The 115,343-nt window shown below is 36.8% G+C and carries 112 protein-coding genes, 1 rRNA gene and 1 other RNA gene; 57 read left to right on the top strand and 57 right to left on the bottom strand.

The features are described from left to right. Positions 1-87: 87 nt before the first annotated feature. The 15 genes from J4051_RS10055 to J4051_RS09985 form a co-directional block, all read right to left on the bottom strand. The gene (locus J4051_RS10055) at positions 88-1,497 is read right to left on the bottom strand and encodes a flavin-containing monooxygenase (protein ID WP_208233735.1); all 1,410 of its coding nucleotides are present in this window, start codon (positions 1,495-1,497) and stop codon (positions 88-90) included. A gap of 298 nt (positions 1,498-1,795) precedes the next feature. Then, entirely contained in the window at positions 1,796-2,698 is a 903-nt protein-coding gene (locus J4051_RS10050) for a DMT family transporter (protein WP_208233734.1), read from the bottom strand. A gap of 237 nt (positions 2,699-2,935) precedes the next feature. Beyond that, positions 2,936-3,709 carry a glucose 1-dehydrogenase gene (locus tag J4051_RS10045; protein WP_208233733.1) on the bottom strand — a complete coding sequence of 258 codons (774 nt, stop codon included), beginning with the start codon at positions 3,707-3,709 and terminating at the stop codon, positions 2,936-2,938. Between the two features lie 176 nt (positions 3,710-3,885). Next, the gene (locus tag J4051_RS10040) at positions 3,886-5,631 is read right to left on the bottom strand and encodes an amidohydrolase (protein WP_208233732.1); all 1,746 of its coding nucleotides are present in this window, start codon (positions 5,629-5,631) and stop codon (positions 3,886-3,888) included. Positions 5,632-5,643: 12 nt separating this feature from the next. After that, positions 5,644-6,105, bottom strand: a complete 462-nt coding sequence (locus tag J4051_RS10035; protein WP_208233731.1) for a GNAT family N-acetyltransferase — start codon at positions 6,103-6,105, stop codon at positions 5,644-5,646. Between the two features lie 112 nt (positions 6,106-6,217). Next, positions 6,218-6,856 carry an HdeD family acid-resistance protein gene (locus tag J4051_RS10030; protein ID WP_208233730.1) on the bottom strand — a complete coding sequence of 213 codons (639 nt, stop codon included), beginning with the start codon at positions 6,854-6,856 and terminating at the stop codon, positions 6,218-6,220. A gap of 128 nt (positions 6,857-6,984) precedes the next feature. Further along, on the bottom strand, positions 6,985-7,401 hold the full coding sequence (locus tag J4051_RS10025; protein ID WP_208233729.1) for a DUF2141 domain-containing protein: 417 nt from the start codon (positions 7,399-7,401) through the stop codon (positions 6,985-6,987). Then, the gene (locus tag J4051_RS10020; RefSeq protein ID WP_208233728.1) at positions 7,398-8,420 is read right to left on the bottom strand and encodes an NAD-dependent epimerase/dehydratase family protein; all 1,023 of its coding nucleotides are present in this window, start codon (positions 8,418-8,420) and stop codon (positions 7,398-7,400) included. Before J4051_RS10020 ends, J4051_RS10025 begins: the two co-directional genes overlap by 4 nt. Before the next feature lie 26 nt (positions 8,421-8,446). Continuing rightward, positions 8,447-8,968 (bottom strand): DUF488 domain-containing protein, encoded by a 522-nt coding sequence (locus tag J4051_RS10015; protein WP_208233727.1) that lies wholly within the window; start codon positions 8,966-8,968, stop codon positions 8,447-8,449. A gap of 26 nt (positions 8,969-8,994) precedes the next feature. Further along, positions 8,995-9,807, bottom strand: coding sequence for an SDR family oxidoreductase (locus J4051_RS10010; RefSeq protein ID WP_208233726.1), 813 nt, complete (start codon positions 9,805-9,807; stop codon positions 8,995-8,997). Between the two features lie 349 nt (positions 9,808-10,156). After that, entirely contained in the window at positions 10,157-11,230 is a 1,074-nt protein-coding gene (locus J4051_RS10005; protein WP_236027337.1) for an AOC03_06830 family ribosome hibernation factor, read from the bottom strand. A 95-nt stretch (positions 11,231-11,325) separates the two neighbouring features. Continuing rightward, positions 11,326-12,177, bottom strand: a complete 852-nt coding sequence (locus J4051_RS10000) for an META domain-containing protein (protein WP_208233725.1) — start codon at positions 12,175-12,177, stop codon at positions 11,326-11,328. Between the two features lie 322 nt (positions 12,178-12,499). Continuing rightward, complete coding sequence (locus tag J4051_RS09995) at positions 12,500-12,985, bottom strand: GbsR/MarR family transcriptional regulator (protein WP_208233724.1); 486 nt, start codon at positions 12,983-12,985, stop codon at positions 12,500-12,502. Between the two features lie 100 nt (positions 12,986-13,085). Further along, a complete protein-coding gene (locus tag J4051_RS09990; protein ID WP_208233723.1) occupies positions 13,086-13,625 on the bottom strand; it encodes a DsrE family protein in 540 nt (179 codons plus the stop codon). Positions 13,626-13,631: 6 nt separating this feature from the next. Further along, the gene (locus J4051_RS09985; RefSeq protein WP_236027335.1) at positions 13,632-14,798 is read right to left on the bottom strand and encodes an MFS transporter; all 1,167 of its coding nucleotides are present in this window, start codon (positions 14,796-14,798) and stop codon (positions 13,632-13,634) included. A 521-nt stretch (positions 14,799-15,319) separates the two neighbouring features. Here J4051_RS09985 and J4051_RS09980 point away from each other — a divergent pair. Continuing rightward, positions 15,320-16,909: an FMN-binding glutamate synthase family protein gene (locus tag J4051_RS09980; protein WP_208233722.1), complete on the top strand. Its 1,590-nt coding sequence runs from the start codon at positions 15,320-15,322 to the stop codon at positions 16,907-16,909. A 340-nt stretch (positions 16,910-17,249) separates the two neighbouring features. Here J4051_RS09980 and J4051_RS09975 read toward each other — a convergent pair whose 3' ends face one another. From J4051_RS09975 to J4051_RS09960, 4 genes are all read right to left on the bottom strand, one after another. Next, on the bottom strand, positions 17,250-17,705 hold the full coding sequence (locus J4051_RS09975; RefSeq protein ID WP_208233721.1) for a pyridoxamine 5'-phosphate oxidase family protein: 456 nt from the start codon (positions 17,703-17,705) through the stop codon (positions 17,250-17,252). 98 nt (positions 17,706-17,803) lie between these two features. Continuing rightward, positions 17,804-18,100 carry a thioredoxin gene (gene trxA / locus J4051_RS09970; RefSeq protein ID WP_208233720.1) on the bottom strand — a complete coding sequence of 99 codons (297 nt, stop codon included), beginning with the start codon at positions 18,098-18,100 and terminating at the stop codon, positions 17,804-17,806. After that, positions 18,090-18,290 (bottom strand): hypothetical protein, encoded by a 201-nt coding sequence (locus J4051_RS09965; protein WP_208233719.1) that lies wholly within the window; start codon positions 18,288-18,290, stop codon positions 18,090-18,092. The genes trxA and J4051_RS09965 overlap by 11 nt, the downstream gene beginning before the upstream one ends. A gap of 245 nt (positions 18,291-18,535) precedes the next feature. Further along, positions 18,536-18,721 carry a CsbD family protein gene (locus J4051_RS09960; protein ID WP_208233718.1) on the bottom strand — a complete coding sequence of 62 codons (186 nt, stop codon included), beginning with the start codon at positions 18,719-18,721 and terminating at the stop codon, positions 18,536-18,538. 223 nt (positions 18,722-18,944) lie between these two features. Between J4051_RS09960 and J4051_RS09955 the strand changes: the two genes are divergently transcribed. The 5 genes from J4051_RS09955 (at position 18,945) to J4051_RS09935 (ending at position 23,977) form a co-directional block, all read left to right on the top strand. Beyond that, positions 18,945-19,727 carry a DUF3108 domain-containing protein gene (locus J4051_RS09955; protein WP_208233717.1) on the top strand — a complete coding sequence of 261 codons (783 nt, stop codon included), beginning with the start codon at positions 18,945-18,947 and terminating at the stop codon, positions 19,725-19,727. Between the two features lie 3 nt (positions 19,728-19,730). Then, complete coding sequence (locus J4051_RS09950) at positions 19,731-20,141, top strand: FUSC family protein (RefSeq protein ID WP_208233716.1); 411 nt, start codon at positions 19,731-19,733, stop codon at positions 20,139-20,141. Between the two features lie 101 nt (positions 20,142-20,242). Continuing rightward, positions 20,243-21,283, top strand: a complete 1,041-nt coding sequence (locus J4051_RS09945; protein ID WP_208233715.1) for a M28 family metallopeptidase — start codon at positions 20,243-20,245, stop codon at positions 21,281-21,283. A 311-nt stretch (positions 21,284-21,594) separates the two neighbouring features. After that, positions 21,595-23,163 carry a M28 family metallopeptidase gene (locus J4051_RS09940; RefSeq protein WP_208233714.1) on the top strand — a complete coding sequence of 523 codons (1,569 nt, stop codon included), beginning with the start codon at positions 21,595-21,597 and terminating at the stop codon, positions 23,161-23,163. Positions 23,164-23,380: 217 nt separating this feature from the next. After that, entirely contained in the window at positions 23,381-23,977 is a 597-nt protein-coding gene (locus tag J4051_RS09935) for a hypothetical protein (RefSeq protein WP_208233713.1), read from the top strand. A 54-nt stretch (positions 23,978-24,031) separates the two neighbouring features. On the opposite strand, the gene lpdA is transcribed toward J4051_RS09935, so the two are convergent. From lpdA to J4051_RS09920, 3 genes are all read right to left on the bottom strand, one after another. Beyond that, positions 24,032-25,432: a dihydrolipoyl dehydrogenase gene (lpdA, locus tag J4051_RS09930; RefSeq protein ID WP_208233712.1), complete on the bottom strand. Its 1,401-nt coding sequence runs from the start codon at positions 25,430-25,432 to the stop codon at positions 24,032-24,034. 118 nt (positions 25,433-25,550) lie between these two features. After that, the gene (locus tag J4051_RS09925) at positions 25,551-26,177 is read right to left on the bottom strand and encodes a CPBP family intramembrane glutamic endopeptidase (RefSeq protein WP_208233711.1); all 627 of its coding nucleotides are present in this window, start codon (positions 26,175-26,177) and stop codon (positions 25,551-25,553) included. A 5-nt stretch (positions 26,178-26,182) separates the two neighbouring features. Next, entirely contained in the window at positions 26,183-26,641 is a 459-nt protein-coding gene (locus J4051_RS09920) for an Lrp/AsnC family transcriptional regulator (RefSeq protein WP_208233710.1), read from the bottom strand. A 167-nt stretch (positions 26,642-26,808) separates the two neighbouring features. On the opposite strand from J4051_RS09920, the gene J4051_RS09915 reads away from it, so the two are divergent. The 5 genes from J4051_RS09915 (at position 26,809) to J4051_RS09895 (ending at position 31,237) form a co-directional block, all read left to right on the top strand. Beyond that, positions 26,809-28,011, top strand: a complete 1,203-nt coding sequence (locus tag J4051_RS09915; RefSeq protein ID WP_208233709.1) for an aminotransferase class I/II-fold pyridoxal phosphate-dependent enzyme — start codon at positions 26,809-26,811, stop codon at positions 28,009-28,011. 208 nt (positions 28,012-28,219) lie between these two features. Beyond that, positions 28,220-29,707: a Na+/H+ antiporter NhaC gene (gene nhaC / locus J4051_RS09910; protein ID WP_208233708.1), complete on the top strand. Its 1,488-nt coding sequence runs from the start codon at positions 28,220-28,222 to the stop codon at positions 29,705-29,707. Between the two features lie 229 nt (positions 29,708-29,936). Then, on the top strand, positions 29,937-30,581 hold the full coding sequence (locus J4051_RS09905; RefSeq protein WP_208233707.1) for a peroxiredoxin: 645 nt from the start codon (positions 29,937-29,939) through the stop codon (positions 30,579-30,581). A gap of 103 nt (positions 30,582-30,684) precedes the next feature. Then, positions 30,685-30,999 (top strand): thioredoxin family protein, encoded by a 315-nt coding sequence (locus J4051_RS09900; protein ID WP_208233706.1) that lies wholly within the window; start codon positions 30,685-30,687, stop codon positions 30,997-30,999. Further along, a complete protein-coding gene (locus J4051_RS09895; RefSeq protein WP_208233705.1) occupies positions 30,980-31,237 on the top strand; it encodes a DUF6952 family protein in 258 nt (85 codons plus the stop codon). Before J4051_RS09900 ends, J4051_RS09895 begins: the two co-directional genes overlap by 20 nt. An 86-nt stretch (positions 31,238-31,323) precedes the next feature. Here the strand turns inward: J4051_RS09895 and J4051_RS09890 are convergent, their stop codons facing one another. Next, positions 31,324-31,848 (bottom strand): fasciclin domain-containing protein, encoded by a 525-nt coding sequence (locus tag J4051_RS09890; protein ID WP_236027350.1) that lies wholly within the window; start codon positions 31,846-31,848, stop codon positions 31,324-31,326. A gap of 369 nt (positions 31,849-32,217) precedes the next feature. Between J4051_RS09890 and J4051_RS09885 the strand changes: the two genes are divergently transcribed. Continuing rightward, entirely contained in the window at positions 32,218-32,454 is a 237-nt protein-coding gene (locus J4051_RS09885; protein WP_208233703.1) for a DUF2007 domain-containing protein, read from the top strand. A gap of 43 nt (positions 32,455-32,497) precedes the next feature. Here the strand turns inward: J4051_RS09885 and J4051_RS09880 are convergent, their stop codons facing one another. Then, the gene (locus J4051_RS09880; RefSeq protein WP_208233702.1) at positions 32,498-34,123 is read right to left on the bottom strand and encodes an ABC-F family ATP-binding cassette domain-containing protein; all 1,626 of its coding nucleotides are present in this window, start codon (positions 34,121-34,123) and stop codon (positions 32,498-32,500) included. 240 nt (positions 34,124-34,363) lie between these two features. Between J4051_RS09880 and J4051_RS09875 the strand changes: the two genes are divergently transcribed. After that, positions 34,364-35,791 (top strand): redoxin domain-containing protein, encoded by a 1,428-nt coding sequence (locus J4051_RS09875; protein ID WP_208233701.1) that lies wholly within the window; start codon positions 34,364-34,366, stop codon positions 35,789-35,791. Positions 35,792-35,840: 49 nt separating this feature from the next. Here J4051_RS09875 and fsa read toward each other — a convergent pair whose 3' ends face one another. From fsa to ffs, 3 genes are all read right to left on the bottom strand, one after another. Then, complete coding sequence (gene fsa / locus J4051_RS09870) at positions 35,841-36,494, bottom strand: fructose-6-phosphate aldolase (protein WP_208233700.1); 654 nt, start codon at positions 36,492-36,494, stop codon at positions 35,841-35,843. A gap of 116 nt (positions 36,495-36,610) precedes the next feature. Next, entirely contained in the window at positions 36,611-37,414 is an 804-nt protein-coding gene (locus J4051_RS09865) for an SDR family oxidoreductase (protein WP_208233699.1), read from the bottom strand. 149 nt (positions 37,415-37,563) lie between these two features. Further along, positions 37,564-37,662: signal recognition particle sRNA small type (gene ffs / locus J4051_RS09860), an RNA gene on the bottom strand. Between the two features lie 88 nt (positions 37,663-37,750). Between ffs and J4051_RS09855 the strand changes: the two genes are divergently transcribed. The 4 genes from J4051_RS09855 (at position 37,751) to J4051_RS09840 (ending at position 41,862) form a co-directional block, all read left to right on the top strand. Beyond that, complete coding sequence (locus J4051_RS09855) at positions 37,751-38,785, top strand: glutaminyl-peptide cyclotransferase (RefSeq protein ID WP_208233698.1); 1,035 nt, start codon at positions 37,751-37,753, stop codon at positions 38,783-38,785. 65 nt (positions 38,786-38,850) lie between these two features. Next, positions 38,851-39,240: an acyl-CoA thioesterase gene (locus J4051_RS09850; protein ID WP_236027333.1), complete on the top strand. Its 390-nt coding sequence runs from the start codon at positions 38,851-38,853 to the stop codon at positions 39,238-39,240. Positions 39,241-39,332: 92 nt separating this feature from the next. Then, complete coding sequence (locus tag J4051_RS09845; protein WP_208233697.1) at positions 39,333-40,079, top strand: peptidase associated/transthyretin-like domain-containing protein; 747 nt, start codon at positions 39,333-39,335, stop codon at positions 40,077-40,079. A 220-nt stretch (positions 40,080-40,299) separates the two neighbouring features. Further along, positions 40,300-41,862, top strand: coding sequence for a right-handed parallel beta-helix repeat-containing protein (locus J4051_RS09840; RefSeq protein WP_208233696.1), 1,563 nt, complete (start codon positions 40,300-40,302; stop codon positions 41,860-41,862). A 90-nt stretch (positions 41,863-41,952) separates the two neighbouring features. Here J4051_RS09840 and J4051_RS09835 read toward each other — a convergent pair whose 3' ends face one another. Beyond that, a complete protein-coding gene (locus tag J4051_RS09835; protein WP_208233695.1) occupies positions 41,953-43,224 on the bottom strand; it encodes a serine hydroxymethyltransferase in 1,272 nt (423 codons plus the stop codon). A 242-nt stretch (positions 43,225-43,466) separates the two neighbouring features. Here J4051_RS09835 and fahA point away from each other — a divergent pair, with 242 nt between their 5' ends. Together fahA and J4051_RS09825 are read left to right on the top strand one after the other, a co-directional pair. Then, positions 43,467-44,762 carry a fumarylacetoacetase gene (gene fahA, locus J4051_RS09830; protein WP_208233694.1) on the top strand — a complete coding sequence of 432 codons (1,296 nt, stop codon included), beginning with the start codon at positions 43,467-43,469 and terminating at the stop codon, positions 44,760-44,762. Positions 44,763-45,047: 285 nt separating this feature from the next. After that, positions 45,048-46,229 carry a hypothetical protein gene (locus tag J4051_RS09825; protein ID WP_236027332.1) on the top strand — a complete coding sequence of 394 codons (1,182 nt, stop codon included), beginning with the start codon at positions 45,048-45,050 and terminating at the stop codon, positions 46,227-46,229. Between the two features lie 119 nt (positions 46,230-46,348). Here the strand turns inward: J4051_RS09825 and ytxJ are convergent, their stop codons facing one another. Then, the gene (ytxJ, locus tag J4051_RS09820; RefSeq protein WP_208233693.1) at positions 46,349-46,759 is read right to left on the bottom strand and encodes a bacillithiol system redox-active protein YtxJ; all 411 of its coding nucleotides are present in this window, start codon (positions 46,757-46,759) and stop codon (positions 46,349-46,351) included. Between the two features lie 699 nt (positions 46,760-47,458). Between ytxJ and clpB the strand changes: the two genes are divergently transcribed. The 5 genes from clpB to J4051_RS09795 all read left to right on the top strand — a co-directional run bounded on the left by clpB (position 47,459) and on the right by J4051_RS09795 (position 52,917). Then, positions 47,459-50,071, top strand: a complete 2,613-nt coding sequence (clpB, locus tag J4051_RS09815; RefSeq protein WP_208233692.1) for an ATP-dependent chaperone ClpB — start codon at positions 47,459-47,461, stop codon at positions 50,069-50,071. Between the two features lie 177 nt (positions 50,072-50,248). Next, complete coding sequence (locus J4051_RS09810; protein ID WP_208233691.1) at positions 50,249-50,641, top strand: hypothetical protein; 393 nt, start codon at positions 50,249-50,251, stop codon at positions 50,639-50,641. A gap of 352 nt (positions 50,642-50,993) precedes the next feature. Further along, positions 50,994-51,650, top strand: coding sequence for a deoxyribose-phosphate aldolase (gene deoC, locus J4051_RS09805; RefSeq protein ID WP_208233690.1), 657 nt, complete (start codon positions 50,994-50,996; stop codon positions 51,648-51,650). Between the two features lie 35 nt (positions 51,651-51,685). Beyond that, entirely contained in the window at positions 51,686-52,384 is a 699-nt protein-coding gene (gene deoD, locus J4051_RS09800) for a purine-nucleoside phosphorylase (RefSeq protein ID WP_208233689.1), read from the top strand. A gap of 23 nt (positions 52,385-52,407) precedes the next feature. Further along, on the top strand, positions 52,408-52,917 hold the full coding sequence (locus tag J4051_RS09795) for a SixA phosphatase family protein (RefSeq protein WP_208233688.1): 510 nt from the start codon (positions 52,408-52,410) through the stop codon (positions 52,915-52,917). Here the strand turns inward: J4051_RS09795 and J4051_RS09790 are convergent. After that, positions 52,910-53,674, bottom strand: a complete 765-nt coding sequence (locus J4051_RS09790) for a DUF6503 family protein (RefSeq protein ID WP_236027330.1) — start codon at positions 53,672-53,674, stop codon at positions 52,910-52,912. The genes J4051_RS09795 and J4051_RS09790 overlap by 8 nt on opposite strands. Before the next feature lie 89 nt (positions 53,675-53,763). On the opposite strand from J4051_RS09790, the gene smpB reads away from it, so the two are divergent. Both smpB and J4051_RS09780 read left to right on the top strand, forming a co-directional pair. Beyond that, positions 53,764-54,222 (top strand): SsrA-binding protein SmpB, encoded by a 459-nt coding sequence (gene smpB, locus J4051_RS09785; protein WP_208233687.1) that lies wholly within the window; start codon positions 53,764-53,766, stop codon positions 54,220-54,222. A gap of 278 nt (positions 54,223-54,500) precedes the next feature. Then, the gene (locus J4051_RS09780) at positions 54,501-56,981 is read left to right on the top strand and encodes a DUF5686 and carboxypeptidase regulatory-like domain-containing protein (RefSeq protein ID WP_208233686.1); all 2,481 of its coding nucleotides are present in this window, start codon (positions 54,501-54,503) and stop codon (positions 56,979-56,981) included. Between the two features lie 333 nt (positions 56,982-57,314). On the opposite strand, the gene J4051_RS09775 is transcribed toward J4051_RS09780, so the two are convergent. After that, a complete protein-coding gene (locus tag J4051_RS09775) occupies positions 57,315-57,956 on the bottom strand; it encodes a protein-L-isoaspartate(D-aspartate) O-methyltransferase (RefSeq protein WP_208233685.1) in 642 nt (213 codons plus the stop codon). Positions 57,957-58,181: 225 nt separating this feature from the next. On the opposite strand from J4051_RS09775, the gene J4051_RS09770 reads away from it, so the two are divergent. The 8 genes from J4051_RS09770 (at position 58,182) to J4051_RS09735 (ending at position 65,921) form a co-directional block, all read left to right on the top strand. Beyond that, complete coding sequence (locus J4051_RS09770; RefSeq protein WP_208233684.1) at positions 58,182-59,141, top strand: Gfo/Idh/MocA family protein; 960 nt, start codon at positions 58,182-58,184, stop codon at positions 59,139-59,141. A 166-nt stretch (positions 59,142-59,307) separates the two neighbouring features. Further along, positions 59,308-60,198: a 3-hydroxyacyl-CoA dehydrogenase family protein gene (locus tag J4051_RS09765; RefSeq protein WP_208233683.1), complete on the top strand. Its 891-nt coding sequence runs from the start codon at positions 59,308-59,310 to the stop codon at positions 60,196-60,198. Positions 60,199-60,301: 103 nt separating this feature from the next. Then, positions 60,302-61,540 (top strand): DUF1015 domain-containing protein, encoded by a 1,239-nt coding sequence (locus J4051_RS09760; protein ID WP_208233682.1) that lies wholly within the window; start codon positions 60,302-60,304, stop codon positions 61,538-61,540. A gap of 22 nt (positions 61,541-61,562) precedes the next feature. Further along, on the top strand, positions 61,563-62,267 hold the full coding sequence (locus tag J4051_RS09755; RefSeq protein ID WP_317192709.1) for a YggS family pyridoxal phosphate-dependent enzyme: 705 nt from the start codon (positions 61,563-61,565) through the stop codon (positions 62,265-62,267). Between the two features lie 58 nt (positions 62,268-62,325). Continuing rightward, complete coding sequence (locus J4051_RS09750) at positions 62,326-63,690, top strand: exonuclease domain-containing protein (protein WP_208233787.1); 1,365 nt, start codon at positions 62,326-62,328, stop codon at positions 63,688-63,690. A gap of 125 nt (positions 63,691-63,815) precedes the next feature. Continuing rightward, on the top strand, positions 63,816-64,679 hold the full coding sequence (locus J4051_RS09745; RefSeq protein ID WP_208233786.1) for an ion transporter: 864 nt from the start codon (positions 63,816-63,818) through the stop codon (positions 64,677-64,679). 29 nt (positions 64,680-64,708) lie between these two features. Then, complete coding sequence (gene miaA / locus J4051_RS09740; protein ID WP_208233680.1) at positions 64,709-65,617, top strand: tRNA (adenosine(37)-N6)-dimethylallyltransferase MiaA; 909 nt, start codon at positions 64,709-64,711, stop codon at positions 65,615-65,617. A gap of 112 nt (positions 65,618-65,729) precedes the next feature. Continuing rightward, positions 65,730-65,921, top strand: a complete 192-nt coding sequence (locus tag J4051_RS09735; RefSeq protein ID WP_027126706.1) for a cold-shock protein — start codon at positions 65,730-65,732, stop codon at positions 65,919-65,921. A 194-nt stretch (positions 65,922-66,115) separates the two neighbouring features. On the opposite strand, the gene J4051_RS09730 is transcribed toward J4051_RS09735, so the two are convergent. The 14 genes from J4051_RS09730 to J4051_RS09665 form a co-directional block, all read right to left on the bottom strand. Further along, positions 66,116-66,826 carry a response regulator transcription factor gene (locus J4051_RS09730; RefSeq protein ID WP_208233679.1) on the bottom strand — a complete coding sequence of 237 codons (711 nt, stop codon included), beginning with the start codon at positions 66,824-66,826 and terminating at the stop codon, positions 66,116-66,118. Positions 66,827-66,829: 3 nt separating this feature from the next. Then, positions 66,830-68,404, bottom strand: coding sequence for a sensor histidine kinase (locus J4051_RS09725; RefSeq protein WP_208233785.1), 1,575 nt, complete (start codon positions 68,402-68,404; stop codon positions 66,830-66,832). 68 nt (positions 68,405-68,472) lie between these two features. Beyond that, a complete protein-coding gene (coaE, locus tag J4051_RS09720; protein ID WP_208233678.1) occupies positions 68,473-69,066 on the bottom strand; it encodes a dephospho-CoA kinase in 594 nt (197 codons plus the stop codon). A gap of 3 nt (positions 69,067-69,069) precedes the next feature. After that, a complete protein-coding gene (locus tag J4051_RS09715; RefSeq protein WP_208233677.1) occupies positions 69,070-70,038 on the bottom strand; it encodes a YbbR-like domain-containing protein in 969 nt (322 codons plus the stop codon). Beyond that, positions 70,028-71,038, bottom strand: coding sequence for a glycosyltransferase (locus J4051_RS09710; RefSeq protein ID WP_208233676.1), 1,011 nt, complete (start codon positions 71,036-71,038; stop codon positions 70,028-70,030). Before J4051_RS09710 ends, J4051_RS09715 begins: the two co-directional genes overlap by 11 nt. An 82-nt stretch (positions 71,039-71,120) precedes the next feature. Then, positions 71,121-71,936 (bottom strand): enoyl-ACP reductase FabI, encoded by an 816-nt coding sequence (locus J4051_RS09705; RefSeq protein ID WP_208233675.1) that lies wholly within the window; start codon positions 71,934-71,936, stop codon positions 71,121-71,123. Between the two features lie 64 nt (positions 71,937-72,000). After that, positions 72,001-72,228 carry a hypothetical protein gene (locus tag J4051_RS09700; RefSeq protein WP_208233674.1) on the bottom strand — a complete coding sequence of 76 codons (228 nt, stop codon included), beginning with the start codon at positions 72,226-72,228 and terminating at the stop codon, positions 72,001-72,003. A 47-nt stretch (positions 72,229-72,275) separates the two neighbouring features. Continuing rightward, positions 72,276-73,928: a DNA repair protein RecN gene (recN, locus tag J4051_RS09695; RefSeq protein WP_208233673.1), complete on the bottom strand. Its 1,653-nt coding sequence runs from the start codon at positions 73,926-73,928 to the stop codon at positions 72,276-72,278. 101 nt (positions 73,929-74,029) lie between these two features. Continuing rightward, positions 74,030-74,917: a type IX secretion system protein PorD gene (gene porD, locus J4051_RS09690; RefSeq protein ID WP_208233672.1), complete on the bottom strand. Its 888-nt coding sequence runs from the start codon at positions 74,915-74,917 to the stop codon at positions 74,030-74,032. Further along, positions 74,910-76,121 carry a bifunctional phosphopantothenoylcysteine decarboxylase/phosphopantothenate--cysteine ligase CoaBC gene (gene coaBC / locus J4051_RS09685; protein WP_208233671.1) on the bottom strand — a complete coding sequence of 404 codons (1,212 nt, stop codon included), beginning with the start codon at positions 76,119-76,121 and terminating at the stop codon, positions 74,910-74,912. The genes porD and coaBC overlap by 8 nt, the downstream gene beginning before the upstream one ends. Before the next feature lie 5 nt (positions 76,122-76,126). Beyond that, positions 76,127-76,459 carry a DNA-directed RNA polymerase subunit omega gene (locus J4051_RS09680; protein ID WP_182202250.1) on the bottom strand — a complete coding sequence of 111 codons (333 nt, stop codon included), beginning with the start codon at positions 76,457-76,459 and terminating at the stop codon, positions 76,127-76,129. 13 nt (positions 76,460-76,472) lie between these two features. Continuing rightward, on the bottom strand, positions 76,473-77,288 hold the full coding sequence (locus J4051_RS09675) for an outer membrane protein assembly factor BamD (protein WP_208233670.1): 816 nt from the start codon (positions 77,286-77,288) through the stop codon (positions 76,473-76,475). Positions 77,289-77,496: 208 nt separating this feature from the next. Continuing rightward, the gene (gene dapA / locus J4051_RS09670; RefSeq protein ID WP_208233669.1) at positions 77,497-78,375 is read right to left on the bottom strand and encodes a 4-hydroxy-tetrahydrodipicolinate synthase; all 879 of its coding nucleotides are present in this window, start codon (positions 78,373-78,375) and stop codon (positions 77,497-77,499) included. Then, the gene (locus tag J4051_RS09665; RefSeq protein ID WP_208233668.1) at positions 78,375-78,893 is read right to left on the bottom strand and encodes a DUF6913 domain-containing protein; all 519 of its coding nucleotides are present in this window, start codon (positions 78,891-78,893) and stop codon (positions 78,375-78,377) included. The genes dapA and J4051_RS09665 overlap by 1 nt, the downstream gene beginning before the upstream one ends. A gap of 67 nt (positions 78,894-78,960) precedes the next feature. Between J4051_RS09665 and J4051_RS09660 the strand changes: the two genes are divergently transcribed. Beyond that, positions 78,961-79,719, top strand: coding sequence for a 5'-nucleotidase C-terminal domain-containing protein (locus J4051_RS09660; protein WP_208233667.1), 759 nt, complete (start codon positions 78,961-78,963; stop codon positions 79,717-79,719). Between the two features lie 117 nt (positions 79,720-79,836). After that, positions 79,837-80,748 (top strand): bifunctional metallophosphatase/5'-nucleotidase, encoded by a 912-nt coding sequence (locus J4051_RS09655; RefSeq protein ID WP_208233666.1) that lies wholly within the window; start codon positions 79,837-79,839, stop codon positions 80,746-80,748. Here the strand turns inward: J4051_RS09655 and J4051_RS09650 are convergent. The 3 genes from J4051_RS09650 to ligA form a co-directional block, all read right to left on the bottom strand. Beyond that, a complete protein-coding gene (locus J4051_RS09650) occupies positions 80,745-81,338 on the bottom strand; it encodes a hypothetical protein (RefSeq protein ID WP_208233665.1) in 594 nt (197 codons plus the stop codon). The genes J4051_RS09655 and J4051_RS09650 overlap by 4 nt on opposite strands. Before the next feature lie 456 nt (positions 81,339-81,794). Continuing rightward, positions 81,795-82,559, bottom strand: coding sequence for a hypothetical protein (locus J4051_RS09645; RefSeq protein WP_208233664.1), 765 nt, complete (start codon positions 82,557-82,559; stop codon positions 81,795-81,797). 68 nt (positions 82,560-82,627) lie between these two features. Next, positions 82,628-84,622, bottom strand: a complete 1,995-nt coding sequence (gene ligA, locus J4051_RS09640; RefSeq protein WP_208233663.1) for an NAD-dependent DNA ligase LigA — start codon at positions 84,620-84,622, stop codon at positions 82,628-82,630. 62 nt (positions 84,623-84,684) lie between these two features. Between ligA and J4051_RS09635 the strand changes: the two genes are divergently transcribed. Together J4051_RS09635 and J4051_RS09630 are read left to right on the top strand one after the other, a co-directional pair. Beyond that, entirely contained in the window at positions 84,685-86,949 is a 2,265-nt protein-coding gene (locus J4051_RS09635) for a family 20 glycosylhydrolase (protein ID WP_208233662.1), read from the top strand. A gap of 57 nt (positions 86,950-87,006) precedes the next feature. Next, entirely contained in the window at positions 87,007-87,732 is a 726-nt protein-coding gene (locus tag J4051_RS09630) for a copper homeostasis protein CutC (protein ID WP_208233661.1), read from the top strand. 31 nt (positions 87,733-87,763) lie between these two features. Here J4051_RS09630 and prmC read toward each other — a convergent pair whose 3' ends face one another. Further along, positions 87,764-88,633: a peptide chain release factor N(5)-glutamine methyltransferase gene (gene prmC, locus J4051_RS09625; protein ID WP_208233660.1), complete on the bottom strand. Its 870-nt coding sequence runs from the start codon at positions 88,631-88,633 to the stop codon at positions 87,764-87,766. Continuing rightward, positions 88,633-89,124 carry a GNAT family N-acetyltransferase gene (locus J4051_RS09620; protein ID WP_208233659.1) on the bottom strand — a complete coding sequence of 164 codons (492 nt, stop codon included), beginning with the start codon at positions 89,122-89,124 and terminating at the stop codon, positions 88,633-88,635. Before J4051_RS09620 ends, prmC begins: the two co-directional genes overlap by 1 nt. Before the next feature lie 35 nt (positions 89,125-89,159). Between J4051_RS09620 and ribD the strand changes: the two genes are divergently transcribed. From ribD to J4051_RS09600, 4 genes are read left to right on the top strand one after another with little or no spacing between them, the layout of a single operon-like run. Next, positions 89,160-90,239 carry a bifunctional diaminohydroxyphosphoribosylaminopyrimidine deaminase/5-amino-6-(5-phosphoribosylamino)uracil reductase RibD gene (gene ribD / locus J4051_RS09615; protein WP_208233658.1) on the top strand — a complete coding sequence of 360 codons (1,080 nt, stop codon included), beginning with the start codon at positions 89,160-89,162 and terminating at the stop codon, positions 90,237-90,239. Beyond that, entirely contained in the window at positions 90,232-90,843 is a 612-nt protein-coding gene (locus J4051_RS09610; protein ID WP_208233657.1) for an HAD family hydrolase, read from the top strand. Before ribD ends, J4051_RS09610 begins: the two co-directional genes overlap by 8 nt. After that, positions 90,840-91,703, top strand: a complete 864-nt coding sequence (locus J4051_RS09605; RefSeq protein WP_208233656.1) for an EamA family transporter — start codon at positions 90,840-90,842, stop codon at positions 91,701-91,703. The genes J4051_RS09610 and J4051_RS09605 overlap by 4 nt, the downstream gene beginning before the upstream one ends. A 1-nt stretch (position 91,704) precedes the next feature. Further along, entirely contained in the window at positions 91,705-92,325 is a 621-nt protein-coding gene (locus J4051_RS09600; RefSeq protein ID WP_208233655.1) for an IMPACT family protein, read from the top strand. Here the strand turns inward: J4051_RS09600 and J4051_RS09595 are convergent. Beyond that, a complete protein-coding gene (locus tag J4051_RS09595; protein ID WP_208233654.1) occupies positions 92,322-92,732 on the bottom strand; it encodes an acyl-CoA thioesterase in 411 nt (136 codons plus the stop codon). The genes J4051_RS09600 and J4051_RS09595 overlap by 4 nt on opposite strands. A gap of 191 nt (positions 92,733-92,923) precedes the next feature. Here J4051_RS09595 and dnaA point away from each other — a divergent pair, with 191 nt between their 5' ends. From dnaA to J4051_RS09575, 4 genes are all read left to right on the top strand, one after another. After that, on the top strand, positions 92,924-94,351 hold the full coding sequence (gene dnaA, locus J4051_RS09590; protein ID WP_208233653.1) for a chromosomal replication initiator protein DnaA: 1,428 nt from the start codon (positions 92,924-92,926) through the stop codon (positions 94,349-94,351). 142 nt (positions 94,352-94,493) lie between these two features. Then, positions 94,494-94,949 (top strand): low molecular weight protein-tyrosine-phosphatase, encoded by a 456-nt coding sequence (locus J4051_RS09585; protein ID WP_208233652.1) that lies wholly within the window; start codon positions 94,494-94,496, stop codon positions 94,947-94,949. 62 nt (positions 94,950-95,011) lie between these two features. Further along, positions 95,012-96,415 (top strand): PQQ-dependent sugar dehydrogenase, encoded by a 1,404-nt coding sequence (locus tag J4051_RS09580; protein ID WP_208233651.1) that lies wholly within the window; start codon positions 95,012-95,014, stop codon positions 96,413-96,415. Continuing rightward, complete coding sequence (locus tag J4051_RS09575; protein ID WP_208233650.1) at positions 96,415-97,131, top strand: SAM-dependent methyltransferase; 717 nt, start codon at positions 96,415-96,417, stop codon at positions 97,129-97,131. Before J4051_RS09580 ends, J4051_RS09575 begins: the two co-directional genes overlap by 1 nt. Here J4051_RS09575 and J4051_RS09570 read toward each other — a convergent pair whose 3' ends face one another. The 5 genes from J4051_RS09570 to dapF all read right to left on the bottom strand — a co-directional run bounded on the left by J4051_RS09570 (position 97,132) and on the right by dapF (position 101,155). After that, on the bottom strand, positions 97,132-97,800 hold the full coding sequence (locus J4051_RS09570; RefSeq protein ID WP_208233649.1) for a peptidoglycan-binding protein LysM: 669 nt from the start codon (positions 97,798-97,800) through the stop codon (positions 97,132-97,134). A 105-nt stretch (positions 97,801-97,905) separates the two neighbouring features. Continuing rightward, positions 97,906-98,811: a DUF2279 domain-containing protein gene (locus tag J4051_RS09565; RefSeq protein ID WP_208233648.1), complete on the bottom strand. Its 906-nt coding sequence runs from the start codon at positions 98,809-98,811 to the stop codon at positions 97,906-97,908. 3 nt (positions 98,812-98,814) lie between these two features. Next, the gene (gene mltG / locus J4051_RS09560) at positions 98,815-99,858 is read right to left on the bottom strand and encodes an endolytic transglycosylase MltG (protein WP_208233647.1); all 1,044 of its coding nucleotides are present in this window, start codon (positions 99,856-99,858) and stop codon (positions 98,815-98,817) included. Further along, positions 99,858-100,382 (bottom strand): GNAT family N-acetyltransferase, encoded by a 525-nt coding sequence (locus tag J4051_RS09555; RefSeq protein ID WP_208233646.1) that lies wholly within the window; start codon positions 100,380-100,382, stop codon positions 99,858-99,860. Before J4051_RS09555 ends, mltG begins: the two co-directional genes overlap by 1 nt. Further along, on the bottom strand, positions 100,376-101,155 hold the full coding sequence (dapF, locus tag J4051_RS09550; protein WP_208233645.1) for a diaminopimelate epimerase: 780 nt from the start codon (positions 101,153-101,155) through the stop codon (positions 100,376-100,378). Before dapF ends, J4051_RS09555 begins: the two co-directional genes overlap by 7 nt. A 176-nt stretch (positions 101,156-101,331) precedes the next feature. On the opposite strand from dapF, the gene J4051_RS09545 reads away from it, so the two are divergent. The 11 genes from J4051_RS09545 to J4051_RS09495 all read left to right on the top strand — a co-directional run bounded on the left by J4051_RS09545 (position 101,332) and on the right by J4051_RS09495 (position 114,923). Beyond that, positions 101,332-102,750 carry a trypsin-like peptidase domain-containing protein gene (locus J4051_RS09545; RefSeq protein WP_208233644.1) on the top strand — a complete coding sequence of 473 codons (1,419 nt, stop codon included), beginning with the start codon at positions 101,332-101,334 and terminating at the stop codon, positions 102,748-102,750. Positions 102,751-102,931: 181 nt separating this feature from the next. Next, positions 102,932-104,380, top strand: coding sequence for a glyceraldehyde-3-phosphate dehydrogenase (locus J4051_RS09540; protein ID WP_208233643.1), 1,449 nt, complete (start codon positions 102,932-102,934; stop codon positions 104,378-104,380). 149 nt (positions 104,381-104,529) lie between these two features. Then, the gene (locus J4051_RS09535; RefSeq protein WP_208233642.1) at positions 104,530-105,147 is read left to right on the top strand and encodes a tRNA (guanine-N1)-methyltransferase; all 618 of its coding nucleotides are present in this window, start codon (positions 104,530-104,532) and stop codon (positions 105,145-105,147) included. Positions 105,148-105,504: 357 nt separating this feature from the next. After that, positions 105,505-106,182, top strand: coding sequence for a tRNA (guanosine(37)-N1)-methyltransferase TrmD (gene trmD / locus J4051_RS09530; RefSeq protein WP_208233641.1), 678 nt, complete (start codon positions 105,505-105,507; stop codon positions 106,180-106,182). Positions 106,183-106,439: 257 nt separating this feature from the next. Beyond that, on the top strand, positions 106,440-106,790 hold the full coding sequence (gene rplS, locus J4051_RS09525; RefSeq protein ID WP_208233640.1) for a 50S ribosomal protein L19: 351 nt from the start codon (positions 106,440-106,442) through the stop codon (positions 106,788-106,790). Positions 106,791-107,493: 703 nt separating this feature from the next. Further along, complete coding sequence (locus J4051_RS09520) at positions 107,494-108,066, top strand: pentapeptide repeat-containing protein (protein ID WP_208233639.1); 573 nt, start codon at positions 107,494-107,496, stop codon at positions 108,064-108,066. A 94-nt stretch (positions 108,067-108,160) separates the two neighbouring features. Next, entirely contained in the window at positions 108,161-110,398 is a 2,238-nt protein-coding gene (locus J4051_RS09515; protein WP_208233638.1) for an NADP-dependent isocitrate dehydrogenase, read from the top strand. 111 nt (positions 110,399-110,509) lie between these two features. After that, positions 110,510-112,885 (top strand): TonB-dependent receptor, encoded by a 2,376-nt coding sequence (locus J4051_RS09510; protein WP_208233637.1) that lies wholly within the window; start codon positions 110,510-110,512, stop codon positions 112,883-112,885. Positions 112,886-112,888: 3 nt separating this feature from the next. Next, positions 112,889-113,701, top strand: a complete 813-nt coding sequence (locus tag J4051_RS09505; RefSeq protein WP_208233636.1) for a DUF4249 domain-containing protein — start codon at positions 112,889-112,891, stop codon at positions 113,699-113,701. A gap of 183 nt (positions 113,702-113,884) precedes the next feature. Further along, entirely contained in the window at positions 113,885-114,715 is an 831-nt protein-coding gene (gene murQ, locus J4051_RS09500) for an N-acetylmuramic acid 6-phosphate etherase (protein ID WP_208233635.1), read from the top strand. After that, the gene (locus J4051_RS09495) at positions 114,693-114,923 is read left to right on the top strand and encodes a DUF6095 family protein (protein WP_208233634.1); all 231 of its coding nucleotides are present in this window, start codon (positions 114,693-114,695) and stop codon (positions 114,921-114,923) included. Before murQ ends, J4051_RS09495 begins: the two co-directional genes overlap by 23 nt. Before the next feature lie 316 nt (positions 114,924-115,239). Here the strand turns inward: J4051_RS09495 and rrf are convergent. Next, positions 115,240-115,343, bottom strand: a 5S ribosomal RNA gene (rrf, locus tag J4051_RS09490); the annotation flags it as partial.

Below are 115,343 nucleotides of genomic sequence, written 5' to 3'. Positions count from 1 at the left end.
GTAAAAAAAAGACCTCACAGTTCCGAAATATTCGGCAGCCGGTGAGGTCTAAATATTATAAATTAAACGTCCTAAAGTTAAGTGAGCTTAAACAGGTTGCTTCCCAACAACTTCCTCTAAAGCCTCTTCACTTTCTTCCTGATATAAATACCGCTCCTTGCTGTCATCCAATTCATCCATCCATTCTGTATGGTGGGTTTCTGCCATAGTACCTGTTACCACACTTTTAAAGGTTTTGTCACGGTAAGTTAAAATATTTTCATCCTTATCTTTAAGCCATTCCTTAAACATCACGCCAACTTCATCCACGTTGAAATCTGGATAATCTGAGAGGCTCAGTAAATCTTTGATATATGCACCTTGAAAATCGACATGATCAAAACTGTTTTCCAATTTTTCATTGGCTTCTAACCATCGGTCAATATCCACACGTCGCTCTCTTTTTGAAGGCATCTCCAATTTGTCCATCATATAATCTCTTGCCACCCAAGCCTGGGCATCAAACATATTAAATGTGTAATATTGATCTTGCATGCCTAAAAAAATCAGCTTCGGAAGATTGTTATAAAAAACTCCTTTATACAAATGATCTGGATAGAGATTATTTTTCGTTTTTAATCGAAATTCATCCGGTAAGAATGGAAATTTATGCTGGTAACCCGTACACATAATTACAGCATCGTACCTTTCGGAGGTACCATCTTTAAAATGCGCGATATCATCTTCAAAATGTGTCAATAATGGTACTTCTTTAATACTCTCCGGCCAATTGACGCCAATAGGATTGCTCCTATAGCTCAACGTCACGGATTTCGCACCGTGTTTGTGGCATTGTACACCAATATCTTCAGCAGAATAGCTGCTTCCAATAATTAAGATGTCTTGATCTTTATAAGGGTCAGCGCCTCTAAAATCATGAGCGTGCATGACTTGACCAGGAAACTGCTCAATGCCTTTAAAATAAGGCATATTTGGCGTCGAAAAATGCCCGGAAGCCACCACGAGATAATCAAATTCTTCAGTGTAGGTTTTATCAATTTTCAGATCGTCAAAAACAACCTCAAATTTTTCGGTTTCATCATTATAATTCACCCAACGCGCGGTGGTGTCAAAACGGATATAATCACGAATTTTATTCTTTTTGATCCGTCCTTGGATATAATCAAACAAGACGGGTCTCGGTGGGTAGGATGAGATGGGTTTTTTGAAATGCTCATCAAATGAATAATCCGAAAACTCCAAACACTCTTTCGGACCGTTAGACCATAAGTATTTGTACATGCTGCCGTGGATTGGCTCACCATATTTCCCTACGCCTGTGCGCCAAGAATAGTTCCACATGCCTCCCCAGTTACTTTGTTTCTCAAAGCACACTACTTCCGGCACTTCTAATCCTGCATGTTTTGCGGCTTCAAAAGCTCTCAATTGTGCCAAGCCACTTGGACCAGCACCAATGATTCCTACGCGCTTTTTGGTCGTCTTACGTTTGTTATTCATATATATTTATAGGTTTTGCATCTGTAAATGGATTCTTACTCCAAGAATCATCGACAGACAATTATTAATTCGATTCAATGATAAAAGCTGCGGTCTGCAGCAAAAAAAAACAACGCAAACCTCCTATGAATCAAGGAGCAAAACTTAAGTTTTGGCGTTATTTTCTCGATTCGGATAATATAGTAAATTTTGAGTGTTTTAACAAATCCACGACCATAAAGAATTCATAAAACTTGAATTCTTTTTCACAAGAAGAAGAAGATGTTAAACTATCGAAATACCATAACCTTCAGACTGACTATTTGGGTGGCGGCAAATAGGGATTTATTTTCTTTTCACGAATGAGATAGATGCCTATAGCGATTAGAACAGCGCCAATGAGATACCAAAATGTAAATTTCTCGCCATCCAAAACGCCCCAGATTACGGCTACAATAGGCAAAACATAACTCACGGAACTCGCAAAAACAGGAGATGTATTTTGAATGAGTTTGTAGTATAGAGACATAGCCACAGCGGTCCCAAAAATGCTTAAAAATCCGAGATAACCCATGGCTTCCGTCCTTTCAGAGTTCCATTCAAAATTTTGAAACAGGTTCGTAAAAAACAATATGACCAAAGAAGGAAAAGCCCAAAACGTAAATACGGCGGCAGTTAATTTGATGGAAGAGAGATTGGGGATTTTTTCCTTTATCAACAAGGCGTTGATCCCATAAGAAGCACCTGCCAACACGACAATCATGGCGTACCAAAATTGGGAACTATCGGTATTGACCTCAGAAAAATAGATAAGACTTGCTGCGCCTAAAAAACCTATGACCGCACCCAGCACTTGAGACCATCTGCTTTTTATTCCGAAAAACAGAAACCCAAAGGCTAAGACAAACATCGGAAACAAGGCGTCTAAAATTCCTGCTAATGAGCTGCTCACTTTCTGTTGGGCTATTGGAAATAGAAACATAGGTAAAAAATTCCCGAAGAACCCTGCAACAATCACCCAAAACAATGTTTTGCGAGGCATTTTAAAAATGGCAGGAAGACCAATAAAACCAAGTAAAAGACCAGAAATTGCCACTCGAATAGCGCCAATCTCATAAGGCGAAAATCCGAGTAAAGACTTTTTAACCAAAATAAAGGAACTTCCCCAAGTGAGGGAAATTACGATGAATAAAAACCATCGATTATTTAATAATTTAGCCATTGGTTGCGAAGTTTTATATCTGCTATTTGTAATTTCACATTATTCGTGGTACGTGCTTAAGCTTTTATTTAGTTCTATGATAAAAATGCCCATCACTTGCGAACCAATCGCTAAGAAAATAGATTATCACTAAAAATCACAGTCGAAAATCATAAAGCAGAAATCTCTACAATTTTCGACCGCGGCAAATATAAGTAGGTTTTAAAATTGACTGTGCATCAATCTTATTTAAATTGATTATTCCAAAGTTTGCTCGCCACCACCATTCACAAAAAGTGTTTGACCACTCACCCATTCCGAAATTGGCGCAGCAAAATATAACATCGCACCAGCAATATCATCGGCAGTTCCCAAACGTTTGATTGGTGTATGCTTCAACATGGTGGCTTCAATTTCTGGTGTCAGCACACTTTCTAAAGCCGCTGTCCGAGTTGCTCCTGGTCCAACGGCATTGATGCGTACTTCAGGCCCAAAATCATGGGCTAAGTTGGCAACGGTATGATTGACTGCTGCCTTCGATCCGCCATAACCACTCATGTTTGGGCTTCTATTGATACTCGACATCGATGTTGTAAAAATAATAGAGCCATAACCTTCTTTTTTCATGTGTGGCACTGCCAATTGGCATAACCTCCAACCACTGAATACATTGAGTTCATAATCGCGTTTGATATCGTCAACAGAAATTTTGAACGGATTTTCACGTCCGCCACCACCACCGCCAGCATTATTTATCAAAATGTGGATGCCGCCCAATTCCTTTACCGTGGTATCTATTAGATTGACTAAATCGTCATCCTTTAGAACATTACAAGACACTGCAATCGCTTTGACTCCCAGGGCTTCAATTTCTTTAGCTGTTTTTTGGGCATCTTCCAAATTGAAATCGCCAATGGATATATTTGCACCGTGTTTTGCTAACAACAACGCTGTTGCTTTTCCTATTCCATTTGCCCCGCCTGTGACTATCGCGGTTTTTCCTTTTAAGTCAAATAATTTTGATATCTCCAATGTTTAATTATTTATTGTTATTGTTATTATTTATTGGGGTTAATGATATTAGTTTTCAGCCTGCAAGGTTTTCATTCCTGCAAGGTTTTCAAAACCTTGTAGGTCTGTTTTTGTATCTTTATTATTCTTGTTTACCGATCAGTTTCAATGAAAAAACTAAGAACATTATTGAAACGCTACTTTGAAGCGATATTCAATTTCCTTTTAAACACCGTCTTTCCTTCTTTGATCGTTTCCAAAACCTGAATGTTTTTGATGTCCATAGGTTCCACTTTTAGAGGATTTTTATCCAAAATCACAAAATCCGCCAATTTACCTTCAGATAAAGAACCTTTTAAGTCCTCTTCAAAATACTCATAAGCGGCGTTGCTTGTAATGGCTTGTATTGCCAAGTACGGCGTTGTTCTCTCGGCGTCGCCAATAACAGCACCTGAACGTGACACACGATTTACCGCAGACCAAATCGTGAAAAGCGGATCGATTGGCGTTACCGTCGCATCAGAATGATTTGTAGGCTTTAATCCTAATTTCTTGGCGGAAACCATCGGACTTAAGAAATGTGCTCTTTCTTTTCCTAAATTTTCTACGTGGACATCGCCCCAAAAGAACGCGTGATTGGTGAAAAATGACGGTTCCATGTTGTATTTTACAAATGTTTTCAATTGGTCCGGACGCGCAAACTGAGCATGAATGATAATCGTCCTTCGGTCTTTATCCAAAGCTTGGTTTAATTGTTTACAGGCATTTTCATGTGCTTCAATAATCATATCCACCGTGGCATCGCCATTACAATGAATAAATAATTGGTTTTCATTTTCATAAGCGATAAGAAACAAGGTGTTTATAGTTTCCTGAGTTAAACTTGGCAAACCTCTACAATCGACTTGGCAACCAGGCACTTCGGTTAGAAACGGCTCGGTGAAAAATGCCGTCTTTCCTTGAGGAGAACCGTCGGCTACGATTTTTGTGCCCTGAACTTTAAATCCGTTTTTGTAGTTTTTGAAATGCAGAGTACTGTCTTTAACATTGCTATCCAATTCCGCATAACCTGCCAGTGAAACCAAATCGATATTTAATTTTCCCGCATCGGCTTGCGATTGAAAAAACCGAATGGTATTTCTATCGGTCATACCATCTTGCGCCGTAGTGATCCCATTGGACGCATAGTACTCTTGCGTCGTATCAAAATAGGTTGCCTGATCCTTCGCCAGGATCTCAAGCATATTGCCTACAAAAGGATACATGGCAGTCTCTTGCACCAATCCTGTCGGTTCTTTTGAATTGGGAAAACGCTCGATGTTGCCACCTTCCGGACTTTTGCTTTCTGAGTTGACATTCAGTTTTTCGAGTGCCAAAGTGTTCGCAACGCCCATGTGTCCGCTGGTATGTTGTAAATACACAGGATTGTTTGGCAATACTTTATCGATGTCTCTTTTGGTAGGATGGCGTTTTTCGGCTAACTCTCCATCATCGTAACCCCAACCAAAAATCCATTCGCCGTCTGGAATGTTGCGCTCTTCCTTGAACGTTTCTAATTTCTTTAAAATATCTTCAATATTGACCACCGTTCCCACGGGTTGTGGGTTAAGATCAACCTGCCCCATCGTATTGGAAACCATCCCAAAATGACTGTGTGGATCGATAAATCCTGGTAATAAAGTCTTTCCGTTAAGGTCTATTTTCTTGGCATTTTCATATTTTGATTCGGCATCTTTCTGACTTCCAACAAAAACAATCTTGCCGTTCTCCTCAACTACAGCCTCTGCATATTCTGCCTGATCCGATGCCATTGTAATGATATCGCCATTATAGAATAGTTGAGAAATTTCAGAGGAATTTTTATCACTGACATCCGTTTTTTCACTGTCTTTACAGTTAAAAAATAAGGTCAGCACTAAAACAATGCAAATGGATGGTTTCATATATGATGTCTTTTAAGCGTTGAATCTTAAAGTTATGAGTTGTTTTTTCATTAATAACCGTGCTTCAAGGTCATTATAATAATTATCGAAAGTCTTCACCGATTTAAATCCGAGATCCTCATATATTTTTTTGGCAGATGCATTATCAGGGTGGACGGTCAAACAAATTTCTGTGCTTAAATCGTTTTCAAGGAGTTCAACAAGTTTTTCTGTGAGTAGTTTTCCAATTTTTTTTCCGCGTGCTTCAGGGTGAACGCCTAATGACAGCAGCCAACCCTGACTTGTGTTTTTATTGATATTACCCAGCACATAACCGAGAACCTTTCCCTCCTCTTCAGCGACCAAGAAATACTCATGGGAAATATCAAACAACTGCCTTAAAACAAATGGCGGATAACTTCCATCGTTAAAACTTAAAGTTTCGATTTGGTGCACAGATTCAAGATCTTCTAAAGTTGCTCTTCTAATGTTCATGTCTGATTTTTTAAGGTTTACACAAGCTATTAAAGTCAGGGAATTGAGAATCCTTTAATAACATTAGTGATAACGGCATCTCAAATAAATTTATTTTCAGTGCACACAAGTATTATGAGTTCCATTCTTTGTCAATATCTTTCACTAATTCATCGTAACGTTTTCTTAGTTCTGCGGATATCTTTTTAGACGATTTATGCAATCTCTTTAGCTGAAATGCTAAAGCGATACTGAAGAGTCCTGCAAACATGAAACTCAGCGCTATCAAGACCACCATACTCATTCCTGCAAACAACGGATTCCAGATGAGGATGAAGGAAAAAATAGTTCCTAAAATTCCTAATACCAATAATACGCCCCAATTTTTATCGCCATATCTTTTGACGTCCATAGCAAACCCTATGGCAGAAACCGAACGGAAAAGGATGATAAAACCAATATAGAATGCCATGACACTTATTGAAAGTGCAGGATGGCTCATAAGAGAAATTCCTACAATAAAAGTAAGAATCCCGAAGGCTAAAGACCAACCCCAATTTTCCAATTGGTGTCTATTGACTATTGAAAAGAGCGTCTCTGAAATGCCGCCAAATAAAAACGACAATGCAAAAAGAAAGGACAAAGTGAGCAGTGAACTTCCTGGCGAAGTAAATGCCACAATACTGACAATGATAAAAAATATCCCTACAAGTAAAGGAATATACCAATGTTTGATGGCGCTTTTGATTGATTTTAAGAAAGTTGGTTCCATAATTTTAATTTTTAATGTATTAATTTAAACTTCTAAGTCGTTGCTTATTAAAAGCTAAGTTAAATCGAATAACAGATAATATCAATGACATGAATCAGCTTAGCAATAATAAAGGGATTACTTTATGATTAGTGCCGTAATGCAATATCTAAGACCTTATTTTCTGACAATGTAAATTTACAGTCCTCATAGGACGGCGCCGAGAATTTTGGTTTTACATTGTTCGAAAAGCCATAACCTTCCTTTGGAATTCCAAGGAAATTACGGTTGCACTCCTTGTCAGAATTTTCATCATGATATAAGGACACGGCATACTCACCTTTTGGCAAATCGCTAATTACAATGGTTTCGGTAGCTTCATCGATAGCAATTGTATAATTTTTGATGGCCACACCTTCTTTCAAAAAGTCCTTATCCGTATTAAAAACGCCAATAATGATTTCGCCTTTAAGAGATTTAATGTTTTGAACGTTAATGGTCAACTCCGGATTGTCGTTTCCGAAAAAGCTGGTTAAGAATGATAGATATAGAATTAAGATTTTCATGATTTGGGTTTTAGATTAAAATAATGGTGCATTTGTTTAGCGTCTTTTGTTTTAAAGGCTTGATAAGGTTCTGATTTTTTTAGCAAATACCATTTTATGGGTTTTTTAAAAATTGACGCGGCAGTTTTTTTAAGTGAGGATACTTTTTTAGCCTCCATTTCAAAATGATCCTCCAAACTATCCGTTCTAAACTGAACGATATTTTCTAAATCATCGCCATCAGCATAAAATCCACAGTGAAAATTTTTATCCGCAAACGCATGTTCCGGAAAATCGACCGCTCCCAATCCGAAAACTGCAAAAGAACGTTCCAGAAAATGTTCATAACTGATTCTGCAACTTTCACCGCCTCCCAAATTGAAAATCCGTTTGGACAGTTCCTGCTGTTTCTCAATGCCATTCACAAAAGCGCGCGCCGTATCTCGTGGTGTAGCAATTTCCAAAGCCGTGTTTAAAGGCTGATGGAACATCAATTTGCTCATCTTATGATTGCCCATTATGGCTGCCAATCTGAAAATTGTCCAATCCAAATGGCTTTCTTGGAGCAACTTCTCTGCGGCAATCTTGGTTTCGCCGTAGGCATCACCTTCACTCGGAGTAAGTGCATCACCAACCTTTATATACGGATTTTCGATACGATCACCATATACAGAAATGCTGGAGCTGTACATAAAAAATGCTTTTGGAGAATGCGCTTCCAATTGTTTAATAAGATGATGGGTGCCTTCAGTATTTACTTTTTTCGCGAGCTCTGGATGCTCATCAGCCAATGGCGGAATGATGGCAGCCAAATGAATTACGGCATCGATGTTCTTAATAGACTCTAAGTCTTTCGGATTTGAAATATCCCCATAAATAAGATTAATTTGATTTGCGAATGGTTCTAATTTCTCTTCTGAAAGCTTCGTCTTTTTATCAAAAACCGAAATAGTGTATCTACCTTTTTCTATAAGCTGTTTTAAGGCTTCAAAACCCACCGTTCCGGAGGCACCTGTAAGTAAAATATTTTTCTTTGTCATGAGGCGTTAATTGACATAATTATTATTTAATGATAGGACAGTTGCCCATCTTCTACTTTTGCCGGTTTTGTGTATGGGTGCTCTTGATGCTGGTTTTCTCCCATAATATGAATGACTTTCCAACCATTTGCTTTTAATTGATCTGAAATCATTGAACGATGACAACGCCACCAAACGGCTTCAGAACACATCATGGCACATCTTTTTTCAGAAGCCAAGGACTCCAATGTTTTGAAAGCATCCTTAAATTCAGAAGTTTCCATATAATCGGCATAACCTCTGAAGGACGGGTGATTCCATACGGTGTTTTTAGAGTCTTGGGAAGCTTTGCGTCGTCCACCCAAAGCTTCTATATGTTTATACTCAATTCCATTTTCAAGTAAAGCGGATTCGAGGGTTTCTGTATTAAACTGCGGAAATTTTCGCGAACCTGGGAAGCGTCGTACATCGATAAGCAGTGCTATCTCATCATTCTTGAGCAACTCCGAAAACTCTTCAAAAGTTCTGGTTGAATGTCCAATAGTCCATATCGATGTATTGTGTTCCATCACGATGTTTTTTAATCACACAGATTCTATCCCATTTTTTTAATGTTCTGAATAACCCCACCATCCACTAAAATATCAGTACCAGTAATAAAACTGGCGGCATCAGTGGTTAAAAAATGAACAACTCCAGCAACATCTTCAGGTTGACCGTTACGTTTTAAAGGTGTCGCCTGTTTTATCTTTTCCATTCGTTCAGGATGTTCTGCAGCTGCTTTCAATGCCATTGGAGTTTCAATGACTCCAGGAGAAACGGTTACGATTCGCGCACCTTTCCCGCCCCACTTACTCGCGTTTTTATGGGTGAGCAAATGAACACCTCGTTTTGCGAAATTGTACATCGTATCTGAAGAACCATCCACAAACTTACTTACAATATCAAAGGATTCTGTTGCTTGCGGATTGATAAGCGCTTCATCATACTCAGAGTTTGCAGGAACAGCATGCGCCATCATAGAAGAAAGCAATACAGCTACCGAATCTTTTTCGGCAAGCTCATAAAAGGCATCGACTAAAAGCTCTGTAGCAATCAAATCGATGGTATACACTTTTTTGAGGTCTTTAACTGTTCCACTTACTCCAGCAGTATGTATCAATGCTTTTAGTGCACCTTTGTTGGAAACAAATTTGGTAAGCTTATCTATATCTATTTTATCGGTAATATCACAAGAAATTCCTGACACATCAAAACCTTCTTTTAACAAAGTTTCGACGGCTTTATCAACTTGATCTTGTGAATAATCAGTTAGAATTATTGGTTGATCCTTAAAAACTTGAGCACATGCTTGTCCTATGCCTCCAGCTCCTCCAGTAATTACTATATATTTTTTTTGAACATCCATTTTAAAAGTATTTAAATATTAATCATTTTTTTGATGTAGAATCAAGATCGCTACGCTTATAGAACATAGAACAAAGACTTGATTGTAACTAACTCACAGACAATTAGCGTTTAAATTAAATTGCCAAGAATTCTTCTATAAGAAATTGCTAAAAAGTAAGATGCTGTTTTCAAAATCCCATACATTATTTGCTTTGCTTTGAAAGGTTATGTCAACTTTTTGTTGTTAATGATCAACTAAAGAATTTCAATATCGAAAACAGTTCTCGAGAGACACTACAACCAAAATAAATAGGCATTAGCTAAAAAACTTACTAATAACCAATGTTTATTCTAATATGCAAGAACTTTTAGTAGCGTGTTACGGCACCAAATCCGTTGAATTTATCTAATTCTCCTTTTGGAAGGAAAACAACATCACCTCCAAAATCCATATTCATCTCAATCATCTCATCATAAATATCGTCTATGACATCTTTGTCGGTTCTATGATCTTCGGATACATAAACAATTTTATCATCTTCTAAAATTGCTGGTTGAAATAAACCTTGTTCAATGAAAAGCGTTTGAATTTTTCCTTGGGAAATAGCTCTCCAAATATCATTTGTATCACTTAAGAATTTATTCTCAGAGACCGCTTTTAGCAATTCTGCTTTTCGGTCATTATTTCTTTTGGTATTGTAGGTTTCAATGATCTTGTAAGCTTCTGAAACGATGGCGTGATCTTTTTCAGCCATTCTATTTTTGTTTAAATACGTATCGTAAATACTCTGCTTTTCATCGGCGACTTTTAAATATTCAGAATAATTTTCTTCAACGGTGGAAATTAAAACTGGAAGTGGATTTTGTTTTCTAATACTGTTCACTTCTTTATCCACTTGATTGAAAAACTCACCGATCAAACTTGACTGTCGCGATGCAGTAGCTGCTTGCGTTTTGTTTTTGGCAAAGGATTGTTGGTTTTCCATAGGAAATGGTGATCCAAATTCTTTAACGACCTTGTCATTCAATGCCTCAATTAAGCGTGCTTTATCCTGACTCAAAACCAATAAGTAATAGTGGGATTCAGCGTGAATAGACCGCACTAAATCTCTTGTAGCAAAGGTGTTATCGATAATCACACGATCTACAACTTTTATGGGCAACCTTGAGAATTCGGCAACATCATGATTTACAAAAAGTAATAAGCTGTCCAAATTACGACTGTGATCAATGTCTGCGGCAAGGGCGTGCAATTTGTCAATTAATTTTGTTGCATCCTTTTTCGTCGTATCTGCAAGAAGTCTTGTTTCAACTTCTTTGATATGATTTTTAAGGACTAATTCGTCTTTAAGGTAATCAGGCTTCGTTCGGTGGGAATTCATGATGATGGTAATACAGTTTTCCGAACTGATGTCTTTAAGCTTTTTTAAGGTTGTGTTCATTTTTCAAGTTTTAAATTGATTAATAAATATATAATTTCAAATTGCCTTGGATAATTTATAGTCAAAAATCAGAGGCATTATTTCTATGCATAAGATTAGTCGAAATAAACGGCTTCAAATACTGCCAAAGGCGCTCTTCTACCGACGTTTAAACTCAACACGTCATCTACAATGGTATAGTTGTCTGCAAGTTCAAAGATTTTTAGAAACTCCGATTCATTGACATCTACATCTGGACAGGCTTTTAAAGTGGTCAACATGCCTTTAAAGCGAATACGATTTCCTTCTTCCAAAGTATATTCTCCATTAATCGTGTTACAACCTGCAAATCCAGTGACTCGGTTCCCCTGAGACTGTAATCTGAAATAGATTTCCTGTTCTTGGTTATCTGCCATTTTGATGTCCTGACCTTCCAAGGTTTTCAACTTCCAATATTTCTCAACAATCGGCTCAAGGTCCATCTCTCCTTTTTTAAATTCTGCCAATGGCGCTCTCTTTGCTTTATTTAGAGCCAATTTACCGTCGGAAATAGTGAAATTATCAGCATTTTCAAAAATGCTCAATATTTGCGATTCATTAATTTTTGCATCTGGACAAGCCATTCGGGTTGATCCCAATTGAGAAAATGAAATCCGATTGCCCTCTTCTATGGTATACGTCCCCATGAACGTGTTACATCCTGAAAACCCATGAACGGTATTCTCTTCTGAATTTAATGTGAAGTAAATAATCTGTCCATTCTTTTCTCGATCTGACATATCCTGCCCCTCCAAGGTGGTGATGATCCATTTTGTGTTTTCGATGGACTGCACATCATTCGTATTTTCAGGGGTGGTCATTTCAGCATCGTCTTCTGAAGTTTCAGAATTGGAATTTGACTTTTTTCCGGTATTACAGCTCATGACTGTGAAAGCTATAAGAGCTAATGTGACAATTTTAATTTTCATTGTTTTGTTTTTAAGTTAATTCAATTTTGTTTTTTATTCTTTTGCGGCTACGCCTATTGGATATGTTGGTTATTCATTTAAGAATAATCCGTTACTTTTCAACAATCATACCTCCTTGTAAATAACCATTAAATATTAAGAGTTATTTAACTTCATCGAAAAACACTGTATCTCTAACCATTTTCTTTGACCCAATGTCTGATTGATGATCCATAATTCAAAGTCATAGATCAACAACAAATTTAAGATTAGTTCATAACATTGCGAACTAAATAATTGTAAACTATTGTTAAAGTTCTATCTTTAAATATTTAACGATAAATCATTCTTCTGAAATTTGATGTGTCTTGATTTTTTCAATTGTAATTGCAACAAGCGCTTGCATCTTTCTTAAGTAATCTGTCGTAATATCTCCCAAGGATTTTTCATTTGTAAATTTCTCCGGAAAATGCACTTTATTATAAGCATTGATTTTTTCAACCAAGGTCATCTCATTATCCAAAGATTCCAAATACGCTTCTAAAGTTGTCAACTGAAAATATTTAGTCACGCGGAAGTAACGTTTCCTGTCACCTGATTTCGTGTAATATTCAATATGCTTTAATTGTGTAAGTACATTCAAATTCACCGATGTCGAGCTTTTACTCGAACCAATAATCTCACGAATCTCCTCAAAGGTCAAGCCATCATAAGATGACAACGTCAATAAAGCATATATTCGAGCTGCTAAAGGTGCAATTTGTAATCTTGTTTCCAAACGAAGACCTATCTCTTCAATCAATTTTAGTTTCTCTTTTGAAAGTGCCATTTCTAACTTTTTCCTAAATATACGCTTAGTTCACAACATTACGAACTAATTTTTATTAAAGTTTTGTTATAATTTTCAAAACGATGCTTACGCAAAGCAACTAAAACATAGGGACATAGCCTTCCATTTGATAACTGGGGAGCGCCACGAGAGAGGATGTCGTAATCTCAATATAAGGATTGAGATCTTTAGCTGGATCTATTTTATGTTTCCCCAAAGCCTGTCCGCAAACTAAAATTTTTACGTTATGCTGTTTTAATTTACTTAACAAATCCAGATTTGGGTTGATCCTTTGTTCTCTCTTTTGATGTTCCCTGTCTGTTACCACAAAAGGTGTTGCGGTTCCGCTGATGATGGCAACAATTTTCAAATTCTCTTGAGACACCTTATAACTGCCCATAAGATTAATGAGCCTTGCTATTTTCCAAAGGCCTTCGTTAACGTTCTCGCGCTCCTTTCCGTCCTTGATATGGAAAATTATTTTGTATTCTTTGGTTGGATCTGGCTTATTCAGTGCCTCGTCATAATGGACAATTTTACCGTAACCTTCAATAATTGGTGTTTCCCAATCTTGTGCGTTCAGTGTATTTTGGAAACTCAGTGCCATTAGAACGACGAGCAATTTAAGTGTAGTTTTCATATATTTTTATATTGTTTTTTTTCTAAAAAATAGATGCACTATTAATATTAATACAGATAGACCTATGCCCAACCAACTTACTCCCGTCCACCCCAGGTGTTGCCACGCTATCGCGCCCAATGTGGTTCCTATAGCACCACCTATAAAAAATCCGACCATATAGATGGTGTTGACACGGTTTCGAGCTTCAGGGTTTTTAGAGAAAATAATGTTTTGATTGGTAATGTGCAGCGCCTGTAATCCTAAATCCACCAAAACAACCCCCAAAATCAGTCCGATAATGGATTCGGCAGAGATCAGGAAAATCAACCAAGAGACAACGAGCAAAATCGCCGAATAAAGAATGATCTTATTTTTACTGATCTTATCGTTCAATTTACCAACCACTGTGGCGCCGAGAGCTCCGGCTATTCCAAATACTCCAAAAGCTCCAGCAATCGTACTGCCATAGCCAAAAGAATCTTCCATTAGAAAAACCAAAGTCGTCCAAAAAGCACTTAAACCAGCAAAGCCCAATGCGCCTCTTAAAGCGGCTAAACGCAATGACGGTTCTGTTTTAAAATAATGCCAAAGCGATAGCATTAAATTGCCATAGCTTCCATTATAATTTGGTTTCAAATTAGGGAGCTTCCATCTTAAAATGATAAACAAGATTACCATCAAAACTGTGGCCGCATAATACATGACACGCCAACCATACATGTCGCCAATAAAACCACTGACAATACGACTGCCCAAAATCCCAATCAACAATCCGCTCATGACGATACCAATAGCACGGCCTCTCCCCTTTTCATCAGACATTTGAGCTGCCATTGGAACAAACAACTGCGGAATTGCCGAAGTAAACCCTATAAAGAAACTGCTGATCACCAAGGCAAATAATGTTTGGGACATTCCCGCCGCAACAAGTGCAATAATCATGAGGATGAAATCAAATTGAAGGATTTTATGATTGGAAAGCTTATCTCCCAAAGGGATTATAAACAATAAACCAAACGCATAACCCAATTGTGTTGCTAAGGCCACATTGCTTACTGCAGCTTCCGTAACGCCAAAGGTCTCAGAAATAAGATTTAAAAGAGGTTGATTATAATACAAGTTGGCTACCACCAGACCTGCAGAAAAGCTCATGAGATACAGGACTGAGTTTGAAAGTTTTGATGTCGTCAAATCTTTTGATAAATTTTAAAATTTGATTATTATAATTAAATTAAAGCTTATTCAAATGAAATCAGATTGAGGATAAAATTTACGCTCAACAAAGTTTGAAGCCGATTTTAATTCTGTAAAGATAAATTCCAGAAATGACAAACCTGTGGATATTCAGCAAAGTTTTATAAATGTGATACCAGTTACTTTTCTTTTTAAAGAGGTGTTTGCTCTTCGAGACGTTCTTCTTCTTTTTTTACTGCTGATTTAAGTTCCTCTAAGGATTTAAAAGCTTCTGAATGACTCACTTTTATCTCCCTTCAAAACTCCGTAAATCAATCTTAAAAAACTTGATATCTTTTATTTTATAATACAACTTTTCGTACTTCAATTATTATTTAAAATCATTATAAAAAGAGCGTTTTTTCAACGCCACTTTCACGTATTGAATTAAATGATACAGAAATTTATTTAAACTATTTCGTTTTAGTATGCAATCCGATTTTGTAATAGTATATTTGCATTTTAAATCCATTTAAGAGATGAAAGTTCGCGAACAATTTATTTTAATTTCTGTTATCGTAGTAGTAGCAATCATTGGAATCGCTCTATTATGGAGCCCTATCTTATGGGCTTTTGTTATCATCATTCCATTAATAATGTTGGGTGTTTTTGATATCTTTCAAACGAGTCATACCATCCGAAGAAACTTCCCTTTAATTGGGCGGGCTCGATATATGCTTGAGTCTATTCGTCCTGAAATCATGCAATATTTTGTTGAGACCGATACCGAAGGCAGACCCTTAAATCGTATCTTAAGATCATTGATATATCGAAGAGCAAAAGGTCAAACTGACACTGAACCTTTCGGGACGCAAATGGACCTCTACCACTCAGGTTATGAATGGCTAGAACACTCCATGTACGCAAAGCAGAACCCGAAAGAAATTGGAGAATTTCCGAGACTATTGATTGGTGGTAAAGACTGTAAACAACCTTATTCTTCAAGTTTATTGAATATATCTGCCATGAGTTTTGGCTCATTGAGTAAGAATGCGGTTCTCGCAATGAACAAAGGTGCCAAAATGGGTCATTTTGCCCATAATACTGGTGAAGGTGGAATCAGTGATTACCACTTAGAGCATGGCGGTGACCTTATCTGGCAAATTGGAACAGGTTATTTCGGGTGCCGAAATGATGATGGTACGTTTAATGACGTTACCTTTAGAGAGAATGCCACGAGACCTCAAGTAAAATTGATTGAAATAAAACTATCTCAAGGTGCGAAACCTGGCCATGGAGGGATATTGCCAGCTGCAAAAAACACCGAAGAAATAGCCCGAATAAGACACGTAAAGCCTGGAATTGCCGTCCATTCACCACCGTCGCATACTGCTTTTGCAGATCCTATTCAGTTTATGCATTTCATCAAGCGCCTTAGAGATTTAAGTGACGGAAAACCGATTGGATTCAAATTGTGTTTAGGAAGAAAACAAGAATTCATGGATTTTTGTGAGGCGATGATTTACACCGGTATAACCCCTGACTTTATCACTATTGATGGTGGTGAAGGAGGTACAGGTGCTGCTCCAGTGGAATTTTCGAACTCAATGGGAATGCCACTTCGTGAAGGACTCATTTTTGTTCACGACACCTTGGTCGGTTTCGGATTAAGAAAAGAAATCAAACTTATTGTAGCCGGAAAAATCATTACAGGATTCCACATGGCCAGAGCCATAGCACTTGGTGCAGATGGTTGCAATAGTGCAAGAGCCATGATGTTGGCCGTAGGATGTATCCAAGCTTTACAATGTAACCTGAACACCTGTCCGACGGGAGTTGCCACTCAAAATGCATCTTTAGTAAAAGGATTGGTTGTAGAAGATAAATGGCCAAGAGCCAAGAGATATCATGAGGCTACAATACATAGCTTTTTGGAACTTGTTGCTGCAGCAGGTTTAAATGATCCAAGTGAATTGACACGTAACCATATTAGCAAAAGGGTTGGTCTGTACGATGTGAAAACCTACGACGAGATTTATCCATATATGGAACCAAATTCTCTGTTGGACATCAATACGATTCCGGAAAGCTACCAGAAATTTTTCCAATTGACACGTATCATGAAGTAATTAAAAAAGCGCATCAAACCGCTATGACATACTGAACATAAAAAAGGCCTTCAATTGAAGGCTTTTTTTATTATCAAATATTTAAGATAAGATCTAAAATTTTAAAATGTTTGAAAGTGAAGTTGAATTCTTTTAATTAGTGAGAGCCCAATAAACCCTCCTTTTCATCAATCAAGAGTCTCATGTTCAGTCCAACCGACACGAGTAGGCAAGTCCTCTAAGAATGAATAAGAAATCGTCTTTTTGATTAAGTCATGCCTCAGGTGAAAAACCCACTCGTAGGAATTAATCATTATGGAGCGTTCTGCTCTTAAGAAGCATGAAAAAATTGTGGATTGATTTAGTCTTTCCTCATCTTACCTGTGACTTCTTCCACTTTAATGATGAAAATCATAGGAATGTTTTCGTTGATCGCCTTACTCGAAAACTCACTAATAAAGCTCAATTCTTTCAATTCCTTCTCAGCGATTAGCGTTTTGATTCCTAAAGAAAAAACATGTAGATAAGACTTAGCATCACTACCGAAGAGTTGTTCAAATTTGCCGTGAACCATAACCGATTTCCAATTGGTAAGCCCATCAACATCCACAATATTAAATGCTACTTCATTGTTTTTTCTCATCGCATTCATTTTATGACCTTCAGCAGAATAGCAAATGATAACATTTCTCTCGGCATCATAATGATAGGTGATGGGAACAACAAACGGTCTGTTCTGATAGATATAGGATAAATGCCCTAAATAATCGTTTTTGAGAATCTTTAAGCTGGCGTTCTCGTCTAAGTTAGTATACATGATGTTATTTGTTTTATTCCACCAAGATACAGCAATACCAGAATAGCAACAATGATATTGGTCAGTTTCTTTAGTTTAGGTATTAATGTCAAAAGAAATCAATGAGATTGTAATACCTTGATTAAATCGCCTTTCTGTAATACTCCAGATTGTCGCCAAACCTGATTCCCATCGTTAAAAAGCACCAGCGTAGGTACGCTCTTAACTCGATAATTGGTCGCTAACAAGTGGTTTTTGTCAACATCAATTTTTATGATTTTTATGGCATCACCCAATTCTGATTTCACTTCTTCCAAAATTGATATCAAAGTTTTACAGGGACCACACCATTCTGCGTAAAAATCCACTAAAACGGGGGTTTCTGAATTAATTATTTCATTAAAATTACTTTTCATTCGTGTTTGATGTTTTGGGTAGTTTAACACCTTTAAGGTGTTTTATTTTTTCTTCATCTGTCACATCCGACTCAATATCCCGATTAGGATCCCACTCTTTTTCTTTGGATGGCATATTTCTTTCTGAATCAGGATTTCTTTTTTCATCTTCCTTCCTGTTGTTCTGTTTTTTTTCTTCTGGCTTTTCCATGATTTTATTATATTGATAGTAATATTTTTCAAATGATTTGGGATGCAAGAATACAATCCGCAATAATTACATATAATTTTTCTACCCAAATCTAAAAAGTCGATGGGACGACAAATTTCAGTTTCTTATATTTTATTATTGATTTTGAGAGGCGCAACTATATCCTATTAATTAGCCTTGGGTATTAATAAAAAGGTTCTCAAACAAATTGTTTGAGAACCTTTCTTTAAATCAATAATGGCATCCTACCAGTTATCAATTTCCTTTTTTAAATCTTCTTTGGATTTACCATAGCGCTCTTGCACTTTTCCAGCTAACTTATCAAAGTTACCTTCAGCTTCTGTATATTCATCATTGGTGATTTTTCCATATTTCTTTTTAAATTCACCTTTAATTTGTTTCCATTTACCTTCAAATTGATCTGAGTTCATAATGTTTGTATTTTAAAGTTATTATTAGTTCTACCATAAAATTACATTTATTACTTCCTACCGGCTGTCTCAAAAGACCTAATCATTAATGCGTTTGCTAATTTGGGAATTATTTAACAATTCCCATCACTGTTGGGCTGTAGAAAGAAACACATAAAACCTTATATATAATATGAGGATTATTAATGTTTATATAAATATCTTTGACATCTTATTTTCAAACATGAAACACATCTTTTTTATTACATTTTTAATGTTCAGCGCGATGTTATTTGCTCAAAATAAAACCATTGCAGTGGGAGAAAAGCTAACCTTTACCGCCTCTTATAATATGTCTGCACTAATGACGGAAATTGCACAAGTGACTATGGAAACCGGTCAGGTCAAAACGTCAAATGCGACACTTTTACACCTCAAGTGTACTGCTGCAACTTATACCAAATGGGATGGTTTTTTCAAAATTCGTGATCTTTATGAGAGTTATGTCAGTCCAACAAGCTTGACACCATACTTATATAAGCGAGATATTAATGAAGGTAGCTACTATAAGTTTATGCAATACACCTTCAGCCATAAGACCAATTCCGTTAAAAGTCTTATGCGCAAAAAGAATGGCAAAGGTGAAATTTTTGATAAAACTGCTACTGTCAAAATTAATGGTGGCACCAAAGATATTGTGTCAACCATTTACCATATCCGCAATTTGGATATCCATAAAGCCACACCTGGCGATGTCCAAAACTTTAAGGTTCTTTTTGACAATGAAGAAATGGTTATCAGTGTGAAATATGTAAGCAAAGAAACCATCAACACTGCTATTGGTAAAAAAGAGTGTTATAAATTGTCGTTATCTCTTAAAAACAAGGATGTTCTTAAGGGCGGCTCAAATGATAATCTATTGTACCTCACGGCAGACGCCAATAAGGTTCCCGTTTATGCGAAATTTAAAATTCCAGTGGGTAACGGCGAACTTAAAATTAAATCAGCAACCGGATTAAAAAATTAAACTATGAGATCTCTTTTTATTGTTTTAGGATTTATCGCTGCAGTTTTAGCATTGATTTTGGCTGTGACACCGTTATCACAAATAGCCTATTTACCAGCTGTAGCAGCACTTATTTTCGGGTTTATTGCATTTTATATATCTAAACGGAAACAATTGCCGAAAAAAACAGTGCAATTAATCTTCATATTGACGGTCATTTCATTAGTTTTAACTACGTATAAATCCATTTTTAACACGGCTGAAGTTGGAGATCTTGAAGAGTTGGAGCTAAAGAAAGAAGCTTCTATCGAAGATTCGAAAGAAATTTTGGAAGGTTTGGATATGGAGGAATTGGATATGGATATGGACACTTCCAAATATGAAATCTTAGAAACTGAAGAATTCCCTGATTTGGAGGATTTTGAAGAACAATAGAGTCACTTGAATACACGATTGAAATACATCACAAAAATGAGGGATTACTTCTATATTCCCTTTTTTTTCGTTTTATTTGGCCGCTAATTAATCCTTGATAAATGAAAGCACTTTTCATTGCTTCCGCACTAACACTTGTTGGTTCTTGTGCGAATATTAGATATACGCAGAAAATTGAAAATCTAAAAGAAAGTATTGTTTTCGAGGATCCCGAAACCATTATAAAATATAGTCTCACAATTACACCTGAAGAATTGAGTACCCATGTTTACGCTTTGTCCTCAAAAGAATTTGAAGGTAGAGAAACAGGTAGAATAGGATATCATAGAGCTTCTAACTTTCTTAAGGACTTTTATGTAGACAATGACATCCCTTCTCCTTTGGGTTATGATAATTATTATCAAAGAATTCCGAAATCCTATTTCTCAAAAGACAGTCCAAGCTCCCAAAATGTTGTTGCTTTTATTGAGGGTTCAGAACTTCCTGAAGAAGTCATTGTGATTTCTGCTCATTTAGACCATCTAGGCATATCCAATGATGACACCTACTTTGGAGCTGATGATAATGCCTCAGGTACCGCTGCAGTTATGGAGATGGCCCAAGCCTTTGCACTGGCAAAAAAAGATGGACATGGCCCCAGGCGCAGTATTCTATTTTTGCATTTGACTGCTGAAGAATCTGGTCTTTTAGGCTCCCGTTATTATGTTAAGCATCCAATTTACTCCTTGGACAACACCGTAGTCAATTTGAACATTGACATGATAGGACGTGTGGATAAGGCCCATGAAGAAAAGCAACAAGAAAATTACGTCTATATCATTGGTGCGGACAGATTGAGTACGAAGCTCCACTATATCTCTGAAGCAGCAAACAACCAATTCACAAATTTAACACTCGACTATAGATATAATGCAGAAGGCGATTCCAACCGTTATTATTACCGCTCTGACCATTATAATTTTGCCTACAGAAACATTCCCGTCATATTTTATTTCAACGGCGAACATCAAGATTACCATCAACCTACCGATACACCGGACAAAATCAACTATCCTTTATTGCAAAAACGAGCGCAACTTATATTTTCAACTGCTTGGTATCTTGCCAATAGCGAAGAGCGCCTTAAAGTCGATAAAATTTAAGGAAAATTGAAGTAGCACCTAATAAAAATGTGCTATTCAAGAATCTCGGAGCCCATCAGACCGGTACGGATGGGCAAGTCCACGAAATATAAATAAGAAATTCCCTTTTATTGATCAAAGCAAGTTTGTTGGAATTAAAACCCACTAGTGAAATAAATGCCAATAAATCTTAGGTCGTGATAGCAACTCATCAAATTTCACAGGAAATCTATAGTTCTTTGTTAAAGTTTGTTAAATGAATTGAGAATTAAAACTTAAATTCTTGTGTTTTTCGTAATATCGCATTTCACTTACATATAATTTATATTTTAATGAAAAAGTCTCTTATTATTGCAAGTATTGCACTAAGCATTTTTGCTTGCGGATCAAGTCAACAACAGGCAACCATGCCTGAAACAACCGTTTCTGTTGATCCAACGGTATATGGAAACACCATTACTTCTGATGAATTAAAAGAATTATTATACACTTTCGCATCAGATGAATTTGAAGGCCGTGATACAGGTTCTAAGGGCCAGAAGATGGCTGTTGAGTTTCTAAAGGAACAATATATTTCACTTGGAATTCCTTCGCCACTCTCAGATGGTGATTACTTTCAGGATGTGCCTTTAGTCAATCAAAAATCTCCAGAAACTGACATCACAGTGAACGGCGTCAAATTTGAAAATTATACTGATTTTGTAACTGCTGGTGCTGCATCCTCTCAAACCATAACGGCATCTGATATTGTATACGCTGGCTATGGTATAGAAGCTGAAAATTACTCAAGCTATTCTGGTTTGGACGTTAAAGATAAAATTGTTTTGATCAAAGCAGGAGAGCCAAAAAATGACGATGGTACTTATGTGACTACAGGATCCAAAGAAGATACCAAATGGTCAGTAGGAAGACAGGCGCTTTCATCCAAAAGAGAAGTGGCTAAAACAAAAGGCGCCAAAGTCATATTAGTTATGGACGAAGCCTACTTAAAAATGGTTTCAAACTTTATGCAGGCTGCGGCCAAATCTGGTCGTGATGGTCGTATTACACTTAAGGACAAACAAGATGCTATGATTCAGATTTTAATCAGTGACAAATTAGGAAAGGCACTATTAGCGGATATTGAAACGAATAAAACTTCAAAAGACATTGCAACAAATTTGGAGATTAAAGTGACCAGTCATTCTGAAGATGTCAATTCCGAAAATGTGTTGGCGTTTATTAAAGGTTCTGAAAAACCAGATGAAGTTTTAGTTCTATCTGCGCATTTAGACCACGAAGGCATTAAAGATGGCGAAATATATAACGGAGCGGACGATGATGGTTCAGGAACCGTGGCCCTTCTAGAGATTGCAGAAGCATTTAAATTGGCACAAAATGCCGGCCATGGCCCAAAGCGTTCTATCTTATTTTTACATGTTACCGGTGAAGAAAAAGGTCTTTTAGGCTCAAGTTATTATACCGATGTGAATCCTATTTTTCCATTGGAAAACACCATCGCCAATCTCAACATCGACATGATTGGAAGAATAGATCCAAAACGTGAAGGCGATAGAAATTACATTTATTTGATCGGTTCTGATAAATTGAGTACGGACCTCCACAATGTTTCTGAAGAAGCCAATAGTAAATACACGAATGTTACTTTGGATTATACATTTAATGATGACAATGATCCGAACCGTTTTTACTTCAGATCAGACCACTATAATTTTGCAAAGAACAACGTACCGGTCATTTTCTATTTTAACGGTACGCATGACGACTATCACAGACCGTCTGACACGCCAGACAAGATTGAATATGACCTGTTGGAAAACAGAACGAAATTGGTGTTCTACACCGCTTGGAAATTGGCCAATAGGGAAGATCGAATTATCGTTGATAAAGTCAGCCAGTAAACCAAATACAATTCTATTAATACCGAAGGGCGAAACAAAACAGTTTCGCCCTTTTTTATTACTAAAATCTACTTTTTAATATGAAAAACAACTCGGAATTTACATTTCATCTGAAAAAACCTCCCTAAATCGTTCAAATGATGGTGTTTGAAAAATATAATGTAGCTTTAAATAAAATAGAAAAGATTTGATGTTTTAATTTAACTTATCCTATCCTATGGCCTTGAGAAATTACTTATATAATATTGTCCCAAATTTAGAACCTTTTGATTATTCACTGCATCATGACAATCAGTTTATCAATCAAGAATGGGTTTTGATCAATGGCATTGAAGATGCCAAGGCAATGTATGTTTTTAAACCGAACAATGAATTGGTCATTTCTGAAAATAATGAAGTCACCAAGACAAGATGGAGTTTTATAAATTCCAATTTCCTGTCCATTACCACTGAAGATGGTATTGTGCTGATCAAGGCGTATTATAAAGATAAAGACGTACTGGTCTTAAACCAGAAAGCTTCCGAGGATTATTCGTTTTTTATAAACGCCACCGATTACAAAACCTCGATAAACAATAAAGACGACGTCCAAAAATACCTAAAGGAAAAATATCTTAAAAAGGCATCAGAGCTTATCACTGAACATGAATTCTACTATATCCAGCGCTCTAAGGAATATGGACCTTGTACCATGAAAGAGCTCTTTAAAAAGGTAAAAGACAAAGCTGTAAATGCCTATTGCCTGATCAGAGATGTAAACGAAGCCGATTACAATAAGAAACTTCGCATTATAGATTTACTTCAAGAAGTATAAATGAAAAAGGGCGAATGCAGATGCATTCGCCCTTTTTCAATTTGAATTTTATTTTTAGATATGCAATGCTCTATCATCGGTAGCCGCCAAAGCCGCTTCCTTAAGCGCTTCCGTATACGTTGGATGTGCATGGGAGATACGTGAAATATCTTCCGCAGACGCTCTGAATTCCATTCCTACAACCGCTTCAGCAATCATATCGGCAGCACGAGCTCCAATCATATGAACTCCAAGAATTTCATCGGTTTGCTTATCCGCTAGGACTTTAACAAACCCGTCCAAGTCCATACTCGCTCTACTTCTACCTAAAGCACGCATAGGGAACTGTCCTGATTTATACGCTACTCCTGCTTCTTTCAATTCTTCCTCTGTTTTTCCAACAGCAGCCACTTCTGGCCAAGTATATACGACACCAGGAATTAAATTGTAATTGATATGTGGTTTTTGGCCCGCTAATGTTTCAGCCACAAAAACGCCTTCTTCTTCAGCTTTATGTGCCAACATCGCACCTTTTACTACATCTCCAATAGCATAAATATTTTTGACATTGGTTTGCAAATGTTCGTTGACTTCAACCTGTCCTCTATCCGTCAATTTCACCCCTGCAGCCTCGGCATTAAGTCCGTCTGTATAAGGACGTCGACCAACTGAAACCAAGCAATAATCACCCTTGAACTCAACTTCTTCACCTTTTTTGTTATCCGCTTTAACAATAACCTCATCTCCTTTACGCTCAACAGATTTAACCTGATGCGATACGTTGATACTGAATTTAGCCTTTTTAAACACCTTGTTCAATTCTCTTGATAATCCAGCATCCATAGTAGGAATGAGGCGATCCATGTATTCAATAACTGTGACTTCTGAACCCAATCTTCTATAGACCTGTCCAAGCTCCAAACCAATGGCGCCACCTCCAATAACAATTAAATGCTTTGGAATTTCTTCAAGCTTTAATGCTTCTGTTGACGTGACAATGCGCTCTTTATCCAAGTCAATAAAAGGCAAATTGGACGGCTTACTGCCAGTAGCAATAATGGTGTGTTTCGCTTCAATCTCTTCTGTTTTCTCACCTTTGATCGTGATATGTGTGGCGTCTTTAAATGATCCCAAACCTTGATATACATCAATTTTGTTTTTCTTCATCAAGAAGTCAATACCACCAGTAGTTTGATCAACAACCGCTTGCTTACGGGAGATCATTTGCTTTAGGTTCACTTTTATATCGCCGGGAATTTCAATCCCGTGTTCTTCAAAATGCTTAACAGCATCTTCATAATGATGAGAAGAATCTAAAAGGGCTTTACTGGGAATACAACCAACATTGAGGCAGGTGCCACCAAGAGTTGAATATTTTTCAATAATTGCAGTTTTCATGCCTAATTGTGCACAACGGATTGCTGCTACATATCCTCCTGGGCCAGAGCCAATAATGGCTACATCATATGAATTCATAAAATTGTTTTTTGATGTTTGTTAAAATTGAGTACAAAAATACGATTTTGATTGACCTTTTCCGAATTACGACCTGCGATTTTATGATTCTTGAATTATAAGTTTTGAACTCCAATCCTTAGTCAGGAAATCCAAGCATTTGCCCCATCCCCACCGTAAACAGCCAACATCCATATATGGCGTGTTCAATGGACACTAAAAGCGTCGATTTTGTTTTATCATAAGTCAAAGCAAAAAGAATACCTCCTAAAAAAGTCATCAACATGACCAGCGGGTTTCTATAGAAAATATGTGCCAATGAAAACACGATAGCATTAACGAAAATAAAAAGTGATTTGCTTTTAAAAAGAGAAGCATACCGTTGAAAATACAAAGTGCGGTAAATTAATTCTTGTGGATAGACGGAAAACATCGCATAGGCAAACAAAATGACCACCCAAAGTTTCGGTTTCTGGTAAAGGACATGAAATAGATCTGATTTAGCCGTAAGCCACATATATCCAATGGTCAAAAAGGCAATGATTACCAGTTTAATACCAACATGTTTCCAAAAGAATTGCCACTGTAAGTTTGGTGCAATTCTGAATTTGTTACCCTCAACTTTTAACAAAACATAGATGACATAAGCAAATCCAGAAACTGCAAGTAAAGCTTTGATAATAAAAGGATAATCTAAGGCAAAACTTATGGGTAAGATTATGAAAATCAAGAAAAATTCAGTGAGCTTGTAGGTGACTGAATGCATTTGAATCAGATGGTTATAGCAGTCGTATGTTTGACCTCATTGATCACAAACATGCTATGGGTACTGCCAATATGGTTGATGGATGTTAACTTATTGACCATAAACTCTCTAAAAGCTTCCATGTCTGATACAATAACTTTTAAGAGATAATCATAATCACCACTAATATGGTGACATTCCATCACTTCTGCAAGATTTGCAACCTCTTTTTCAAACTTATTGATATAGTCTTGCGTATGTTGCACGAGTTTCACATGGCAAAACGCCACGAATTTTTTGTTGGCTTTCTCCTTTTGAACTAAAGCTACGTATTTTGAGATGATGCCCTCTTTTTCCAATTTCCTAATGCGTTCGTAAACCGCCGTTACTGAGAGGTTGAGTATATTAGAGAGTTCTTTATTGGTCCGCTTGCTATTATCTTGAAGGAGCTTGAGAAGCTTTTTATCGATGTCATCAAAATTCATAAAAGAAAAATTTTCAGTTGAAAGAAAATAAAAGTATAAAATGATTTATAAAAATCTATAAAATTATACATATTTAGATATAAAACCTAAATTTAGTCACATATATTGATAAATCATCTAAAATAGAGGATATTTGAATCAATTAAAACTTATATAAAGACAATAAGATGGCATTTAAACCAGCAAATAACATACAAGATTTACAATACTTTGGAGAATTTGGAGGAGTTAATCCTTCAATATCCGATTCTTCCACCTACACGTTTCTTTCCGCAAAGACCATGTTTGACACCTTTGAGGGAAATGCAGACGGTTGCTATTTGTATTCACGCCACTCCACACCTTCCAACCTCTATTTAGGTCAAGCCTTAGCGGCAATGGAAGGCACGGAAACTGCTAATGTGACCGCTTCAGGAATGGGTGCTATTACATCAGTTTTAATGCAACTTTGTGATGCGGGGGACCATATTGTTTCAAGCCGGACAATTTATGGTGGCACTTATGCTTTTTTAAAGAATTTCACACCTCGTTTTAAGATAGAGACCTCATTTGTTGATATCACTAAGTTAGATGTGGTTGAAGCCGCCATTACACCAAAAACAAAGGTTTTGTATTGTGAATCGGTAAGTAATCCTTTATTGGAGGTTGCAGACGTTGCCGGATTGGCAAAGTTGGCGAAGAAACACAATTTAAAACTTGTGGTTGACAATACGTTTTCTCCTTTATCGATTTCACCAGCGCAATTGGGAGCGGATGTTGTCATTCATAGTCTGACCAAGTTCATCAATGGTTCCAGTGACACTGTGGGTGGTGTCATTTGTGGCACCCAAGCCTTTATAGACGATTTAAGGAACGTCAATGACGGTGCTTGCATGTTGTTAGGCGCGACCATGGATAGTTTGAGAGCGGCATCTATATTGAAAAATTTACGGACGCTACATATTCGGATGCAACAGCACAGTATGAATGGCCAATACTTGGCAGAGAAGCTTGAGAAAGACGGTTTAAAAACGGTTTATCCTGGCTTGGCATCACATCCTTCTCATGAGTTATTCAAAACTATGATGAACAAAAAGTACGGATTTGGAGGCATGTTGACCCTTGATGTAGGTTCTTTGGAAAAGGCCAATGCCTTAATGGAATTGATGCAAAAACAAAACCTGGGTTATCTTGCTGTGAGCCTCGGATTTTATAAGACTTTATTTTCTGCTCCTGGAAGCTCAACTTCGTCTGAAATTCCAATAGAAGAGCAAAAAGAAATGGGCCTTAGCGATGGATTGATCCGTTTTTCTATTGGATTGGATGCCGATATTGAAAGAACTTACGATATGATGCGAGAATGCATGAAGGAACTGAATATTTTAGAATAAATTCAAAATCTAATATTTAGATTACTAAATTCCAAATCATAAAATCCATGAAAGGAAGTAAGAGGTTTTGTATCTTAAACCAATCATTTTAGATCTGCTAAGATCAGTGTTATCTGTGTTCCATAAAAGTAGTACTCCAAATTGATTTGCATAGGTTTGTCGAAAATCGTAACATTACGTACTATAACTTCTAACCGACTTTTTCCGTATGCAAAGCCAAGACATTAAACCAAGAGAACCTCAGGATGAACACATCGTTGAAAACAAGGAATTAAATATATGGGAAGCTTTAATTCCGGTATTTGCTCTGGTAGCCATGTTAGCTTATAATGTTTATGTGTACGGCGGTGATGCGTTGAGTGGCTCCAACCAGTTTGTATTATTATTGGGAGGCGCCGTTGCGGCTGTTGTGGGTGTCTACAATAAAGTTACGTTCGGACAAATGTTGGAGGAAGTTTCAGAAAACATAAAATCTACTGCTACCGCCATTATCATTCTTCTCATGGTCGGCGCACTTGCCGGCACTTGGTTGATTAGCGGTATTATTCCAACTATGATCTATTATGGGTTGCAGGTTTTAAATCCAACGATATTTTTGGCTGCATGTGTGATCATCTGTGCCATTATTTCTGTAGCTACAGGAAGCAGTTGGACCACATCGGCAACTGTTGGTATTGCGCTTATTGGTATTGCACAAGCCTTAGGAGTCTCATTAGGGATGACTGCTGGTGCTATCCTTTCCGGAGCGTATTTTGGAGATAAAATCTCACCAATGAGTGACACGACTAACCTGGCTCCAGCGATGGCCGGAACTGATCTGTTTACACACATCAGATATATGCTCTATACAACAGTACCAACATTAACCATCACCTTGATTGTTTTTGTGGTTATCGGTTTAAACATTGACACCACAGGGTCAGCAAATACCGAAGGAATTCTAACCGCACTCAATTCGGCAATTAATGTAAGCCCTTGGTTGTTTTTGGTACCCGCAATAGTCATCATATTAATTATAAAAAAGACACCTCCACTTGTTGCTCTCTTGGGAGGCACCCTTTTGGGCGGTCTTGCAGCATTAATATTCCAACCAAATATAGTAGCGGCCATAGGTGGCGGCACTTCTTTGAACTTCACTACCGGCTATAAAGGCATTATGGATGCCATTACGGTTGAAACAGCAATACCAACAGAAAATGAAGCTTTAAAAGGTCTCTTTGCCTCTGGAGGAATGACCAGCATGTTAGGCACTGTTTGGCTGATTTTATGTGCGATGGTTTTTGGTGGCATAATGGATGCCATAGGTGCTCTTTCCGCAATCAGCAAAGCGCTCTTGAAATTATTCCACACCACATTTGGCCTGTTTGCAAGTACGGTGGCCAGCTGTTTGACACTCAATCTTACGGCGAGCGATCAATATTTAGCTATCGTAGTTCCTGGTAAAATGTATGCACAAGCCTATAAAGATAAAGGGTTGGCTCCTGAAAACCTTTCTAGGACTCTTGAGGACAGTGGAACGGTCACGTCGGTTTTGGTGCCCTGGAATACCTGTGGGGCATATCACAGTGGCGTTTTGGGTGTTGACACCCTACACTATGCGGGATATGCCGTTTTTAACTGGCTAAGTCCATTTATGACCTTATTGTTCGCTGCTTTCCGAATAAAAATCAGAGAACTAACTACGGACAACGCTTAAACTGCTTGAAGTTTCAAAACCCGCTGGATGGAATCAAATCGCACCTTAATGAAACTATATTGCCAAGTTGCAAATCAGTGACTTATTTCGAATCGCCAGTCACCATTCATTCCAATGCATTGATAAAACTTATAGCAATATAATTTTATATAATCAATTTCTATAGTTAATACTCTATGTTATGGGTAGTTTTGTTCTTGAAAATATGAACCATTAAAAATTATAAACTATGTCATTTGTAGGAAAAAAATTTCCAAATCTAACTGTTAACGCAATGAATGAAATGGGCGAAACTTTCGGCCTTAACGTTCTTGAAGAAGCAACAAAAAATAATAAAAAAGTACTTTTATTTTGGTATCCAAAAGATTTCACTTTTGTATGTCCAACGGAATTACACGCTTTCCAAGCTGATTTAGCTGAATTTGAAAAACGCAATACAATTGTTATTGGTGCTTCTTGTGATACTGCTGAAGTTCACTTCGCATGGTTAAACACAACAAAAGATAACGGCGGTATTGAAGGGGTAACTTATCCAATTTTAGCCGACTCCAATAGAAACTTAGCATCAACATTGGATATTTTAGATATTACCAATGAAACTTACAATGAAGATACCGGTGTTGTAACTGTTGAAGGTGACAATGTAACCTACAGAGCCACCTATATTATTGATGAAGAAGGAACTGTTGTTCATGAAAGCATCAATCACATGCCATTAGGAAGAAATGTTAAGGAATATCTTCGCTTGATCGATGCTTATACGCACGTACAAGAAAAAGGAGAGGTTTGTCCAGCAAACTGGGAAGAAGGTAAAGATGCAATGCAAGCGACTTCAAAAGCTACTGCTGAGTATTTGAAAACTCTTTCAAACTAAGCCTTTAAAGGCAGGGAAAAAAGATTCAATCTATTGGAATTGAATTGGAATTTGACTTCCTGTCACCCGACAGGAAGTTTCATTAATTATAAAATTTAATAATATGGTAAAGGAATTAGATCAAGACAATTTAGGGCAATTGGTATCAGATAATGAAACTGTCGTTGTTCAATATTCAGCGACCTGGTGTGGTAATTGTAGAATTATGAAGCCGAGATTTAAAAAGCTGGCAACTGAAAATGAAAACATGACCTTTGTGATGGCCGATGCGGAAAAATTTCCAGAATCAAGAAAATTAGCCAATGTAGACAACTTACCTACTTTTGCAGTTTTCAAAAATGGAACGTTCGTCAATCAGGTACAGACCAACAAGTATGAAGTTTTAAAAGATTTAGTCAATGAAGTTACCAGTAATTAGACATCTCACTCAATTTATTGAGGACAATGATGAAGATTTTGTCATAGAGACCATTGAAACATTGGAAAACCTCACAGAGGTACCTTCCTTAAAAGATGAAGAACTCGATGTAATTGGAGAACTTCTCTCTAATATGTATGGCGCATTGGAAGTACATAAAATGATAAAAGAAGGCACTCCCAACAAGGAGGCTCTAAACAATTTTATGTCTCGCGTCACGGGATCGATAGACAAGTAGCATAAATATTATCATATAAAAAACCACCTCATCCAAGGTGGTTTTTTTGTATGTGCTATTTTCGCTAACCGCTATAAAAGAGGATTCTATTTTGCCATCCCAGGTAAGAGTACGGTATCAATAACGTGAATCACTCCGTTAGATTGATTAACGTCAGCAATGGTTACCTTAGCTGAGTTTCCGTTTTCATCAGTCACATAAACATCCTTCCCTTTGTTCCAAGCGGTTAATATTCCACCTGCTACAGTTTTTATGACTGCTTTTCCATTACCGTTCTTTATTAATTTTGCAATATCCACAGCGTTCCATTTACCCGCAACAACATGATAAGTCAAAATTGCTTGGAGTTTTTCTTTGTTTTCTGGCATAACTAAGGCTTCAACAGTGCCTTTTGGTAATTTATCAAAGGCGGCATTAGTAGGGGCGAATACAGTGAAAGGCCCTTCGCTTGAAAGCACATCTACTAAATCTGCAGCTTTGACTGCAGCCACCAAGGTTGTATGATCTTTAGAGTTGACAGCATTTTCCACAATGTTTTTTGTAGGATACATTTCAGCACCACCTACCATTTTTGTTTCTTGTTTCATCATTTTCTCTTGTTTCTTCATCATCTTTTCTTGAGCAGAAACAGATGGTCCCAAGAAAACTGAACCCAATATGAGTGCGATGCTAAATAATTTTGTCGTTTTCATAATATTATTTTTTAAAATTAAATTGTGAATGTTATTTCATTCAGCATACCTACGTTATTTTTTAAATATCGGTTTTCATTTTAACTTTAAACACTTTCGATTTAAAGTTACAAAATCAAAAACTTCAGGCCCATAAGACCGGTACGGGCAGGCAAGCCCTCTAAGTATGAATAAGGATTTGTCTTTTTGACCGAGGTAAATATCGAGGTTTTAAAATCCACTGATAGGAATAAAACAGATAGTTTTATGAGGTTATTTTTTGTATCTTAATTGCTAATATTTGAGACTATGGTAGACAATGATTATGTGAAAATTTTTTCTGGAACCTTCATTATAGTTCAATTGGTTGTGGACCGTTTGGATAGTGTTGGCATCAATGCCATTGTGAAGGATGAATCTGAATCTGCAAGAATGGCAGGATTCGGATCTTCCTTTCAAGGATTTCAAGAACTTTATGTATCTAAAGAAGAGTTAGATCATGCGATTCCTATAGTAGAAGCCGTAAAAGCTGAATTGGAAATATAAAAAAACCCTGAATCGCTTCAGGGTTTTCGATAATGACATGCAATTATGCGTTTACTGCATACATTTTATCTCTATGCTCTTTAATTTTCTTATCGTCCATATACTCATCAAAGGCCATGTAGCGATCAATCACGCCATTTGGAGTGAGTTCAATTATCCGATTTCCTACAGTTTGTGCAAACTCGTGGTCATGGGTGGTAAACAAAACAGTGCCTTTAAAGTTGGACAGAGAGTTATTGAACGCTGTAATACTTTCGAGGTCCAAATGGTTAGTTGGTTCATCCAACATCAACACGTTGGCCCTCATCATCATCATTCTACTTAGCATACAACGTACTTTTTCTCCTCCTGACAATACATTCGAAGTTTTTAATGCTTCTTCACCACTAAAAATCATTTTCCCCAAAAACCCTCTAATGTAAACCTCCTCACGCTCTTCTTCAGTAGTTGCCCACTGGCGCAACCAATCTACAAGTGTCAATTTATTCTCAAAAAACTCGCTATTATCTAATGGCAAATAAGATTGTGTGGTTGTTATCCCCCAATTATATGTTCCTTTATCTGCTTTTTCCTTACCGTTAAGTATTTGATAAAATGCCGTTGTAGCTCTTGAATCTTTTGAATACACGACCACTTTATCACCTTTAGCCAAATTGATATCCACGTTCTTGAACAATACTTCACCATCCAAAGACGCTTCAAGTCCGCTAATGTTTAAAATTTGATCTCCAGCTTCTCTATCACGTTCAAATATAATTGCTGGATAACGACGACTTGAAGGTTTGATATCGGATATATTCAATTTCTCGATCATCTTTTTTCTACTCGTCGCTTGCTTGGATTTCGCAACGTTTGCAGAAAAACGACGAATAAACTCTTCGAGTTCTTTCTTTTTGTCTTCAGCCTTTTTGTTTTGTTGTGAACGTTGTCTTGCTGCTAATTGAGAAGATTCATACCAAAACGTATAGTTTCCTGAATAATGGTTGATCTTACCAAAATCTATATCAGAAATATGGGTACAAACCGAATCTAGAAAGTGTCTATCGTGAGAAACGACAATCACACAGTTCTCGTAATTGGCTAAAAAATTCTCCAACCAAGTAATGGTTTCGTAATCCAAATCGTTGGTAGGCTCATCCATAATCAACACATCAGGATTTCCAAATAAAGCTTGCGCCAACAAGACACGGACTTTCTGTTTCCCGTCCAGATCCTTCATTAAAGTGTAGTGATATTCTTCTTTAATACCCAGATTTGATAGCATTGCCGCCGCATTACTGTCAGCGTTCCAGCCGTTCATTTCTTCAAATTGCACTTGAAGTTCCCCTATTTTATTGGCGTTTTCATCTGTGTAGTCTGCATAGAGCGCATCAATTTGTGATTTTAAATCATATAGTGGCTTGTTACCCATAATAATGGTTTCCAAAACAGTGTGCTCATCATATAAATTATGATCCTGTTCCAAAACAGACATACGTTTTCCAGGTTCCAAATGGACATGACCAGAAGTTGGATCCATTTTTCCCGCCAAAATTTTCAAAAAAGTTGACTTTCCTGAACCATTGGCACCAATTATACCGTAGCAATTACCTTGATTGAAGCTGGTATTGACTTCATCAAAAAGGATACGTTTGCCAAACTGAACCGAAAGATTAGAAACTGATAACATTTTACGTATTTTAAATTTGCTGCAAAAGTAGAAAAAACCTACCATTTTAAGAAACTTAAAGGCCTATATTTAAACTGCTGCTTAGTTCCACACTTTTTTTGAAAATATCAGCATTTATAAAGGATATAAGGCCCTAACACCCATAGATATCCAAACATTTAACAGCGCCTTAACAGCTTGATGCACAAACAAGTTTTATTTTTGTTTACAACGCAACCAGCTCCAGAAACCCCTTAGTTTATGAGAATTTACATTATATCATTAATGCTTTTGACAACGCTTTTCAGTTGCAAAAAAGATGCTAATGAGGCTAATCGATCTGCCTATTTTGGAGGTGAGATTATTAATCCAACTAATGATTACGTCTTGTTATTCTCTCCAAATTCTCAAGTAGAAAACTCAGATACGCTTTTCCTAAATAAAAACAATCGCTTTTTCACCAAACTATCCCCGTTAAAATCAGGTCTGTACACCTTTATTCACGGAGGCCAATACCAAATGGTCCTTTTAGAACCAAGAGATAGTGTTATGTTGCGATTGAACACTATTGATTTTGATGAATCCCTGGTATTTACTGGTGATGGTGCTAGAAAGAATAACTTTTTGATCAAGATTTTTCTTGAAAATGAAGCCGACCAAGCCAATTTTATAAATTTCTCCCAAATGGAGCCCGAGAAATTTGAAAGTTATATCGATTCTTCACGGACAGAACGGTTAAATGGGCTCTCTGAGTTTTCTGACAAAAGAAACCTGTCCCCTCTTTTTGATAGAGTTGCGGAAACCAGTGTCAATTATAGCTATTACAGCGCCAAGGAAATGTATCCCTTTGCATATTATGGCTATAAGAATTTAAAAGACTACAAAAACTTACCTTCAAGTTTTTATGATTATAGAAAGGATATTGACTACAATATTGGTTCTTTAGGAGATTTCTTTATTTACAATCGCTTTCTATACTCCCATTTCAACAACATGGCATTAAAGGAGTTTTATGCCAACGCTCCAGAAGATGCAGTTTTCAATAGAAATTCAGTGGTTTATAATTTAGAAAAACTAAGGCTGATGAACGAGCGCATCACCAACGATACTATAAAAAACAAATTATTGAAAAATACCGCTCGCGACTTTATCTCGATGTGTGAAGATACGATGGCCGTCAAACAAGTTATTGCATCCTATTTACAAAAAACAACAAATGCTGATGATAGAGTATACATTGAAAGGCTGTCCAGCGCCATAAATAAATTAAAACCTGGTAAGATTATTCCTGATGTTGAATTGGTGAGCTACAACAACGAGAATCATAAATTTAGTGATTTGATCACACAACCCACCGTAATTTATTTTTGGTCGTCAAACTTAAAAATCCACTATAAGAACAGTCATTATAAAATCAGGGATTTAAAGAAGAAGTATCCAAATATCAATTTTATAGCCATTAACATAAATGATAGCGATAAGAAATATTGGAAAAGAACCTTAGATGAGTTTAAGTTTCCGATTGACAGCGAATACCAATTCAAAGATCCTTTCAACGCCAAACAGACTTTGGTGCTCAACACAGTTTATAAAATAATCCTAGTAGACAGCGAGATGCGTATTGTGGACACCTATTACAATATGTTCCACAGTCAATTTGAAGACAAATTAAAAGAACTCAATGATTAAAAAAAGGCTTCATTATTGAAGCCTCTTTTATTTAATATATAGTAAGGAATTAGTTTCCTTCTTTGTAATCAGACAAAAATTTCTCCAAGCCAATATCCGTTAAAGGATGGTTTAACAATCCAGTAATAGAACTCAAAGGTCCGGTCATGACATCAGCTCCTAATTTTGCACAGTCAATAACATGCATGGTGTGACGTACAGATGCTGCTAAGATTTCAGTTTCAAAATCGTAGTTGTCATAGATCATTCTAATTTCAGCAATTAGGTTTAATCCGTCAGTGGAGATATCATCCAAACGACCGATAAAAGGAGACACATAAGTTGCCCCGGCTTTTGCTGCCAATAATGCCTGACCTGCAGAAAACACCAAAGTCATATTGGTTTTAATACCTTTATCACTAAAGTATTTACAAGCCTTCACACCATCTTTGATCATAGGTAATTTGACCACAATCTGATCGTGAAGTTCAGCCAAAGCTTCTCCTTCTCTTACCATGCCCTCGAAATCTGTAGCAATAACCTCTGCACTGACATCACCATCTACCAAATTGCAAATGTTAACATAATGCTTCATAATATTGTCGGTCCCTGTAATGCCCTCCTTGGCCATCAACGACGGATTGGTGGTGACACCATCTAAAATCCCCATGTCTTGGGCTTCCTTAATTTGCTCTAAATTAGCAGTATCGATAAAAAATTTCATAAATAATAGTATGTATATAAGTTGTGTTTTAACGTGGCGCAAAGTTACGATTAATAACAAAGATGTTGATGGAATTTTAATTAAAACATATCAACATCATCACTGCTTGAGAATCCTTACAATTTATAATGCTTCATCAACATTTTCTCATAAACTTTATCAGGCAAAATTCGTTTTAAAACAATTGAAAACTTTTGCATGAATTCTCCTATTTTGTAATGGACTTTTGGATTTTGTGTATTGATAATTTCATGGATTGCACTTGCCATTATTTGAGGATCCTTCCCTTCGCTTACATGTGCATTCATTAGTTCTAAAGTGTTCCCATAAGTTTCTTTGTATGGCGAATGTTCCAAAACAGGCGCATGATAACGACCCGCAGCAATATTGGTAGCAAAATCACCTGGAGCAACATTGGTCATATGGATATTAAAATCCTTGATTTCCATTCGGAAAGCTTCCGTTATCAATTCCAAAGCCCCTTTACTCGCACTATAAACCCCTCTATAGGGTAAGCCCATATATCCAGCAATAGAAGTAATATTGATAATCAGACCGGATTTTTGCACCCTCATTTGTGGTAGAACCGCTTTAATAACCCGAATGGGACCGAAGAAATTAGTGTCAAAATTACGTTGGATTTCGGCATCGGGAATTTCCTCAATGGGGCCTGTTATTCCCGCGCCGGCATTGTTAATCAGTACATCTATACGTCCACGTTGAGTTATGACTGTATTAATTGCATCATCTATTGAATCAACATCAGAAACATCCAGTCTAACCAAATTGAATTTACTGTCTGAATACCCTTTAGGGTTTCTGCTGGTACCATAAACTATGAATCCCTTCTCGGTCAAGAATTCACCAATGGATTTTCCAATTCCTGAAGAACCTCCCGTAATTAAAACAACTTTAGACATGTTCGCGTATTAGTTAAAATTAAGAATACTTAATTTTTCAAAAATACGATATAATCTAAAGTTTAAATGAATTTGAATTTGAAAAGGAAGTGACTAATGAGAATGTAAGAAGTTGAAGTTGGAGATTCCCACCTTCGTGGGAATAAAAAAAAAGGCAAGCTACCTACATCACACCGCTACGACCACTTACCTTTGCTGCGTTCCCGCCCTGGAGGATTCAGCAGGAGCTGGTTGTGTAGGACTTGCCAGCTGCAAAGATACAAACTTTTACTACTTTTGCAATGATTTTCAAAACTGAATTTATTTAAATACCTTGCCCAAAAATATATCATCAATATGTCTTCAACTAAACTTTTCATAATCATTGTTTTAAGTCTTTTTCTATGGACTTGTGGTGACAATCCGAATGGTAAAAAAAGTAGTTTTTCCATCACAACTGACGCTAAAAACAATACGACAGCACTTGGCGAAACCATTAAACTGACCATAGAAAACCCAAAAAACAAAACGATCACTAATATAAACTACAAAATTGATGCAACTCCGATCGAAGAAAACTTCAAGGTTACGAATTTAACCCTTGGCGTGCACATTATCACAGCAAAAGTCACTTATGGTGAAACTACTGAAGAGACGTCCACCAACTTGACTATTTTAAACAATGTTGCCCCAAAAATTTACAGCTATAAAATTCTGAATGAATATCCGCATGATATCACCTCCTACACGCAAGGCTTGGAATTTCATGATGGCGTTTTATATGAAAGCACTGGACAATACGGAAAATCCAAACTTAGAAAAGTAGATTATAAAACGGGTGGAGTTCTTAAGAATATCAATTTAGGCAATCAATACTTTGGAGAAGGACTTACTATAATGAACGATAATATTTACCAACTCACTTGGAAAGAAAATATTGGATTTATATATAGTATTGATACATTTGAAAAAACCGGCAGTTTCAATTACGGAAAAAGCAAAGAAGGATGGGGCTTATGCAACGACGGAAAGGTGATCTATAAAACCGATGGCACCAATAAAATATGGAAGCTCAATCCAGAAACACTTGCTGAAGATAATTATATCCAAATATACACCAATACAGGTAAAATTGATAGTTTGAATGAATTGGAATATATAGAAGGGAAAATCTACGCCAATATTTACCAACGCAACGGTGTTTTGATCATCGACCCTGAAAATGGTGCGGTTGAGGGTGTAATCGACTTTTCACCGCTTCAAAAACTGGTTAAACAACATCAAACTTTAGATGTCTTAAATGGCATTGCTTATAATCCAGACACCAAAACCATTTTTGTTACAGGGAAAGAGTGGGACAAACTATTTGAAGTGGAAGTTTTTGTTAAATAAAGACCTCATTCGAAAGCCAAAAAAAAAAACGATTAGGATGTTCCAAACAATCTAAAACAACATTTATGCAAACCTTCGAAATATACATCATTGTAACCCAAGACGATTTGGACAACCTCAACCACGTCAATAATGTCCGTTATGTACAGTGGGTGCAAGATGTTGCAGAAGAGCATTGGCACACAAAAGCAACGGAAAAAATACTATCGGATTATTTCTGGATCCTTCTTAAACATACCATTGAATACAAAAACCCAGCTGTTTTAGGTGATGTACTCAAGCTTAAAACCTACATCAAAGAATCAGGTGGCGTCACTTGCGTTCGGATGGTTGAGATTTATAATAAAAACACTGACAAGCTGTTAGCCTCTTCTGAAACCAAGTGGTGTCTGGTCTCCCAAGAAAACATGAAACCCGCACGAATTACTGAAGAGATTAGAACCCTGTTTAGTTAAATTAAGGTTAAAATGATTGTTAAAGTCTCTTAACGCCTCACTTTTAAGAAACTATAATGGTTTAATTTGATGGTAATCAATCTCTTTGCTTAGTGACTAAAATTACCATCCTCTTCTGTCTTTGGTCCACAATGATGTTATCCCAGAACATTACTGGAACACTTTATGATGCTGAAGCTCCAATTTCCGGAGCTAAAATCATGAATATCACCTCAAAAAGCATCACTTCGACTGATGGTAACGGTAATTTTAAAATTTACGCACAAATCAACGACACCCTGATTTTTAGTTCCCTGTTTCATCATACCAATCAACTCATGGTAACTGAATCGCACCTTATGGACACACCAGTATTTGAACTCAGAAAGATGGTGAATGAACTGGATGAAGTAGAGATCCAAGGTGCTATCACTTCTAAAGAGATGAATGAAGAAACGGCAAGTAAAACACTTAACCAACAGTTTCAAAATGACATCAAAAAACATGGTTATAAATATAAAAAACCAAATACAGGTCCTTTAGACCTCATGGCTATTGGAGAAAGTATTATAAAGCTTTTCAAAAGAAAAACACCTAGAGAATTTGAAACAGTCGAAACCACCATTACCTCAGACGATTTTGATACGTTATTCAAATCAGATAAATTCTTCAATGACCAATTTTTAGTATTGAATTTGAACATCACAAAAGATTATAAACACCTCTATTTTGCCTATTGCGAATCCAAAGAAATGTCATCTTCTCTTTTACAATCGAAAAATAGAATTTATCTCGTTGATAAGTTCTTGGAATATAGTGAAGAGTTTCGGGAGATTTTAAAGGAAAGTCAAAAACAATGAATCAAGAACCTCGGGATATTAAACTTGAAGATTCCACTTTTCAGCGGGAGTACCCCGAGAGCTATCGGGACAACTATCAATTTTTAATGCATTGCTGCGGAATTTTTAAAAATTGAGTTTCACTAATTAAAACAACAGGTGGGAATTAAATAAGTGGTTCTTATGAATTCATAATTTCAAAAGTCATATTTTTGAATTTCAATATGAATTGATAACGATAATGAAAAGAAGCTTTTATTTTATTCTTACTATTTCTACTTTGATCTTATGGAGTTCATGCCGAAAAGATTTCGATTTCGAACCAAGTAATGGTGCTTTGACCTTTTCAAAAGATACAGTCTATTTAGATACGGTATTTTCCAATATTGGATCAAGTACTTATAATTTGAAAGTCTATAACCGCAGCAACAAAGACATCTCCATCCCTACCCTGCGCCTAGGTCAAGGCCAAGCATCCAACTACCGACTCAACGTTGATGGTATTGCTGGAAAAGAATTTCAGAATGTAGAAATTTTGGCAAAGGACAGTATGTATATTTTTATAGAGACTACTTTTGATATCCAAAGTGTTGGTACTGCCAATAACCAATTTTTATATACCGATGCCATCGAATTTGACAGCGGATCCAACTTTCAAAAAGTGGATTTGGTGACCTTGGTCAAAGACGCTGTTTTTATTTACCCAAATCGAGATGCTCAGGGGATTGTCGAAACATTGACCTTTGATGTGGATGGCGATGGTAATGATGATGAGACCAACGTTCAAGGACGGTTCTTAACCGATGCCGAGTTGACTTTTACAAAAGATAAGCCTTATGTGATTTATGGCTATGCGGCAGTTGGCGAAAACAAAACCTTAACAATCGAAGCTGGCTCGCGTGTGCACTTCCATGCGAATTCCGGTTTATTGGTGACCAATAACGCTTCTTTAAAAGTCAATGGACAATTCAGTCCCGATCAAACTACAATGGCCAACGAGGTCATTTTTGAAAGCGATAGATTAGAGCCTTTGTTTGATAATATTCCAGGACAATGGGGCACCATCTGGTTATTTCAAGGCAGTAAGGAAAATGAAATCAATTTTGCAACGATTAAAAATGCCACCATTGGTATTTTGGCCGAGAACAACCCCACCGCTGCCATTCCAAAATTAACGATCAAAAATTCCAAAATATATAATTCAAGTAACTTCGGGATTTTAGGACGTGCCACTTCCATTACGGCAGAAAACCTTGTATTGAACAATGCGGGGCAATCTGCTTTTGCGGGCACCTATGGAGGCACATATAACTTTACCCATTGCACCATTGCCAATTATTGGTCCAGTAGTTTTAGGCAATTTCCTGCACTATATCTCAACAATTTCTTGATTTTGGAAGACGACACTGTCGTTACCAATGCCTTGTCCGCAGCCAATTTTAACAATTGTATTATTTATGGAAATGACAATCCGGAGTTTCTTGTGGAGGAAGAGGAAGGTGCTGCTTTCAATTTTAAATTTACCAATTGTCTGATCAGGTTTAATGATCCGAATGACAAATTTGGATCCGATCCAAACTATGATTTTGACAATTTAGCCTTATATGAAAATATCGTATTCAACCAAGAACCTGACTTTATGGATACGTCCAAAAATAAGTTGATTATCGGACAAGAATCCGCGGCCATTAACGTTATTGGGAATAATCCGCTTTCAAATTCAGTGCCGTTTGATATTTTAAACGTATCACGGACCGCTGCTCCTGATTTGGGCGCTTATCAACATGTGGTTTTTGAAGAATAATCAATGATTTTCAAATAGCAGGAAAAGGAAGACCTCACAGGTTTTTGAAACCTGTGAGGTCTGGTTTGGTAGATATAAGTTTGACGTTAACTACGAAAACAAAGGCTTCCCTTTCATCATTGCATTCACCTTTTCGGCTACAGCATTCAACTTACCTTCATCATCGTGGTTACTTAAGACCTCATCGATCAAATCAACAATGGTTGACATATCAGCTTCTTTCAGGCCTCTGGTAGTCACTGCAGCAGTTCCAATACGGATACCTGAGGTTACAAATGGCGATTTATCGTCAAAAGGCACCATGTTTTTATTCACCGTAATATCGGCTTTCGTCAAGGCTTCTTCAGCAACTTTACCGGTTAAATTTTTATTTCTCAGATCAATTAACATCATATGATTGTCCGTTCCACCAGAAATAATATGATAATCCTTAGCTACAAAAGCTTTTGCCATAGCAGCGGCATTTTTCTTGACCTGCAACATATACTGCATAAAATCATCGGTCAAAGCCTCTCCAAATGCAATAGCCTTAGCCGCAATAATGTGTTCCAATGGACCTCCTTGGTTTCCTGGGAAAACTCCAGAATCCAATAAAGAAGACATCATTCTTAAGTTACCTTTTGGAGTTTTCATTCCGAATGGGTTTTCAAAATCCGCTCCCATCATGATCATCCCTCCTCTTGGACCTCTCAAGGTTTTATGCGTGGTTGTGGTCACAATATGACAATGTGGCATTGGGTCATTCAAAATACCCTTTGCAATTAAACCCGCAGGATGTGCAATATCTGCCATCAAAACAGCACCAACTTGGTCAGCAACCTGTCTGAAAGCTTTAAAATCCATATCTCGCGAATAGGCTGATGCACCGGCAATAATCATCTTTGGTTTTTCCTTTTTGGCCGTATCTTCCAAATGATTATAATCAATCAATCCAGTAGCTTTATCCACTCCATAAAAAGAAGGATCATAAAGTTTTCCCGAAAAATTCACTGGAGACCCATGAGTTAAATGGCCACCATGCGACAGATCAAAACCAAGAATTTTATCTCCGGGCTTTAAGCACATAGAATAAACTGCGGTATTTGCCTGACTTCCAGAGTGCGGTTGCACGTTGGCATAATCAGCTCCAAATAGCGCCTTGGCACGATCTATGGCCAATTGCTCCACCTCATCTACGATTTCACAACCACCATAATAGCGCTTTCCAGGATAGCCCTCGGCGTATTTATTGGTTAACACCGATCCGGCGGCTTCCATTACCTGATTGCTCACAAAGTTCTCTGAAGCAATAAGCTCTAAACCGTTTAATTGTCTTTCTTTTTCAGCTTCTATAAGCTCAAATATTTGTTGGTCACGTTGCATAAATTAGATTTTTAGTCATTCCCGCGAAGGCGGAAATCTCATTTGACATTGTAAATTAAACATTTCCCCAAAAATACTAAATACAATAGTTAATTAGGTCAAAAAAAGAATTATTCATCTGAATTTAATCGAATTGGGATTTCCTCAAAAACAACATAACTTTAAGTCTTTTTTTCTTTTTAAATTAAAAAAAATATGTAGGTTTGAATAGATTTAATATAAAACAAATTAATAGCAAAACTATGTCTATATCAGCAAATAACCCCGATCGTACGTCGTGGCTTCACGTGGGAAAGAACTCTGATTTCCCTATACAAAACATTCCTTTTGGTGTTTTTTTAACCCGAGATGATATCATAACGATTGGCACCCGAATTGGTGACACAGCCATCGATCTTGGCGCACTTCATCAATTGGGTTATTTTGACGGGATTGCGTTGACTGATGATATTTTTCTTCAGGACACCTTAAATGATTTCATTGCCGATGGCCGTAAAACATGGCGTTCAGTTAGAAATAGAATCGCTGAGATTTTTGACAGTAATAACACCACATTAAAGAACAATCTCAAACATAAAGAAATCGTCTGCTTTAGATTGGATGAAATAGAAATGCAATTACCGGTTCAGGTTGGGGATTATACCGATTTTTATTCGAGCCTTGAGCATGCCACCAATGTAGGGACTATGTTTAGAGGTGCTGAAAATGCGTTGATGCCAAACTGGCTGCACATTCCAGTAGGCTATCACGGACGGAGCTCTTCGATTATCCCATCGGGAATTCCTATAAACAGACCTCAAGGTCAAACCTTACCAGACGGCGCTTCTGAACCAGTTTTCGGCCCTTCCAAGTTGATCGATTTTGAATTGGAAATGGCTTTTATTACCACAGATGCCAACGATTTGGGCGAATCAATCCCAGTCAATGAGGCGGAAGAATATATTTTTGGCCTGGTACTTTTTAACGACTGGTCTGCGCGAGATATCCAAAAATGGGAATATGTACCATTAGGACCATTCTTGGCAAAAAGTTTTGCATCATCCATGTCTCCATGGATCGTTACCCTTGATGCTTTGGAGCCTTTCAAAGTGGAAAGTCCGAAGCCTATCAAACCGCTTCTGCCATATTTAAAATCGAAAGGTAAAAAAGGATATGATATCAGTTTGGAAGTAGCAATACGTCCAAAAGACGCCAAAGAAACCATCGTGAGCAAATCCAATTTTAAGTATATGTATTGGAATATGTCACAGCAATTGGCACACCATACTATTAACGGCTGTCCTATCAATTCAGGAGACATGATGGGAAGTGGCACTATTTCAGGGCCTACTGAAGATTCCTATGGCTCAATGTTGGAATTGACCTGGAGAGGTGAAAAGCCCATAAAAATGAAGGATGGCACAGAGCGTAAATTCATCAATGACTACGATACGGTCATCATGAGGGGCCATTGTGAAAAAGACGGCACCAGAATTGGATTTGGTGAAGTTTCAACACAATTGCTACCTATTTATAATCAAAAGAAGAAAAAACAATAAGCTGGGAGCACGAAGCATGAAGTTGGAAGCACGGAGATTGGTAACGACTAATTTTCGTGCTTTTTTATTTAATCAAGATCCTCGGGGTCCTTCCGACCGCCAAGAGCGGGTAAGCCCACGAGGTGTGAATGATCGATTGTCTTTTTTTTTCGAGGCAAGGCTCGCGGTATCAAAACCCACTGGTGGGAATCAATTACTTAAAGCTCCAAGCCTTCTAACTTCCAACTTTTACATTTGGCATGTATTTTGGAATCCTTTAACTTTAACAAATTAAATACCAGATTTATGAAAGCAAAACTACTCTTCACTGTACTTATTTTAGGACTTGTTTCTTGCAGCGGTAAAAAGCAAATCGAAAAGGCGCTTCATTCTGGTAATTATGATTTGGCCATTGAAGATGCCTTAAGGAAACTCGAAAACAACAAAAACAAAGATCGCAAACAAGATTTTGTGGTGATGCTCAAAAATGCTTTTGAAAAAGCCGTTGACCGCGATTTGAATACCATCAAGCACTTCAGAAAAGACGGCAATCCTGAGCATTACAAAAACATTTACGAAATTTATCTCAACTTAAATTCGCGTCAAGAAAAGATCAAACCTATCTTACCACTACAAATTGGCAACAAGCCACTCCGTTTGGACTTTAAAGATTATTCGCATGTCATTGCCCAATCCCGCAACGAAGTTTCTGCTTATATGTACGATTCTGGATTGTCACTCCTTGATTCAAATAACAAACAGGACATTAAAGAAGCGTACGCGACATTTCAGTATATTGATCGTATTAACCCAAAGTATAAAGACGTTCGCAATTTAATGCAAGAGGCTCATAATCTCGGATCTGACTATGTTATTGTGACGATTGAAAACCAAACCGACCAAATCATTCCAAAGCGATTGGAAGATGATCTATTGAACTTTGACACCTATGGATTGAATCAATTCTGGACGGTTTATCACGCCCTTCCTGATGATCGAATAGATTATGATTATGCCATGGCATTACAGTTGAAACGCATCAATATTTCTCCGGAAAGATTTAACGAAAAGCAATTGCTTAGAGAGAAGCAAATTGTAGATGGTTGGAAGTATCAAAAAGACAGTAAAGGAAATGTCATGAAGGATAGCTTGGGAAATGATATCAAAATTGATAATGTCATCAATGTAAGGGCGCGCTTTTTTGAATATCACCAATTCAAATCTACCCAGGTCCTTGCAGATGTCGTTTATATAGATTTAAAAAACGAACAGACCTTAGATGTGTTTCCAATCAACAGCGAATTTATATTTGAAAATTTCTTCGCTACTGTAAAAGGCGATGAGCGGGCACTGAATGCCCATGACCGGGAATTATTGCGCAATAGACGTATGCACTTTCCTTCTAATGCTGATATGGTCTATGATACTGGCGAAGACTTGAAACTAAAGTTAAAGCAGATTATCAGTTCGTATAAAATGCGGAACTAAAATAAAAAAACTCCCAGAAGATTATTTTGGGAGTTTTTTATGTTCACAAATCTCATAAAACAAACAACGGTGACTTTCACTTAAATCTCTCAATTGTTCCGCTCAATTGATAGCACTTACTAAACAAGCTGTCCTAATTCCATATTATTAATTCCACTATGACTTTCATGGGCGACCACTACGCCATTCTTGATCACCAATAATTGGGGCGATTGGTGCATGACCTGAAATTTTTCCGCAATCTCATTAGAAATCGCTCTGTGGGCCAACAAATCTAAATAATAAAGATCGGCTTCGCTATCAGAAAGCTGATACTCTCTCTTAAACTGGCCAATTACCATTCTACTGATACCACATCGCGTGGAATGTTTGAAAAGAAATTGTGTTTTAGTTTTAGATTTTTCTACAATATCATCCAATTGCTCCATTTTATTCAAATCAATCCAAGGCGTTTCGTTATTTTGTTTCAGTTGATCCGAACCGGTTGCCGAATCTGCAGAAGCACCGAATAATTTATTAAATAGTCCCATGTAAGTATTATTTATTTTTTATTGTTATTATTTGTTTTTTAATTGAGCTTTGGTTTGAATTCTGCCATCGGTTGATCTAATCTCTGCTATTCAAAATTGACTTCCTTATGAAGTAACTAATCTTGGATAGTGATGTCACAACCACAAAGGTAGACACAAACCTACGCAAAGATTTAAAAGCCCGAATTAAACTTCGTTATTCAGTATTAGTATTCAGTCGGCAGTCGGCAGCCCTCAGTTAGCCATCAATTACGATTATTGCTGCGCATCCCGTATTTCGGTCATCAGTCATCACCACTCACCCCTAACTTCTCATGCTTGTAGATTAATACGTCTTGATTCCTTGTTCTTTATTCTTTGTTCAAATCCCAACATTCTTCAATCGTTAATCGTTATTCTCAAAATCAGCATTCACCTGCGCGTTAAAGTTATTCTAAATAGCTCTTTACTCACCCAAATTTTAAATAATTTTATACTACAGTCGATCATAAGCGCAACACCTTACATGCTGACGAAACGTCACGCTATTACTGGTGTTAAACGACATTTTGTCGTGCTTTGTGACTTGGTAAGGTAATTGAAATACAGAATGAAAACGACAACGAATTTAATAAAAGATTCCTCCAATTAAGGAGCAGAACATATAAAATAAAAATACTAACGTATAAATAAAACACCCGGTTTAACGGGCCAGATATTATGAACTTTAACAATTATACCATAAAATCACAAGAGGCCATTCAGCACGCTCAACAGCTCGCGCAAGGTTATGGCCATCAACAAATAGAAAATGAGCATATTTTTAAAGCTATTTCTGTAGTTGACGAAAACGTATTGCCATTCCTTCTTAAAAAATTGAATGTCAATATGAATCTTTTAGAACAGACCTTAGACAAGCAATTAGAAAGTTTTCCTAAGGTATCTGGTGGCGACATCATGCTCTCCAGAGAGGCGAACAAAACGCTGAATGAGGCATCTATCATCGCAAAGAAGATGAAGGATGACTATGTTTCCATCGAACATTTACTTTTGGCTGTTTTTAAATCGGACAGCAAAATAGCTCAAATGCTAAAAGACCAAGGTGTTACTGAAAAAGCTTTGACTGCTGGTATTGACGAATTGCGTCAAGGAGATCGCGTGACTTCACAAAGTCAGGAAGATACTTATAATTCTCTGAACAAATACGCCAAGAACCTTAACCAAATGGCCAAGGACGGCCGATTGGATCCGGTGATTGGACGTGATGAAGAAATTAGAAGAATCCTGCAAATTCTGTCGCGTCGTACCAAAAACAATCCAATCCTAGTTGGAGAACCTGGCACAGGTAAAACAGCGATTGCAGAAGGTTTAGCCCACCGTATTATAGATGGTGATGTTCCTGAGAACTTAAAGGACAAGCAGGTCTTTGCTTTAGATATGGGAGCGCTCATTGCAGGTGCCAAGTATAAAGGCGAATTTGAAGAACGCTTAAAGGCCGTTATCAAAGAAGTCACTTCAAGTGAAGGAGACATTGTGTTGTTTATTGACGAGATCCACACCCTTGTTGGTGCAGGAGGCGGACAAGGCGCCATGGACGCAGCCAACATTCTAAAACCAGCTTTGGCAAGAGGTGAATTGCGCGCCATTGGAGCGACGACACTTGATGAATATCAAAAGTATTTTGAGAAAGATAAAGCCTTGGAACGTCGTTTCCAAAAAGTAATGGTTGACGAGCCGGATACTGAAAGTGCAATCTCCATTTTACGTGGAATTAAGGAGAAGTATGAAACCCATCATAAAGTACGAATTAAAGACGAGGCCATTATTGGTGCCGTAGAATTATCGGAACGTTATATTACCAACAGGTTTCTACCGGACAAAGCCATTGACCTTATGGATGAGGCGGCTTCTAAATTACGCATGGAAATCAACTCAAAGCCTGAAGAGCTCGATGTTTTGGATAGAAAAGTGATGCAGTTGGAAATTGAAATCGAAGCCATTAAGCGTGAAAAAGATGAAAGCAAATTGCAGAACCTACGCTCTGAACTTGCCAACATTAAAGAAGAACGGAATGAGATGAATGCCAAATGGATGAGTGAAAAAGAAGTGGTGGACAATATTCAAATCGCTAAATCCGATATAGAAAACTTTAAATTGGAAGCAGAACGCGCTGAACGTGAGGGCGATTATGGCAAAGTAGCCGAGATTCGCTATGGAAAAATCAAGGACGCCCAAGAGGAGCTCGAGAAACTTCAGAAGGAATTGCAGGCCAACCAATCGGGAAGCTCTTTGATCAAAGAGGAAGTAACTTATGAGGATATCGCAGAAGTTGTGGCCAAATGGACAGGTATTCCTGTGACCAAAATGTTACAAAGCGATAGAGAAAAGCTTTTGAAATTAGAAGAACAATTACATAAACGCGTGGTTGGGCAGGAAGAAGCCATAATTGCCGTGAGTGATGCCGTGAGAAGGAGCCGCGCAGGACTACAAAATCCGCAAAAACCCATTGGTACGTTTCTATTTTTAGGAACTACGGGCGTAGGAAAGACCGAATTGGCGAAAGCTTTAGCGGAATATCTTTTTGACGATGAAGCCGCGATGACACGGATTGATATGAGTGAATACCAAGAACGTCACAGCGTCAGCCGACTGATTGGTGCGCCTCCAGGATATGTTGGTTACGATGAAGGTGGGCAGCTGACTGAAGCCGTGAGAAGGAAGCCATATTCAGTGGTCTTGCTAGACGAAATAGAAAAAGCACATCCAGATACTTTTAATATTTTATTGCAGGTTTTGGATGAAGGCCACTTGACAGATAACAAAGGTCGTCTTGCAGATTTTAAAAACACCATCATCATTATGACTTCCAATATGGGAAGTGACATCATCCAGCAGCGTTTTGAGGCGACAAAAGATATCGCCACTGCCGTTGAATCTGCAAAAATCGAAGTATTAGGTTTATTAAAACAAAATGTGCGTCCTGAGTTTTTAAATAGGATTGACGATATTATAATGTTCACCCCCTTATCAAGACAAAACATTATTGAAATAGTAGGCCTACAATTGAAAGGCTTGACAAGAATGTTGGATAAACAAGGCATTACTTTTGACGCCACAGATGAGGCTACTGCGTATTTAGCGGAGAAAGGCTACAATCCTGAATATGGAGCAAGACCTGTAAAACGTGTCATACAAAAAGAAGTATTGAATGAACTGAGTAAAGAGTTACTCGCAGGCAAGATAAGCTCAGAAAGCATCGTCTTGTTAGATTCTTTCAACAATAAACTGGTCTTTAGAAACCAAGATCAATTGGTAGACGACGTCCAGAAATAGCAAACGTTGACATCTCAAATGTCAGTGTTTAAAAAGTCCGAGAGGATTTTTCATAATAATTGGTTGGTTAGGAACAGCACAAGTCTTGAAAAAGATGAGTGCTGTTTTTTTTTCAAATGAGTCAAGAAAAATGCCTTTGATGTTGTAATTTAACGTTTACAGCCAAAACATATTCAAATGGGGATTATAAAGTATTACAATTTTGAGGATAGCGAAGTCTTTATTTTTGATGAATTCATTATCAACCAAGTTAAGGAAGGTGTTGTCATAGAGCCTGATCACAATGATATTTTCAACACCATTGTGCAAGAGCATTTTAGTGGAAAAAACATGGTATATATCTCCAATCGGGTAAAATCCTATGCTGTAAACCCTTTAATTTATCCAGAGGCCGAAAAAATTCCAAATTTGATTGCTATTGCCATCATTCCAAAAACTGCCCTTATGCGCAGAAATGCCGAATATGAACAGGAGTTTTTTCACAAGCCTTATGAGATTTTTGAAAACTTAAGTGATGCCATCGTTTGGGTACACAAGATAATATCCAATATGAAAAACATATCTGATTAAACTAAGATCTCAATTGAGCCAAAAGATGTATCAATACTGAATTCTCCTTTTAATCGATGCTAAGCCACGGAATATTAAAATCCATTCGTATAAATTATATTTAATGAAGAATGTTAAACATTTGATAAATGTAAGTTAATTCTCCATTTATCGTAGTCTTTTTGGGCTATTCAAACGTAAATATTGTTTGCTGACGTTTAATTAAAAGATGTTAAAACCTATTAATCTCAGACCAAGCCAATTAATGGATTTTTGCATTTCAATTTTTAACCGTTCATCTAATAAACGCTAAATTACTTTAAAGAGACAACCGTTTATCGTATTTTTACGACACTTAACCTACAAAATACTTATGACCATAAATCAATTTATAGACCACACCCTTTTAAAGCCAAGCACAACTGAGAGGCAGATAATCGATTTATGCAACGAAGCAAAGAAATATGAATTCTATGCGGTTTGCGTGAATAGTTCTTATGTTGCCTTGGCCAAACAATTACTTTCAAAAACATCCGTAAAAGTTGCTACTGTTGTTGGTTTTCCTTTGGGAGCTATGGCTACAGAAGCTAAGGTTTTTGAGGCTAAAAATGCTATTAATGAAGGGGCCGATGAAATTGATATGGTAATTAACATAGGTTTCCTTAGAAGCAAAAATTATGTAGCTGTTTTTAAGGATATTTCAGATGTCAAAAATGCAATTGGCAAAATTCCACTTAAAGTGATTATTGAAATTAGTGAACTTTCTAAAAACGAAATCGTCAAGATCTGTGAAATTTGTTTGGACGCCAAAGTTGATTTTATAAAGACCTCAACCGGCTTTTCAAAAAGCGGTGCTACTTTGACCGCAGTAAAAATCATTAAGAAAATTGTTAGAGATCAGGCGAAAATAAAAGCTTCTGGGGGTATAAAAGATCGGGAAACTGCCCTTAAATATATCGATGCAGGCGCAGACAGAATTGGAACTTCATCTGGAGTTGCAATGATGACTGATAAAATAGCTTCAGCTTAATTTTAATCTTTATCTTTAGGGATTAATCTAATCCCATGAGTGTACATATTGAAGCTAAAAAAGGAGAGATTGCAGAAACTATTCTTCTCCCGGGAGATCCATTAAGAGCAAAATGGATCGCCAAAACATTTTTTGACAATCCTAAACGTTTTAACAATGTTAGAGGTATGCTTGGTTATACTGGCACCTACCAAGGCAAACCTATTTCGACGATGGGCTCGGGAATGGGAGTCCCCAGCATCTCTATTTACGCCCACGAATTGATTACTGAATATGATGTCAAAAATCTTATAAGAGTAGGAAGCGCTGGTTCTTATCAAGAAGATGTTAAGTTGAGAGACATTGTTTTGGCCATGGCGGCCTCCTCGACTTCTGGTATCAATGAATTGCGCTTTGGTGGTGCAGATTATGCACCTACGGCAGATTTCGGTCTGTTTCAAAAAGCAGTCGACGTCGCAAAAGCCAAAAACATCCCGTTAAAGGCAGGAAACGTTTTGACCAGTGATGAGTTTTATGCCGATGATTTTGAATCCTATAGAAAATGGTCGAAGTTCAGGATTCTTTGTGTTGAAATGGAAACTGCAGGTCTGTACACAGTGGCCGCCAAGCACAATGTGAATGCGTTAAGTATCTTGACCATATCAGATTCCTTGGTTACTGGAGAACGCACCACGGCATTGGAAAGAGAAACCACCTTTAAGGAGATGATCGAAATTGCCTTAGATTTGGCTTAATAATTTTTCTAAACACGAAGTCCATGATACGCTATCTCATCATCATTTGCATCACATTTTTTTCAATCAGTTCATTAGCACAAGAGGAAACGCATTCAGAAACCACGACCTATTATTTTATTCGTCACGCCGAAAAAGACCGTAGTGATTCATCAGAAAAGGATGCGCATTTAACTAAAGAAGGGCATCAAAGAGCACAAAACTGGAGCATCATCTTGCAACACATTCCTTTTGATGCCGTATATTCCACAAACTTTAACAGAACAAAAGAAACAGCACAACCAACCGCCGAAAATAATCGTTTGGAGATCATTGAGTACAATGTAAGCAGCAGTTATGATGAGGCGTTTAAGGAAGCAACAAAAGGTAAAACAGTTTTGGTGGTAGGCCACAGCAACACCATTCCAGAATTTGTGAATGCCGTGATTGGGCAAGAAAAATACAATGACATTGAAGATTCAAATAACGGCAATATTTATATTGTAACTATCGGCAACGGAACTACCTCAGACGTGTTACTTACCATTAATTAAGGATAGCCACCTCAATATTCTTAAGCTCTATTTTTGAAAGTAGCTGGAGTTCATCATTAATGAATAAGTCATCCAACTCCTCAAGAACAACATCTGCAATAGCGGGTTTGAAATTGTTATAATCTGCGAAACGCAATGCGCTAATCTCTCTTATATTATAAGCTTCCCTAAATCGCAATCCTAAACTTCCATCAATTTCTTTATAGGAATAGGCTAAATAATCTACTGTAGACCCATTCTTTTCTATCCAATATATAAATTCATCATCGAAATCCTCACCTCCACCATCTTCAGAAAAGGTAATTTTAACTTTGTGATAGTCTTTACCCTTGATTTCTTTCGAACCTAAATAATCTTTATACACCGCCTTTCCATCCAAACTATAAGGCAACACAGAAAAATAATGCACCGAATTAACCGAATTACTGTACAAGGACGTAAGAGAATCTGACAATTGCACTTTTTCTTCATCCCTGAAACGTTCAAATCCAGAATTATTCAAAACATCTGTTATTTCGGATAGTGAATCCTTAAAATGGCGTTCCAACTGGAATCTCCCATTATTTCGAATGGCTCTGTAATGCATATCTCGGAAATCAAAATTGATATCAGAGTTGTCAAACAAGTCCCCTCCTGCCACTTCTATCGATTTTTTAATGATCTCTTCAGCAGACTCAGATTTACCTATTTGATTTTCGTTCTTCTTACAATTGAAAAACGATAACAATACAACCAAGATCAAAACATTCCGTAACATAATATTTTTTTTAAATGAAAGCGTAAATTTAAAGATAACAGATGGGTCTTCCTTAAAAGTTATCTTAAATGTTTTACCTTTGGCTTCCTATGCAGAAACACATCAACATCAAAAACAGAAAAGCACGTTTTCAATATGAAATATTGGACAAATATGTAGCTGGTATTGTTTTAACGGGTACAGAAATAAAATCCATCAGAAATAGTAAGGCCTCTATTGCCGAAAGTTTTTGTGAATTCAATGATAAGGGAGAACTCTTTGTCATCAACATGAACATTGAGGAATATGCATTTGGCAACTACAACAACCACAGGCCAAAAGCCGAACGAAAACTCCTATTGAACAAAAGAGAGCTCAAGTCTCTTCAAAAAGACGTCCAAATTAAGGGCTATTCTATTGTCCCTTTGCGTTTATTTATTAATGATAGAGGCTTTGCGAAAATGGAAATTGCTTTAGGAAAGGGTAAAAAACTCTATGACAAGCGCGACACCATTAGAGATCGTGACAACAAGAGAAACTTAGATCGGATCAAGAAAATCTACAGTTAAGAATATCTTTAAAAGTGTTTTTATAAAGTCCAATAGTCAAACACCAAATTCCAAAATTGTATAGCGACAAAATAATCAATTATTTAAGATTGCTATAACAATCATCAGCCGTTATTATCGCTAAGTTTGAAACGTTCATAGGCAACCATTTAAATCAAGAACCTGGAGAATAGTCCACAAAGTTTGGATAAGAAACTGGCTTTTCGATAGAGGCAAGCCGCGGGGTATTAAACCCATTGGTGGAATAAATGTGCTTAGAGAAATAGAACCCAAACTTTATGACTAAAAATTTACTCGTTTTCTTTATTGTTCTGATCAGTTTTCAAGCATTTTCCCAAATCAAGGGACGTATTACAGATCAAAAAAACGCAGCACTTCCCTTTGTCAACATTTATGTAGAAAACACTTTTACCGGAACCACCAGTAATGATGAGGGTTATTACGAACTCAATCTGAATAAGCCTGATACCTACACCATTGTATTTCAATTTTTAGGTTATAAGACTGTGAAAAAAGTAGTCGAAATCAAACAATTCCCATCTACTTTAGATGCCACGCTTGCTGAAGAACAAATTTCATTGAATGAAGTGGTCATCAATGCTGATGAAAATCCTGCTGATATCATTATCCGACAAGCCATTGCTTCAAGAAAGGTGAATTTGGAGAAAATCAATGCCTTTAAAGCTAACTTCTATTCCCGCGGATTGATTCGGATAAAAAATGCTCCTGAAAAGTTCTTTGGTCAGGAAATGGACGATTTTATGGTGGGATTGGATTCTACAAGAAGTGGTATTTTGTACCTATCAGAAACTATTTCGGAAATTGAATACATGCGACCAGATAAACTGAAGGAGAAAATTATCGCTTCAAAAGTGAGTGGTGACAATAGCGGCTTTAGTTTCAATACCGCTAGTGATGTCGATTTCAATTTTTATAATAACACGATTGAACTTGGTAACCAGATCATTTCTCCAATTGCCGATTATGCTTTTAATTATTACAAGTACACGTTGGAAGGTGTTTTTTATGATGACAAAGGCAATCTCATCAACAAAATCAAAGTCATTCCAAGACGTGAGAACGACCGGATTTTCTCAGGAAGCATCTATATTGTCGATAATCAATGGACTATTTATGCCTTAGAGTTAGGCATCACCGGAATTCAGGCACAAATCCCACCAGCAGAAGTCATTACCATCAAACAAAACTTCTCCTATTCAGACACCGATCAAATCTGGGTCATGATTTCCCAAGGCATTGAATTTAGTTATTCTCTTTTCGGATTTAAAGGTGATGGACGGTATACGGCAGTCTATAGCAATTATGATTTCAGTACGGAAGTAACAAAAAAATCATTCGGAAAGGAAATATTATCATTTGGGGATAACGCTAATAAAAAAGATTCCATCTATTGGAATAGCTTCAGGCCAGTCCCTCTAACGGATGAAGAGATAGGCGATTATCTACTAAAGGACAGCATTCAGACCGTCAGGGAATCAAAACCCTATTTAGACTCTATTGACGCCAAGAACAATACCTTCAAAATTCCAAACATTCTTTTTGGCTACAGCCACCGAAATTCTTTTGAAGATTGGTCTGTTGGATATAGCTCACCACTCTCCGACTTTCAATTCAATACTGCTCAAGGCTACAATTCCAAACTGAGTTTTTATTATCGAAAAAATCAGGATAAATTCCGTCGTTATTTCTCAGTAAATGCCGCTTTACAATATGGAATCTCAGATGAACGTTTAAGAGGAACAGCGTCTTTTATCTACAAATTCAATAATATCAAATCGCCATTTTTGATGCTCTCTGCTGGTGTTGAAACCCAACAATTTAATGACGCCCAGCCTATTTCGCCATTGATCAACTCAGTAAGCTCCTTATTTTTTGAAAATAATTTCATGAAGATTTATGATAAAAGTTTCGCGCAAGTTGGTCTCACCCAAGAAGTTTTTAATGGTATCAATATTTATAGCACCTTGGCTTACGAGCGAAGAAAAGCACTGATCAACACTACAGATCAAGTCTTTTTCAACGATAAGAACGATGTTTACTCAAGCAACGATCCGCAAAATCCAAATGTTTATGGCATTCCTGCTTTTGATACGCACCAACTTTTAAAGTTCAACCTTAATACGCGTTTTAATTTTGGACAGGAATACATGAGCTATCCCGATAGTAAGATCAATATCCCAAACAGCAAATATCCGACCTTGTATTTAGGTTATGAAAAAGGATTCGCAGCCTCAGAAAAACACTATAATTTTGATCAGCTTAAAGCTAGGTTGACCCAAAGCTTCAATGTTGGCAATAAAGGTGATTTTAAATATAATCTTAAAGCAGGCACATTTTTTAATGCAGACGCTATTGGATTTATGGATTATTACCATCCCAATGGCAACCAAACACATGTGGGTACCTCAAGCACTTATCTGAACGTGTTCAATAATTTACCCTATTATGCGCTGAGCACAAACACTTCATATTTTGAAATGCATACTGAACATGACTTTAAAGGCTTTCTTTTAAGTCGTGTGCCACTATTGAATAAGCTCAATTACAATTTAGTAATTGGTGCACATGCCTTCGCTACAGAAAACATCAAACCTTATCAGGAATATTCCATTGGGATTGACAATATAGGCTTTAAGAAATTCAGATTTTTGCGTGTGGACTATGTACGTTCCTATCAAAACGGCTATCAAGGTGATGCAATTATTTTTGGTTTAAAGTTTTTGAATATTATCGAATAATGAACTTCTGACTTTTATGGCAATTGTGACGACGTTTAAAAATTACAATCGTGGCTCTGGTTTTACTTCTGCGATAATCCTAATCAAGAAATAAGAAAAGAATCTTATTTGGAATAATAAAAACTTTTAACCGCAAGGTGCCTTACATTAAAAACCAAAATCTCTAAAAACACACAGATCAAAGTACCACTCATAGTATCATCCTGATTTGTCAATACAGACTAAAAGCCCGTTCCATTCGTGCAAGGAACAGAATTTACTTTTTGGGGTATATTCAACACAGACGGATTTGTGATAATTCGTGCAATTCGTGTCTAAAGAAACTGAGGTTGATTAGTTTTTATCCTCTAAGAGTGGCACAAATCGAAATTCGCCGTACTCATGTTTTTCAAAATCCTTTGGGCCATTTCTGATGAACAAGGTCATGGTTTGCACCTGATCTCCAACCGGAATTACCAATCGGCCTCCAATTTTAAGCTGACTCATCAAAGGTTTCGGAACAAAAGGTGCGCCGGCTGTGACGATGATGCTATCAAAAGGAGCCTCTTCCTTTAGGCCTTTGTAACCATCACCAAAAATGAGCTTTTTAGGACGATAGCCAAGTTTTGGAAGAAACTTACTGGTGATTTTAAAAAGTTCCAATTGACGCTCGATACTGTAAACTTTTGCACCCAATTCACATAAAACAGCGGTTTGATAGCCACTTCCCGTTCCGATTTCAAGCACTGTATCTCCGGGTTTAATCTGCATGAGTTCCGTTTGGAATGCTACAGTGTAAGGTTGTGAGATAGTTTGGTCTGCCGCAATTGGAAATGCTTTATCCTGATACGCATGATCCAGAAAGCTGGAGTCCATAAATAAATGTCGTGGAATTTTACCGATGGCCTTTAGCACTTTTTCATCAGTAATTCCTTTATCTTTAATAACCTCAACAAGTTGCTGTCGTAAGCCTTTATGTTTAAATGTATCTTTCAAAGCGGTGGTAAGTTTATTGGCTAAACTACTTCAAAAAACCGCAAAAGACAAATCAAAAATTCCAAATTCAAAGAAACATCTCAGTCTGAATTATTCAGTCAACCGTCCTCGGTCAACGGTCACCCGTCATCCGTCAACCGTCCTCGGTCACCCTTCTTCTTTCTCTTTTCTTTTTCCTTTTTTCTGCCTTAAAAAAAAGCTATTTTTGTATAAAACGTATAATCTATGTTAAAAGCAGGAGTTCTTGGTGCTGGTCATCTGGGAAAGATTCACTTACGCCTTCTAAAGCAATCTGAAAAATTCGACTTAGTGGGATTTTATGATGCTGATGAAGACAATGCCAAAAAAATTGAATCCGAATTTGGGTATAAATATTTTGATACTATTGAAGGTCTCATCAATGCCGTTGAAGTTGTTTCTATTGTGACGCCTACCTTGTCCCATTATGAATGTGCAAAATTGGCGATTTCTAAAGGCAAGCACATTTTTATCGAAAAACCAATCACCAATACGGTTGAGGAAGCCGAAACCATCAGGGCACTGGTAGCACAGAACAATGTGAAAGGTCAGGTAGGTCATGTCGAGCGTTTCAATCCTGCATTTAAGGCAGTCAGAGATCAGATACACAAACCCATGTTTATTGAAAGCCATAGATTGGCAGAATTCAATCCGCGAGGCACCGATGTTCCGGTGGTTTTGGATTTGATGATCCACGATATTGACATCATTTTGAGCGTGGTCAATTCGAAAGTCAAGAATATTTCGGCAAGTGGCGTGTCTGTTATTAGTGAAACGCCTGATATTGCCAACGCCCGTATTGAATTTGTAAATGGCTGTGTGGCCAATTTAACAGCCAGCAGAATTTCCTTGAAAAACATGCGTAAAACACGGTTCTTCCAAAAGGATGCGTATATCTCAGTAGATTTTTTAGAGAAGAAATGTGAAGTCGTTAAAATGAAGGATGCACCGGTAAGTCCCGGAGATTTTGATATGATCCTTCAAAATGCGGAAGGTGTGAAGAAACAAATTTATTTTGATAATCCTGAAATTTCCAATAACAACGCCATTTTAGACGAGTTGGAATCTTTCGCTGATGCCATCAATAATAATACAAAACCAATTGTGACGCTTCATGATGGTACGGAAGCCTTGCGTGTGGCTACGATGATCATTGATCAGTTTTGAATCAGTAGTAATCCCAAATAGTAATTTGACATAACTGCTAATTTCTGAAAACTATTCACTTTCCGACGCTTCGTAAGTGACATAAAAACTACGTTAAGTAAACAAATACAACATTTCCTTATTCCTATATACAAACAGTTAGGCGAGGAACTAAAAATATATTTCAATGAAAAACATAGCCGTAATTGGAGCAGGAACCATGGGAAATGGTATTGCGCATACCTTTGCACAAAGTGGTTTTAAAGTCCAATTGATTGATATCAATGAAGATTCCCTCAAAAGAGGAATGGAAACCATCACGAAAAATTTGGATCGGATGGTCGCGAAGGAACGATTTTCTGAGGATCAAAAACAGCAAACCTTAAGTCATATTTCCACGTTTACAGACATGGTTGAAGGTGTCAAAACCGCCGATTTAGTCGTGGAAGCTGCCACAGAAAATAGCGATTTAAAACTCAAAATATTCAAGCAGTTGGACGACATCTGTTCAAAAGACACCATTTTGGCGACCAACACTTCCTCTATTTCCATCACCCAAATTGCAGCCGCCACGTCGCGACCAAAACAAGTGATTGGCATGCATTTTATGAACCCTGTACCCATTATGAAGTTGGTGGAAATCATCCGTGGTTATAACACCAGTGACGAAGTGACCAAAACCATTATGGAACTTTCTAAAACTTTAGGTAAAGATCCAGTTGAAGTAAATGATTATCCTGGGTTCGTAGCCAACCGAATTTTGATGCCAATGCTCAATGAATCCATTGAGACGCTCTACAATGGCGTTGCAGGTGTTTCAGAAATTGATACGGTAATGAAACTCGGCATGGCGCATCCGATGGGGCCATTGCAATTGGCCGATTTTATCGGATTGGACGTTTGCCTTTCCATATTAAATGTAATGTATGACGGATTCAAAAATCCAAAATACGCGCCGTGCCCATTGTTGGTAAATATGGTAAGAGCGGGGAAATTAGGCATCAAATCTGGGGAAGGTTTTTATGATTATTCTGAAAACAGAAAAGCGGAGAAGGTCGCGGAGCAGTTTCTGAAGTAAACAGTCGCAGTCACAGTTTTCAGTCTCATCTATGACTAACAACTGAGACTTAAAACAAAGAGCCCCCACTGAAAACTGAGACCGAAAACTGAAGACTAAAAAAATGGCCAACATCATCCCATTCAAAGCTGTACGACCAACACGAGACAAAGTGAGCTTGGTAGCGGCTCGATCCTATCAAAGTTATACTCTCGAACAACGTGAGTCGCGGTTAAGGGACAATCCATTTTCATTTTTGCACATTGTCAATCCAGGTTATAAATACGATAAACAAATTTCTGGTGAGGCACGATATAATCTGGTCAGAAATAGATATTTGGAATTTAAGGAGGACGCCATCTTTGTTCAGGATGATAAGCCCTGTTATTACGTCTATCAAATTACAGATAGAGATCAACAGATTTTTAATGGTATTATTGCTGCTGCAAGCGCTGAAGATTATGAAAAAGACGTCATCAAGAAGCACGAAGACACCATTGAATATCGGGAAGTCATTTTTAAGGACTATCTAAAAACTGTGGGGTTTAATGCCGAGCCAGTGCTCCTAACCTACCCTGATAATGACGTGATCTCACAAATTATTGAACAAGTACAAAAAGATCGTGCCGAATTTGAATTTACAACAACCTATAGAGATACTCATTTGTTGTGGAAAGTGGAAAATGACGAGCAATTAAAAAAAATTGAACATGAGTTTCAACAGATGGAAACTATTTATATTGCCGATGGCCATCACAGGTCAGCGTCTTCTTATTTGTTATATAAAGATTTAAAAGCCAATAATCAAGAGCATAAAGGCAGCGAATCCTATAACTTCTTTATGAGTTTTCTTATTCCAGAGTCGGATTTGCGAATCCATGAGTTTAACCGTGTCATTAAAGATTTGAATGGTTTGACCAAAGAAGAGTTTTTAATTCAATTAGATATGGTCTATCGTATCGAGAATAGAGGTCAAACACCATACAAGCCACTAAAGACACATCATTTTAGCATGTATCTGGACGGAGAGTTTTATTCGCTCCACCTGCGCAAAACTGGCTATGAAATAGAGAATTCTTTAGATGCTTTAGATACACAAATTTTGTATAAAACCATTTTAGAACCTATTTTGGGGATTCATGATTTAAGAAATGATGAAAGAATCGGCTATATCAATGGTAAAAAAGACATTGTATCGATGAAAAGTTCGATAGATAATGGTAATTACAGGGTCGGATTTGGTATGGTTCCTGTCTCTATTGAAGAGATGAAAACCATTGCGGATGACGGTCTAAAAATGCCACCAAAGAGCACCTTTATTGAACCTAAACTACGAAGTGGGGTTACAATTTATGAGTTTTAAAATATAACTTATTTGTTGTTCAATAGGTACCTATAACGACAAATGTAAAAAATCAATTATAATGAATATACAAGAAAACCTTAATCATATAAAATCAACATTACCAAAACACGTTACCTTGGTAGCGGTTACAAAAACGAAGTCTATCGACGAAATCATGGAAGCCTATAATGCCGGACATCGTATTTTTGGAGAAAACAAAATCCAAGAAATGGTTGAAAAAGAAGCACAATTACCCAAAGATATTGAATGGCATATGATTGGTAATGTCCAAAGAAACAAGGTGAAACATATGGCTCCGTTTGTAAACCTTATCCATGGGGTCGATAGTCTTAGATTGCTAAAAGAGATTGACAAGCAGGCAAAAAGACACGAGAGAACCATCAATTGTTTACTTCAGATAAAGATTGCGGAAGAAGACTCCAAATTTGGAATGAGCTCAAAAGATGCTCAAGACATTCTGCAATCCTCAGAAATTTCAGAACTTAAAAACGTTTGTATTGTGGGTGTTATGGGAATGGCTACATTTACCGATGATCAAAATCAAATTGAAGAGGAGTTCAAAAAATTGAAGTCCACTTTTGATGAACTCAAAGCACTTAACATTGAAAATTGTAAACTAAAAACGATAAGCATGGGCATGAGTGGCGATTATGAAATGGCCATAAACTGCGGAAGCAACATGGTTAGAGTTGGAAGCAGTATTTTCGGCGAACGTAATTATTAGTATTCAATCGCAGCAAAAGTTTATAGACACTTAACATCACACCTAAACAACAAGTATTATTTACGCAATATTAGACATAGAAACGACTGGTGGCAAATTCAATGAGGAAGGAATCACTGAAATAGCCATCTATAAATTTGATGGACATACCGTTGTCGATCAATTCATCAGTCTCGTCAATCCAGAACGTGAAATTCAACCTTTTGTAGTCAACTTAACAGGAATTAACAGCAAAATGTTACGCACAGCTCCTAAATTTTATGAGGTTGCAAAACGCATTGTAGAAATTACTGAAGACTGTATTATCGTCGCGCATAACGCCGAATTTGACTACCGAATTTTACGTACTGAGTTCAGCAGATTGGGCTTTGAATTCAAGCGTAGAACCCTATGCACTGTGGAGTTAGCTCAAGAAATTATGCCGGAACAAGAGTCCTATAGTTTGGGTAAGCTTACTCGGGCACTCGGCATCCCTGTCGGTGATAGACATCGGGCATCAGGAGATGCTGTTGCCACAGTGAAATTGTTTAAAATGCTGTTGGCAAAAGATCTCAACAAGCATATTATTCAAGATGCGGTTAAAGCCGAACCCAAATATCAAATGGCGACCAATCTCAAATCGATTATCGATGGCTTGCCCTCTACTACTGGCGTTTTTTATTTTCACGACACTTACGGCAAAATTATTTACATAGGCAAAAGCAAAAATATCAGAAATAGGGTCAATCAGCATTTTACGAACACAAATCCCAAATCAAAAAAAATGCAAAACCAAGTGGCTGCTGTGACTTATGAAGCTACTGGCAATGAATTAGTGGCTTTACTCAAGGAGAGTGCTGAAATAAAACTGAATAAACCCTCTTTCAATAGAGCAATGAGAAGATCCACTTTTACTCATGCACTCTATAGTTTTACGGATGAAAATGGATACATCAACTTAAAAATTGATAATTTAGATGGTCGTAAAAAGGCCATTACTACCTTTTCAAATTACCAAAGTGGTAAGCAATTTATGTTTAAGGCGATAGAAACCTACAAACTTTGTCCAAAATTAGTAGGAATGGATACTGCCAAAACCCACTGTTTTAAATATCATATTGATGAGTGCAATGGCGCTTGTATAAGGGAAGAAAGTCCCACCGAATACAATGTGCGAATAGAAGAATTGATCGTTAAAAATAGTTATGACAATCAAGACCTGCTTATTATTGACAAAGGACGAGCACTTGAGGAGCGTAGTGTGTTACTCATAAAAAATGGTGTTTTTAAAGGCTTGGGCTATTATGACCTAAATTTTCAAATCACTAACAAAAAAGTATTGGAGTCTATTATTACACCAATGGAAGATAATAAGGATGCTAAGCATATCATCCAAAATTACCTAAGAAAAAACAAACAGATCAAAATAGTTGAGCTCTCTTAATGATTTTCATATAAAGTGTTGGAACTTTAAGTACATTCATCAGTTATAATGAATCGAGAACTTCGGAGCATTAAAACCCTCTGATGGGAATAAAAAATAACCAATCTTTTAGTACTTTTGAACTTATGCACGATAAACATCCCAATTCAAGTTGGAAAGCCAAACTTCATAAAATTATTTATGAAGCCGATACTCCTAACGGGAGGCTGTTTGATGTTATTCTTCTTATCGCCATTATTGCAAGTATTATATTTGTCATGTTGGAGAGCATTAAAAGTTTTGATGCTCGTTACCACAACTTTTTAAATATTGCGGAATGGATCATTACTATTATTTTCACAATAGAGTATATTTTAAGGATCATCTCTGTAAAGAAGCCATTTAAATACATTTTTAGCTTTTACGGTATTGTTGATTTTTTATCAACAATTCCAAAATACATCTCATTAATATTTCTCGGGACACAAGTATTTATAGCCCTTCGAGCCTTAAGACTCTTACGGGTTTTCCGAATATTAAAACTGGCCAGATATCTTGGAGCTTCCAATATGTTGGCCAATTCCTTAAAGGCAAGTAGAGCGAAAATTTTGGTGTTTTTATTTGCAGTTTTTATTGTAAGCATCATTTTTGGAACCCTAATGTACCTTGTTGAAGGAGAAGCAAGTGGTTTTACCAGTATCCCTGTTAGCGTTTATTGGTGTATCGTAACCTTGACCACAGTTGGATTTGGTGATATTACACCAGTCACACCCTTAGGACAATTTATAGCCTCCTTTATTATGATTTTGGGTTATGGTATTATAGCTGTCCCTACAGGTATAGTTTCTGCCGAATATGTCTATCAAAATAAAGGTAGACTTTCAGGAACTCCAACGTCTCCTGCAGTTGACCTAAATACAGAGTCATGCCCCAACTGTTCAGCAGAAAGACATAAAGACAACGCTAAATACTGTTATAATTGTGGGCACTCATTGAGCGACTATTCATAGAAATCCTATTTAATAAAGACATATTTGCCTTGAATCAAAACTATCTCATAAGTATTGTTGGCCCAACAGCGATAGGGAAAACGGCCTTAAGCATCGCCATGGCCAGGCATTTTAACACTGAAATCCTATCAGCAGATTCGAGACAGTTTTATAAAGAAATGCAAATTGGAACCGCCGCCCCAACAAAAGAGGAACTCAGTGCTGCACCACATCATTTTATCCATCACAAATCAGTCTTAGAAGATTATAACGTTGGTGCTTTCGAAAAAGAAGCACTTCAAACTTTAGATAAACTATACAAGAATCACAACATAGTTGTTATGGTTGGTGGCTCAGGGCTTTATATTGATGCCATTACAAAGGGATTGGATGATTTCCCTGATGTTGACCCTTCAATTAGAAAGGCACTCAATGAAGCTCTTGTAAAGGAGGGTTTGGAACATCTGCAAAACCAACTCAAATTTTTAGATCCACAGGCCTTTGATTCCATTGCTATTGAAAATCCACATCGGGTGATCAGAGCATTGGAAATTTCGATCGGAAGCGGTAAGCCCTACTCCTCTTTTTTAAACAAACCCAAGGTCAAGAGAAATTTTAAGACCATTACCATAGGTTTGAAAGCTGAAAGAGCCACAATTTATGAGCGCATCAATACACGTGTTGATAAAATGATGGATGAGGGTCTGTTGGAAGAAGTCAAATCACTTCAGGATCTGAAGCATTTAAATGCGTTGAACACAGTGGGTTATAGCGAATTGTTCAAATTTCTTGACGGTGAATGGTCTCTTGACTTTGCAGTGTCTGAAATCAAGAAAAACTCAAGAAGATATGCCAAAAGACAGATGACCTGGTTCAGAAAAAAAGAAGATATAATTTGGTTCGATTACCTAACACCTGTACCCAAAGTGTTGGAATCTATTGAAAACCTCATGAGTTAACATTCTCATAATCAATACTGAAAATTTAAAAAAATAAAAATAAAAAAATAAAAGCCCTATTTATCAATTAATTAATTCTACCTTTGCGGCTTAAATAACATTAATAATTATTATGAATAAAGGTACCGTAAAATTCTTCAATGACGCCAAAGGTTTTGGTTTCATCACTGAAGACGACAACAACAAAGAGCATTTTGTACACATTTCTGGATTGATCGACGAAGTTCGTGAAGGTGATGCAGTAGAATTTGATTTAACAGAAGGAAAAAAAGGTTTGAACGCAGTAAACGTAAGAGTTATATAATTATCGTTTCAATTTTTTAAAACAAAAGCCCATCTTAACGACGGGCTTTTTTGTGTTTAATAGGTACTTAAATCAAACACCTCGGGTTCCGTCCGACCGGCACTGGCGAACAAGTCCACGAGGTATGATTAAAAAATAGTCTTTTCGACCGAGGCAAGCCTCAGGATTTTAAAACCCTCTGGTGGGAATTCATATTAGTCATCTTGATTGACAACCAGCCTAAAGCCTTCACCATGAATGTTTAAAATCTCAACGGTTTCATCAGGTCTTAGATATTTTCTCAATTTCGCAATATAGACATCCATACTTCTTGAAGTGAAATAGTTGTCATCTCTCCATATTTTAGTCAATGCCAATTCTCGTGGCATTAAATCATTTTCATGTAACGCCAATAGACGCAACAATTCATTTTCCTTAGGAGATAATTTAACTGAAGGTTCGTCTTTAAACTTCAAAAATCTCAACTTAGAATTCAAATCGAAATTACCGATCTTAAATTCAAACTGCTTGCTGTCTGCAACAGAATCAGTTGCCTTACGTTGTATAATGGCCTTGATTTTCATTAAAAGCACCTCACTATCAAATGGCTTGTTCAGATAGTCATCTGCGCCTACTTTATAGCCTTTAAGTACATCTTCCTTCATTGCTTTTGCAGTCAGGAAAATAATAGGCACATCACTGTTTTTTTCTCTAATTTCCTTGGCTAAGGTAAACCCATCTTTATAAGGCATCATGACATCCAAAATACAAAGGTCATAATCGTCCTTTTTAAATTTCTCAAAGCCTTCCATTCCATTTTTAGCATGAACAACGTCATAATCGTTCATATTAAGGTAATCTTTCAGTACGGTTCCAAAATTTGGATCGTCTTCTACTAATAAAATCTTTTTGTTCTGTTCTTCCATAATCTATGATATTAATGGTAGTTTAATTATAAAAGTGCTACCTTTTCCTTTTTCACTTTCAACGGATACATGTCCTTGGTGGTCTTCAACCATTCGTTTTACATAGGCTAAACCTAAACCATGACCTTTAACGTTGTGCACATTTCCTGTGTGTTCTCTATAAAACTTTTCAAAAACTTTCTTTTGAACTTGTTTTGTCATTCCATTACCGTGATCGGCAATTTTTAATATAATACTATTTCCTACATTTTCCGTAGTGACATCAATTCTTGGGGCGTCATCAGAATACTTGATGGCATTGTCCAGAATATTGACCAAAACATTAGTTAAATGGGTATCGTTTGCCAATACTGAAGATTTCTCAGCGTTCAAATGGGTTTTAACATAACCCTGTCTATCTTCTACTATTAATTCAACATGCATTATGGCATCTTCAATTAAGTCGTGAAGTTTCACCCTATCCTTACTAATATTAAGTTCATTCTTTTCCAGTTTAGATATTCGCAACACGTTTTCAACCTGAGCGTGCATCCGTTTGTTTTCATCCTTAATCATCTTCAAGTAACGCGCCGTCTTTTCCTTATCATCAATCATTTTCGGGTTTTTCATCGCATCCAACGCCAAATTGATCGTGGCGATAGGTGTTTTGAACTCATGGGTCATATTATTGATGAAATCCGTTTTAATCTGTGATATCTGCCGTTGCCTTATAATTTGATAAATAGCGTTTGTATACGCTAAGATAATGATGATTGTAAACACTATGGACAGCACCGTCATAGTTATAATCGATGACCATAAAAACTTTTGACGTTCCGGAAAATTAACATACAGATTAAAATCGCTTTCATTGTTGTTATCCAGAAACATTGGTATACCATAAGTGTTTGACGGATCTAATTCGAAATTATCAGATTGCACTTTCGTAGCCAAATCCTTATCATAAATCGCAAATTCGAAATCAATTTCAATCCCATTTTCATTAAATTGATTCGTCAAAAATGTAGAGATATCCGCAACAGATGCTCTTTTATAAATCGGGTAGTTTTTAAATAAATCCCGATAAGCCGTTTCAAATAATTTTTTTTCAATATCATCCAATTCAGTGTACTGCATCACCGTTTTTTCCGGAGTGATATGGACTTGATTATCAATGGTACTCTCTTTAAATACTCTGATTTCCTTTTGATTGCTGACGCGACTAATGTTTAAACTATCTAAACCTCCAATGTCAAAGAACAACGATGGCACTTTAAAACTCTCTTCAAGTATTCCGTTTTGATAGATCGTAGTTTCATTGGAAACATCGTCATAACTATATAACAAAATTCCTTTGATATTAGTAGTATCGGGACTTTTACCACTACTTAACATTTCCTGATATTTACTACTGTACAGCTTGAACTCCCTATCTTCAATAAGATTACGGACATTACTTAAAGACCGCTTTACGTTCAACGTAAACTGCTTCTTTTCGTTAGTTAAGCTGTTATCAATAAAATATATTTGTACGAAAATTATTCCTATGAGCGACAAACTCATCAGAACTACCAACAAAATGAATAGCTTTCTGCCCATCATCCAAATTTAACATTTTAACATTTAGGAGTCACTTGCTTTAACCTTACATTAACAAAATAAGAAGATTATTTTTTGCCAATGGTTTTAAGCAATTGTTGATGAATTTCCATCACTTGAAGCTTGGTTTGGTCCAAATCATGATTTATTATCACAAAATCCGATTGTTTTGCTTTTTCATCATCTGACCATTGGTTATTGACAATAGCCAATACCTTGGCTTCAGTCGTATTATCCCTATTCATGACCCGTGCTATCCGTTGATCCAGGTCAGCTACCACCGTTATAATAAAATCGTATTGTGACGCCTTATTAATCTCAAAAATAATGGCGGCTTCCTTTAGCACATAAGCTGATGTTTGTTTTTCTTTCCACTGTTCAAAATCAGCACCTACTTCGGGATGCACAATGGCGTTCATTTGTTTTAAAAGATCGGCGTTTTCGAAAATCTTGGATGCTAAAAAAGGACGGTTTAGTTGTTTGTCTTTATACGCTTCCTTACCAAACAAGAGAATGAGTTTTTTTCTGATTACTTTAGATGTATTCATCAGCATCTTAGCCCTGTCATCTGCAATGTATAAAGGCACACCCAACTCCTGAAACATTTTCGCAACAGTGGTTTTACCACTTCCAATCCCGCCTGTCAAACCCACAATTTTCATAAGCTATTGCATCAAAATAAATTCAACCTTATGCTGCTTTAAACGTGCACTTTTCACAATTTCGGGTACTTTTACCAATTTAGGAATCAAAAATGTCTTGTCTGTATTATCAATATCCCTATAATTACATTCAATCCTAAAATCAGAAGGTCGAACCAATTTATAATTATTAAGACTGACGTTATAAGCTACTGGAATCGTTTTTGGGAAGTAATTAATATTTGTGTCTGCCGGCAGATTGATTATGGTTACGGCTACATTAAACGTTCCCTCAGTAAATTTCTCTACATGCCCCTTAATAACGACACTTTTTTTAGACATTTTTACATGTTTGAGAGCCTCATCAATTTCAATATCCAATGATTTTTCAATGTTCGAATTGATATTTTTTAATTCTGTTTTTTTGGTTGTGACGTAATCAATTCCAGAAATCAATTTTTCTGATCCGATGATCTTAATTGAATCTGGAATTACTTTAAGCTTAGATGACATATCATAACCAGAAGCATATTCAATAGAAACATCTGTTTTAACAGGCACTTTTTTAATAGCCAATGTTTGATAAGGAAAACGTAGGGTATCAGGTTGAATAGAAATAATATCAACTGAATTCTTAAAGGTTGAACTTAATTTAGGTGCATTTTGCTGTGCATTCCAGATATAGGTTTTATTCTTTAGAACAACATCAGATTCAAAATCAATCTCCAGTTTTGGTTTATAAAAAGAATATTTAAGTAAGTTAAATCCGTAGGCATTGACGGCAACATTCACTTTTTTGGTACTGTCAATATCAACGTGGTGCTGTTCTGGTACGTTTTTGTAAACGATTTCAAATGATATAGTTTCAGTATAGCTCTTTGAGAGCTTGGTCAATGCCAAAAACAAGAATGAAAGCACAAAGAACATACTGAAAACTTTAAGTTTCCCGCTCTTTAAGGATTTAGAAAGTTTCGTCTTTAGTTTATTGAACATGTTTGAAAAACAATTTTGGGAACCTTTTCTCAGGATTCTCTTTTAAGATTTTGATGGCAATTGTCGATTTTAAAAAACCGTAACCATAACCGAAAAACTGAACACCTATAGCGAAAACCGCAAGAAAAGCGATAATTAAATTGCTTGAGTTGATCAGGGCCATTATAAAAGCAACTAAAAAATAAATTATATAAATGTACAATAACCATTTTATCTGAAATAGCAACAGCACGATACTTAACGCAAAACCTATTGAAAACAATGTGGGCAACCAAAAAATAAATCGTTCAGATTTTGGATGCCATCTATTTAAAATTGGTCTCACCATCCCAAATTTATGGACTTGCTGATAAAATTTGGTCCAAGAAATGCGTCTTTTATGATATACATAAGCATCCTTAATCAACTTGCTCTTAAAGCCTAAGTTGATGAGACGCAATGAAAGGTCCGGATCTTCACCTGGATGAATGGTGCCAAAACCACCCGAGGCTTCAAAAGCTCTTTTTGATAAACCCATATTAAAACTTCTGGGTTGAAATTTATCAGAATCCTTCCCTCCTCTTATACCTCCAGTGGTAATAAAAGAAGTCATGGCAAAATTGATCGCTTTTTGAAGATTTGAAAAAGAGGCATGCGCAGCATCTGGACCGCCAAAACAATCTGCGTAATTGTCAAGCAAACTTTTGCTGACCACTTGCAAATAATCTTTAGGCAACAGGACATCAGAATCCAAAATAATGAAATAGTTTCCTATAGCACGCGCCATTCCATAATTTCTTGAATCTCCTGGACCGGAATTTGCCTTGAAATAATAGGAAATGTCCAATTGATCAGCAAACTGTCCTACAATTTCTTCTGATGAAATTGACGAGCCATCTTCAACAATGCAGATGGAATAGTCAAAACCACCTTCAAGTTTCGTAAAGCTGTCCAATAGCTCATGGATCTCCTCTGGTCGATTATAAACAGGTATTATAAATGAAAAATGCAATGGCTCCATAAAGAACAAAGGTAACGAATCAAAATACAAAAGCCACCGATTGGTGGCCTTTGAAACTATGTAAATATTATTTTTTAACGAACTATTCTCTAATGAATGCCTCCATAACTCCATTGCTTACGCCCATATTACTAAACCCTCCATCATTAAAGAGGTTTTGAAGCGTTACACGTTTAGTGAGGTCACTAAATAAGGTCACTGTATAATTGGCACAATCTAAAGCTGTAGCATTACCTAACGGCGACATTTTATCGGCGTAGGCAATAAAACCATCAAAACCTTTAACACCTTGACCTGCTGTTGTAGGCGTTGGTGATTGCGAAATGGTATTGACTCTTACCTTTTTATCCTTTCCGAAGAAATACCCGAAGCTACGGGCAATACTTTCTAAATAGGCTTTATTATCTGCCATATCATTATAATCAGGAAATACACGTTGAGCGGCCATATATGTCAAAGCAACAATACTTCCCCATTCATTCATGGCATCTGCTTTGTATAGGGTTTGCATCACCTTATGAAAGGACATGGCAGAAACATCCGTTCCTTTTTGGGTCCAATCATAATTTTGATCAGTATAATGCTTGCCTTTTCTTACATTGATTGACATTCCGATGGAATGGAGAACAAAATCCAATTTTCCGCCTAAGATTTCTACAGATTGAGCCACTAGATTTTCCAAATCTTCAACTGATGTTGCATCTGCAGGAATAATTTGAGAGCCCGTTTTTTTTGCTAATTCATCAATTTGGCCCATTCGCATTGCTATTGGCGCATTGGTCAAGACAAATGTACCACCTTCTTCGTGAACACGTTCCGCAGTTTTCCAGGCAATTGAATTCGCATCCAGAGCTCCAAAAATAATTCCTCGTTTTCCTTTTAATAAGTTGTATGCCATGTTTTTGTTTGTTTTTTGTTTTTTGCTACTCCATTTAAATCTCAAAGTTAATAAAACTTTGAACTTATTGCTTTGTTTTAATTTCTAAATCTTCAATAACCTTCTCACTTGCATCAAACCATTCACCGTTGACATAAATAACGACACCATATTTTTGATGGTAATATTTATCGCCATTTTCAAAACCTCCGTTAACAGGAAAAATGTAATCTGGCACACGTTCACCATTGATGATAACATGTTGGACATCACAAGGATCTGTTTCATATCCTGCACAAGCCGTAAAAATCAACAGCGTCGTAAAAAGAAAGCTCCAATATAATCATTTCATCATCTAAATCAATTCAGCAATTGTTTAGCATGCTCTATTGCAGAATCCGACATATTGATGCCACCCAACATTTGTGCGATCTCCACAATACGTTCATCCTGATTCAAGCGTTTTAATTGGGTTTGTGTAACGTCCTCCACATCTTCTTTAAAAACTTTAAAATGCGTATCCCCTTTTGCGGCAATTTGCGGTAAATGCGTAATGGTAAACACCTGCATGGTCTTGCTCATTTGTTGCATAATAGAAGCCATTTTATTGGAAATCTCTCCAGAAACCCCGGTATCAATTTCATCAAACATTATGGTTGGCAATTGTGTGTAGTTTGTCAATATGGATTTTATGGCCAACATAATACGCGACAATTCACCTCCTGAGGCTGCTTTTTTCAGTTCATTGAATTGACCTCCCTTATTGGCGGAAAACAAAAACTTCAAATCATCTTTACCATTATTTAAAAAACTAGCTGAAGGGAGCAGTTCAACATTAAATCTTGCATTTGGCATCCCTAAAATTGCAAGAAGCTCTTCCAATTGTTTGATCAGTCCAGGTATTGATTGTAGCCTATTCTTACTGATTTTTAAAGCCAGTCCATTAAGCGTATTTTCAATTAGTGATAATTCCGATTCTTTTTGGGCGATTACACTGTCCAAGTTTTCTGTGATCGAAACTTTCTCGCTAAGCGCATCCCTAATTTGAATCAATTCGGCAATATCAGATGCCGTATGTTTCTGCATCAAACTATGTAAGACTTGCAATTTAAGATTTACACTATTTAATCGGGATGGATCGGCTTCCAAAGACTCCTGTAGTTCTTCTATGACCGCAAACATATCATCCAGCTCAATTAAACTGCTCGTGACCCTTTCAAAGAGCGATTTATAATTAGCGGAAAAATCCGCCAATTTTGACAGTTGATTTTTTGCTTCCGTCAAATGCAGCATTACACCTATTTCTTGACTGCCAAACAATTCATGTGCTGCGGCAAGCCGTTCACTTATTTCCTCTATATTATTAAGTGTTTCGTATTCTTCTTCAAGCGATTCCAGTTCTCCGTCAATCAAGTTGGCCTCTTCCAATTCCTTCAACAGAAATAAATTGTAATCGAGCTCTTTAGCTGCTTCAATTTTTTGGTTTTGAAGTTTTTTAAATTCTGTCTTTAAAGACTTGAATTTGTTTAATTGAAACGTATAATCTTGAAGTAAATTGCCGTTTTCCGCCAAAGCATCAATCACCTGAAACTGGAAATCATCATTGGTCAATTGTAAGGTTTGGTGCTGCGAATGAATGTCCAAAAGTCGTTCTCCCAAGGCTTGTAAACTATCCAAATTAACAGGTGTATCATTTATAAACGCCCTGGATTTTCCTGAAGGTAGGATTTCTCTACGGATGATGGTTTGAGGTTCATAATCTAAATCCTCTGCTTTAAAAAGGGTTTTTAGATTATAATTGGCAATGTCAAAAGTCGCTTCAATGATGCACTTTTCTGAAGGGTTCTTAACACTGCTCAAGTCCGCCCTTTTACCAAGAATAAGCGATAGCCCTCCCAATAAAATGGATTTACCAGCACCTGTTTCTCCTGTAATAATTGTCAGGCCACTGTTAAAGTTAACCTGAAGCCTATCAATTAAAGCATAGTTTTTTATGGAAAGTGTGGTGAGCATTTTTGAGTATAGGGTTAAGGTTTTGGGTTCAAAATTTTGAATTTGTTATTGAACTTAATTTTTACTTCGCGCTTCAAGCTTCAAGCTTCAAGCTATTTACGTCAAAAGTTAATCTCACGCCATTTGGAGGCATGTGTAGGCGCAACTCTGTTGAGAATATCTTTGATTTCGGTGATGTTCACTTTTGGTCCTCCACTAAAAATGTCGAGGATCTCATTGGCCTTGGCGTCGAAGAAAACCCGCATTAAAAAGGAATTTGGTCTTCTGTTGTTCATAGTCCTCAAATCCTCAAAAACATCAGCAATGGCTTCCTTACCTTGTTTTTCGTTATTTGCCATAACATCTAAACCGTCACGATGATAATGGTACATAACCGTCCTAAATTCTTTGAATGTTTGCGACAGGATGTTGTCTATTAACACAAAACGAGATTGTTGCCCATCTTCCAATTTCCAACCCTTAAAATTACCTTGCTGCGAATAATTATTGATGGTCTGCGCCTGTTGAAAATAAGGGTCGCCACCGTTCAACTCAAAAGTATCAGCATCCAATCCTAAAATCATGAACACATGATAAGCCAGAACAGACACTAAATTGGATTCAAATTGGTTGGCATTATAAACTAAATTCTCGAACTCAAGATATCTAAAAGTGAAGTGCTTATCATTAAAATTATAGACAGGGGTGCTGTATGTAGAATTAAAAACAGGTCTTGACGACTGCACCTGGATGGTCGCTTGAAACACATCACTATTATAGTTACTGACATTGATGACCATACTGCAATCAATACGTTCCTGAGGTTTATAAATTTTATTGGTCCATTGTGTATTGTTCACAAATTCATTAAGCTGGCGTTCTAAAGTCTTAAAAACTTGTACATTTTCTTGCCCCGTTTGTTGCGCATTGACCACCAAATTACAATTCAACTCTTGAGAAAACCCAACGGTAGTAAAGGAAATCAGAAATATGATAATTAATTTACGCATGGATCTGTTTTATAATTTGATTCATTAAATCGACCGCCACTTCTTCTTTTGACTTTAAATCATGCTGTATGATGTCTTGTTTTTCAGTTATAAAAGTAACTTTATTGGTTGAGCCTCCAAAACCGGCGCCTTTGTCATTTAACGAATTTAATACAATTAAATTTAAATTCTTCGCTTTTAATTTTCCTTTTGCATTTTCCAATTCGTTGTTGGTTTCCAAGGCAAAACCCACCAAAAACTGGTTGGTCTTAATCTTTCCAAGAGAGGCCAAAATATCTTTTGTTTTCTCAAGTTCAATTGAAAACGCGGTATCTTTCTTTTTTATTTTGGTATCTGAAACATTTTTCGGTTTGTAATCGGCAACTGCAGCTGAAAGAACAGCAATGTCAACGGTCTCAAAATAGTTGTGTACGGCATCATACATTTGTGACGCACTTACAACGTTTATTACCTTAATAAGTCCGTTTGAAACCGATTGATGTGTTGGCCCAGAAATTAAAATCACCTCAGCACCAAGCTTGGCGGCAGTCTTAGCAATTTCGAAGCCCATCTTCCCACTAGAATGATTTCCGATAAAACGAACGGGATCAATGGCCTCATAGGTTGGCCCCGCAGTAATAAGAATTTTCTTGCCATACAATGGCATCTGACCAATAATAACCTTTTCGATAAATGCAACGATATCTTCTGGCTCGGCCATTCTGCCTTCACCCACCAATCCGCTTGCCAATTCACCACTTGTTGCAGGAATCATGATATTGCCAAAGCCCTTCAAAATATTAAAAGAATTCAAGGTGCTTTGATGCTTGTACATATCCAAGTCCATTGCGGGTGCAAAATAAACAGGACATTTGGCTGAGAGATAGGTGGCCATCAACAAATTATCACAAACACCATTGGCCATTTTTGCCATCGTATTTGCGGTTGCGGGCGCAATGATAAAAAGATCTGCCCACAACCCGAGTTCTACGTGATTGTTCCACACAGCATTCTCATCGTCGTCATTGACAAATGAAGAATGAACTGGATTTTTAGATAAGGTTGAAAGTGTTAAAGGTGTGATGAAGTCTTTAGAAGCAGGCGTCATCACGACCTTTACGTGAGCGCCCGCTTTTATAAATAACCTAACAAGGTTTGCTGTTTTATAAGCAGCAATACCAGCAGTAATGCCCACAAGTATGTTTTTGCCGCTTAAAATTGACATATTAATTATGCTTCTTTAATATCGTCCTCAGTATTTCTGAAATAAATTTTATCGTCTAACCATTCCTGAACTGCAAGTGCATGCGGTTTTGGTAATCTTTCGTAAAATTTAGACACTTCAATTTGTTCTTTGTTTTCAAAGATTTCTTCTAGACTGTCATTATAAGTCGCAAATTCTTCAAGCTTGTCAACAAGCTCTCTACGGATGTCTGTGTTGATCTGTTCTGCTCTTCTTGAAATAACGGAGATGGCCTCATAAATGTTTCCTGTTGGCTCATCAATCTCATTACGGTTGTAAGTAATAGTACTTACTGGAGCATCGGTCTTTTTCAAATTCATCATTTATATATAATTAACTTTTTATAGTATAGTGTTGAATTGCGGTTTGCAATTCGGCATTCATTTTTTCTGCTTCAGAACTAAACTCAGATTCTGGATAGGCCTTTTGAAAAGCATTGTAATATTTAATAGCAGTGTTTAAACGGTCTTCACGCTTATATTCCACACTATTGATACCTAACCTATACGCAGAATCAAATCTGTAATACATGGCTTCTTCCCTAAAGCTGGTCCCTGGATAATCCAAAAGAAAATTATCAAAGGCTTTTATTGAGGCTTCGTAATCTGCAGATTCAAAATTTGCAATCTTATTATAAAGCTTCGCTATTTCAAAATCTTTCCTTTCCAATTTATAATCCAATTCCTGAATTAGTTTGTTTGCTTGAGGCAGATACTCTGACTCTGGAAATTTGTTGATAAACAATTGAAGTTTTTCAATTGCTGTCACAGTTTCCTTTTGTTCCTTACTGTATACAGGCGACAACATGTAAAAACTCTTAGCACTTAAAAACAAGGCTTCTTCAGCTTTTTCACTTTTTGGATACTGGCTTTCAAAACGTTCAAATTGATAGCCCGCCAAATAGTAATCCTTCATCTGATAAAATGAATTAGAATACATGAACATCAACTTCTCTGCTTGTGGCTTCCCTCTATACTGTGGAACAATTTGCGCAAACAACTTATTGGCCTTGCTGAACTTACCATCATCATAAAGTTCTGTACCCATTTTGAATTTTGTGGCAATGTCTTCAGATTTTAACGCCTTTTGATATTCGCTACAAGAAGACAGTACTAAAGTGATCAATAAAGTATAACAAATGTTTTTCATCCAAGAATTGTTCTTCTTTGTATTATTTAATTGAAACGCCTGATTAAATATGGTCATAGATAAGGTTGTGTTTTAACGGTACATCGACATTTTTAAACAGAATGCAAAAATACACATTTATAACGTATTATAAAATAAAAATTTCAAGCTAAAATAAGTGTTGAATTTAGGCTACGAAGACGTTTAAGTAAAATTTAACGTTTATTGTTTATTTGAGGAGCGCCACACTTTTTTTGATTTTCCCTTTTAATGCGTCCGATGCCACAACCAAGGGCAATCTCACAGTGTCCTGTGCCAAACCAAGCGCTTGAAAAACAGCTTTAATTCCTGCTGGATTGTTTTCCTCAAAAATCTGAGCGGTCACATCCATTAATTTAAAATGTAGTTTATAGGCCTCCTTTGCATTCCCTTCCAATCCAAGACGGATCATATTGGTAAAATCTTTTGGTAAGGCTTGCCCCAATACTGAAATCACTCCTGCACCACCTGCCAAAACAACACCTAATGCCAAATCATCATCTCCTGAAATTATCATGAAATCGTCAGGTTTATTTTTTAACAATTGTAAATATTGTCCAACGTTATTTCCCGCTTCCTTTATGGCGATGATATTTTTAAAATCATTGGCAAGACGCAATGTAGTCGTCGGCAACATATTTGAAGCCGTACGTCCTGGCACATTATAAAGTATGATAGGCTTTGGAGACGCTTCAGAAATGGCTTTAAAATGCTGGTAAACACCTTCCTGGGTTGGCTTTGTATAATATGGTGAAACTGACAGAATTGCGTCTATATCTGACAAATCCGTCGCCTTGATCTCTTCGATAATTTCAGCAGTATTATTGCCCCCAATACCCAAAACCAATGGTAGTCTGCCATTATTGGCTTTTTTTATGGTAGTAATGACATCCTTCTTTTCCTGTTTCGTTAGGGTTACACTTTCTGCAGTGGTTCCACAAATCACCAAATACTCTGTCCCATTATCAATATTGAAATTGACAATGGTGTCAAGAGCGTTGTGATCAATACTCAAATCAGTGTTGAACGGAGTGATCAAAGCCACACCTGTTCCAAGAAATTTTGTCATTATATTTTTTTTAATATGGTTAAATACTTTTTAAGTTCTACTTTAAATATTTCAAAATCATTGATGCCTACGTCCAATATGAAGTCGAACAAGCGGTCATCGACACCCGATAATCCTATTTTGAAATTGGCCTTTGATAGTGCGGTGACCATTTTCAATTCGATGGCTTCGTTTTTATAAAATCCTAAAAGCGCATCAAATTCAGTATTTAAAAAGCTTTGGAGCTCTGCGTGTTTTACCTTCCCTCTCCAACCAAAGTCTTTCTTAGTAAAATAGTTACCCCACAAACGCTCTGTTTTCTTCACATCATCAACAAAAACAATTACTTTGATCTTTGGCAACTGGATTCCCAAGTCGTGAAAAAAATTCTTAAATACTTCGGCATCAGAAAATTCACTGGCGTCAATGATAACGCCCACTGATTCTATTTTTTTATCACTAATAGCGGTGTTTTTAGAACTTAACAGCTTATCGATGAATTTTTGATCTGATTTTTCTCTAAATGCCTTTAAAATCATTTACTTTTGTTTTGACAAAGGTAGTAAACACAATACATTTAACTATTAACATTTTAGAAGTTATTCGATGAATTTTAAAAATATTTTTCTGATTTTAGGGCTGCTTTTGACCATGTCTTGCAAAGCGCCTACGGATGTTTTCAAAATTGAAGGCAAAAACATAAACATCAATGATAGTCTGCAATCCATAGCAAGCATTGAAGACTTCATTAAGCCCTACAGAGAAAATATCAATAGGGATTTGGATAGTATTCTAGCCTATTCGGTGGATACGTATTCCAAATCTGACGGACATCTAAACACGGCCATTGGCAATTTAATGGCCGACGTGATTTATGAAGAAGCTGATCCTGTATTTTTTAAAAGAACCGGGGAACATATCGACTTTGTCTTAATGAACCACGGTGGTATCAGGTCCATTATTTCAAAAGGTCCGATTTCTAAAAGAACAGCCTTTGAATTGATGCCTTTTGAAAATTCTATCGTGATTTCAAAATTACCGGGAGCCAACGTAAAAGAACTATTAGATTACTTGGTAAGAGCCAAACGCGCCCATCCCATTTCCAAATTAAAAATAATTTTGGACAAAGATGGCCAGATGATTGAAAGTGCGGTAAATCAAATCCCAATCGATTTTAATAAAACATACTATGTTGCCACCAACGATTATCTTATTAATGGTGGTGATGGGATGGACTTCTTTAAAGGAAGTGAAGAGGTTTTCGTGTTGGATTATAAAATAAGAAATGCGCTTATTGATTATTTTATGAAAACAGATACCATCAACCCTGTAGCTGATGACCGATTTATTCAGTTAAAGGATTAACGGCAGTTTTTTTTAATTAATAATTATTTTGAAGTTATGAAAGGAGCATGCTAAAGATTTTATCATCTATGGAATAATTAATGGCGAACAGCATGTGACCATTATAAAACAATAAACATGAAAAGAAGAGAATTCATTCAACAAACAACAGCAGCCACAGCCTTGGTGGGATTGGGCGGATTTGGGCTACAATCATTTTCCAGCGGTCTAAAAAAGATAACCATCCTACACACCAACGACGTACACAGCCATATTGATCCCTTTGGGCCTCAGGATGGCAGAAATCCAAATCAAGGAGGTGTTGCCAGAAGAGCCAGTTTGGTTGAAGGTATTAGAGCTGAAAACCCAAATACTTTACTACTAGATGCCGGTGATATCTTCCAGGGCACGCCATATTTCAATTATTATGGTGGCGAACTGGAATTCAAACTCATGAGCATGCTTAAATACGATGCTGCAACCATCGGCAACCATGATTTTGATAATGGTCTTGAAGGTTTATATGCCCAATTGCCACATGCGAAATTTGATTTTATAAGTGCCAACTATGATTTTTCAAACACCATCATGGACACACATACCAAACCCTATAAAGTATTTGTAAAAAACGGGATTAAAATCGGCGTTTTTGGGTTGGGTATTCAACTTGCAGGATTGGTGGACAAAAACATGTATAAAGAAACCGTTTATCTTAACCCTGTAGAGATTGCACAGGACATGTCACGGATATTAAAAGAAAATGAAAAATGCGATTTGATTATCTGCTTGTCTCATTTAGGATATAACTATCGTAATAATACTGAAAAGCCAAGTGATCTTTCATTGGCCGCTGCTACAAAGGATATTGATTTGATCATTGGTGGCCATACCCATACATTTCTTAAAAAACCGACGATTGTGAAAAACAGTATTGACCAGAATGTATTGGTCAATCAGGTGGGCTGCTTCGGGATTAATCTTGGCAAAATCGATTTCTATTTTGACAGTGCCAAAAACAAATCATCTGAAGGGGTATCTATTTTAGTTTAAGATTGAACAGACACCTGATTGGTTCGAGAAATTGGCTTGAACGCCTTTCTTCTTTCAACTCTTGTAGCTATTTCTTGATAGTTAAAAACATAAATACAAGACAAAACAAGCCCTATGCTCTGAAATATCTTTTGCACACCCTCAAACAACCAGAAATGAATATACGAGGTGGTGATAAAACTCAATACATCAGAAAAAACAAAGCAACATACAACCATTAGGAATATGATCGATTGTGCTGTCTCCTTACTCAAATAAATTGCGAAAGCGAAAAATGCTATGACCAACAAGGCAACACCTTTACTTACCATCAAGGTTAAAGTAATATTATCTTGAAAACTGTCTTTTAATCCTATAAATATTAGATAGAGAAGATATGTGCTTATAAAAAAAACAACCGCCAAATACCAAGACACGAAGCGCTCAAGTTTCACATACTTTAACTTACCCAGCAATACAAATACCATTAATAAATAAGCTCCAGTAAAGCAAGATTCCGATACATCTGAAGAGAGGCTAAGGTGGTCCATGGCGTTAAATATAATTCCCAAAAAATAGAGCATAAAAATGAGGGAAAATATATTTGCCATTATTTTTTGTCTAAAAAAATAGACCATTAGTAATGTCGGAATTATAGTTAAGGTCATGGTTTGAGTTACCACAGAAAGTCCATAATAAGAGCAAAGTAAGTTGAGCGAAACAATTAGAACCAATAATAAAATTGTTGCCCAATTTGGGGACAAGGCATGCCATCTTTCCATGATAGATTAGTATAAGTAGGTGGGCAAATATAAGAAAAAAAATGACTTTAATCCTCGTTTTTACCCGCTTCATCGATTTTTTAGTTAAAATTCAACAAATTGAAGTGGACGGAGTTTGAAAGAGGGCCAATTATCCTAAACGCAACGAACATTTCAATTTTATTTATAAGAAATTCAGTACCTGGCTCAAGATGATCTATTTATTCAATACGTTAGATTGGATTGGATGTTCTATAAGATGGATTGGTTGGCAATAGTAGAGTTAGCACTTAACGTTGATCCAGCTCACGCCAATAAATCAGAATATAAGGACTCTTCTTGGGGTTCATAGGAAAGCCTTGATTGAAGATAGAAAAAGACAAAGGCAAGCACAAGAAAGAGAGAACAAAATACATTGAGTAAATTATTACTTGAAACGTAAAAATAGGCCAACTGTATAACCTCTGAAAAAAAGATAAAGATGGATCCAATTAATAGATTGATGGCCTTTTTGTCATTTTTATGGATGTAATTAATTAATGCTACAGTCAACAAAATCATAATGACAGAATTATAAACAAGCTCAACAAAATACTCATAGTAATTTAATCGTCCGATAGCCGTATTCGTAACAACAATAACACAAAACACATCAAGTATGATTAAAATAATAAGGTGAAATGGAAGTTTTTTTACAATTTCAACCAAATTCATTGAAGTTAAAATCTGTACGGTCAATAATGAATATGCCAAAATATACAACGAGTTAACAATAAAGTACATATAATCAACTCTATTGTCCGGGACAAGAGGCACCAACCACCCTATAAAATTTAAAATTTCTGCAATAGAAAAAGTGATTAAAAACAAAAAGAAGTAAATACTTTTATTTTTAACTCTTATATAATACAACACGGTCAAGAACATCAGCAATAAAGCTCTTATTCCTGCTGCTTCAACTTCCAATTCAAAGATTTGGAAACCTAAAAATACCGCTGAAAGAGCTATCAAAACACCGATTAAAATTCTTTGCATACTCATACTTAATACATCAATTAATCCTACAAACATAATAAATTTAGACTATTAGACGAGTAAAAGCTAATTTAATCGATGAATTGATTTGATTTGTAGGAATTTTACTTCAGCAGGTTTTTGAATTCATATTCTGAAATAATAGAAATCTGCAACTGATCGGCCTTGGTTCTTTTACTTGGTCCCATATTATCCCCAGCAATGACATAACTTGTTTTTTTTGATATAGAACTCGAAACCTTTCCACCGTTATCTTCTATCATTTTTTTGAGTTCATCTCTTGATACCGATTCAAAAACACCGGAAACCACAAAAGTTTGACCTTCGAGTTTATTGGATTGATTTGCCAATTTTTCAGCGCAAATTTCTAATTGCACACCATGTCTTTTTAAACGTTCAATAATGTTTTGATTCTGCTCTGAATTAAAAAAGGCGACCACACTTTCGGCAATACGCGTTCCAATTTCATCAACAGTAACCAAATCCATAGTTGTGGCTAAAGCTAAATTCTCAATATTTTTATAATGGGTGGCCAATTTTTTTGCAACAGTCTCACCTACAAATCTGATTCCCAGTGCAAACAGAACACGCTCAAAAGGCACGCTTTTGGAATCTTCAATCCCATTTATCAAATTATCCGTACTTTTTTCTGCCATACGTTCCAAATGGATCACTTCCTCTTTTTTAAGTGTGTACAAGTCCGAATAGTCATTAATAAGATTTTCCTTTACCAACAAGGCTACCGTTTCACCACCTAGGCCTTCAATATCCATAGCTTTTCTTGAAATGAAATGTTGAATACGACCTATGATTTGGGGTTGACAGCCATTATAGTTCGGACAATAATGTTGCGCTTCACCTTCATTTCTGACCAGTTCTGTTCCACATTCCGGACAATGTTCAATATAATGGGTCGGCTGGGAGTCTACAGGTCGTTTTGTCAAATCAACCGCAATAATTTTCGGGATGATCTCACCGCCCTTTTCAACAAAAACAGTATCACCTACCCGAATATCCAGTTTTTCTATTTGATCTGCATTGTGCAATGAAGCGCGTTTAACCGTGGTTCCCGCCAATTCTACAGGCTCTAAATTGGCCACTGGAGTAATCGCTCCGGTGCGCCCTACCTGATAGGTTATTTCATTCAACCGTGTTGAAACTTGCTCAGCTTTAAACTTATAAGCAATCGCCCAACGTGGCGATTTTGAAGTATAGCCTAATTCTTCTTGCTGATGAAGGTCGTTTATCTTAACCACAACACCATCAGTCTCATAAGGTAAATCGTGTCTATGGATATTCCAATAATCGATAAATTCCAATACTTCCGCCGTTGAGCTTGCCAAGGTTGCCGCTTCAGGCACCTTAAATCCCCAGGCACGGGCCTTTTCTAAACTTTCAAATTGCGTACTTAGGCTTAAATTGTTCCCAGTGATATTATAAAGTAAACATTCCAATGGTCGTTTTGCCACCTCAGCACTATCCTGAAGTTTTAAACTCCCCGATGCGGTATTTCGCGGATTTCGATAGGGCTCCTCTCCTATTTCAATACGCTCTTCATTCATTTTGTTGAAACCTTCAAAAGGCAACACAATTTCCCCTCTGATATCAAATCTTGGCGGATAATCTCCTTTTAAACGCAGCGGCACTGATCGGATGGTTTTGATATTGGCTGTCACATCATCACCCTGCACACCATCGCCTCGTGTTATAGCTTTTAACAACGTTCCGTTTTCATAGGTCAGACTTATGGAAGCACCATCATATTTTAACTCGCAAACAAATTGTATCTCACCATCAATCATTTTTTTGACACGGGCTTCCCAATCCAACAGATCTTCTTTAGAATAGGAATTATCCAAAGAATACATGCGATAATCATGCACCACTGTTTCAAAATTCTTGGTAATTGCTCCACCTACACGTTGGGTCGGCGAGTGCTCATCGGCAAATTCCGGATGTGCTTCTTCCAGCGCCTGCAATTCTTTCAATCTAAGATCAAAATCATAATCGCTAATTGTGGGTTGATCAAGAACGTAGTAATTATAGTTATGCTCATTAAGTTCGTCACGAAGCTTTAAAATATGCTGTTGAATATCCATGGGGTTAATTGAGAGGTAAATTGTCTTTTTTGCTTTATCTTTAAGGCCTCTAATATACTAAAATGCAAATCAAGAAAATAACCGTACTTATAGTTTTTATCACATTCTTATACAACTGTGATTCCCCAAACACTGAAACCCCTAAGCCACAAATTATTCCAATGCCAACGCACATGGAAAGCACAAAAGGGGAATTTATTCTGGACAATTCTGTCGGGATGTCATTTGATAGCAATTTTGAGGTTTCAGCTATTTTTTTAAAGGAATTTATCGAAAAAGGCAGTTCAATTCAGTTAGAAAAGAACAATAAAATAAGTTTTATTCAGGACGACACCATTTCAAATGATGAAGGCTATCAATTGACCATCTCACCAAAGCAGATTGAAATCAGGGCAAAAACCGATCAAGGTGCCTTTTATGCGGTACAATCCATACGGCAACTACTGCCTGCCGACTTTGAAAATGGGACATTCACTTCAGAGAAATTTGCAATTCCAAGTATAACCATAAAGGATGAGCCACAATTTAAACACAGAGGCATGCATTTAGATGTTGGTCGTCATTTCTTTTCTGTGGATTTCATCAAAAAATATATTGACGCTCTGGCCATGCTCAAAATGAACACGTTTCATTGGCACTTGACAGAAGACCAAGGTTGGCGCATTGAGATCAAAAAGTATCCAAAACTACAAGAGATTGCCGCTTTCAGGGACCAAACGCTAATTGGCAGCTACGATCCTGATCAGCAACAATTCGATGGCAAACGCTATGGTGGCTACTACACCCAAAAAGAGATAAAAGATGTCGTGGCTTATGCACAAACTCGTCATGTGACCATTATCCCTGAAATAGAAATGCCTGGACATGCACAAGCCGCCATTTCTGCGTATCCAGAATTGGGGTGTACGGGTGAGCAGGTTAAAGTAGCCGAGACTTGGGGTGTTTTTGACCATATCTTCTGCTCTAAAGATGAAACCTTTGAGTTTTTAGAAAATGTTTTAGATGAAGTTTTAGAACTCTTTCCCAGCAAATACATTCACATTGGAGGTGATGAGGCACCAAAAACACATTGGGAAAAGTGCCCTAATTGCCAACAACGTATTAAAGAGGAAGGTTTGAAAGATGAACATGAACTTCAGAATTATTTTATCACAAGAATAGAAAAATATCTGAATGGAAAAGGCAGACAAATTATTGGTTGGGACGAAATTTTGGAAGGTGGATTGGCACCAAATGCCACCGTTATGTCATGGCGTGGCACCGACGGCGCTATTGAAGCCGCCAAACAACACCACAATGTGATCATGACGCCAACTTCGCACTGTTATTTTGATTATAAACAATCGGATAACGAAGGTGAACCCTTGGCGAATAGTGGCGGATTTTTGCCTTTGAAAAAAGTATATAGCTTTAACCCGATTCCAGAGGAACTTTCAGAGGAAGAATCCCAATACGTTTTGGGTGGCCAAGGAAATGTTTGGACGGAGTATATCCCCAATGAAAAACAATTGGAGTATATGGTGTTTCCAAGAATTCTCGCGATGAGTGAAGTGCTATGGACACCTACTAAAAACAAAAATTACGCCGATTTTGTAGCACGGGTAGAAAACTTCCATCAACGCATGGATGCTTTGGACATAAATTATGCCAACCACTTATATGAAGTAGACGGCGAAGTCGTTGCTACAGGCTACGAACTTAAATCTATCCTTGAGAACAAGACCATCCGATTCTCAACTGACGGCACAGAACCGAATGTTACTTCGGAAGTTTATTCTGGAGTCATTCCAATCGACAAAGATCTCATCATAAAAGCGGCCATTTTTGATGACGATAAGAAGCTGGGCGCAACATTTACCCAACCGATCAACTACCACAAAGCACTTGGAAAAAAGATTAGTATCAATGCACAACCGAGTAAAACTTATGCAGGTAGTGGCGCCGATGGCTTGATCAATGGTATTACAGGAAGTGACACCCGTATCAATGACAAAGAATGGTTGGGGTTTGATGGAGAAGATTTGGAAATCACCATTGATTTGGGTGAAGAAATGACCATTAACTCAATTGAAACACGATTTTACGAGGCCCCTTGGATGTGGATCTATGCCCCAAAAGTCATAGAATATGGGTTCGGTGAGCATGGCACCAGCTCTAAAGTTGAAATCCCAGAGAGTAAAGACACCCATGCCAATATTAAGATTGATTTGAACGCAACCACACGTTATATTCATTTGAGAATTCCGAATTCTGGATTGATCCCAGAAGGCAAGCAAGGTGCAGGACACCAACCTTGGACCTTTATTGATGAAATAATAATTAATTAATTAATAGCAGACCTAACATCCCCGATATCGGAAATGTCAGGTCTTAAAAAAGTAAATATGATATTAGAAATCTGTGCTTCCAATTACCAATCAGCAGTCAATGCCCAAAATGCTGGAGCACATCGGATAGAATTGTGCTCAGAGTTGGCGGTTGGAGGGGTCACACCTTCTTATGGCTTGATAGAACAGGTCATGGAAAACCTGACTATTCCTGTTTTTGTACTCATCCGACCAAGAAGCGGGAATTTCACCTATTCTGAAGCGGATTTTGAAATTATGAAAAGGGACATTCAAATCTGTAAAGAACTGGGCTGCAAAGGCATCGTGTCAGGGGTTTTAAATGGAGACAATACCATCGATATTGACCGGACACAAGAGCTAATAGAACTTTCAAAGCCATTACCTTTCACATTCCATCGCGCTTTTGATCGGACGCCGAATCCTTTTGACGCCTTAAAAACTTTAATGGCGCTTAAAGTTGACCGGATCCTGACATCGGGCCAAGCAATCTCAGCACAAAAAGGTATTTTAATATTAAACCAGTTAAATCAATTGGCGGATGGTGCTTTATCAATTCTTCCAGGATCTGGAATCAATCCCAAAAACATCTTAATCTTTAAAGGTGCTGGATTTAAGGAAGCACATTGCTCGGCTGTATTATCACCGGAAGTCCAAGCCACATCGGCTATTCCTTTGAATACACCAAAATTTTTAAATGAGGGACAGGAAATGGCATCCAATCAAGAAATCATTGAGGTGATGCTCCAACTTATTAAAAGCTAATCGGTTATACTCCTCCTTCTTTAGTTAATAATCAAAATTTCTTAACTCCAGAAACCATGCGGTTATTCCCAAAAATGTCCATTTTGAGTTCAATTTCCTTAAAATCAGAATCTTCGAGCAACTGAACCATTTCACTTCCTAAATATTGATTGATTTCAAAATAGAGTTGTCCATTACTTTTGAGATGCGTCTGTGCTAATTCCACTATCGCTTTATAGAAAATAAGTGGATCATCATCTTCTACATATAAAGCCAAACCGGGCTCATGTCGCAATACATTGGCGCTCATTTGAGATTTCTCCAAGGCTCTGACATAAGGCGGATTGGAGACAATGATGTCAAACTCTATATTTTTCAAATTCGACGCTCCATTTTCCCAATCAAGAATATCCAATTCAACAAACTCAATATCTACCTTGTTAAGCTTCGCGTTGGTTCTGGCTACCGTCAATGCTTTTTTACTTATATCTACTGCATATACAGTGGCGTCAGGTTTATTTTTCGCTAAGCAAATTGCAATACACCCTGTTCCAGTTCCAATATCGAGAATGGACAAATTTTCAGTTTTAGAATTTGAAATATCCGTTATCCACTGCACTAATTCTTCAGTTTCTGGTCTTGGAATCAATGTGCTTTCTGTAACCTTAAATGGCAATCCATAAAACTCCGTAGACCCAATAATATATTGAATCGGTTCTTGATCTTTTAGCCTTGTAATGGCATTTTCAAACTTTTCCGTTTTCTTACCTGATATCGGCGCATAAAGATTTAAGCTAACTTCCACACGTTTCATTTTCAAAAAACACTCGGACAATAAATTAAAAAAAGATTGGATTTCCGTTTCTGGATAGTCCTCTTTAAGTGATATATAAAAGTGTTCGCGTAATGTTTTTAATAGCATTATAATGATTTTAGCATCCAAACATTACAAGAATAATGTCCTGTATCTCCCAGTGGTCCTTCCAAAGGTTCAAATCCAGATTTGGCATAAAGTTTTGTGGCATCTTTCATATAAGGCAAGGTTTCAAGATAGCATTTTTCAAAACCAAACGATTTGGCTTTTTTCAAGCATACTTCCATCATTTTAGCTCCAAGCCCCTTCCCTCTTGCCTCCGGTAAAAAATACATTTTCTGCAACTCACAAATTGGGCCTTCAAAGTTTTCCAACTGAGCAATTCCTGCGCCTCCAATAATCTCTCCATGATCTTCAATCACAAAATAAGTGGCATTGTTCTTATTATAAGTAGCAGTCATTTCATCAAGAGCCTTATCGGCGTATGCGGTTCCAACTTTTGGGACTCCCATTTCAACCAAAACCGCACGTATAACCTTTGCAACTTGGGCATCATCTTCCGTTTTAATTTCTCTGATCAAGATAGCGGCTTTGCTCACGATATTATGTTATTTTTGTCCCGATAATTATTGGGATGAATATACATGAAAAATATATAAAACGTTGCATTGAAATTGGCAAAAATGGACTGGGAACCACCGCTCCAAACCCTATGGTGGGATGCGTTATTGTACATGATCAAAGCATTATTGGTGAGGGCTTTACAAGTCCGTATGGGGGCGCTCATGCCGAAGTGAATGCCATTAACAGCGTGAAAAACCCGAACTTACTTTCAAAATCAACACTTTATGTGACCTTAGAGCCCTGTTCACATTTTGGAAAAACGCCTCCTTGTGCAGACGCCATTATCAAATTTAAAATTCCCAGGGTTGTTATTGGCACTATGGATACACATAGTGCCGTTGCAGGCAAAGGCATTGAAAAGCTAAAAACCTCCGGATGTGAAGTTATTGTAGGCGTTTTGGAAGATGAAGTCAAAGAACATCACAAGCGTTTTTTTACGTTTCACAATAAAAGACGCCCCTATGTCATATTAAAATGGGCGGAAACTGCCGATGGATTTATTGCGCCCACAACAAGAGACGAACAGAAACCTGTATGGATTACCAATGAACTTTCACGTCAATTGGTGCATAAATGGCGCGCCGAAGAACAAGCTATTTTAGTCGGAACCAATACGGTCGTTGAAGACAATCCGAGTTTGACCACGAGAGATTGGTACGGCAAAAACCCGATACGTATTGTTTTGGACAAAAGCTCTCGTCTATCTAGAGATGTTGCTGTTTTTGATGGCAAGGCCTCAACAATCTTATTAAGCTTGAAGCACGAAGCTCGAAGCATGAAGTCTCAGGATGATAGATTGGAGTTAACTCACCAGTCAGCAATCACGGAATTTATGAATTGGGATTTAAAAGATAAAATTGCTCACCAAATTTGTAAAATCCTTTTTAGGCATGATATTAACTCCGTTATTATTGAAGGTGGACGTCAAACGCTACAGACCTTTATAGATGAAAATCTTTGGGATGAAGCACGAGTTTTTAAAGGCACTATAAATTTTACCAGCGGCACAAAAGCACCCCACTTTTCAGGAAGATTACTTTCAGAAGAAAAAATCATCAACGATACCTTAAAACTTTACAGCAATGATTAAAAATATAATATTCGATTTTGGAGACGTATTTATCAACCTTGATAAAAAAGGCGCTATGACCAATGCGCTCAACTTATTTGAAATGGATGAACTCTCTGATGAAATCCATGCCATAAATACGCTTTATGAACAAGGCCTTATGACTACCGATGAGTTTCTGGAATTTTATTTAGATAATTTCCCAGACCACGACAGAGAAACGCTTTTAGATTCCTGGAATTATATCTTAAGGGATTTTCCGTTGCACAGGTTAGAGTTTTTGGAACAGTTGGCGGCAGACAAAAAATATAAACTTATTTTATTGAGCAACACGAATGAACTCCATATTAACTGGGTCAAAGAAAACGTGAACTTCTACGAAGAGTTTAAAGCTCAATTTGATGCGTTCTATCTTTCGCACGAAATCCAATTAAGAAAACCAAACGCCAATATTTATGAATTTGTTTTAGATGAGAACAATATAAAAGCCGAGGAGTCCTTATTTATTGATGATACTGAAGAAAATATTATTTCAGCTTCAAAATTAGGTATCCACACATGGCATATCAATCCAGAAACTGATGACATCACCACATTGCTGTCAACCAAAAAGGACTTGTTTTGATTTATCTTATTCTCAGTATCACGGCATCATTATTTATTTTTGTCGTTTTTAAGCTACTGGAGAAATTTAGGGTCAACACCTTTCAAACTATTGTAGTCAATTATATTGTTGCCTTTGGCTTTGGTATTTTGACGGTTCAAAAATCAATTTCTTTTGATACCATATTTAATTCTGAATGGTTTTTAGGGAGCATTATTGTAGGTGCTCTGTTTATCGGCCTTTTCACATTGATGGCATGGACTGCTCAAAAGAATGGACTTTCTGTGGCTTCTGTGGCCTCTAAGATGAGTGTCATCATTCCTATTATCTTTGGTGTGATTTTATTCCGTGAAAGTATTGGATATCAAAAAATCATTGGGGTTGTTTTAGCTTTTATTGCGGTGTATCTAGTGTCTGTAAAGTCAAAAACCAAGGTGAATTTCACGAAAAACCTCATGCTGCCTTTACTGCTTTTCCTGGGCTCAGGATTCAGTGACACCTATATCAATTATTTGCAGCATACGTCTATTTCGGAAGAGAATATTCCGTTATTTTCTTCCTGTGTATTCGGATTTGCAGGAATAATAGGATTGAGCATCTTAGGTGTTAAAAAATTACGCAGCCAATTGCAATTGGATCCAAAAAGCATTCTTGGAGGCCTTTTATTGGGGCTTGCCAATTATGCTTCATTATATTATATCATCAAAGCACTACAATCTCAAAATATGGAAAGCTCCACATTTTTCACCATAAATAACGTGGCCATAGTCATGATATCCACTTTAATTGGTCTTTGGGTCTTCAATGAGCATTTAACCAAAAGAAATTGGACAGGAATTGGATTGGCACTTATTGCCATTTATTTAGTAACTTTTGCATGATATGACGGAAAAAGACACTTACAAAACCATAACCAAACCTTCTGCTGAAGTTTTATTTAAAGAAAAAAACAGTAAATTTTTCGGGTATGCATTCCCAGTCAAAACAGAAGATGATGTCAAAATCCATCTTGAAAATTTGAAAAAACAGCACCATTCTGCCAGACATTGGTGTTACGCTTATCAATTGGGAGTTCAAGAAAATAAATATCAGTTTAGGGTCAATGATGATGGAGAGCCAAATAACAGTGCTGGAATGCCTATATACGGACAAATTCAATCTTTTGAAGTCACCAATGTATTAATTGTAGTAGTCAGGTATTTTGGAGGTATAAAATTGGGAGTCGGCGGACTAATAACCGCTTACAAAACAGCTGCACAAATGGCATTAGAGCATTCGAAAATTGTCACAAAAACCATAAATCAGGAAGTAGAACTCAATTTTGAATATAAAGACATGAATAAAGTGATGCGTGTTATCAAAGAAAAAAACTTAAAAATATCACGACAGACTTTAGAATTGACGTGCACAATCGTTATTTCTGTTAGATTAAAAAAAATAAAGAATGTTTTAGAGGCTTTCGAACCAATTTTCGGGGTTGATTTAAAAATTTTGGACGATTAATTCCGTAGTTTGTCTAAAAGATATTTTGGGCATCTTGTAGGTCTATTCCTATTAACATCCATAAATACCAATTCGGTATTTCCTTTGGTTAAAATTTCCCCTGATTGGTTCGTAATTTCGTAATCAAATTCAATACTTGCAGACGGCAATTTTACCAACTGAGTCTTTACTTTAATGAGGTCATCGTAACGCGCTGGCTTTTTGTATTTTATACTCAAGCTTATTACGGGCAACATGAGGCCTTCCTCCTCCATGCTTTTATAGGATATTCCAAATTTCCTTAACCACTCAACTCTTCCAACCTCAAAATATTGGGCATAGTTTCCGTAATAGACGATACCCATTTGGTCGGTTTCAGCATAACGCACTCTAAGTTCAATTTCGTGGTAATATAAAGGATTTGACATCTTTGTTTGGTTTATTTTTTGTATTTTCATCGCGGATTAAACATGGGGATTTATTTCTGAATATTCAATAGCATTTGATTTTTTTTTTCAGAAATTTGTTCACATATTTGTCTCAGAAATTATTCAAGAGAATACACAAATTTCTCTTTTTTTTGCTAATCTGACTAACATCAAAAAATTAACTAATTACAATGGAGGTAACTGCGCAATCGGTTTGGAAAAATTGTTTATCTTTTATAAAAGACAACATCCAACCCCAAGCATATAAAACTTGGTTTGAACCTATTACAGCAGTAAAGCTTACTGACAATGCTCTGAGCATCCAAGTACCTAGTAAATTCTTTTACGAATGGCTTGAAGAGCACTATGTGAAAATACTTAAAGTAGCCTTAAATAAAGAGCTTGGAGATCGGGCAAAATTGGTCTATGTCATAAAGATGGAAAACACTTATGGCAACAAACAACCTTTTACTGAAAAAATACCAAGTTCCAATAGAAGCGCAGTAAAATCTCAAGATGTTGATATCCCGTTAAAAAATAAAAATCCGGAATTAAAAAATCCTTTTATCATTCCTGGAATTAGAAATGTGAAAATTGAGTCGCAACTCAATCCCAATTATAATTTTGAAAACTTCCTTGAAGGAGACTCCAATCGTTTGGCAAGAAATGCAGGATTGGCAGTTGCGAATAAACCTGGTGGGACCTCTTTTAATCCCTTACTGATCTTTGGTGGCGTAGGCCTTGGAAAAACCCATTTGGCGCATGCCATTGGGATAGATATTAAAGATAAATATCCTGAAAAAACAGTATTGTATATTTCTGCTGAAAAATTCACACAGCAGTACATAGATTCTGTCAAGAAGAACAATAGAAATGATTTCATTCATTTCTATCAAATCATTGACGTTTTGATTATTGATGACGTTCAATTCTTATCAGGTAAAACGGGAACTCAAGATGTGTTTTTCCATATTTTCAATCACTTACATCAAAATGGAAAGCAGGTCATTTTAACAAGTGACAAAGCACCTGTCGACATGCAGGATATAGAACAGCGCTTGCTATCTCGTTTCAAATGGGGGCTTTCTGCCGAATTGCAAAGTCCGGATTTTGAAACCAGAGTCTCAATATTAAAAAACAAATTGTATCGTGATGGTGTAGAAATGCCTGATGATATTATTGAATATGTTGCCAAACATATCAAAACCAACGTCAGAGAGCTTGAAGGTGCCATTATTTCCTTAATCGCACAATCCTCATTCAACAAAAAAGAGATTACCATTAGCCTCGCTAAGGAAATTGTTGAGAAGTTTGTCAAAAACACCAAACGAGAAGTTTCCATCGATTATATTCAAAAAGTCGTCTCAGATTACTTCCAAATGGATGTTGATACCCTGCAATCCAAAACAAGAAAAAGGCATATTGTACAAGCAAGACAGTTAGCTATGTTTTTTGCGAAAAAATATACAAAAGCGTCTTTGGCCAGCATTGGTTCGCAAATTGGAAAACGTGATCATGCCACTGTACTTCATGCTTGTAAAACTGTTGACAACCTCTCTTCTACTGACAAACAATTCAGAAAGTATGTTGATGACATTGCCAAAAAATTAGCGCTGTAAAAAACAGCGTTCGAATTGAAACTCGATGACTTCTGAACAAAACTTCTGAGTTTAAAAGTAATTTGACTAACTCTGGTTATTTGTCAATCTTTTTACTTTCATGAATCTTTTGGGATATTACTAATATAAAAATCGAATTATAATGACAAGGATTTTAATGGTTTGCTTGGGAAACATTTGCAGATCACCATTAGCGCATGGCATTCTTGAATCAAAACTGCCTGCTGATAAATTTGAAGTTGACTCTGCCGGAACAGCAGATTATCATATAGGGAAATCACCTGACCATCGCTCAATTGCTACAGCAAAAGGCAAAGGCCTCGACATTTCAAATCAAAAATGTAGACAATTTGAACTTTCAGACTTTGATAATTTTGACATAATTTATGTCATGGATCAATCCAATTATGAAAATGTTGTGAAACTGGCAAGAGATACAGAAGATATCGCTAAGGTGAAACTGATACTACAAGACTCTCAATCATCCACGATAAAAGAAGTCCCAGATCCCTATTGGGGAAACGAAGAAGATTTTGAGGATGTTTTCAGCTTATTAGACGAGGCTTGCGAAAAAATTTCCTACAATTTAACAATATAATATATTTATGTGTCTTGGTTTTTTTTGTAATTTAGGCCATACTTTCTAAAAAAATAAAGACTTTGAAAAAAATTTTACTTCTTATTGGACTCGTAGTGAGTGCATCTAGCGTTGCACAAAAAATTGAATTAGAATTATTTGCGACAGGCGTTTCAAACGTAGTTAATATTAAGAATGCCGGAGATTCTCGACTATTCGTTCTTGATCGCGATGGTCTTATAGAAATTGTAAATGAGAACGGTGTTGTCAATGAACAATCTTTTTTAAACATTCAAAACCGCGTCAGTGACGCAAAGGATGAGCGTGGACTATTAGGTCTGGCATTTCATCCAAACTACACTTCAAATGGTTATTTTTATGTCAATTATGTCAATAATGACTTAGAAACCATCATATCAAGATTCAATAGGAATGATTCCAATATTGATCTTGCAGATGAGGATTCAGAACTCATTCTAATGACCATTAAACAACCCGATCCGTTTCATAATGGTGGCGAACTGGCGTTTGACAGTAATGGGTTTCTTATTATTGCACTCGGTGATGGTGGTCTTTCTGGCGATCGGGACAATAACTCACAAAATCTTGAGACATTTTTAGGTAAACTTTTGAGAATCGATGTTGACAATCCAGAAAACGGAAAAAATTACGGTATTCCTAATAGCAACCCATACATTGATAATCCAAATGCTTTAAACGAAATTTGGGCATCTGGTCTAAGAAACCCTTGGAAGTTTTCAATTGACAAAACTACAAATGAGTTATGGTTGACAGATGTTGGGGAACAATTATTTGAAGAAATCAATAAAGTACCCGCTTCAGAAGGTGGCGTTAACTATGGATGGCGTTGTTATGAGGGGACTAACCCATTTAATCTTAGCGATTGCCCAAATGCAAACACAATGACTTTTCCTTTTGCAGAATATTCACATAATAATAGTGGAAGGTTTAAATGTTCAATTACAGGAGGATTTAGATACAGAGGTACCGCGCAGTCAAGCTTGGAGGGTATTTATTTTTTTGCTGACTATTGTAGTTCAGAGATTGGTATGCTCAAAGAAAATGATGGAAGCTGGACCATGACATTTACAGAACCATTTAACGATAATAACTGGACCACATTTGGTGAAGATGTTAATGGAGAGTTATATATTGCTGATATTACCTCTGGGTCTATTTACAAAATTAAGGACGCCACCTTAGGTATAGATGAAACTGCTCTTTCACACATCAAACTCTACCCAAATCCTGTTCACGATGAGCTAACTATAGATTTTGGAACATCAAGCAGCCAGGTATCCGAGGTGTCTGTTTATAACATTCAAGGACAACGGATGAAAACCTCAATTAGCTTCGAAAATAATTCATCAAAAATTTCCACTAAAAACTTGGCCAAAGGCATGTATATTATGCAAATTCATAATGAGAATGGTCAAAAAATAACTCGAAAATTCGTTAAAAATTAATGCAAAATAACTTCGGTAAGCTGTACTTAATTCCAACAGACTTAGGTGATAATCCCGTTTGGGAAGTTTTGCCCGCTTCAGTAAAAACAATAATAGACTTCATAGATGATTATATTGTTGAAAATGAAAAATCTGCAAGACGTTTCATAAAAAAAGTACACCCTGAAAAGCCGCAACCTTCACTCCAGTTAAAAATTCTCAATAAGTTCACTGAGACCTCTGAAAAACTATCATTTTTAAAAGCTTGTAAAGAAGGGAGGCCAATGGGATTACTATCTGAAGCGGGATGCCCTGCGGTTGCAGATCCGGGATCAGACATTGTAAAGTTGGCTCATGAAAACAACATCCAAGTCGTTCCTTTAGTTGGACCATCATCCATTATTATGGCATTAATGGGTTCTGGTATGAATGGTCAAAGCTTTGCCTTTAATGGTTATTTGCCCATTGATAAAAACGAACGGAAGACGGAGTTGAAGCGCTTGGAGAAGTTATCCAATGATCAAGATCAAAGTCAATTGTTTATCGAAACACCCTATCGGAACAACAAAATGTTGGAGGATCTGTGTGCAATCCTGCATCCACAAACAAGGCTTTGTGTGGCTTGCGACATCACGTTGTCTTCAGAGTACATAAAAACCTACAGTATTAACGACTGGAAGCATATTAAAGTAGACCTTCACAAGCGTCCTGCCATATTTATCATTCACAAGGACTGATTACAAATTGGCTTTTGCCTTCTGGTTTGGTTTTATGAAAGAGGTATCGTATCCTGAAAAATATTTCATATAATACGAAATGGATGTACCATAAGCATCAGAAAGATTATATCCACCGCGGCTTCTTAAAAATTTCTTTACGCTCCCTGGTCCAGCCAAATGAGCCGCCGCAAGAATACCCGATTCAGTAATCGTTGTGCCGTGTATTTCTATACCAACAAAGCGGGCAATATCTTTTCTTAAAATCCATTTATTACGCTCTGAATTAGCCAAAAATGCCTTTTCCTGTAATTCTGGTGTGTATAAGAAATATTCGGGATTATAAACACCGAGTAGCTTTAACGTTTCGGCTCCAAATTGATATTTACCTAAATACCCCAAATCATTAACCGTAAAATAGTTCCCACGAGATTCTTTAAAAGCAAGAGCTTCTTTAAATCCTAAGTAGGACTTACCTAAATATGGGAAAAACTTATTGTAATTTGCGTGATGGGATGTTTCTTCAAAAGTGGTAGAAAGTGCGATATCCTCCGAAACTGTGTAATTTAACTCTAATCCTTCAGTAGAAAAATTGGTCATATCTACAGTCGTTTTTGGAAAAAGTGTCGTGATTAAAATGACACAAATTGCAAAAGGGATAACAAAATAATTAGTGATCTTTTTTAACATAATTCCTAATCTTTGTAAAGCCTTTTATATTTTTAGCAGACTTAAATTTCAGCGTGCAAAGGTATGACTTTTTATTAAACCCTCAAAATTAATCGATTAAGGTCTCTAAAAGTAGATGCCATGGAGCTTTATGCTGTTTTTATCGGTAAACTCCAAAGCAGGGAAAGGCACCTTAATTACGTTCAGAACATCAAAAACGGATCTCAAAACAGGTGATTTTGTTTTTATCCTTGACAAATCTACGTCTAAACTCAAATAGAACTGTCGTTTTCTGTTTTTGTTAGTAACAAAGTTGTTAACAGGCTCATTATGAGCAAACACCATGCCATCGGCACTATAACCTACCGCAAGATTCAACCATTTAGGAATATGATCGCTATTTATGAAGGAATGGATATTAAAACTCAACCAATAAGTTTGTCCGTTATAATCCTTTAGAAGTTCCTCTAAAAAACCGTTGCCCAACTTGTCAGGACTTAAATTAGCATATTTCGTCTGATGGAAGGAGAATTTCAGAGTCATCCGCTGTTCTTCCCAGAGCAGTTCTTGACCAATATATAGTCCAGTGCCAACACCATTTGCCAGCATATCTCCCCAAGAAAAACCCCATTCCTTACTAAATCCGTCAAGAACTTCGACAGCAGTTAAAAATGTAAATCCCAATGTGGAACCATAGATCAATTGCTCTTTCTTACTGGCACCACTCCAATTTAAAACGCTTGCTCCTATCCTTCCCATTTGATACGAAGAAAAAACATGCCCCATTTTGTCCATCTGCAGCCATTCATTATTGTCGTTTATGGTATGGAATTTAGATCGCTCATAGTCAGCGTACCACAATTGATCGAGCGCAAGCAAAGTCAAACCTCCAACCGCAGCTTCTGTTATATAGACCATAGTCCTCCTGGACGTATTGAGAGTGTCACTTGGAGTCAGAAATTCATCAAGTTTGGACTGAGAAAAAGAAGTTGTAGCAAGAAGTAAAATTAAAATAAATTTTAATCTTGACATAATTTACCTGTTTACCCCTTGCTGATTGATCCAACGTACATATTCCTGTCTGTTGACATTATGCTGTGACAAGGTCTTAGCAAACTTATGGTAACCAAAATTTTTGACATCTGCCACAAAATAAAAATAATCATGTTTTTCATAATTGAGAACCGCATCGATAGAGCTGATGTCAGGCATTGTGATTAAGCCTGGCGGTAATCCTGCGTATTTATAGGTGTTATAAGGCGAGTCTATTTCCAAATCTTTGTAAAGCACACGTTTAATAATTTGGTCAAAATCTCCAGTAGTGAGTTTGATTGCATAGATAACCGTAGGATCGGCCTGTAATGGCATACCAATTTTTAAACGATTCATATATACTCCAGCAACTCTTTTACGTTCATCCACTTTAGCCGTTTCTTTTTGTACAATTGAGGCCATGGTCATGACTTTATCTGGAGTTAAATTGAGCGCTTTTGCTTTTGACATGCGCTCATCATTCCAAAAGCGATGGTATTCCTTGAGCATACGCTCTCTAAACTGTTCCGCGGAGGTATTCCAAAAAAACTCATAACTATTGGGAATATACATCCCCAAAGCTGTTTTGGATGAAAAATCATTCGCTTTTAAAAACTCAGAAGAGGACATTACAGAATACAATGCTAAACTATCCGCTTCAATTTGAGTAGAAATCCGACCTGCCAAACGCTGCAAAGATTCTTGATTGTTAAATGACAGTTTCACTGGCATATTATTGCTTCTAATTGAGTTGATGATATCATTGTTGTTCATCCCCTTCTTTATGGCGTATTTACCCGCTTTAATATTGGTTGTATATTTTTTGCGCTCTGCAAGGGCATCAAACTTATCAATGTCTTTTAATAAGGGTTCTAATTCTGTCCTTACAACCTGATAAGTGGCATTCGTCGGAATATAAACATAGGCAACATCATTATTAAAGGCTGTATTAGAGACAAACATAGTTTGATAAATCGTATAGGCGATGACGCCCGCTACCACTAAACCGATGAGTACAATGGCGATAAGGATTTTTTTTATATACATTAGGAATTGATGAGTTGGAGTAAATATTCGTTTTTATATGTTTTATTTTGGAAAGTCCAATCTTTTTTGAGACCCACTTTTTCAAATCCTTGATTGGTAAACAACTTGATACTCGCCTTGTTGTCTTCGGAAATATTACAATAAAGTTGATGCAGATTAAGATGGGTGAAACAGTAATTAATCAATAAATGGAGGGCTTCTTTTCCATATCCTTTCTGTCGATTTTCAAGTTTTTGGACCAAAATCCCGACACCTGCGCGGCTGTTTTTAAAATCAAAATCAAATAAATCTATCATTCCCAAAGGCTGATCCTCATAATTCGAAATAATCAAACGCAACTGTTTTGCCTCAAAAATATCCTGGTGAGAATTTGCCAAATACTGTTTTAATATATATTGAGAGTAGGGTGCTTGAGTATGGCTCAACTCCCATAAATTTTCATCATTTTCGATGCTGCTCAAGAAACTTAAATCTTCAGGCTCCAAGGCTCGTAAATAGATATGTTCTCCTTTTAATGTTACCATGATACATCTCCTTTAAAAACCTGAACTGCAGGTCCAATCAACCAAATGTTTTTATAGCCTTGACCGTCTTTGTCAAAAGACACTTGGAGCGTTCCGCCTTCAACATTTAAAGTTATCAAGTTTTTCTCAGTCTCTCCAATATAGTTCATCGCCAAAGCAACTGCAGTCACTCCTGTTCCACAGGACAAGGTTTCATCTTCCACCCCACGCTCATAGGTCCTTACTGAAAACACGTCATCCGAAATCTTAGAAACAAAATTCACATTACTTCCATCTTTATTGTATGGCGCACCATATCTAATTTTAGACCCAACTTTTTTTATATCGAGCTGCGCCAAATCGGCTTCCATCTGCACATGGTGTGGAGATCCTGTATTTAAAAACACGTGTGATTCAAACTTTTCCAAATGACTGACATCCTGCATTTGGAGTCTTACAGAATTCTTTACTATCTCTGCATGATGCAAACCGTCAATAGCTTCAAAGCTTGTACAGTCTTCAATAATTCCAAGAAACTTTGCAAAGGCCACAATGCACCTTCCTCCATTTCCACACATCGAACTTTCATTCCCGTCCGAATTAAAATAAACCATCTTGAAATCCAACGCATCGTGGTTCTCTAATAGGATAAGTCCGTCAGCTCCAATGCCAAAACGTCTGTCACACAAGAATTTTATGAGTTTGGTATCCTTTTTGTCAAAAGATAGATGACGATTGTCAATCATTACAAAGTCATTACCTGTACCTTGATATTTATAGAATGTCTGTTTCATAGGTTTGGCAAATATAAGGATTCTTGACGATTTATTGAGGTGTTAAACGAGCGTTAAAGTTGGCGTTAAAATCCGTTAAACAAACATTTTTGATGCAACAAAAAAGTAATTTTAATCGTTATACACTGATATTTTAACATATTAATTTCCTAATTCACTAATAAACTATTTTTAAAATGAAAAAGATTTTAACCCTAATTTTAGCATCTGCATTAGGTGGAATCATGACACTTTCTGCCTATAAGTTTTTTATTGAGAAAGATAATGACATCGCAGTTACTACGAGTAGTACAGATTCGACCCTATCTTATTTCCCGACAAGCCATAAAGCAGTGGCTTCTTATGGCACCTTGAATGTCCCAGATTTCACGGAAGCTGCAAATGACGCTGTTCATAACGTAGTACACGTTAAAAATACGACCATCAGTAGGGCGCCAATGACCCTTCAGGATTTGTTTATGGGGCGAAACACAGAGCGTGCTCAAGTTGGTACTGGTAGTGGTGTCATTATTTCGCCGGACGGTTATATTATAACTAACAACCACGTAATCAATGGCGCTCAAAAGATTTCCATAACTTTAAATGATAATCGAATCTATGATGCCGAACTTATTGGAACCGATGAAAAAACCGATATCGCATTATTAAAGATTGACGCAAATACAGAGCTGTCTTTTGCAACTTTTGGAGATTCTGATCAAGCAAAAGTGGGTGAATGGGTTTTGGCAGTGGGCAATCCATTTAATTTAACTTCCACAGTTACCGCCGGAATCATTAGCGCCAAATCCAGAGATCTATCAGGTACCAATGCCCAATCGTTCATTCAAACCGATGCCGCGGTCAACCCTGGCAACTCAGGTGGAGCTTTGGTCAATACCCGTGGCGAACTCATTGGTATCAATACAGCCATCACTTCCCAAACTGGCTCCTATATAGGGTATTCTTTTGCAGTACCAAGCAATATTGCCAGAAAAGTCGTTGAAGACATTATGGAGTTTGGGGATGTTCAAAAAGGTATCTTGGGTGTTAGAGGCGGCGAACTGAACAGTAAATCCGCTGAAACCTTTGAGGTCAATACGACCCAAGGATTTTATGTTAGCGATGTAGAAGAACGTTCCGGAGCAGAAAAAGCTGGGATAAAAAAAGGAGATATTATCAAAAAAATTGACAATATTACGATTTCAAAATTCTCTGATTTAAGCGGTTATTTGAGCACAAAACGTCCGGATGATGTGGTTAATCTGACTTTAGATAGAAACGGTGCCGAAAAAATCATTCCGGTAACCTTGTCTAAAACTGAGATTTCCACCGTCGATTTTTTGAACATGCAATTGAGGAATATTCCGAGTGACCTCAAAAAAAGCGCGAACATTACTAATGGTGTTGTGGTCGTTAAAAACGAGAATTATGCCCTTTATAAAAACTTAGGTATTAATAGAGGCTATATCATTACAGAAATTAATGACCAAAAAATTAACGACGTGGATGACATCATTAAATTGAAACAAAAATATGGCGATAATCTTGAGAAAAATCTAAAAAAACTATCGATCATCAATAGTTCAGGACAAAAGGAGAGCTTTATTTTCAAATAAAACAGAGCGATTTTCAACCCATCTACAACCCTATAGTACTCAACTTTACTATAGGGTTTTTTATTTCTCCAAAACCTTACGAAAACGATTGAAATATATTACTTTTGCAGTCCGAAACATCGGAAATAAACACAACATCAACGTGTCTTCTTAACATGAGGATACATAAAATTTTAAAACAATGAGTTTGAACGGAACTTATGAAAACGAATTGGCTTTTCAAGCAGATAGACGAAAAGCAACAGTTGAATTTATTAAAATAGTTAGCGATTTATGGTATGACAAATCCATTGAGCTTGTACTTTTCAGAAATGAATTGATTGACAGAAATGTCAGTGACATTTTAAATCTGCACGAATATGCAGGTGAGTTTGTTCAGAAACCAATATCAATTTTCGATTCGGTTGAAATTGCTCAAGCCATCAAAACTTTAGATGTACCTCCAGCAAAATTGGATATCGGGAAACTGACTTTTGAGTTTCATTTGGAAGATCAAAAATATTCCAATGCCACAGCTTTTGTTGCCGATAAACTTAAAGGCGCAAGAAAAATTGAGTCTATAAAACCTAAAGATGTTGTTCTATATGGTTTTGGAAGAATTGGACGATTATTGGCAAGGGAATTAATGGCAAAAACTGGCAAAGGCAGTCAAATGCGTCTAAGAGCTATTGTTACTCGTGGAAATATTGATCAAGTCGTTTTGGAAAAAAGAGCTTCCTTGCTTCGCAATGATTCAGTACATGGAGATTTTTCAGGAACTGTAATTACCGATCTTAAAAATAGCGCATTAATCATCAATGGTACCACTGTTAATGTCATTTCTGCCAATGCCCCGGAGGATATTGACTATACAAAATACGGGATTAAAGATGCCTTGGTCATTGATAATACGGGTGCTTTCAGAGACCAGGAGGCATTAAGCCGACATCTAAAGTCTAAAGGTGTGAGCAGAGTACTATTGACTGCACCCGGTAAAGGAGTGCCGAATATTGTGCACGGAGTTAACCATTTGGATTACGACCCCGATAAAGTTGATATTTTTTCAGCAGCTTCCTGTACCACTAATGCAATTACGCCAGTATTAAAAGTTATTGATGATACCTTTGGCGTGAAACATGGTCATTTAGAAACTATCCATTCCTATACAAATGATCAGAATTTAGTTGATAATTTCCATAACAAATACCGTCGTGGTCGTGCAGCAGCGTTGAATATGGTCATCACAGAAACTGGTGCAGGAAGTGCCGTATCAAAAGCCCTACCTTCTTTGGAAGGGAAACTGACCTCCAACGCCATTCGTGTTCCAGTGCCAAACGGATCTTTGGCCATATTGAATTTAGAGCTTGAGAAAGCTACGTCTCTCGATGGAATTAATACCATAATGAAAAAATATGCTTTGGAAGGGAACCTTGTGGAGCAAATTAAGTTTGAATTAAGTGATGAGCTTGTATCCAGTGATATTGTGGGATGTTCTGCACCCGCAATTTATGATAGTAAAGCGACCATCGTAAGAGATGGTGGCAAAAACATCATTTTATACGTTTGGTATGATAATGAATATGGGTATAGCCACCAAGTCATCAGACTTGCGAAATACATTTCAAAAGTCAGACGTTTTACATATTATTAGCCGTAAAACATCTAAAATAATACTTTAACCGTATATTAAGTATATTAAATAGCCTCCTAACCGTGAGGCTATTTCTTTTAAATATTAGCATACATCTACATATTTTTTTATCTTGTTCGAAATTTAACCACATCAGAAAAATCAAACAAATGCATTCACTAAAAACTCTAAGCCTCACCCTATTCTCCTGCCTATTTTTTATCATTTCAAATGCTCAGCAAGCAACTAATGACGAAGATGACAAACTATCTTTAACAGAAGGAACTGTAGACAACCAGTTTGAATATGTCATTCAAAAGTCGAATAATTATCAGGATTATAAAGTGGTCAAGAAAACATGGCTATATGCATTAAAGGCCCATACCATGGATTCGTTGAAAGCCATCCGGAAAGATTTAGTGGATACTCAGTCCATTGTGGATAGCCAAGTCACAGAAATTACAACATTAAAGAGTAATTTATCTGAAACCCAGGCAACTCTGGCCGACACTAATGAAGAAAAGGATAATATGGCATTGTTCGGATTGCAAATGAGCAAAAGCAATTACAACGTATTGATGTGGAGCATCATTGGAGCACTTTTCGCATTATTATTGATATTCATTTATAAATTCAGAAACAGTAATTCTGTTACCAGATTAGCAAAAAAATCATTGGTAGAAACAGAAGAGGAGTTTGAAGAACACAGACGTACAGCACTTGAACGCGAGCAAAAAGTAAGGCGACAATTGCAGGACGAAATCAATAAACAAAAAACCATAAAGTAAATCTCAAAAAAAATCTGTAAGAAACCTTGCAGATTTTTTTATAGATCCCATTTCCGCAGAAGTGCCGACTCAATCCGGAAAAATTGAATACTTTTTTCGCATCTTTGCATTTAACCAAAACCATATTTAACAACTGTCCTTTATTTATTGGCTTTAGTTCTATAAGTGAGGAGTATAAAATCTTCAGAATTTAGACATAAAACCACCTATTACAATATAGGAAAAATAGATTATTGGACTTAGGCAGTTTTCTAAATTGAGTGAGAACTACAAACTCACACAACAAAACAGAAATAACCGCAGACTTCTTCAATATTACTTTGAAGACTGTGGTCTGCCAACTGATGACTGAACAACATGCGCATAGATATCATTACAGTTTTACCAGAGTTACTTAAAAGCCCTTTTGAAGCTTCCATACTAAAGCGCGCAATTGAAGCGGGTTTAGTACAGGTCCATTTCCATAATTTGAGAGACTATACGACAGATCGCTATAAATCGATTGACGACACACAGTTTGGCGGCGGTGCAGGTATGGTCATGATGATTGAACCCATTGACAAATGCATCTCTAAATTGAAGGAGGAGCGTGATTATGACGAGGTCATATATATGACACCCGATGGCACTACATTAAATCAAGGCATGGCCAACACCCTTTCTTTAAAGGAGAACATTATTATACTGTGTGGACATTATAAAGGCGTGGATCAGCGTGTAAGAGATTTATTGATCACCAAGGAGATTTCAATTGGTGATTATGTACTTTCTGGAGGCGAATTGGGAGCGGCAGTATTATGCGATGCTATCATACGACTTATTCCAGGTGTATTAGGTAATGAAACTTCGGCCTTGACCGATTCTTTTCAAGACAACTTATTGGCACCGCCAATTTATACCAAGCCAAGAGAATATAAAGGCATGAAGGTACCTGAAGTTTTGTTTTCTGGGCATTTCGCAAATATAGAAAAATGGCGGGAAGACCAAGCATACGAGCATACCAAGAAAAGAAGACCGGATTTGCTGGAAGATTAATGTTGTCGCCTCTGTGAAAGCTCATAGGGATAATTGTTGATTGTTAAATTTCACTTATTAATTAATGGATCTTAATACTTGGTACTTGGTACTCGATACCCAACCTCTAATTCCATCATTCAGAAAAACGAAAAACAATATTTTTTAAATTATTAATTGTTAATTATTAATTATTCCTTATTTTTGCATCCAATTTCAAATTAACCTCTGACGATTTCCGTGAATGTTGATTTGGGTCAACTTAAAAATTAAAAGAAATGAATTCTTTAGTAAAATTTGTACAAGACGAATTTGTAGAAAAAAAAGAATATCCTCAATTCGGAGCTGGTGACACGATCACTGTGTATTACGAAATTAGAGAGGGCGAAAAAAAACGTACCCAGTTCTTTAGAGGTGTGGTATTGCAACGTAAAGGTTCTGGTAGTTCAGAAACATTTACCATCCGTAAAATGTCAGGAACAATTGGTGTAGAACGTATCTTCCCAATCAATCTTCCAGCACTTCAGAAAATTGAAGTGAACAAAAAAGGTAAAGTTAGACGTGCTCGTATCTTCTACTTTAGAGGTCTTACTGGTAGAAAAGCAAGAATTAAAGAAAGAAGAGGATAAAAGCCTCGAACATATAGTAAATAAAAGCCTTGATTTGTTTCAAGGCTTTTTTTATTAACAAATGTTAATAAGTCAAGTTCATAATAGGTTGATAACTAAATACCTAAAAGTTTTGGCAAACAAGACATTTTTTTGTAAATTAGTAAAACGATTTGATAACAACCTCTGAGTTGGTTTCAACCTAAAAAATTGAACTTGATTTAAATCGTATAAAGAAACGTTCTTTATAAGATTGTTTTTTGAGATTTTTTAAGTGTCACGTACAAGCGTGAAGGCTGGAAAATCATGATACTTTAAAAAGTGCAGCACGCTTCGGTAGGTTGCAACTAGTAAAGTTGAAAGTTTCCAAAGATGGTAGCAACGAAAGTGAATACCAAGGTAGGAAGCAATGTTTTAAATCTTGTATGTCGTGAAAGCGAATTGCAAGAGTTATAACATCAAGAAAAACAATAACCCGAAACATTTCACTAACAGGTCAATACATTTTGATAGTTAAGAAGTGTTTTATTGAAATAGTAAACTTGAATTGAAAAAGACGATTGTAAAACGTGAGTTTTAGTCGGCTGATTTAACAGCAATGTTAATTAGATCACGTCACTGTTTCAAAGAAAGCCATGTCAAGGTAGTTTAGCTACAATGATATGGCTTTTGTTTTTATAAGAGATTACACTTAACTTCGGCTCCTCTATTCTTAATCCAACCCATGACACTACCATACATTGATTCTGAGCACTTTTCAAATATTGATTTTACTGAAAACCCATTTAAAAAAGCAGAATATGACAACTGCAACTTCACCAATTGTAATTTTACCGAAACCGACCTGTCTTCAATTACATTTATAGAATGTGAATTTGATACTTGTAACTTTAGCAATGCCAATATCACATATACCATCTTTAGAGAAGTTGATTTTATGGATTGTAAAATGATCGGACTCCAATTTCAGGATTGCAATCCGTTTTTATTGTCATTTACATTCTCAAATTGCCAATTGCAATTCTCATCCTTCTATAAACTAAAACTAAAAGGGATCAGGTTCAGCAATTGCAATCTCAATCAAGTCAATTTCGCTGAAGCGGATCTTAGCAATGGCCAATTCGATACCTGCGACTTCAAACACGCTGTTTTCGAGCAAACAAATCTTAAAAACAGCGACTTAAGCTCCTCGGAAAACTTTGTTATAAATCCTGAAAACAATACTATTACAAGAGCCAAATTCTCGAAAGAAAATGTCTTGGGATTATTACATCACTATCATATTAACATTGTTTAATTGAATGCTTTCGGCTTTCTATGCTAAACTCATTTTTGTATATTTGCACAGCCTAATTTCGGGCTAATCTTTAAAAATTAAATTCACAGTACTTATGGCGAAAACTTCCACTATCATTTATACAAAAACAGACGAAGCACCAGCTTTGGCAACACGTTCGTTATTACCCATCATAAAATCATTTACCGCATCGTCCAATATTGATGTCGTTACTAAAGACATTTCATTGGCGTCACGTATTTTGGCTCTTTTTCCTGATTATTTAAAGGAAGATCAAAAAGTATCAGATGCATTGGCTGAACTGGGAGAATTGGTCAAAAAGCCTGAAGCAAACATCATAAAACTACCAAATATAAGTGCCTCGGTTCCACAACTTAAGGAAGCGATTGCTGAGTTAAAATCTCAAGGTTTTAATATACCGAATTACCCTGATGATGTTCAAACAGAAGAAGACAAAGACATCAGATCACGCTATGATAAAGTTAAGGGAAGTGCAGTGAACCCAGTACTTCGTGAGGGCAACTCAGATAGACGCGCCCCGAGAGCTGTAAAGAACTACGCCAAGAAAAACCCACATTCAATGGGCGAATGGTCTCCTAATTCAAAAACTGAGGTAGCCACCATGTCTCACGGCGATTTCTTTCATACAGAAAAATCTTTGACACTTTCAAAAGCTGATACCGTAAGTATTAAATTTATTGAAAAAAATGGCAAAGAAACTGTTCTAAAAGATAATTTAAATCTAAAAGATGGTGAGATAATTGATGCTTCAGTAATGCGTAAAAAAGCATTGATAGCATTCTTACAAGATGCTGTTTCTGATGCCAAATCTAAAAATGTTCTTCTTTCAGTACATTTAAAGGCTACCATGATGAAGGTTTCTGATCCAATCATCTTCGGTCACGCCGTGGAAGTGTTTTTCAAAGATGTATTTGAGAAATATCATAATGAGTTCAAACAAATTGGGTTCAGTCCAAGCAATGGGTTGGCAAACTTATATGATGAACTAAAAGAGCTTCCAGAAGCTAAACGCAAAGAAATAAAAACTGCTATAAAAAATGCAATTGCTAACGGACCGGATTTGGCAATGGTTAATTCGGATAAAGGAATCACCAATCTTCATGTGCCAAGTGATGTGATTATTGATGCCTCCATGCCAGCAATGATCAGAACTTCTGGTAAAATGTGGAATGCACAAGGGAAACCTGAAGATACATTAGCGGTTATTCCTGACAGTAGTTATGCTGGTCTTTATGAAGCTACTATCGATTTTTGTAAAAAACATGGCGCTTTTGATCCGACAACTATGGGCACAGTTCCCAATGTTGGTCTGATGGCACAAAAAGCCGAAGAATATGGTTCTCATGACAAGACTTTTGAAATGACCAATGACGGAAAAGTTGTGGTTATCAATTCAGAAGGAAAAACCATCATTGAACATGATGTTGAAACAGGAGATATCTGGAGAATGTGCCAAGTTAAAGATGCACCAATTCAGGATTGGGTAAAATTAGCTGTAACGAGAGCAAGAGCTTCTGATACGCCAGCCGTTTTTTGGTTGGACAAGAACAGAGCACATGATGCTGAATTGATCAAGAAAGTAAATCAATACCTTCCAAACCACGACACTCAAGGCTTGGACATAAAAATTCTTTCTCCATCAGAAGCAACAACGTTTACTTTGGCGCGTATAAAAGATGGAAAAGACACGATTTCCGTCACAGGAAATGTGTTGCGTGATTATTTAACAGACCTCTTCCCTATTTTAGAATTGGGAACAAGTGCAAAAATGTTATCTATTGTGCCTTTAATGAATGGTGGTGGTTTGTTTGAAACGGGTGCTGGAGGTTCTGCTCCTAAGCATGTTGAGCAGTTTGTTGAAGAAGATCATTTACGTTGGGATTCATTGGGCGAATTTTTGGCCTTGGCAGTATCATTAGAGCATTTAGCTGAAACGAATGACAATCCTAAAGCTCAAATTTTAGCCGACACTTTAGATGAAGCTACCGGAAAACTGTTGGATAATGGAAAATCTCCTTCGCGTAAAGCAGGTGAATTGGACAATAGAGGCAGTCATTTCTATTTGGCTCTCTATTGGGCAGAAGCATTGGCCAATCAAACATTGGACATACAATTGCAAGAAGAGTTCAAAACACTTATGGAAGTACTAAAAACAAATGAGAGCGTCATCAATTCAGAACTTATAGAGGTGCAAGGTAATCCTGTTTCAATTGGCGGTTATTATAATCCAAATGAAGAGAAGATTAGTACAGCAATGAGACCGAGTTCGACATTTAATGCGATTCTTAATAATAAGATTAAAAATACATAAAAGTTCAGATTTCTTTATTTGTTTATAATTATTGAAAAATAATTAAACAAAATTATCACAAAAAGCTCCTTTTATCGAGGAGCTTTTTTTATTTTTAATAAAAAATTGCAGATGACCAATAAACTCAAAGTATATCTATGGCTGATGTTATGTCTGCCACTATATATCACTGCGCAAGAAAAATTTACGCTAAGCGGAAAAATAACCGATCAACAAAGCAATGAAACCTTGATTGGTGTCAATATTATTTTTCCAGAGCTTCAAACGGGAACCATTACCAATGAGTATGGGTTCTATTCCATCACCTTATCAAAAGGAACTTACAATTTTCAAATCAGTTATTTGGGTTTTAATAGTATTTCCGAAACCATTAGGATGGATGAAAATAAAACACTCAATTTCAAACTTACTGAATCCACGGAAAGTTTAGACGAGATTATCATTACTGAAAATGTTGAGAAACTGAACATCCGAAAACCACAAATGAGTGTCAATTCCTTATCAATAAATACCATTAAGCAAATTCCCGTGGTCTTAGGAGAAGTGGATGTCATCAAGTCAATTACCCTTCTACCTGGGGTCAGCAATGCTGGAGAGGGTTCTTCCGGATTTAATGTGAGAGGTGGCGCAGCAGATCAAAACTTAATTCTCCTGGATGAAGCAACCATTTTCAACTCATCGCATCTATTTGGATTGTTCTCCGTCTTTAACCCAGATGCCATAAAGGATTTAAAGCTTTTTAAAGGGGGTATCCCGGCAAAATATGGTGGACGAGTGTCTTCTGTTCTGGATATTTATCAGAAGGAAGGCAACAGCAATAAATTTCAAATGAACGGTGGCATCGGTATCGTTTCGAGCAGATTACTTGCAGAAGGCCCCATAGTAAAAGAAAAAGGATCGTTTTTGTTAGGTGGTCGCTCAAGCTATGCGCACTTGTTTTTTCCTCTTTTCGACCTCGATAGCAAGGCTTATTTTTATGATCTAAACACCAAAATAAGCTTTAATATCAATAGAAACAATAACATTTATCTCTCGGGTTATTTTGGTAGGGATGTTTTTCAAATCTCAGATAGTTTCGATAATAGTTATGGCAATACTGTTTTAAATTTCCGATGGAACCATTTATATTCAGATAAATTATTCTCCAATATGTCCCTCATTTACTCCGATTACTACTACGGGCTAGCCCTTAAATTCGTCGAGTTCGATTGGACATCGGGAATTAAAAACTTCAATCTCAAATACGACCTTAAACATTATATCTCTTCCAACTTTAAGCTGGAATATGGATTAAACAGCCTCTACCTTACTTTTAATCCGGGGGAAATTAATCCAACTACTGAAACCTCAGGAATTAATCCTTATGATCTTATTAAAAAATACGCTTTCGAAAATGCGGTCTATATCGATGCAGAACATCAAGTTAGCTCCAAATTCGCCATTTCTTACGGGTTAAGAGTGAGCTCATTCCAACGTTTGGGACAAACGGAATTAAATAGCTATGAAAATGATCAGCCGGTCAGTTTCAATGAAGAACTTCAAATTTATGAAAAGGCAGAAGCTATTGGTGTCGACACTTATGATCGATCTGACGTGATTGAATCGTTCGTGAATTTCGAACCGCGACTAGCCATGGCTTACCAACTCAATGATAATTCATCAATTAAAGCAAGTTACAATCGAATGAGTCAGTACCTGCATCTTCTTTCCAATACAAGTTCTCCTACGCCATTAGATGTATGGGCTCCCAGCGGAAAATATATCAAACCACAGCTATTGGATCAGGTCGCTTTAGGATATTTCAAAACGTTTAAAGACACTAAATATTCGTTGGAAGTTGAAGCCTTTTATAAAAATATTCAAAATCGTATCGATTATATAGATGGCGCCAATCTTATTGCTAACGATGCCATTGAACAAGTCATCTTAAACGGAAAAGCGAGAGCCTACGGATTGGAAGTTCTGTTAAGAAAAAACGAAGGCCGATTAAAAGGGTGGATAGCTTATACACTTTCAAAATCTGAGCAACAAACTCCAGGCAGGACAGCTTTTGAGATTGGAATTAACGATGGTAATTGGTACAATACACCGTACGATAAAACTCATGACATTTCCATAACCTCAAGTTATGATTTGAATATGAAATGGAGTTTTAGCAGTAATTTCATCTTTCAAACAGGACAGCCAACCACTTTTCCCAATGGCCAATATGAATATAATGGGATCTCTATCCCTAATTATGAGGCGAGAAACTCAAGCCGATTAACCAATTATCACCGATTGGACCTCTCAGCAAATTACAATCCAAATCCCAATTCCACAAAAAGATGGAAAGGTGAATGGGTTTTTGGTATTTATAATGTTTATAGTCGTAAAAATGCAGCCTCAATAGCATTTAAGGAAAATCGTGACACTGGTGTCAATGAAGCCAGTAGATTAGCACTTTTTGGAATTATTCCTTCAATTTCATACAATTTTAAATTTTAGAAAATGAAAAAGTATTTATTCATATTATCCATATTACTTCTTCATACTTCATGTGAAGATATCATTGAACCCGAACTTAATACTGCGGAAACAAAATTGGTCATTGAAGCCTCTATAAATTGGATAAAAGGAACTTCTGGTAATCAGCAATTTGTGAAACTATCTCTAACAGCGCCATATTTTGACTCAACTATTCCGCCAGCAAACGGGGCAACCGTTGTCATCACAGATCAATATAATGTGGTTTATAACTTTGTGGAAGAAGGAACGACAGGCATTTATAAAAACACCGAATTTGTCCCTATTATCAACAACACCTATTCATTAAAAATCACCTATGCTGACGAAGTATATATCGCCACGGAGACTTTGAAATCTGTTGTACCTATAGATTATGTGGGACAAACCCTCGAAGGTGGTTTTTCAGGAGAAGACACCGAACTGAAAGCTTATTACACTGATCCTGCAGATGAAACTAATTTTTATTTTTTTGAATTCATAAGTGATATTCCGGCCATTCCAACATTAGCTGTTTACGATGACAAGTACAACAACGGGAATCAAATTTTCGGATTTTATTCAGAGGAAGATTTAGATGTTGGAGATCAAGTGACGATTCGTAACCACGGAATATCTGAACGCTTTTACAACTATATGTTCATTTTACTCCAACAAAATAGCAATGGTGGTGGCCCGTTTGAACCCCATCCTACCACCGTTAAGGGCAATTGCATCAATCAGACAAATCCTGACAATTTCCCTTTAGGCTATTTTCGACTTTCTGAAGTGGCAGAAGTAATTTATACCATTCAATAGATTCATTTGGAGGTTCCGCTTTTCACTCTCCGATTCAAAGCGGCGTGCTGTTCACTGTATCTTTTTATGCGAATAAGATATAACCACTGATTTTAGATCACGGACGCATAAAAAGGATGCCGTTACCATCACTAACCCACCTATATTAATAGAGTCATTAACAAAATTTCGTATTTTTGTTCTATGCAATTCAACAAAACCACAGAACAAGATTCGCCCTACGATCATTTAGAAAAAATGAGCGTTTCAGAATTACTTTCTAACATCAATGCGGAAGACAAAACGGTAGCGTTCTCTGTAGTGAAAGCAATGCCACAAATTGAGGCCTTGATCAAGCAAATAATCCCAAAATTAAAATCAGGAGGCCGGTTATTTTATATCGGTGCAGGCACAAGTGGCCGCATGGGCGTTTTGGACGCTTCAGAATGTCCTCCAACTTTTGGTGTCAGTCCTGATCTTGTGGTCGGTTTAATTGCAGGAGGCGATGGTGCCATTAGAAATGCTGTCGAATTCGCAGAAGATTCTACTGAACAAGGATGGCATGACTTACAAGAATACCAGGTCAATTCTAATGATGTAGTAGTTGGCATCGCGGCTTCTGGAACCACACCTTATGTGATCTCTGCCTTGAAAGCCTGCAATACTCATAACATTATTACAGGTTCCATTTCCTGCAACCACAATAGTCCACTTTCACAAACTGCACAATTTCCAATAGAAGTTATTGTAGGTCCAGAATTTGTAACAGGAAGTTCAAGGATGAAGGCCGGTACCGCGCAAAAATTGGTGTTGAACATGATTTCAACAGCTGCAATGATCCAATTAGGAAAAATCAAAGGGAACAAAATGGTAGATATGCAATTGAGCAATAATAAATTGGTAGATAGAGGCATTAAAATGATTATGACGGAACTTAATATAGACTTCATAGAAGCTCAATCACTTTTAGAAACCCACAAAAATGTAAGATCTGCAATTCAAAATTACAATCATGGAAACGAAACGCACAAATAAAAACCTTTTGATTAAGGGACTTCAAAATTTGGGCATTTGTCTGGTACTGATGTTTACAGGCCCAACCATCCTCTATCTTGCATTTAGCAATCAAGATAAGCCTACCTATATCTTAGTCTTAATTATTGCCATTCTCCTCTGTCTTGGTGCTATCTTCTTTTTGTTTAGAGGCATCTATATTATTATGCAGAGCATATTTAATGATTAACCATTTTTAGTAGCCCACTACTCCAAGCTATAAATACCAGTTTTGGCATTTTCTTCAAACACTATTTACAATTTTCTTTAAGAACAAGAATTCCTATAGACACTACCATTGATCTAATAATGCCACATTGACCGGTATTTTATGTCAACCAGATTTTCCATTTCATTAATAGAGTCCTTTTTTTGATCCGTATTAATTGACACCTTCTCGTTGTCATTGGCTTCGGTTGAGACTCATGTGATTTTATGGACAGATCGCGATCTGTCCATACAAAACAAAAAAAGTCCCTTCATGTTTCCATGAAGGGACTCTCTAAAAAAGGCGGCGACCTACTCTCCCACGAGATGCAGTACCATCGGCGCAAACGGGCTTAACTTCTCTGTTCGGAATGGTAAGAGGTGAGCCCCGTCGCTATAACCA

It is taken from the genome of Gelidibacter pelagius (assembly GCF_017581925.1).
In the GTDB taxonomy this organism is placed as follows: Bacteria; Bacteroidota; Bacteroidia; order Flavobacteriales; family Flavobacteriaceae; genus Gelidibacter; species Gelidibacter pelagius.
This window is presented reverse-complemented; position numbering and strand designations above follow the sequence as displayed.

Coding starts and splice junctions, on each gene's coding strand:
- J4051_RS09600 (WP_208233655.1), top strand. CDS start 91,705: ATGACGGAAAAAGACACTTACAAAACCATAACCAAACCTTCTGCTGAA.
- J4051_RS09710 (WP_208233676.1), bottom strand. CDS start 71,038: ATGGAGCCATTGCATTTTTCATTTATAATACCTGTTTATAATCGACCA.
- murQ (WP_208233635.1), top strand. CDS start 113,885: ATGCAATTCAACAAAACCACAGAACAAGATTCGCCCTACGATCATTTA.
- J4051_RS09940 (WP_208233714.1), top strand. CDS start 21,595: ATGAAAAAGTCTCTTATTATTGCAAGTATTGCACTAAGCATTTTTGCT.
- lpdA (WP_208233712.1), bottom strand. CDS start 25,432: ATGAATTCATATGATGTAGCCATTATTGGCTCTGGCCCAGGAGGATAT.
- trmD (WP_208233641.1), top strand. CDS start 105,505: ATGCGCATAGATATCATTACAGTTTTACCAGAGTTACTTAAAAGCCCT.
- J4051_RS09535 (WP_208233642.1), top strand. CDS start 104,530: ATGCATTCACTAAAAACTCTAAGCCTCACCCTATTCTCCTGCCTATTT.
- J4051_RS09585 (WP_208233652.1), top strand. CDS start 94,494: ATGACAAGGATTTTAATGGTTTGCTTGGGAAACATTTGCAGATCACCA.
- J4051_RS09495 (WP_208233634.1), top strand. CDS start 114,693: ATGGAAACGAAACGCACAAATAAAAACCTTTTGATTAAGGGACTTCAA.
- J4051_RS09745 (WP_208233786.1), top strand. CDS start 63,816: ATGCACGATAAACATCCCAATTCAAGTTGGAAAGCCAAACTTCATAAA.
- ribD (WP_208233658.1), top strand. CDS start 89,160: ATGAATATACATGAAAAATATATAAAACGTTGCATTGAAATTGGCAAA.
- J4051_RS09880 (WP_208233702.1), bottom strand. CDS start 34,123: ATGTTATCAGTTTCTAATCTTTCGGTTCAGTTTGGCAAACGTATCCTT.
- dnaA (WP_208233653.1), top strand. CDS start 92,924: ATGGAGGTAACTGCGCAATCGGTTTGGAAAAATTGTTTATCTTTTATA.
- deoC (WP_208233690.1), top strand. CDS start 50,994: ATGACCATAAATCAATTTATAGACCACACCCTTTTAAAGCCAAGCACA.
- J4051_RS09945 (WP_208233715.1), top strand. CDS start 20,243: ATGAAAGCACTTTTCATTGCTTCCGCACTAACACTTGTTGGTTCTTGT.
- J4051_RS10025 (WP_208233729.1), bottom strand. CDS start 7,401: ATGAAAATCTTAATTCTATATCTATCATTCTTAACCAGCTTTTTCGGA.
- J4051_RS09655 (WP_208233666.1), top strand. CDS start 79,837: ATGAAAAGAAGAGAATTCATTCAACAAACAACAGCAGCCACAGCCTTG.
- J4051_RS09705 (WP_208233675.1), bottom strand. CDS start 71,936: ATGGCATACAACTTATTAAAAGGAAAACGAGGAATTATTTTTGGAGCT.
- J4051_RS09965 (WP_208233719.1), bottom strand. CDS start 18,290: ATGGAAAAGCCAGAAGAAAAAAAACAGAACAACAGGAAGGAAGATGAA.
- J4051_RS09760 (WP_208233682.1), top strand. CDS start 60,302: ATGGCCAACATCATCCCATTCAAAGCTGTACGACCAACACGAGACAAA.
- prmC (WP_208233660.1), bottom strand. CDS start 88,633: ATGCTATTAAAAACATTACGCGAACACTTTTATATATCACTTAAAGAG.
- J4051_RS09610 (WP_208233657.1), top strand. CDS start 90,232: ATGATTAAAAATATAATATTCGATTTTGGAGACGTATTTATCAACCTT.
- J4051_RS09555 (WP_208233646.1), bottom strand. CDS start 100,382: ATGGTAACATTAAAAGGAGAACATATCTATTTACGAGCCTTGGAGCCT.
- J4051_RS09660 (WP_208233667.1), top strand. CDS start 78,961: ATGAATTTTAAAAATATTTTTCTGATTTTAGGGCTGCTTTTGACCATG.
- J4051_RS09735 (WP_027126706.1), top strand. CDS start 65,730: ATGAATAAAGGTACCGTAAAATTCTTCAATGACGCCAAAGGTTTTGGT.
- J4051_RS10050 (WP_208233734.1), bottom strand. CDS start 2,698: ATGGCTAAATTATTAAATAATCGATGGTTTTTATTCATCGTAATTTCC.
- J4051_RS09505 (WP_208233636.1), top strand. CDS start 112,889: ATGAAAAAGTATTTATTCATATTATCCATATTACTTCTTCATACTTCA.
- smpB (WP_208233687.1), top strand. CDS start 53,764: ATGCAGAAACACATCAACATCAAAAACAGAAAAGCACGTTTTCAATAT.
- J4051_RS09935 (WP_208233713.1), top strand. CDS start 23,381: ATGGCCTTGAGAAATTACTTATATAATATTGTCCCAAATTTAGAACCT.
- ligA (WP_208233663.1), bottom strand. CDS start 84,622: ATGGATATTCAACAGCATATTTTAAAGCTTCGTGACGAACTTAATGAG.
- dapA (WP_208233669.1), bottom strand. CDS start 78,375: ATGACAAAATTTCTTGGAACAGGTGTGGCTTTGATCACTCCGTTCAAC.
- J4051_RS09975 (WP_208233721.1), bottom strand. CDS start 17,705: ATGTATACTAACTTAGACGAGAACGCCAGCTTAAAGATTCTCAAAAAC.
- J4051_RS09515 (WP_208233638.1), top strand. CDS start 108,161: ATGGCGAAAACTTCCACTATCATTTATACAAAAACAGACGAAGCACCA.
- J4051_RS10035 (WP_208233731.1), bottom strand. CDS start 6,105: ATGAACATTAGAAGAGCAACTTTAGAAGATCTTGAATCTGTGCACCAA.
- ytxJ (WP_208233693.1), bottom strand. CDS start 46,759: ATGGGACTATTTAATAAATTATTCGGTGCTTCTGCAGATTCGGCAACC.
- J4051_RS09885 (WP_208233703.1), top strand. CDS start 32,218: ATGGTAGACAATGATTATGTGAAAATTTTTTCTGGAACCTTCATTATA.
- J4051_RS09855 (WP_208233698.1), top strand. CDS start 37,751: ATGTCTTCAACTAAACTTTTCATAATCATTGTTTTAAGTCTTTTTCTA.
- J4051_RS09995 (WP_208233724.1), bottom strand. CDS start 12,985: ATGGCACTTTCAAAAGAGAAACTAAAATTGATTGAAGAGATAGGTCTT.
- J4051_RS09950 (WP_208233716.1), top strand. CDS start 19,731: ATGAGATCTCTTTTTATTGTTTTAGGATTTATCGCTGCAGTTTTAGCA.
- J4051_RS09810 (WP_208233691.1), top strand. CDS start 50,249: ATGGGGATTATAAAGTATTACAATTTTGAGGATAGCGAAGTCTTTATT.
- J4051_RS09890 (WP_236027350.1), bottom strand. CDS start 31,848: ATGATGAAGAAACAAGAGAAAATGATGAAACAAGAAACAAAAATGGTA.
- J4051_RS09595 (WP_208233654.1), bottom strand. CDS start 92,732: ATGTCAAATCCTTTATATTACCACGAAATTGAACTTAGAGTGCGTTAT.
- J4051_RS09635 (WP_208233662.1), top strand. CDS start 84,685: ATGCAAATCAAGAAAATAACCGTACTTATAGTTTTTATCACATTCTTA.
- J4051_RS10005 (WP_236027337.1), bottom strand. CDS start 11,230: ATGAACACAACCTTAAAAAAGCTTAAAGACATCAGTTCGGAAAACTGT.
- mltG (WP_208233647.1), bottom strand. CDS start 99,858: ATGTATATAAAAAAAATCCTTATCGCCATTGTACTCATCGGTTTAGTG.
- J4051_RS09915 (WP_208233709.1), top strand. CDS start 26,809: ATGGCATTTAAACCAGCAAATAACATACAAGATTTACAATACTTTGGA.
- J4051_RS09545 (WP_208233644.1), top strand. CDS start 101,332: ATGAAAAAGATTTTAACCCTAATTTTAGCATCTGCATTAGGTGGAATC.
- trxA (WP_208233720.1), bottom strand. CDS start 18,100: ATGAAAAGTAATTTTAATGAAATAATTAATTCAGAAACCCCCGTTTTA.
- deoD (WP_208233689.1), top strand. CDS start 51,686: ATGAGTGTACATATTGAAGCTAAAAAAGGAGAGATTGCAGAAACTATT.
- J4051_RS09770 (WP_208233684.1), top strand. CDS start 58,182: ATGTTAAAAGCAGGAGTTCTTGGTGCTGGTCATCTGGGAAAGATTCAC.
- J4051_RS10015 (WP_208233727.1), bottom strand. CDS start 8,968: ATGGAACACAATACATCGATATGGACTATTGGACATTCAACCAGAACT.
- J4051_RS10040 (WP_208233732.1), bottom strand. CDS start 5,631: ATGAAACCATCCATTTGCATTGTTTTAGTGCTGACCTTATTTTTTAAC.
- fahA (WP_208233694.1), top strand. CDS start 43,467: ATGTCTATATCAGCAAATAACCCCGATCGTACGTCGTGGCTTCACGTG.
- J4051_RS09570 (WP_208233649.1), bottom strand. CDS start 97,800: ATGTTAAAAAAGATCACTAATTATTTTGTTATCCCTTTTGCAATTTGT.
- recN (WP_208233673.1), bottom strand. CDS start 73,928: ATGCTCACCACACTTTCCATAAAAAACTATGCTTTAATTGATAGGCTT.
- J4051_RS09875 (WP_208233701.1), top strand. CDS start 34,364: ATGAGAATTTACATTATATCATTAATGCTTTTGACAACGCTTTTCAGT.
- J4051_RS09675 (WP_208233670.1), bottom strand. CDS start 77,288: ATGAAAAACATTTGTTATACTTTATTGATCACTTTAGTACTGTCTTCT.
- J4051_RS09795 (WP_208233688.1), top strand. CDS start 52,408: ATGATACGCTATCTCATCATCATTTGCATCACATTTTTTTCAATCAGT.
- J4051_RS09865 (WP_208233699.1), bottom strand. CDS start 37,414: ATGTCTAAAGTTGTTTTAATTACGGGAGGTTCTTCAGGAATTGGAAAA.
- J4051_RS09840 (WP_208233696.1), top strand. CDS start 40,300: ATGAAAAGAAGCTTTTATTTTATTCTTACTATTTCTACTTTGATCTTA.
- coaE (WP_208233678.1), bottom strand. CDS start 69,066: ATGAAAATTGTGGGTTTGACAGGCGGGATTGGAAGTGGTAAAACCACT.
- J4051_RS09540 (WP_208233643.1), top strand. CDS start 102,932: ATGAGTTTGAACGGAACTTATGAAAACGAATTGGCTTTTCAAGCAGAT.
- J4051_RS10030 (WP_208233730.1), bottom strand. CDS start 6,856: ATGGAACCAACTTTCTTAAAATCAATCAAAAGCGCCATCAAACATTGG.
- J4051_RS09725 (WP_208233785.1), bottom strand. CDS start 68,404: ATGGGCAGAAAGCTATTCATTTTGTTGGTAGTTCTGATGAGTTTGTCG.
- J4051_RS09825 (WP_236027332.1), top strand. CDS start 45,048: ATGAAAGCAAAACTACTCTTCACTGTACTTATTTTAGGACTTGTTTCT.
- J4051_RS09565 (WP_208233648.1), bottom strand. CDS start 98,811: ATGTCAAGATTAAAATTTATTTTAATTTTACTTCTTGCTACAACTTCT.
- J4051_RS09900 (WP_208233706.1), top strand. CDS start 30,685: ATGGTAAAGGAATTAGATCAAGACAATTTAGGGCAATTGGTATCAGAT.
- J4051_RS09520 (WP_208233639.1), top strand. CDS start 107,494: ATGACACTACCATACATTGATTCTGAGCACTTTTCAAATATTGATTTT.
- J4051_RS09955 (WP_208233717.1), top strand. CDS start 18,945: ATGAAACACATCTTTTTTATTACATTTTTAATGTTCAGCGCGATGTTA.
- porD (WP_208233672.1), bottom strand. CDS start 74,917: ATGCGTAAATTAATTATCATATTTCTGATTTCCTTTACTACCGTTGGG.
- J4051_RS09765 (WP_208233683.1), top strand. CDS start 59,308: ATGAAAAACATAGCCGTAATTGGAGCAGGAACCATGGGAAATGGTATT.
- J4051_RS10055 (WP_208233735.1), bottom strand. CDS start 1,497: ATGAATAACAAACGTAAGACGACCAAAAAGCGCGTAGGAATCATTGGT.
- J4051_RS09665 (WP_208233668.1), bottom strand. CDS start 78,893: ATGATTTTAAAGGCATTTAGAGAAAAATCAGATCAAAAATTCATCGAT.
- J4051_RS09510 (WP_208233637.1), top strand. CDS start 110,510: ATGACCAATAAACTCAAAGTATATCTATGGCTGATGTTATGTCTGCCA.
- J4051_RS09630 (WP_208233661.1), top strand. CDS start 87,007: ATGATATTAGAAATCTGTGCTTCCAATTACCAATCAGCAGTCAATGCC.
- J4051_RS10010 (WP_208233726.1), bottom strand. CDS start 9,807: ATGGATGTTCAAAAAAAATATATAGTAATTACTGGAGGAGCTGGAGGC.
- J4051_RS09730 (WP_208233679.1), bottom strand. CDS start 66,826: ATGGAAGAACAGAACAAAAAGATTTTATTAGTAGAAGACGATCCAAAT.
- J4051_RS10000 (WP_208233725.1), bottom strand. CDS start 12,177: ATGAAAATTAAAATTGTCACATTAGCTCTTATAGCTTTCACAGTCATG.
- J4051_RS09790 (WP_236027330.1), bottom strand. CDS start 53,674: ATGTTACGGAATGTTTTGATCTTGGTTGTATTGTTATCGTTTTTCAAT.
- dapF (WP_208233645.1), bottom strand. CDS start 101,155: ATGAAACAGACATTCTATAAATATCAAGGTACAGGTAATGACTTTGTA.
- J4051_RS09925 (WP_208233711.1), bottom strand. CDS start 26,177: ATGCATTCAGTCACCTACAAGCTCACTGAATTTTTCTTGATTTTCATA.
- J4051_RS09835 (WP_208233695.1), bottom strand. CDS start 43,224: ATGCAACGTGACCAACAAATATTTGAGCTTATAGAAGCTGAAAAAGAA.
- J4051_RS09920 (WP_208233710.1), bottom strand. CDS start 26,641: ATGAATTTTGATGACATCGATAAAAAGCTTCTCAAGCTCCTTCAAGAT.
- J4051_RS09575 (WP_208233650.1), top strand. CDS start 96,415: ATGCAAAATAACTTCGGTAAGCTGTACTTAATTCCAACAGACTTAGGT.
- clpB (WP_208233692.1), top strand. CDS start 47,459: ATGAACTTTAACAATTATACCATAAAATCACAAGAGGCCATTCAGCAC.
- nhaC (WP_208233708.1), top strand. CDS start 28,220: ATGCAAAGCCAAGACATTAAACCAAGAGAACCTCAGGATGAACACATC.
- rplS (WP_208233640.1), top strand. CDS start 106,440: ATGAATTCTTTAGTAAAATTTGTACAAGACGAATTTGTAGAAAAAAAA.
- J4051_RS09990 (WP_208233723.1), bottom strand. CDS start 13,625: ATGAAAACTACACTTAAATTGCTCGTCGTTCTAATGGCACTGAGTTTC.
- J4051_RS09850 (WP_236027333.1), top strand. CDS start 38,851: ATGCAAACCTTCGAAATATACATCATTGTAACCCAAGACGATTTGGAC.
- J4051_RS09960 (WP_208233718.1), bottom strand. CDS start 18,721: ATGAACTCAGATCAATTTGAAGGTAAATGGAAACAAATTAAAGGTGAA.
- J4051_RS10020 (WP_208233728.1), bottom strand. CDS start 8,420: ATGACAAAGAAAAATATTTTACTTACAGGTGCCTCCGGAACGGTGGGT.
- J4051_RS09780 (WP_208233686.1), top strand. CDS start 54,501: ATGACTAAAAATTTACTCGTTTTCTTTATTGTTCTGATCAGTTTTCAA.
- J4051_RS09650 (WP_208233665.1), bottom strand. CDS start 81,338: ATGGCAAATATATTTTCCCTCATTTTTATGCTCTATTTTTTGGGAATT.
- coaBC (WP_208233671.1), bottom strand. CDS start 76,121: ATGTCAATTTTAAGCGGCAAAAACATACTTGTGGGCATTACTGCTGGT.
- J4051_RS09645 (WP_208233664.1), bottom strand. CDS start 82,559: ATGTTTGTAGGATTAATTGATGTATTAAGTATGAGTATGCAAAGAATT.
- J4051_RS09895 (WP_208233705.1), top strand. CDS start 30,980: ATGAAGTTACCAGTAATTAGACATCTCACTCAATTTATTGAGGACAAT.
- J4051_RS09715 (WP_208233677.1), bottom strand. CDS start 70,038: ATGTTCAATAAACTAAAGACGAAACTTTCTAAATCCTTAAAGAGCGGG.
- J4051_RS09680 (WP_182202250.1), bottom strand. CDS start 76,459: ATGAATTTGAAAAAGACCGATGCTCCAGTAAGTACTATTACTTACAAC.
- J4051_RS09905 (WP_208233707.1), top strand. CDS start 29,937: ATGTCATTTGTAGGAAAAAAATTTCCAAATCTAACTGTTAACGCAATG.
- J4051_RS09980 (WP_208233722.1), top strand. CDS start 15,320: ATGAAAGTTCGCGAACAATTTATTTTAATTTCTGTTATCGTAGTAGTA.
- fsa (WP_208233700.1), bottom strand. CDS start 36,494: ATGAAATTTTTTATCGATACTGCTAATTTAGAGCAAATTAAGGAAGCC.